The 112,146-nt window shown below is 62.1% G+C and carries 112 protein-coding genes and 1 riboswitch (2 of these 113 running past the window's edge); of the genes, 57 read left to right on the forward strand and 55 right to left on the reverse strand.

Annotated elements, in window-relative coordinates; translation table 11 throughout:
• From fadD5 to ACBG85_RS03620, 3 genes are all read right to left on the reverse strand, one after another.
• Nucleotides 1-463: the beginning of a fatty-acid--CoA ligase FadD5 gene (gene fadD5 / locus ACBG85_RS03610; protein ID WP_042451945.1), read on the reverse strand. The gene continues 1,127 nt to the left of window position 1, outside the view; 463 of the gene's 1,590 nt are visible here — the first part of the coding sequence; its start codon is at nucleotides 461-463; the stop codon falls past the left edge of the window.
• Between the two features lie 95 nt (nucleotides 464-558).
• Complete coding sequence (locus ACBG85_RS03615) at nucleotides 559-1,338, reverse strand: enoyl-CoA hydratase (RefSeq protein ID WP_042451942.1); 780 nt, start codon at nucleotides 1,336-1,338, stop codon at nucleotides 559-561.
• On the reverse strand, nucleotides 1,335-2,324 hold the full coding sequence (locus ACBG85_RS03620) for a nitronate monooxygenase family protein (RefSeq protein ID WP_019746804.1): 990 nt from the start codon (nucleotides 2,322-2,324) through the stop codon (nucleotides 1,335-1,337). The genes ACBG85_RS03615 and ACBG85_RS03620 overlap by 4 nt, the downstream gene beginning before the upstream one ends.
• Before the next feature lie 339 nt (nucleotides 2,325-2,663).
• Between ACBG85_RS03620 and ACBG85_RS03625 the strand changes: the two genes are divergently transcribed.
• Both ACBG85_RS03625 and ACBG85_RS03630 read left to right on the forward strand, forming a co-directional pair.
• Nucleotides 2,664-3,887, forward strand: coding sequence for a TetR/AcrR family transcriptional regulator (locus ACBG85_RS03625; protein WP_042923747.1), 1,224 nt, complete (start codon nucleotides 2,664-2,666; stop codon nucleotides 3,885-3,887).
• Nucleotides 3,888-3,985: 98 nt separating this feature from the next.
• Nucleotides 3,986-4,420, forward strand: coding sequence for an OsmC family protein (locus ACBG85_RS03630; RefSeq protein ID WP_007726950.1), 435 nt, complete (start codon nucleotides 3,986-3,988; stop codon nucleotides 4,418-4,420).
• Here ACBG85_RS03630 and ACBG85_RS03635 read toward each other — a convergent pair.
• The gene (locus ACBG85_RS03635) at nucleotides 4,395-4,877 is read right to left on the reverse strand and encodes a hypothetical protein (RefSeq protein ID WP_064111334.1); all 483 of its coding nucleotides are present in this window, start codon (nucleotides 4,875-4,877) and stop codon (nucleotides 4,395-4,397) included. The genes ACBG85_RS03630 and ACBG85_RS03635 overlap by 26 nt on opposite strands.
• Nucleotides 4,874-5,389, reverse strand: coding sequence for a DUF4352 domain-containing protein (locus tag ACBG85_RS03640; RefSeq protein ID WP_003945701.1), 516 nt, complete (start codon nucleotides 5,387-5,389; stop codon nucleotides 4,874-4,876). Before ACBG85_RS03640 ends, ACBG85_RS03635 begins: the two co-directional genes overlap by 4 nt.
• A 24-nt stretch (nucleotides 5,390-5,413) precedes the next feature.
• Here ACBG85_RS03640 and ACBG85_RS03645 point away from each other — a divergent pair, with 24 nt between their 5' ends.
• The 3 genes from ACBG85_RS03645 to ACBG85_RS03655 all read left to right on the forward strand — a co-directional run bounded on the left by ACBG85_RS03645 (nucleotide 5,414) and on the right by ACBG85_RS03655 (nucleotide 8,192).
• Nucleotides 5,414-6,769, forward strand: coding sequence for a sensor histidine kinase (locus tag ACBG85_RS03645; protein ID WP_372026245.1), 1,356 nt, complete (start codon nucleotides 5,414-5,416; stop codon nucleotides 6,767-6,769).
• A 48-nt stretch (nucleotides 6,770-6,817) separates the two neighbouring features.
• A complete protein-coding gene (locus ACBG85_RS03650) occupies nucleotides 6,818-7,471 on the forward strand; it encodes a response regulator transcription factor (protein ID WP_042451934.1) in 654 nt (217 codons plus the stop codon).
• Between the two features lie 76 nt (nucleotides 7,472-7,547).
• Nucleotides 7,548-8,192: a DsbA family protein gene (locus ACBG85_RS03655; protein ID WP_007726933.1), complete on the forward strand. Its 645-nt coding sequence runs from the start codon at nucleotides 7,548-7,550 to the stop codon at nucleotides 8,190-8,192.
• On the opposite strand, the gene ACBG85_RS03660 is transcribed toward ACBG85_RS03655, so the two are convergent.
• Nucleotides 8,171-9,439 carry a GAF domain-containing protein gene (locus ACBG85_RS03660; RefSeq protein WP_020968367.1) on the reverse strand — a complete coding sequence of 423 codons (1,269 nt, stop codon included), beginning with the start codon at nucleotides 9,437-9,439 and terminating at the stop codon, nucleotides 8,171-8,173. The genes ACBG85_RS03655 and ACBG85_RS03660 overlap by 22 nt on opposite strands.
• Before the next feature lie 77 nt (nucleotides 9,440-9,516).
• Nucleotides 9,517-10,296 (reverse strand): acetoin reductase, encoded by a 780-nt coding sequence (locus tag ACBG85_RS03665; protein ID WP_042451932.1) that lies wholly within the window; start codon nucleotides 10,294-10,296, stop codon nucleotides 9,517-9,519.
• A gap of 219 nt (nucleotides 10,297-10,515) precedes the next feature.
• Between ACBG85_RS03665 and ACBG85_RS03670 the strand changes: the two genes are divergently transcribed.
• Complete coding sequence (locus tag ACBG85_RS03670) at nucleotides 10,516-11,661, forward strand: hypothetical protein (protein ID WP_042451931.1); 1,146 nt, start codon at nucleotides 10,516-10,518, stop codon at nucleotides 11,659-11,661.
• 140 nt (nucleotides 11,662-11,801) lie between these two features.
• Nucleotides 11,802-13,637 (forward strand): NAD(P)/FAD-dependent oxidoreductase, encoded by a 1,836-nt coding sequence (locus ACBG85_RS03675; protein WP_020968370.1) that lies wholly within the window; start codon nucleotides 11,802-11,804, stop codon nucleotides 13,635-13,637.
• 59 nt (nucleotides 13,638-13,696) lie between these two features.
• Here ACBG85_RS03675 and ACBG85_RS03680 read toward each other — a convergent pair whose 3' ends face one another.
• From ACBG85_RS03680 to mhuD, 3 genes are all read right to left on the reverse strand, one after another.
• Nucleotides 13,697-14,473: a CbtA family protein gene (locus tag ACBG85_RS03680; RefSeq protein WP_218695559.1), complete on the reverse strand. Its 777-nt coding sequence runs from the start codon at nucleotides 14,471-14,473 to the stop codon at nucleotides 13,697-13,699.
• A complete protein-coding gene (locus ACBG85_RS03685) occupies nucleotides 14,464-14,658 on the reverse strand; it encodes a CbtB domain-containing protein (protein WP_003945915.1) in 195 nt (64 codons plus the stop codon). Before ACBG85_RS03685 ends, ACBG85_RS03680 begins: the two co-directional genes overlap by 10 nt.
• Nucleotides 14,659-14,682: 24 nt before the next feature.
• Nucleotides 14,683-14,822, reverse strand: a riboswitch (cobalamin riboswitch).
• 88 nt (nucleotides 14,823-14,910) lie between these two features.
• Entirely contained in the window at nucleotides 14,911-15,219 is a 309-nt protein-coding gene (mhuD, locus tag ACBG85_RS03690; protein WP_007726927.1) for a mycobilin-forming heme oxygenase MhuD, read from the reverse strand.
• Nucleotides 15,220-15,264: 45 nt separating this feature from the next.
• Here mhuD and ACBG85_RS03695 point away from each other — a divergent pair, with 45 nt between their 5' ends.
• On the forward strand, nucleotides 15,265-16,002 hold the full coding sequence (locus ACBG85_RS03695) for an alpha/beta fold hydrolase (protein WP_065352849.1): 738 nt from the start codon (nucleotides 15,265-15,267) through the stop codon (nucleotides 16,000-16,002).
• Here ACBG85_RS03695 and ACBG85_RS03700 read toward each other — a convergent pair.
• Together ACBG85_RS03700 and ACBG85_RS03705 are read right to left on the reverse strand one after the other, a co-directional pair.
• Entirely contained in the window at nucleotides 15,987-16,412 is a 426-nt protein-coding gene (locus ACBG85_RS03700; protein ID WP_003945905.1) for an HIT family protein, read from the reverse strand. The two genes, ACBG85_RS03695 and ACBG85_RS03700, sit on opposite strands and share 16 nt — an antisense overlap.
• Nucleotides 16,413-16,450: 38 nt before the next feature.
• Entirely contained in the window at nucleotides 16,451-19,138 is a 2,688-nt protein-coding gene (locus tag ACBG85_RS03705; protein WP_372026249.1) for a LuxR C-terminal-related transcriptional regulator, read from the reverse strand.
• Nucleotides 19,139-19,362: 224 nt separating this feature from the next.
• Between ACBG85_RS03705 and ACBG85_RS03710 the strand changes: the two genes are divergently transcribed.
• Together ACBG85_RS03710 and ACBG85_RS03715 are read left to right on the forward strand one after the other, a co-directional pair.
• Nucleotides 19,363-20,274, forward strand: a complete 912-nt coding sequence (locus ACBG85_RS03710) for a hypothetical protein (protein ID WP_054781752.1) — start codon at nucleotides 19,363-19,365, stop codon at nucleotides 20,272-20,274.
• Between the two features lie 59 nt (nucleotides 20,275-20,333).
• Nucleotides 20,334-21,359, forward strand: coding sequence for a hypothetical protein (locus tag ACBG85_RS03715; protein WP_372026251.1), 1,026 nt, complete (start codon nucleotides 20,334-20,336; stop codon nucleotides 21,357-21,359).
• Here ACBG85_RS03715 and ACBG85_RS03720 read toward each other — a convergent pair.
• From ACBG85_RS03720 to ACBG85_RS03765, 10 genes are all read right to left on the reverse strand, one after another.
• Complete coding sequence (locus tag ACBG85_RS03720) at nucleotides 21,356-22,237, reverse strand: A/G-specific adenine glycosylase (RefSeq protein ID WP_007726916.1); 882 nt, start codon at nucleotides 22,235-22,237, stop codon at nucleotides 21,356-21,358. The two genes, ACBG85_RS03715 and ACBG85_RS03720, sit on opposite strands and share 4 nt — an antisense overlap.
• Before the next feature lie 116 nt (nucleotides 22,238-22,353).
• Complete coding sequence (locus ACBG85_RS03725; RefSeq protein ID WP_042451875.1) at nucleotides 22,354-22,878, reverse strand: hypothetical protein; 525 nt, start codon at nucleotides 22,876-22,878, stop codon at nucleotides 22,354-22,356.
• On the reverse strand, nucleotides 22,875-24,113 hold the full coding sequence (locus tag ACBG85_RS03730; RefSeq protein WP_372026253.1) for an MlaD family protein: 1,239 nt from the start codon (nucleotides 24,111-24,113) through the stop codon (nucleotides 22,875-22,877). The genes ACBG85_RS03725 and ACBG85_RS03730 overlap by 4 nt, the downstream gene beginning before the upstream one ends.
• Nucleotides 24,110-25,183, reverse strand: coding sequence for an MCE family protein (locus tag ACBG85_RS03735; RefSeq protein ID WP_042451872.1), 1,074 nt, complete (start codon nucleotides 25,181-25,183; stop codon nucleotides 24,110-24,112). The genes ACBG85_RS03730 and ACBG85_RS03735 overlap by 4 nt, the downstream gene beginning before the upstream one ends.
• Nucleotides 25,183-26,262 (reverse strand): MCE family protein, encoded by a 1,080-nt coding sequence (locus ACBG85_RS03740; protein ID WP_037132219.1) that lies wholly within the window; start codon nucleotides 26,260-26,262, stop codon nucleotides 25,183-25,185. The genes ACBG85_RS03735 and ACBG85_RS03740 overlap by 1 nt, the downstream gene beginning before the upstream one ends.
• Entirely contained in the window at nucleotides 26,259-27,251 is a 993-nt protein-coding gene (locus ACBG85_RS03745) for an MCE family protein (RefSeq protein WP_042453390.1), read from the reverse strand. The genes ACBG85_RS03740 and ACBG85_RS03745 overlap by 4 nt, the downstream gene beginning before the upstream one ends.
• The gene (locus ACBG85_RS03750) at nucleotides 27,248-28,258 is read right to left on the reverse strand and encodes an MCE family protein (protein WP_054782178.1); all 1,011 of its coding nucleotides are present in this window, start codon (nucleotides 28,256-28,258) and stop codon (nucleotides 27,248-27,250) included. The genes ACBG85_RS03745 and ACBG85_RS03750 overlap by 4 nt, the downstream gene beginning before the upstream one ends.
• A complete protein-coding gene (locus ACBG85_RS03755; protein ID WP_372026255.1) occupies nucleotides 28,255-29,439 on the reverse strand; it encodes an MCE family protein in 1,185 nt (394 codons plus the stop codon). Before ACBG85_RS03755 ends, ACBG85_RS03750 begins: the two co-directional genes overlap by 4 nt.
• The gene (locus ACBG85_RS03760; protein WP_003945610.1) at nucleotides 29,436-30,281 is read right to left on the reverse strand and encodes an ABC transporter permease; all 846 of its coding nucleotides are present in this window, start codon (nucleotides 30,279-30,281) and stop codon (nucleotides 29,436-29,438) included. The genes ACBG85_RS03755 and ACBG85_RS03760 overlap by 4 nt, the downstream gene beginning before the upstream one ends.
• Nucleotides 30,281-31,135, reverse strand: a complete 855-nt coding sequence (locus ACBG85_RS03765; RefSeq protein ID WP_003945667.1) for an ABC transporter permease — start codon at nucleotides 31,133-31,135, stop codon at nucleotides 30,281-30,283. The genes ACBG85_RS03760 and ACBG85_RS03765 overlap by 1 nt, the downstream gene beginning before the upstream one ends.
• A gap of 228 nt (nucleotides 31,136-31,363) precedes the next feature.
• Here ACBG85_RS03765 and ACBG85_RS03770 point away from each other — a divergent pair, with 228 nt between their 5' ends.
• Nucleotides 31,364-32,002, forward strand: coding sequence for a carbonic anhydrase (locus ACBG85_RS03770; protein WP_007726896.1), 639 nt, complete (start codon nucleotides 31,364-31,366; stop codon nucleotides 32,000-32,002).
• 97 nt (nucleotides 32,003-32,099) lie between these two features.
• Nucleotides 32,100-32,843 (forward strand): DUF4232 domain-containing protein, encoded by a 744-nt coding sequence (locus ACBG85_RS03775; RefSeq protein ID WP_007726893.1) that lies wholly within the window; start codon nucleotides 32,100-32,102, stop codon nucleotides 32,841-32,843.
• A gap of 25 nt (nucleotides 32,844-32,868) precedes the next feature.
• Here the strand turns inward: ACBG85_RS03775 and disA are convergent, their stop codons facing one another.
• Complete coding sequence (gene disA / locus ACBG85_RS03780; protein WP_024487741.1) at nucleotides 32,869-33,954, reverse strand: DNA integrity scanning diadenylate cyclase DisA; 1,086 nt, start codon at nucleotides 33,952-33,954, stop codon at nucleotides 32,869-32,871.
• 96 nt (nucleotides 33,955-34,050) lie between these two features.
• Here disA and ACBG85_RS03785 point away from each other — a divergent pair, with 96 nt between their 5' ends.
• Nucleotides 34,051-34,611 (forward strand): PaaI family thioesterase, encoded by a 561-nt coding sequence (locus tag ACBG85_RS03785; RefSeq protein WP_007726891.1) that lies wholly within the window; start codon nucleotides 34,051-34,053, stop codon nucleotides 34,609-34,611.
• Nucleotides 34,612-34,634: 23 nt separating this feature from the next.
• On the opposite strand, the gene radA is transcribed toward ACBG85_RS03785, so the two are convergent.
• Both radA and ACBG85_RS03795 read right to left on the reverse strand, forming a co-directional pair.
• Nucleotides 34,635-36,068, reverse strand: coding sequence for a DNA repair protein RadA (gene radA, locus ACBG85_RS03790; protein ID WP_003945739.1), 1,434 nt, complete (start codon nucleotides 36,066-36,068; stop codon nucleotides 34,635-34,637).
• A gap of 98 nt (nucleotides 36,069-36,166) precedes the next feature.
• The gene (locus tag ACBG85_RS03795) at nucleotides 36,167-36,802 is read right to left on the reverse strand and encodes a lipoprotein (protein ID WP_007726888.1); all 636 of its coding nucleotides are present in this window, start codon (nucleotides 36,800-36,802) and stop codon (nucleotides 36,167-36,169) included.
• A gap of 265 nt (nucleotides 36,803-37,067) precedes the next feature.
• Between ACBG85_RS03795 and carD the strand changes: the two genes are divergently transcribed.
• From carD to rlmB, 5 genes are read left to right on the forward strand one after another with little or no spacing between them, the layout of a single operon-like run.
• Nucleotides 37,068-37,556, forward strand: coding sequence for an RNA polymerase-binding transcription factor CarD (carD, locus tag ACBG85_RS03800; protein ID WP_003945666.1), 489 nt, complete (start codon nucleotides 37,068-37,070; stop codon nucleotides 37,554-37,556).
• A 22-nt stretch (nucleotides 37,557-37,578) separates the two neighbouring features.
• Complete coding sequence (ispD, locus tag ACBG85_RS03805; RefSeq protein WP_039972758.1) at nucleotides 37,579-38,277, forward strand: 2-C-methyl-D-erythritol 4-phosphate cytidylyltransferase; 699 nt, start codon at nucleotides 37,579-37,581, stop codon at nucleotides 38,275-38,277.
• A complete protein-coding gene (ispF, locus tag ACBG85_RS03810; RefSeq protein WP_372026260.1) occupies nucleotides 38,278-38,754 on the forward strand; it encodes a 2-C-methyl-D-erythritol 2,4-cyclodiphosphate synthase in 477 nt (158 codons plus the stop codon).
• Nucleotides 38,755-38,765: 11 nt separating this feature from the next.
• Complete coding sequence (gene cysS / locus ACBG85_RS03815; protein WP_003945830.1) at nucleotides 38,766-40,160, forward strand: cysteine--tRNA ligase; 1,395 nt, start codon at nucleotides 38,766-38,768, stop codon at nucleotides 40,158-40,160.
• A gap of 2 nt (nucleotides 40,161-40,162) precedes the next feature.
• Nucleotides 40,163-41,134, forward strand: coding sequence for a 23S rRNA (guanosine(2251)-2'-O)-methyltransferase RlmB (rlmB, locus tag ACBG85_RS03820; protein WP_372026261.1), 972 nt, complete (start codon nucleotides 40,163-40,165; stop codon nucleotides 41,132-41,134).
• A gap of 34 nt (nucleotides 41,135-41,168) precedes the next feature.
• Here the strand turns inward: rlmB and ACBG85_RS03825 are convergent, their stop codons facing one another.
• Nucleotides 41,169-42,950, reverse strand: coding sequence for an ABC transporter ATP-binding protein (locus ACBG85_RS03825; RefSeq protein ID WP_372026263.1), 1,782 nt, complete (start codon nucleotides 42,948-42,950; stop codon nucleotides 41,169-41,171).
• Entirely contained in the window at nucleotides 42,947-44,575 is a 1,629-nt protein-coding gene (locus ACBG85_RS03830) for an ABC transporter ATP-binding protein (RefSeq protein WP_003945642.1), read from the reverse strand. The genes ACBG85_RS03825 and ACBG85_RS03830 overlap by 4 nt, the downstream gene beginning before the upstream one ends.
• Before the next feature lie 200 nt (nucleotides 44,576-44,775).
• Here ACBG85_RS03830 and ACBG85_RS03835 point away from each other — a divergent pair, with 200 nt between their 5' ends.
• The gene (locus ACBG85_RS03835) at nucleotides 44,776-45,765 is read left to right on the forward strand and encodes an iron-siderophore ABC transporter substrate-binding protein (RefSeq protein ID WP_003945426.1); all 990 of its coding nucleotides are present in this window, start codon (nucleotides 44,776-44,778) and stop codon (nucleotides 45,763-45,765) included.
• A 4-nt stretch (nucleotides 45,766-45,769) separates the two neighbouring features.
• On the opposite strand, the gene ACBG85_RS03840 is transcribed toward ACBG85_RS03835, so the two are convergent.
• Both ACBG85_RS03840 and ACBG85_RS03845 read right to left on the reverse strand, forming a co-directional pair.
• Nucleotides 45,770-46,567 (reverse strand): helix-turn-helix domain-containing protein, encoded by a 798-nt coding sequence (locus tag ACBG85_RS03840; RefSeq protein WP_372026264.1) that lies wholly within the window; start codon nucleotides 46,565-46,567, stop codon nucleotides 45,770-45,772.
• A 181-nt stretch (nucleotides 46,568-46,748) separates the two neighbouring features.
• Nucleotides 46,749-47,468: a hypothetical protein gene (locus ACBG85_RS03845; protein ID WP_003945935.1), complete on the reverse strand. Its 720-nt coding sequence runs from the start codon at nucleotides 47,466-47,468 to the stop codon at nucleotides 46,749-46,751.
• Nucleotides 47,469-47,833: 365 nt separating this feature from the next.
• Between ACBG85_RS03845 and ACBG85_RS03850 the strand changes: the two genes are divergently transcribed.
• Entirely contained in the window at nucleotides 47,834-48,475 is a 642-nt protein-coding gene (locus ACBG85_RS03850) for a hypothetical protein (protein ID WP_058227262.1), read from the forward strand.
• Between the two features lie 88 nt (nucleotides 48,476-48,563).
• Here the strand turns inward: ACBG85_RS03850 and ACBG85_RS03855 are convergent, their stop codons facing one another.
• The 7 genes from ACBG85_RS03855 to ACBG85_RS03885 all read right to left on the reverse strand — a co-directional run bounded on the left by ACBG85_RS03855 (nucleotide 48,564) and on the right by ACBG85_RS03885 (nucleotide 54,462).
• Nucleotides 48,564-49,256 (reverse strand): LpqN/LpqT family lipoprotein, encoded by a 693-nt coding sequence (locus tag ACBG85_RS03855; protein ID WP_372026265.1) that lies wholly within the window; start codon nucleotides 49,254-49,256, stop codon nucleotides 48,564-48,566.
• 77 nt (nucleotides 49,257-49,333) lie between these two features.
• Nucleotides 49,334-50,206, reverse strand: a complete 873-nt coding sequence (locus ACBG85_RS03860; RefSeq protein ID WP_047269641.1) for a biotin-dependent carboxyltransferase family protein — start codon at nucleotides 50,204-50,206, stop codon at nucleotides 49,334-49,336.
• Between the two features lie 57 nt (nucleotides 50,207-50,263).
• Complete coding sequence (gene pxpB / locus ACBG85_RS03865) at nucleotides 50,264-50,878, reverse strand: 5-oxoprolinase subunit PxpB (RefSeq protein ID WP_080961071.1); 615 nt, start codon at nucleotides 50,876-50,878, stop codon at nucleotides 50,264-50,266.
• Nucleotides 50,875-51,636 (reverse strand): LamB/YcsF family protein, encoded by a 762-nt coding sequence (locus ACBG85_RS03870; RefSeq protein WP_047269640.1) that lies wholly within the window; start codon nucleotides 51,634-51,636, stop codon nucleotides 50,875-50,877. Before ACBG85_RS03870 ends, pxpB begins: the two co-directional genes overlap by 4 nt.
• A gap of 34 nt (nucleotides 51,637-51,670) precedes the next feature.
• Entirely contained in the window at nucleotides 51,671-52,552 is an 882-nt protein-coding gene (locus ACBG85_RS03875; RefSeq protein WP_003945811.1) for a metal ABC transporter permease, read from the reverse strand.
• Nucleotides 52,549-53,427 (reverse strand): metal ABC transporter ATP-binding protein, encoded by an 879-nt coding sequence (locus ACBG85_RS03880; RefSeq protein WP_047269722.1) that lies wholly within the window; start codon nucleotides 53,425-53,427, stop codon nucleotides 52,549-52,551. Before ACBG85_RS03880 ends, ACBG85_RS03875 begins: the two co-directional genes overlap by 4 nt.
• Nucleotides 53,428-53,511: 84 nt before the next feature.
• Entirely contained in the window at nucleotides 53,512-54,462 is a 951-nt protein-coding gene (locus ACBG85_RS03885) for a metal ABC transporter solute-binding protein, Zn/Mn family (RefSeq protein ID WP_042920537.1), read from the reverse strand.
• A 139-nt stretch (nucleotides 54,463-54,601) separates the two neighbouring features.
• On the opposite strand from ACBG85_RS03885, the gene ACBG85_RS03890 reads away from it, so the two are divergent.
• Nucleotides 54,602-55,690 (forward strand): LacI family DNA-binding transcriptional regulator, encoded by a 1,089-nt coding sequence (locus ACBG85_RS03890; RefSeq protein ID WP_007733995.1) that lies wholly within the window; start codon nucleotides 54,602-54,604, stop codon nucleotides 55,688-55,690.
• 3 nt (nucleotides 55,691-55,693) lie between these two features.
• Here the strand turns inward: ACBG85_RS03890 and otsB are convergent, their stop codons facing one another.
• Both otsB and kstR read right to left on the reverse strand, forming a co-directional pair.
• Nucleotides 55,694-58,234 carry a trehalose-phosphatase gene (gene otsB / locus ACBG85_RS03895; RefSeq protein WP_064075132.1) on the reverse strand — a complete coding sequence of 847 codons (2,541 nt, stop codon included), beginning with the start codon at nucleotides 58,232-58,234 and terminating at the stop codon, nucleotides 55,694-55,696.
• A gap of 87 nt (nucleotides 58,235-58,321) precedes the next feature.
• Nucleotides 58,322-58,960, reverse strand: a complete 639-nt coding sequence (gene kstR, locus ACBG85_RS03900) for a cholesterol catabolism transcriptional regulator KstR (protein ID WP_003945752.1) — start codon at nucleotides 58,958-58,960, stop codon at nucleotides 58,322-58,324.
• Nucleotides 58,961-59,054: 94 nt separating this feature from the next.
• On the opposite strand from kstR, the gene ACBG85_RS03905 reads away from it, so the two are divergent.
• The 6 genes from ACBG85_RS03905 to ACBG85_RS03930 all read left to right on the forward strand — a co-directional run bounded on the left by ACBG85_RS03905 (nucleotide 59,055) and on the right by ACBG85_RS03930 (nucleotide 66,095).
• Nucleotides 59,055-61,217: an acyl-CoA dehydrogenase gene (locus ACBG85_RS03905; protein ID WP_042920534.1), complete on the forward strand. Its 2,163-nt coding sequence runs from the start codon at nucleotides 59,055-59,057 to the stop codon at nucleotides 61,215-61,217.
• An 83-nt stretch (nucleotides 61,218-61,300) separates the two neighbouring features.
• Nucleotides 61,301-62,341 (forward strand): acyl-CoA dehydrogenase family protein, encoded by a 1,041-nt coding sequence (locus tag ACBG85_RS03910; protein ID WP_042920532.1) that lies wholly within the window; start codon nucleotides 61,301-61,303, stop codon nucleotides 62,339-62,341.
• Entirely contained in the window at nucleotides 62,326-63,477 is a 1,152-nt protein-coding gene (locus tag ACBG85_RS03915) for an acyl-CoA dehydrogenase family protein (protein ID WP_007734012.1), read from the forward strand. Before ACBG85_RS03910 ends, ACBG85_RS03915 begins: the two co-directional genes overlap by 16 nt.
• A 7-nt stretch (nucleotides 63,478-63,484) precedes the next feature.
• Entirely contained in the window at nucleotides 63,485-64,486 is a 1,002-nt protein-coding gene (locus ACBG85_RS03920; RefSeq protein WP_234551072.1) for a bifunctional MaoC family dehydratase N-terminal/OB-fold nucleic acid binding domain-containing protein, read from the forward strand.
• Between the two features lie 2 nt (nucleotides 64,487-64,488).
• Nucleotides 64,489-64,929, forward strand: coding sequence for a MaoC family dehydratase (locus ACBG85_RS03925; protein ID WP_007734018.1), 441 nt, complete (start codon nucleotides 64,489-64,491; stop codon nucleotides 64,927-64,929).
• Nucleotides 64,926-66,095 carry a lipid-transfer protein gene (locus tag ACBG85_RS03930; protein WP_003945661.1) on the forward strand — a complete coding sequence of 390 codons (1,170 nt, stop codon included), beginning with the start codon at nucleotides 64,926-64,928 and terminating at the stop codon, nucleotides 66,093-66,095. Before ACBG85_RS03925 ends, ACBG85_RS03930 begins: the two co-directional genes overlap by 4 nt.
• Nucleotides 66,096-66,206: 111 nt before the next feature.
• Here the strand turns inward: ACBG85_RS03930 and ACBG85_RS03935 are convergent, their stop codons facing one another.
• Nucleotides 66,207-67,517, reverse strand: a complete 1,311-nt coding sequence (locus ACBG85_RS03935; protein WP_372026266.1) for a DUF222 domain-containing protein — start codon at nucleotides 67,515-67,517, stop codon at nucleotides 66,207-66,209.
• An 85-nt stretch (nucleotides 67,518-67,602) separates the two neighbouring features.
• Between ACBG85_RS03935 and ACBG85_RS03940 the strand changes: the two genes are divergently transcribed.
• From ACBG85_RS03940 to ACBG85_RS03965, 6 genes are all read left to right on the forward strand, one after another.
• A complete protein-coding gene (locus tag ACBG85_RS03940) occupies nucleotides 67,603-68,169 on the forward strand; it encodes a GNAT family N-acetyltransferase (RefSeq protein ID WP_372026267.1) in 567 nt (188 codons plus the stop codon).
• Nucleotides 68,170-68,200: 31 nt separating this feature from the next.
• On the forward strand, nucleotides 68,201-69,202 hold the full coding sequence (locus tag ACBG85_RS03945) for an AraC family transcriptional regulator (RefSeq protein WP_007734026.1): 1,002 nt from the start codon (nucleotides 68,201-68,203) through the stop codon (nucleotides 69,200-69,202).
• A 134-nt stretch (nucleotides 69,203-69,336) separates the two neighbouring features.
• Entirely contained in the window at nucleotides 69,337-69,747 is a 411-nt protein-coding gene (locus ACBG85_RS03950; protein ID WP_042920520.1) for a VOC family protein, read from the forward strand.
• 180 nt (nucleotides 69,748-69,927) lie between these two features.
• The gene (locus tag ACBG85_RS03955) at nucleotides 69,928-71,067 is read left to right on the forward strand and encodes a serine hydrolase domain-containing protein (RefSeq protein ID WP_372027825.1); all 1,140 of its coding nucleotides are present in this window, start codon (nucleotides 69,928-69,930) and stop codon (nucleotides 71,065-71,067) included.
• 103 nt (nucleotides 71,068-71,170) lie between these two features.
• Entirely contained in the window at nucleotides 71,171-72,019 is an 849-nt protein-coding gene (locus ACBG85_RS03960; protein WP_003945658.1) for a mycofactocin-coupled SDR family oxidoreductase, read from the forward strand.
• Entirely contained in the window at nucleotides 72,016-73,476 is a 1,461-nt protein-coding gene (locus tag ACBG85_RS03965) for an MFS transporter (protein ID WP_372026268.1), read from the forward strand. The genes ACBG85_RS03960 and ACBG85_RS03965 overlap by 4 nt, the downstream gene beginning before the upstream one ends.
• A gap of 33 nt (nucleotides 73,477-73,509) precedes the next feature.
• On the opposite strand, the gene ACBG85_RS03970 is transcribed toward ACBG85_RS03965, so the two are convergent.
• Nucleotides 73,510-75,459 carry a glycoside hydrolase family 71 protein gene (locus ACBG85_RS03970; protein WP_372026269.1) on the reverse strand — a complete coding sequence of 650 codons (1,950 nt, stop codon included), beginning with the start codon at nucleotides 75,457-75,459 and terminating at the stop codon, nucleotides 73,510-73,512.
• A gap of 53 nt (nucleotides 75,460-75,512) precedes the next feature.
• Here ACBG85_RS03970 and ACBG85_RS03975 point away from each other — a divergent pair, with 53 nt between their 5' ends.
• From ACBG85_RS03975 to ACBG85_RS03985, 3 genes are read left to right on the forward strand one after another with little or no spacing between them, the layout of a single operon-like run.
• Nucleotides 75,513-76,469: a daunorubicin resistance protein DrrA family ABC transporter ATP-binding protein gene (locus tag ACBG85_RS03975; protein ID WP_003945489.1), complete on the forward strand. Its 957-nt coding sequence runs from the start codon at nucleotides 75,513-75,515 to the stop codon at nucleotides 76,467-76,469.
• Nucleotides 76,466-77,266 carry an ABC transporter permease gene (locus ACBG85_RS03980; protein WP_003945537.1) on the forward strand — a complete coding sequence of 267 codons (801 nt, stop codon included), beginning with the start codon at nucleotides 76,466-76,468 and terminating at the stop codon, nucleotides 77,264-77,266. Before ACBG85_RS03975 ends, ACBG85_RS03980 begins: the two co-directional genes overlap by 4 nt.
• A 30-nt stretch (nucleotides 77,267-77,296) precedes the next feature.
• Complete coding sequence (locus ACBG85_RS03985; protein WP_064688618.1) at nucleotides 77,297-77,926, forward strand: TetR/AcrR family transcriptional regulator; 630 nt, start codon at nucleotides 77,297-77,299, stop codon at nucleotides 77,924-77,926.
• Here ACBG85_RS03985 and ACBG85_RS03990 read toward each other — a convergent pair.
• On the reverse strand, nucleotides 77,917-78,711 hold the full coding sequence (locus ACBG85_RS03990; protein WP_047269628.1) for a putative protein N(5)-glutamine methyltransferase: 795 nt from the start codon (nucleotides 78,709-78,711) through the stop codon (nucleotides 77,917-77,919). The genes ACBG85_RS03985 and ACBG85_RS03990 overlap by 10 nt on opposite strands.
• Before the next feature lie 209 nt (nucleotides 78,712-78,920).
• On the opposite strand from ACBG85_RS03990, the gene ACBG85_RS03995 reads away from it, so the two are divergent.
• Nucleotides 78,921-80,081 (forward strand): lipase family protein, encoded by a 1,161-nt coding sequence (locus ACBG85_RS03995; RefSeq protein ID WP_047269627.1) that lies wholly within the window; start codon nucleotides 78,921-78,923, stop codon nucleotides 80,079-80,081.
• Between the two features lie 10 nt (nucleotides 80,082-80,091).
• Here ACBG85_RS03995 and ACBG85_RS04000 read toward each other — a convergent pair whose 3' ends face one another.
• Nucleotides 80,092-80,658, reverse strand: a complete 567-nt coding sequence (locus tag ACBG85_RS04000) for a TetR/AcrR family transcriptional regulator (RefSeq protein WP_063315041.1) — start codon at nucleotides 80,656-80,658, stop codon at nucleotides 80,092-80,094.
• A 111-nt stretch (nucleotides 80,659-80,769) separates the two neighbouring features.
• Between ACBG85_RS04000 and zapE the strand changes: the two genes are divergently transcribed.
• On the forward strand, nucleotides 80,770-81,717 hold the full coding sequence (zapE, locus tag ACBG85_RS04005; RefSeq protein ID WP_372026270.1) for a cell division protein ZapE: 948 nt from the start codon (nucleotides 80,770-80,772) through the stop codon (nucleotides 81,715-81,717).
• A 9-nt stretch (nucleotides 81,718-81,726) separates the two neighbouring features.
• On the opposite strand, the gene ACBG85_RS04010 is transcribed toward zapE, so the two are convergent.
• Nucleotides 81,727-82,476, reverse strand: coding sequence for an AraC family transcriptional regulator (locus ACBG85_RS04010; protein ID WP_065456243.1), 750 nt, complete (start codon nucleotides 82,474-82,476; stop codon nucleotides 81,727-81,729).
• Here ACBG85_RS04010 and ACBG85_RS04015 point away from each other — a divergent pair.
• Together ACBG85_RS04015 and ACBG85_RS04020 are read left to right on the forward strand one after the other, a co-directional pair.
• A complete protein-coding gene (locus tag ACBG85_RS04015) occupies nucleotides 82,451-83,296 on the forward strand; it encodes an ABC transporter ATP-binding protein (RefSeq protein WP_054188043.1) in 846 nt (281 codons plus the stop codon). The genes ACBG85_RS04010 and ACBG85_RS04015 overlap by 26 nt on opposite strands.
• On the forward strand, nucleotides 83,293-84,600 hold the full coding sequence (locus ACBG85_RS04020; protein ID WP_064111313.1) for an FtsX-like permease family protein: 1,308 nt from the start codon (nucleotides 83,293-83,295) through the stop codon (nucleotides 84,598-84,600). Before ACBG85_RS04015 ends, ACBG85_RS04020 begins: the two co-directional genes overlap by 4 nt.
• An 18-nt stretch (nucleotides 84,601-84,618) precedes the next feature.
• On the opposite strand, the gene ACBG85_RS04025 is transcribed toward ACBG85_RS04020, so the two are convergent.
• The 4 genes from ACBG85_RS04025 to ACBG85_RS04040 all read right to left on the reverse strand — a co-directional run bounded on the left by ACBG85_RS04025 (nucleotide 84,619) and on the right by ACBG85_RS04040 (nucleotide 88,156).
• Nucleotides 84,619-85,467: a sterol desaturase family protein gene (locus ACBG85_RS04025; RefSeq protein ID WP_372026275.1), complete on the reverse strand. Its 849-nt coding sequence runs from the start codon at nucleotides 85,465-85,467 to the stop codon at nucleotides 84,619-84,621.
• Nucleotides 85,468-85,549: 82 nt separating this feature from the next.
• Nucleotides 85,550-86,359 (reverse strand): PE-PPE domain-containing protein, encoded by an 810-nt coding sequence (locus tag ACBG85_RS04030; RefSeq protein ID WP_003945630.1) that lies wholly within the window; start codon nucleotides 86,357-86,359, stop codon nucleotides 85,550-85,552.
• A gap of 188 nt (nucleotides 86,360-86,547) precedes the next feature.
• Complete coding sequence (locus ACBG85_RS04035) at nucleotides 86,548-87,735, reverse strand: serine hydrolase domain-containing protein (protein WP_372026277.1); 1,188 nt, start codon at nucleotides 87,733-87,735, stop codon at nucleotides 86,548-86,550.
• Between the two features lie 133 nt (nucleotides 87,736-87,868).
• Nucleotides 87,869-88,156: a MerR family transcriptional regulator gene (locus ACBG85_RS04040; protein ID WP_003945791.1), complete on the reverse strand. Its 288-nt coding sequence runs from the start codon at nucleotides 88,154-88,156 to the stop codon at nucleotides 87,869-87,871.
• A 484-nt stretch (nucleotides 88,157-88,640) separates the two neighbouring features.
• On the opposite strand from ACBG85_RS04040, the gene ACBG85_RS04045 reads away from it, so the two are divergent.
• Nucleotides 88,641-88,877: a hypothetical protein gene (locus ACBG85_RS04045; RefSeq protein ID WP_007734072.1), complete on the forward strand. Its 237-nt coding sequence runs from the start codon at nucleotides 88,641-88,643 to the stop codon at nucleotides 88,875-88,877.
• A gap of 136 nt (nucleotides 88,878-89,013) precedes the next feature.
• On the opposite strand, the gene ACBG85_RS04050 is transcribed toward ACBG85_RS04045, so the two are convergent.
• From ACBG85_RS04050 to kstD, 3 genes are all read right to left on the reverse strand, one after another.
• Nucleotides 89,014-90,777, reverse strand: a complete 1,764-nt coding sequence (locus ACBG85_RS04050; protein ID WP_372026279.1) for a cholesterol oxidase substrate-binding domain-containing protein — start codon at nucleotides 90,775-90,777, stop codon at nucleotides 89,014-89,016.
• A 69-nt stretch (nucleotides 90,778-90,846) separates the two neighbouring features.
• Nucleotides 90,847-91,704 (reverse strand): MaoC/PaaZ C-terminal domain-containing protein, encoded by an 858-nt coding sequence (locus tag ACBG85_RS04055; RefSeq protein WP_064075140.1) that lies wholly within the window; start codon nucleotides 91,702-91,704, stop codon nucleotides 90,847-90,849.
• On the reverse strand, nucleotides 91,694-93,418 hold the full coding sequence (gene kstD / locus ACBG85_RS04060) for a 3-oxosteroid 1-dehydrogenase (protein WP_007734077.1): 1,725 nt from the start codon (nucleotides 93,416-93,418) through the stop codon (nucleotides 91,694-91,696). The genes ACBG85_RS04055 and kstD overlap by 11 nt, the downstream gene beginning before the upstream one ends.
• A 115-nt stretch (nucleotides 93,419-93,533) precedes the next feature.
• Between kstD and ACBG85_RS04065 the strand changes: the two genes are divergently transcribed.
• The 6 genes from ACBG85_RS04065 to ACBG85_RS04090 are packed head-to-tail and all read left to right on the forward strand — an operon-like array spanning nucleotide 93,534 to nucleotide 99,113.
• Entirely contained in the window at nucleotides 93,534-95,132 is a 1,599-nt protein-coding gene (locus ACBG85_RS04065; RefSeq protein WP_064075141.1) for an FAD-binding protein, read from the forward strand.
• A gap of 3 nt (nucleotides 95,133-95,135) precedes the next feature.
• A complete protein-coding gene (locus tag ACBG85_RS04070; RefSeq protein ID WP_042449395.1) occupies nucleotides 95,136-95,921 on the forward strand; it encodes a 2-keto-4-pentenoate hydratase in 786 nt (261 codons plus the stop codon).
• Between the two features lie 8 nt (nucleotides 95,922-95,929).
• Nucleotides 95,930-96,832: an acetaldehyde dehydrogenase (acetylating) gene (locus ACBG85_RS04075; protein ID WP_054826815.1), complete on the forward strand. Its 903-nt coding sequence runs from the start codon at nucleotides 95,930-95,932 to the stop codon at nucleotides 96,830-96,832.
• Entirely contained in the window at nucleotides 96,829-97,872 is a 1,044-nt protein-coding gene (dmpG, locus tag ACBG85_RS04080; protein WP_007734084.1) for a 4-hydroxy-2-oxovalerate aldolase, read from the forward strand. Before ACBG85_RS04075 ends, dmpG begins: the two co-directional genes overlap by 4 nt.
• 3 nt (nucleotides 97,873-97,875) lie before the next feature.
• Nucleotides 97,876-98,628, forward strand: coding sequence for an SDR family NAD(P)-dependent oxidoreductase (locus ACBG85_RS04085; protein WP_064075142.1), 753 nt, complete (start codon nucleotides 97,876-97,878; stop codon nucleotides 98,626-98,628).
• A complete protein-coding gene (locus ACBG85_RS04090; protein WP_064075143.1) occupies nucleotides 98,625-99,113 on the forward strand; it encodes a VOC family protein in 489 nt (162 codons plus the stop codon). Before ACBG85_RS04085 ends, ACBG85_RS04090 begins: the two co-directional genes overlap by 4 nt.
• Here the strand turns inward: ACBG85_RS04090 and ACBG85_RS04095 are convergent.
• Nucleotides 99,100-100,707 (reverse strand): FAD-dependent monooxygenase, encoded by a 1,608-nt coding sequence (locus tag ACBG85_RS04095; RefSeq protein ID WP_372026284.1) that lies wholly within the window; start codon nucleotides 100,705-100,707, stop codon nucleotides 99,100-99,102. The genes ACBG85_RS04090 and ACBG85_RS04095 overlap by 14 nt on opposite strands.
• Before the next feature lie 139 nt (nucleotides 100,708-100,846).
• Nucleotides 100,847-101,161: an HIT family protein gene (locus ACBG85_RS04100; RefSeq protein ID WP_202975892.1), complete on the reverse strand. Its 315-nt coding sequence runs from the start codon at nucleotides 101,159-101,161 to the stop codon at nucleotides 100,847-100,849.
• 359 nt (nucleotides 101,162-101,520) lie between these two features.
• On the opposite strand from ACBG85_RS04100, the gene ACBG85_RS04105 reads away from it, so the two are divergent.
• From ACBG85_RS04105 to ACBG85_RS04130, 6 genes are all read left to right on the forward strand, one after another.
• Entirely contained in the window at nucleotides 101,521-102,696 is a 1,176-nt protein-coding gene (locus ACBG85_RS04105; RefSeq protein WP_042449407.1) for an alkane 1-monooxygenase, read from the forward strand.
• Nucleotides 102,693-102,863: a rubredoxin gene (locus tag ACBG85_RS04110; protein WP_073512034.1), complete on the forward strand. Its 171-nt coding sequence runs from the start codon at nucleotides 102,693-102,695 to the stop codon at nucleotides 102,861-102,863. The genes ACBG85_RS04105 and ACBG85_RS04110 overlap by 4 nt, the downstream gene beginning before the upstream one ends.
• Before the next feature lie 30 nt (nucleotides 102,864-102,893).
• Entirely contained in the window at nucleotides 102,894-103,085 is a 192-nt protein-coding gene (locus ACBG85_RS04115) for a rubredoxin (protein ID WP_007734094.1), read from the forward strand.
• Nucleotides 103,085-104,341: an NAD(P)/FAD-dependent oxidoreductase gene (locus ACBG85_RS04120; protein ID WP_073512033.1), complete on the forward strand. Its 1,257-nt coding sequence runs from the start codon at nucleotides 103,085-103,087 to the stop codon at nucleotides 104,339-104,341. Before ACBG85_RS04115 ends, ACBG85_RS04120 begins: the two co-directional genes overlap by 1 nt.
• Nucleotides 104,342-104,415: 74 nt before the next feature.
• Complete coding sequence (locus ACBG85_RS04125; RefSeq protein ID WP_007734097.1) at nucleotides 104,416-105,042, forward strand: TetR/AcrR family transcriptional regulator; 627 nt, start codon at nucleotides 104,416-104,418, stop codon at nucleotides 105,040-105,042.
• A gap of 197 nt (nucleotides 105,043-105,239) precedes the next feature.
• The gene (locus ACBG85_RS04130; RefSeq protein WP_003945441.1) at nucleotides 105,240-106,073 is read left to right on the forward strand and encodes a hypothetical protein; all 834 of its coding nucleotides are present in this window, start codon (nucleotides 105,240-105,242) and stop codon (nucleotides 106,071-106,073) included.
• Nucleotides 106,074-106,143: 70 nt separating this feature from the next.
• Here the strand turns inward: ACBG85_RS04130 and ACBG85_RS04135 are convergent, their stop codons facing one another.
• A complete protein-coding gene (locus tag ACBG85_RS04135; protein ID WP_003945499.1) occupies nucleotides 106,144-106,515 on the reverse strand; it encodes a hypothetical protein in 372 nt (123 codons plus the stop codon).
• 2 nt (nucleotides 106,516-106,517) lie between these two features.
• Nucleotides 106,518-107,678, reverse strand: coding sequence for a Rieske 2Fe-2S domain-containing protein (locus ACBG85_RS04140; RefSeq protein WP_003945847.1), 1,161 nt, complete (start codon nucleotides 107,676-107,678; stop codon nucleotides 106,518-106,520).
• Nucleotides 107,679-107,873: 195 nt separating this feature from the next.
• On the opposite strand from ACBG85_RS04140, the gene hsaA reads away from it, so the two are divergent.
• Genes hsaA through hsaB form a run of 4 tightly spaced genes read left to right on the forward strand, consistent with a single transcriptional unit; the run spans nucleotide 107,874 to nucleotide 111,421 of the window.
• Complete coding sequence (gene hsaA / locus ACBG85_RS04145) at nucleotides 107,874-109,049, forward strand: 3-hydroxy-9,10-secoandrosta-1,3,5(10)-triene-9,17-dione monooxygenase oxygenase subunit (RefSeq protein WP_039973406.1); 1,176 nt, start codon at nucleotides 107,874-107,876, stop codon at nucleotides 109,047-109,049.
• Between the two features lie 10 nt (nucleotides 109,050-109,059).
• Nucleotides 109,060-109,938 (forward strand): 4,5:9,10-diseco-3-hydroxy-5,9,17-trioxoandrosta-1(10),2-diene-4-oate hydrolase, encoded by an 879-nt coding sequence (gene hsaD, locus ACBG85_RS04150; protein ID WP_003945808.1) that lies wholly within the window; start codon nucleotides 109,060-109,062, stop codon nucleotides 109,936-109,938.
• On the forward strand, nucleotides 109,938-110,840 hold the full coding sequence (hsaC, locus tag ACBG85_RS04155) for an iron-dependent extradiol dioxygenase HsaC (protein ID WP_003945585.1): 903 nt from the start codon (nucleotides 109,938-109,940) through the stop codon (nucleotides 110,838-110,840). The genes hsaD and hsaC overlap by 1 nt, the downstream gene beginning before the upstream one ends.
• Nucleotides 110,837-111,421, forward strand: a complete 585-nt coding sequence (hsaB, locus tag ACBG85_RS04160; protein WP_003945677.1) for a 3-hydroxy-9,10-secoandrosta-1,3,5(10)-triene-9,17-dione monooxygenase reductase subunit — start codon at nucleotides 110,837-110,839, stop codon at nucleotides 111,419-111,421. The genes hsaC and hsaB overlap by 4 nt, the downstream gene beginning before the upstream one ends.
• Nucleotides 111,422-111,488: 67 nt before the next feature.
• On the opposite strand, the gene ACBG85_RS04165 is transcribed toward hsaB, so the two are convergent.
• A protein-coding gene (locus ACBG85_RS04165) for an Abi-alpha family protein (protein WP_372026290.1) crosses the window boundary here: on the reverse strand, nucleotides 111,489-112,146 show its 3' portion. Its footprint extends 167 nt past the window's final position; only the last 658 of its 825 coding nucleotides appear in the window; its start codon lies off the right edge, out of view; its stop codon occupies nucleotides 111,489-111,491.

Below are 112,146 nucleotides of genomic sequence, written 5' to 3' on the forward strand. Positions count from 1 at the left end.
CGTAATTCAGGCTGTCACCCTCGGCGGGGGCGCCTACGGTGATGGAGATGTCGATACCCTCGGACGCGGCTCGCGCAGCTCCGGCCAACGGAGCCAACGGTCCTTCGGCGACAATGACTTTGGAGCCGGAGTCGTTTACCAGATAAGCGACCTCGGGTGGTGTCAGACGGAAGTTCACCGGAACGGCGATGGCGCCCAGTGCGTTGGTCGCGAGCACGACCTCGAGGTATTCGGGGCGGTTGAGCATCAGGATGAGCACGCGGTCGCCGAAGCTGACGCCGCGTCGGGCAAGAGCGTCCGCCAGCTTCTCGACGCGTGCGTCGAGGGTGCTCCAGGTGATGGAATCGCCCAGGAATCGCAGTGCGGTGCGATCGGGAATCATCTGCGCATGCCTGGCGATCTGATTGTTCCAGTTGGTGCGGCGTGAACGCTGCGCCTCGGAGACTGCATCGGTGGAGGCCATCGATGGGTTCCTCTCATGCGTGGGTGATTGTGTGACTCAGGCTACAGTGAGCCGTCGATTCGTACAGTGGTTTTGTTAACGAAAATTCGCAGTGATTACTTGAAGTGGGGCGCGCGTTTCTGCAGCATCGCCATCGCGCCTTCTTTGAAGTCCTCGCCAGTGAGAAGTTCTGCCTGACCGGTATTTTCGAGCTCCAGCGCATCATCGAGGCGGTCCAGTGTCGCCGCATTGAGTGCGCGCTTGGTGAGTTCGAGGGCGCGTCGGGGAGCCTTCGACGTGCGATCGACCACGGAGTCGACGAGTGCGTCGAACGCGTCGTCGGCGACGGTGCGGGACACGAGCCCGAACCGCTCTGCGTCCTCGGCGGAAACTCGCTCGCCCAGCAATGCCATCTCGGCCGCTCGGGCGCGTCCGATCGCTGCCGGTACCAACGCACTGGCGCCGCCGTCGGGCATCAGACCGATGTTGACGAAGGAGAGGAGGAAATAGGCGCTCGATGCGGCGTACGTCAGGTCCGCGGCTAAAGCGATGGACACTCCGACGCCGGCGGCCGGACCGTTGACCGCGGCGATCACCGGGACCGGGGCGCTGGTGATGGCGCGAATCAGCGACGTCGCCGCATCCATGACGACTTTCGGGTCTGCGGGGTTGACGGCCGCTGCGGCGAGGTCGGCGCCGGTGCAGAACGCTCGACCGGATCCGGTGATGACGATGGTGCGAACGGCCGGGTCTGCGCCGCCGTCGTGGACGGCAGCTGCGAAAGCAGTCATCGTGGGCAGATCGATCGCGTTCATCCGCTTCGGGCGGTCGAAGGTCAATCGCAGTACGCCGTCGGTGATTTCGGAGCGAAAGCCCGTCTCGGCGGTGGCGGTCATGCCGCGCTCACAGCGGTGACGAATCCGGAAAGCCGTGAAGTGATGAGGTGTTCGGCCTCCGAGACCATGCGGTCGATCATGTCTGCGACGGTCGGGATGTCGTTGATCAATCCTTGGCTCTGTCCGGCGGACCAGATGCCTGCATCGAGGTCGCCGTCCTCGAAAACCTTGCGTCCGCGGGCTCCGGCTACCAGATGCTGAATGTCGCTGAACTGCGCGTCGCCACGTGCTTCGATGTCGACGACCTCGGCACTGATCGCATTCGCGGCTACGCGCGCGGTGTTGTGAAGGGTCCGGAAGATCAGCTTGGTGTCGCGTTCGGTGTTTGCGACAATCTGCTCTTTAACCGATTGTGCGACAGGGGATTCCACGGTACACATGAAGCGAGTTCCCATGTTGACGCCGTCTGCTCCGAGCGCAAGCGCCGCGACGAGTCCACGTGAATCTGCGATTCCGCCTGAAGCGATCACCGGAATCGTGAGTTGCTGCGTGGCCGCCGGAATCAGAATGAGCCCTGGTATGTCGTCCTCGCCTGGGTGCCCGGCGCATTCGAAGCCGTCGATGCTGACGGCGTCGACGCCCAGTCTCTCGGCTTTGACCGCATGTCGAACTGCAGTGCACTTGTGGATAACCTTCACGCCCGCGTCCTTGAAATGCGGAAGATGATCGATCGGATTGGAACCGGCGGTTTCGACGATCTTGATCCCGGATTCGATGATCGCCTGGCGGTATTCGGCGTACGGCGGCGGCGTGATCGACGGCAGAATAGTGAGATTGACGCCGAAAGGCTTGTCGGTGAGATCGCGGGTTCGAGCAATTTCCTTGACGAGGTCTTCCGGTGTGGGTTGAGTGAGGCCCGTCAAGAACCCGAGGGCGCCGGAATTTGCCGTGGCCGCAACAAGTTCTGCCCGTCCCACCCACATCATGCCCCCTTGCACGATGGGATGGTCAACGCCGAACATTTCGGTGAAGCGAGTGCGAATCATCTGCTCACAACTACTTTCTTACGGTCGGTCATTCGGCATCGAACCCTCTTGCGGGCGAGGAAAACTTCACGCCGCAGGGAACGAGCCCGCCAGCGGACTACGTGCGAGGTTGTGCGAATCGTCACTAACATAACACCGCTGAGAGAGCGGGTGTCAAGACTCTTTTTCCGGAATCCGTCCGCCGCTACAACTGCGTTGTAGGGTTTCGGGTGAAGCAGTACCGGGCGCGAATTGCGACCTTCGCGACGGTTAACATGATCCGTTCGGACTCGCGCCCGTGGAAGTGCGGTGCAGCGGACGAAGGCAGTGCAAGAGAAAGCAACGGAAGTGGAGGGTCAGGTGCCCGGACAGACACGCGTCTCCGTGCGTGGCGGCGACCCTGCACCACGGACGCGTCCGAAGAATCGGAAGGCGCAAATCGCGGCCGCTGCTGCGGAAGCATTCAGCGAACGTGGCTACCACGCGGTGGGCATCGACGAGATCGCCGCGAAGGTCGGAATTTCCGGTCCGGCCCTCTATCGTCATTTCCCCACGAAATACGCCCTGTTCGTCTACACCGTGAACAACCTGACGCAGGCGTTGTTGGATGCCAGCGATCCAGCTGTGCACGGAAACGAAAATCCACGCGAGCAGTTGAACTCCACGATGGTGGGTGTCATCCGCGCGACGATCGAGAATCGGCGCCGGGGAGGGCTCTACCGATGGGAGGGCAGGTACCTGGTCGACGAGGATCGTGAGCAATTGCGGGTGGGAATGCGCACGCTCAATCTTCGGATCGCCGAGCCGCTGGCAGCGGTTCGTCCGGAACTCGACCCGGCGGATGTAGAACTCATCGCGCCCGCCGTGCTCAGTGTGATCGCCAGTATCACCGGTCATCGATCCGCGTTGTCCGCCAAGCAGATCGAAGCGCTGATTCTTGCGGCATGCTGGTCCGTCATCGGCGTCGAATTGCCCGCTGCCGAGGAGGACGGCGCGAGGGCAGGGGCGTCCGAACGCAAAACAGGCCTCGTACGGACGTCGAAACGTGAAGTGCTGCTTCAGGAAGCAGTGTTGCTGTTCTATCAGCGCGGCTACCACGACGTGAGCATCGAGGAGATCGGTGCCGCGGCGGGTATCAACGCGTCGAGTGTGTATCGGCACTTCGCGAGCAAGGCCGACCTTCTTGCTGCGGCCTTCCACCGGGCGTCCGATCGTCTGACTATGACGTTGGGCTCGGCGTTGGCTGAGTCGGAGACTCCTCTCGCGGCCGTCGAGACGTTGGCGAAGATGTACGTCGAGGTTTCGTTCGGAACCAGCGAACTGTTGGCCGTGTACTTTGCCGAGATCGGCAGCTTGCCGGATCGATCACGGACCGAGTTGCGCAACATTCAGCGTTTGAACGTCGAGGAGTGGGCGCACTTGTGTGTCGAGGCGCGTCCGGAGTTGTCGATCGTCCAAGCGCGGTTTCTCGTCCACGCGGCGCTCGGACTGGTCTTCGACATCGGCCGAATCGTGCACTTTTCCTCGGAGAACTCCGCGCAGGCCCGCGTCGAGAAACTGCTGTCCGCGACGCTCCTCGGGTAGTCCCGTCCGAAACAGTAGGTGTGACTTCACGTATCGCGGGTAGGTTCGTGATCGCAAGGCGTTCACCGAATCATGTGAAGACGGAAGTAGGGACAGCAATGCCAACTCGTACCGCACGCACCGCCTGGAACGGCACCCTCGAGGCCGGATCGGGACAGGTGGAACTCACCAGCTCGGGCGTCGCCACCTTCGACGTGTCGTTCCCCAAGCGCGCAGCTGAGGAGGCCGGCGGAACCACCAGCCCCGAGGAACTCATCGCCGCGGCGCATTCGTCCTGCTATGCGATGCAATTGTCGGCCCTGATCGCCGAGGCCGGCGGGACCCCGCAGAGCCTCGACATCACCGCGGACGTGTCACTCGGCCCCGACACGGTCGGATTCAAGCTCACCGGAATCAAGCTCACCGTTCGCGCCGAGGTCGACGGCCTCGACGCCGACGGTTTTGCCAAGGTTGCCCAGGCGGCCAAGGAAACATGCCCGGTCAGCAAGGCACTGACCGGCGTCGACATCACGTTGGATGCGGCCCTGGACTGATCATCTCGCGCTCGGGCGCCCCCTCCGGCGCCCGAGTGCGGTTGTGTGTGACGACCAGGTAGCTCGCGAACAGGATCGGGAGCACCCACAGGTCCGAGGGATCGCGATAGACCAGGATCGGCAAGAGATCTCCGCGGAATCCTCCTGCGGTCAGGCGGAGAAACCCGATCACCCACTCGTATGCGTCGCCGATCGGCGGTATCACCTTCACGGCGGCGAAGCCGATCCCCGTGACCGCGATGGACCAGGCGATCGCTGCTCGCCCCACCAGACTTCGCCTGAGCACCTCGAGAACCGAGAGCAGAAGCAGGGGAAGCAGGAACACACCGGCGACGTCGGACAGCTTGCCCGTCATCGTGTTCCCGAATGCCCCTTTGAGTACGTGGTCGTTGATCAAGATGACGGCCACCGAGACCAGTGCCCACGGATTCAGCAGCAGATCGCCCGGACGATTCACGACAGGTTGATGGTTGCCGAGCCGGACGAGAACAGATCGCACTTGAACTGAAGGCGCAGACCGGTGGCGGCTTCGGGGACCTCGTACGCCAATTCGCCTCGCTTGGCAGCGCCCGGCGCAAGCTCTCCGTCGACACTCGACGTGCTGCTGTCGGTGAACGTGATGTTGTACGACTTGTTTGCCGAGTCCTGCAGTTCGAAGCACATCATCGACGAGACCGTCGACGGCTTGTCACTGTTGTTGGTGACCTCGGTGTCGACCACGACGTAGCGGTTTCCGGGATCAGCGGTGATGAACTGATTGGTCGAGACGTAGGGATCGACGACGCCGTGTACCTGGACGCGCCAGTCGCCCAGTTCGACGACGTCACCGATTCCGAAGGCGGCCGCAGGTGCGGCGGAAGAACCGTTGTCGTCGACCTTCTTCGCTTCGTCGGTCTCGCCCGAGGCGATGGTTGCGAACAGGGCTGCGCCGACGGCGAGGAGGGCGAGGGGAGTGCGGAGTGATCGCATGATGTGCGCCTTTCGAGAGTTGGTATGGCACAAGTCAACGATGTGAGGACTGCTCACCGCTTCGGTCGAAAGATCGGTCCGCCTCATCCTTTCGGTCGGAGCCTGGCGGTTCGTCCACCCGTTCGGCTGATTCGAGGCGTCGGTGGCGGTGGATACGCTTGCTCGGTGATCACCACCAAGGGAACCGTTGTGCGACGACGCGTATGGACTACCGCCGCTGTCGCGTTCAGCCTTTTCTGTTCCTTCATGACGGTGGGCATCGCAGGCGCGTCGGGAAATATGCCACCGGTATTGGTCGGTATCGGGTTCGTCCTGGGCGTGGCCGGTGGGATATCGCTTGTGTGGCGCCATCAGTATCCCTGGGTGGTTCTGGCGATCACGCTGGTCGGCCCGTTGTTCTTCCCCACCGATGCGACGGCGGCGCTCATCGCATTGTTCGCCGTTGCTCGGATCGCGCGTGGGCCTCGGCTTGCTGCCGCTGCGGCAGCTGTCTTCGTCGCGTGCGGAATTTCGTTGACCTACGACGCTTTTCGCCATCGTGAGTACTCCGTTCTCACGATGGGAACGATGAAACCCAAGGACGGTTCGGCGGTTGTTCAATACGACGTCGCCATCTGGATCCCGTGGCTCGTCGCAGCCGTCATGGCCGGCATCGTCGTGGCGCTCTCGCTCCTGATTCGGACCAGAACCGAACTCGTCGAGGCCGAACACGTACGGGATCTTGCCACCGAGAAAACAGACGTGATGCGCGACGAGATGATTCGCACCGAGGAACGAACGCGGATCGCGCGCGACATGCACGACACGATCGCGGCCAGTCTGAGCCGGATTTCGTTGTTCGCCGGTGGGTTACAGGTCAGCGCGGCAGACAATCCCGAGAAGGTCGTCAACACCGCTGCGATGATCAGAACCACCGCGCACGAGGCTTTGGACGAATTGAAGGGAATCGTCGGAGTGCTCAGGGGAAGCGGTGATCGCCGCGAACACGGCGGGCACCAGGGGATCGACGCGATCGGCGATCTGGTCAACGGTGCACGCGCCGCGGGCATTCACTGCCGTCTCGAATCGGAGCTGCTCCCGGGTGATGTCGGAATGTTGGCGGGGCACGTCTGTTATCGCGTCGTTCAGGAATCGTTGACCAACGTCCAGAAGTACGCGAGCGACCAGATGCTCGTCATTTCGGTGACCGGGTCGCCGCACGACGGAATTCGTATCCTCGCACGCAACAAGCTGAGCGAGCTTGCACCCATGACGTCGATCGGTTCACGGTCCGGCCTACGCGGGTTGGCCGAACAGGCAAGAGAAATCGGCGGCAAGGTGGAGGCAGGCGCGCTGGGGGACGATTTCCTCGTCAGTTGCTGGGTGCCCTGGTCGTCGTAACCCTCCCACCCTCTAACTGTCGGGGGCTCTGGGTAATCTGAGCGCACTATGGACGCTGACTCGCGCATCACAGTTTTGATCGTCGACAACGACGCGTGGGTTCGGCGCGGGATGAAGGACATCCTGGAAGCAGCGCCGGACATCGTGGTGGTTGCCGAGGCCGAGGACGGCGATCAGGTCGCAGCCAAAGTCACTCGTTTTCGTCCGCACGTGGTGCTGATGGATCTGAAGATGGCACGCGTCGGTGGCTTGGAGGCCACCCGAGAGTTGATGACCATGAGCAATCCGCCGAAGGTCATTGCGATGACCGCCTTCGACGTCGACGACATGGTCGTGCAGGCGGTCGAGGCGGGCGCGCACAGTTTCCTGAGCAAGGACGCGGCCCCACAGGCGTTCCAGCAGGCAGTACGGGTGGTGGCGTCGGACCACTCGTTGTTCAGCTCCGATTCTCTACGTGCCATCGTGGCCTCGGCGCCGCGTCGGCAAGCACCCGACCTGACTCCCCTCGCTTCGCTCACCGAGCGTGAGCGCGAAGTGCTGACAATCCTGGCGACAGGCGCGGCCAACAGCGTCATCGCGGAGCGGCTGTACCTCGGTGAGACCACCGTCAAGACGCATATCTCCTCGTTGTTCGCCAAGCTCGGTGTGCCCAACCGGGTGAGTGCGTCGTTGATCGCGTTCCGGTGTGGTCTGGTCACGTGATTCTGTAACCTCGTGACGTGAGCCGGGACTAATCCCGGCCCTGTTCGTTGTTGCACCTTCGGTGACTGATCAAATCGTGATTGACCAAGACGTGACCATCGAAGTGTGGTCTGACGTCGCTTGTCCGTGGTGCTACATCGGAAAGACCAGGTTCCTTTCGGCTCTGGATCGTTTCGAGAACAAGGACCGCGTCAACGTCATCTGGCGCTCGTACCAGCTCGCTCCGGAGACCCCGGTGGGAGAGGGACGAACCGAACTCGACGCCTTGGTCGAGATGAAGGGGATGGCGCCTGAACAGGTACGTCAGATGTTTGCCCACGTCAGCGCGACGGCAGCCGAGGTCGGCTTGACCTTGGACTTCGACACCGTGATCGCCGCCAACACCTTTGATGCGCACAGGTTGCTGCATCTCGCGGGTGAGCGGCAGAACGAACTCCTCGAAGCGCTGTTCAAAGCGCACTTCAGCGACGGCAAGGTGATCGACGACCGTGAGGTGCTGGTCGAGCTGGCCGTGAGCGTCGGCCTCGACGCCGACGTCGTGCGCGAGCAACTGGGCTCCGATGCCGCAGCGGAGGCTGTTCGCGAAGATCTGTCCATGGCCCGCCAACTGCAGGTCAGCGGCGTCCCGTTCTTTGTCGCCAACCGTGCGGTCGCAGTATCCGGCGCTCAACCCGAAGAGGTGTTTCTGCAGTTGCTTACTCAGGCCTCCGAACCGGCCTGAGTAAGGCGAGCGGCACGAACTGCCGGGGCGTTCGAGAACGGCAACAGATGTGCACCGTCGTCGGGGCAGGAAAGCGTGACGTGCGCTGCATCGACGAACCGGTACGGCTGCGCTGCAACAACTCCGGCAAGGTTCTTGCGCAGACGCGACATCTCGGCCCGCGCGGTCACCGTGCGGGCCGGGTCACCGAAAAGATCCTGCGCCAACCGCGATGCGGTCAGTCCACGCCTCTCGGATCCGAGGAGAAACAGAATCTCCGCATGCCGCTGGGTCGGGGAGTAGGCCCATTCGCCCAACCCCGACGTGACGGTCACCGACATGTTCTCGGAATCGCGCAGATCGATATGCACCGTGGGCGCACTGATTTTCTCGCCGGTGGCGATCGGCCGGACCACCCACCCGCCGGGAAGTGGATCCAGTTCGCACAGACCCAAAGCGGGGAACCACGTCCTGCCGGGAGCCAAAGCCGCGGGGAGCAGCACGCGCGAGCGATGAGGTAGCGCATCGACCGCCGCTACCCAGCCATGAGTATCGATCACCAATGCCGGTGATCCGCTACGTGCAAGCATCGGCCCTGCAACAGAACGCAATTGATCGAGATTGTCCCGATGCTTGTCGCGTAGGTGTGATTGCGCGAGGCGTGCGACGGCGTCGACCAGAGCGAGTGTGGTGGGGTGGACGGTCTTGGCGGGACCACTGATGTCGACGACGCCGATGACACGGTCGTCCCGCGGATCGCGGATGGGTGCCCCCGCGCAGGTCCACGGATGATGGCTGCGCGCATAGTGTTCCGCCGAGAAGATCTGAACCGCTTGTCGTGACACCAATGCCGTTCCGATGGCGTTGGTGCCGACGCTGTCCTCGGCCCAGTTCGCACCCTCGACAAATCCCAGACGCGCAGCTTGGTCCAGTACTCGATGGGACCCGCTGCGCCACAGTACAGTTCCGCGAAGATCTGCGACGACCATGATGTTCTCACCGCTCGCGGTAACCGATTCGAGTCCACGCGTCACGTCGTCGAGCACGTCGTACAGTCCGGACTCACGACGACGGAGGTCGAGTTCGGCGACGTCCATGGACGGTTCGACCCGGTTGTGTTCGGGGTCGATACCTAACTCGCGCAGGCGTTGCCACGATTGGCGGACCACGTCCCTTGGGCGGGCCGGTGCGCGGTCTCCGGCCATCGTCGCGTCGTACACCGCGGCGAGGGTCCTCGCGTAGTCGCGAGGATCCTCGCCGGGCGGCATCGCAGGCTCGGGCAACCGCTTTTTCAGCGAAGATACCGTTTTCAGCGAAGACACCGCTTTCAGTGAAGACACCGCGGTCAGCGGTAGACGAGGCCGCCGTCGATGAGACCGGCCTGACCGGTCATGTAGTCGGAATCGGGCCCGGCAAGGTACGAGACGAAACCGGCGACATCGTCGGGGGTTTCAGCTCGACCCAGCGCAATTCCGCCGACGAACTTCTCGTAGGTGGCGCCCTCTGGCGCACCGGTCAACTCGGCGAACCTCTTGTCGATCGTCACCCACATGTCGGTGCCCACGACGCCGGGGCAGTACGCGTTGACGGTGATTCCGTCGGACGCGTATTCCTTGGCCGCAGCCTGAGTGAGGGCCCTGACCGCGAATTTTGTTGCGCTGTAAACACCTAACATGGCGAACCCGTCGTGGCCGGCGATGGACGACGCGTTGATGATCTTTCCGCGCTGACCCAGAGCTTGGAACTTTGCTGCTGCAGCTTGAATTCCCCACAGGACGCCGTCGACGTTGACGCTCCAGATCTTGGAGACCTCTTCCGGCGTCGCGTCGGAGATCGGGCCGACGAGAGCGATTCCCGCGTTGTTGACGATGACGTCGAATCCGCTCAACTCACTGTGCGCGTGTTCGACTGCGGCGTGAACCTGCGCGCGATCGCTGACATCGGCGACAAACGTCGTTGCACGACGGCCGATCCGTCTGATCTCGTCGGCAACCGCATCCAGCTTGGTCTGGTCGAGGTCGACCAACGCGATGTCGGCGCCGTCGTGGGCGAGGCGGAGAGCGATTCCGCGTCCGATGCCTTGGCCGGCGCCGGTGACCAGTACTACCTTGCCCGTGATGCTCATGCAGATCTCCTCGTAAGCAGTGAACCAGTCGGTTGTGAACCGGTGAGTGATTTGTATGTGACGGCGACCACAATGCGGAAGGGTTGCACCGTGTTGCAATTCCGGAAAATCGGACAGCGGTTGCAACCCTCGGCAACCCTCCCGGTACCCCGCGCGACGGTTCCATAGTTGCGCCACCACTTCGCGAATCATCTTGCGAGACAATCTGGGAGAGGGCACATGACCGCTACAGTCGACACACCCACGGAACCGGCCACGCCGAGCCGACAACCGTCACGCCGCTGGATCGGGTTCGGGATTGCGAACCTCGTCATCGTTCTCGTGCTGGCCGTGGCGAGTTGGTACCTTCTGGCCGATCCGACCACCAGTCCCTGGAGTTTCTATCCTCTGCCGTTCAACGCGGCGCTTTTCTGGGCAATCCTTTTTGTGGTGTTCATCGGCTTCAATTGCGAGTTCGCCGGCTTCGACCGACTCCCGCAGCCGGCGAAAGGCCTGGCGATCATGGTCGCGACCGCGGTCTTCGCCGTCGTGGTGACGTGGCTCCTGGCAAACGGCTTGGGGAGTTTGTACCCGGATTTCGCGGCCGATCGTGAGGGCGGCCTCGGATATTTCGCGGGTGCGCTGTTCGTACTCTTCGGCTTCGGGACCTGGGTGATGGTGGTCCTGAACTGGCAGCATTGGCCGTGGACTTCCCTGGGGATGAAGCAGCCGTTGGTGGGTTTGTGTGAGATCGCGTTTGTCGCCGTCCCGACGCTGGCGCTGTACTTCGTGTTCGGTCTGCCGTCCGTGTCGCTGTCCGCCACGGATCCGTTGATGACCGTCGACACCGTGCTCGGGTGGTTCTACTGCGTCGTGGTGGTTGTGATCCTGACTGGCCAGACGCTCGACAACTGGCCGTGGCGACTGTTCGGCGGCGGGGGTAAGACGGCGCTCGCAGCCACGATCGGTAACTTCGCCGTCGGAACCGGCTTGTACTTCGTGGCGCTTCCAGTGGTGAAGGCACTTTTGGGAAGCGATGCCGTTGCCGAGTTGGGCGGTGTGGTCCATCAGTTCCCGGCGCAGCTCGGTGTGTGCTGGGCATTCTGGATGATCTTCTGGGCCAACGCCTTCGGTAACAAACCCACGGGCTTTGCGGACGGGGTCAACCTGGCGATCCGCGCGCTGCTCACGTTTGTGCTCGCGGTGGTCACATTCTTGTTCTATTACCGCTTTGCAGCAGAGCACATTCTTCACGAGCCGGCAGTTGTCGACGGATTGCACGGCAATGCACTGGGTTTCGTGGATTGGGCCGTGTTGTGGACGTTGTTCTACGTTGTGGGATTTCAGTCGCTGGGACTCGGCAGATTCAAGCCTGCTGAGGGGTGAGTCGGTTGCCCGCACATCGGTGCGGGTAACCGGTATCGGGCGGCGGCACCGCGCCCGCTGATTGCAACAGACTGCAACGCTTGTGACCGGGGCCACTTATGGGATGTGCTGTGTGTCACATTCACAAACAAGGAGAAGTGATGACGCAAACCATCGATTCCGCAGTCACCCCCGAGGTGAAGTTGACGGCGGTGACACCTCAGGAACGCGTCGACGCCTGGCTGGCGGATTTCGAGTCGGCCCTCGCGGCTCGTGACATCGAGCGTGTGGCAGGCAAATTTGCACTCGACAGCTTCTGGCGCGACTTGGTGTCGTTCACCTGGAACATCAAGACCGTCGAAGGTCGCGAGCAGATTGCCGACATGCTCTCCGAGCGTCTCGACGACACCGATCCTTCGGGATTCCGGACCACCGAGACACCCGACGAAGCCGACGGCGTCACGTCGGCCTGGATCGAATTCGAGACTGCAACCGGTCGCGCGCACGGGCACCTTCGTTTGAAAGGAGATGAAGGTTGGACCCTGCTGACGTCGTTGCAGGAATTGAAGGGACACGAAGAAGGTAAGGGCACTCGCCGGCCTCGTGGCGCCAAGCATGGGGCAGACCCGAACCGCATCACGTGGGCCGAGCAGAAGGAGATCGAAGACCGCGAACTCGGTTACACCACACAGCCTTACGTCGTGATCGTCGGCGGCGGCCAGGGCGGCATCGCGCTCGGCGCCCGGATGCGTCAGCTCGGAGTACCGGCCATCGTGATCGACAGCCACGAGCGACCCGGCGATCAGTGGCGCGGACGCTACAAGTCCCTGTGCCTGCACGATCCGGTTTGGTACGACCACCTGCCCTACATGCCGTTCCCCGACAACTGGCCGGTGTTCGCGCCCAAGGACAAGATCGGCGACTGGCTCGAGATGTACACCAAGGTCATGGAGGTTCCGTACTGGAGTTCCACGACCTGCACCTCGGCGTCGTTCGACGAGAAGACCCAGGAATGGACCGTCGAGGTCAACCGCAACGGCGAGAAGTTGACGTTGCGTCCCAAGCAGTTGGTGATGGCGACGGGTATGTCCGGCAAGGCCAACGTTCCGACGTTCCCCGGGCAGGACAAGTTCCTCGGCGATCAGCACCACTCGAGCAAGCACCCCGGCCCGGATCAGTACGTGGGCAAGAAGGTCGTCGTGATCGGGGCCAACAACTCCTCGCACGACATCTGCGGCGCACTGTGGGAGAACGGTATCGACGTCACGATGGTGCAGCGCAGCTCGACGCACATCGTGAAGTCGGATTCGCTGATGGATTTGGGCTTGGGCGATCTGTACTCGGAGCGAGCACTGGCCGCCGGCATGACGACACACAAGGCGGACCTCACGTTCGGTTCGCTGCCGTACCGGATCATGCACGAGTTCCAGATCCCGGTGTACGACGCAATACGTGAGCGCGACAAGGATTTCTACGATCGCCTCGAGAAGGCGGGCTTCGAGCACGACTGGGGCGACGACGGTTCGGGCCTGTTCATGAAGTACCTACGCCGTGGCTCGGGCTACTACATCGATGTCGGCGCTGCCGAACTGGTTGCCAATGGAGACATCAAGCTCGCGCACGGCAACATTCGTGAGCTGACCGAGAACAGCGTGATCCTCGAAGACGGTACGGAATTGCCTGCCGACGTGGTGGTCTACGCGACCGGCTACGGCTCGATGAATGGCTGGGTGGCGGATCTGATCGGTCAGGACACCGCCGACAAGGTCGGCAAGGTGTGGGGCCTGGGGTCGAACACCACCAAGGATCCGGGACCGTGGGAAGGCGAGCAGCGCAACATGTGGAAGCCGACGCAGCAGGAAGCGCTGTGGTTCCACGGAGGCAATCTGCACCAGTCGCGCCACTACTCGCTGTACTTGGCGTTGCAATTGAAGGCGCGTTACGAGGGCATCCCGACGCCGGTGTACGGACTGCAAGAAGTGCATCATCTGAGCTGAAAAAGAACTGCTGTGCGCCTTTATTAACCGCGGGAGGTTAATAAAGGCGCACAGCAGGTTCAGCGAAGGGCGTACTTCTTTGCTACTTCGGTGTTCTTGGTCGCGCGCTCGGTAACGAAGGCGAATGCCAACCCGAGTACGAGCCAGAGCGTCGCCTGCGTAGCGAGCGAGGAAAGTCGGAACTCCCACAGCAGAGTTGCCGGGAAGTCCTCGCCCACCTCGTTGATGCCGGGAAGCGAGACGTAACCGATCGCGACGATCACCAGGAACGCAGCCACCGGAGCAGCGATGCGCACACTGAGGAACTCGTGCCCGGAAACTGCCTTTGCAGCCGCTGCTGCCGCGGTGACGGACAGCAGCCCGAGAATCACGGCGGCCAGCCACAGCAGTGTGCGCTGGTTGATGGTGTCGGGATCTCCGACGGCCGGCGGATTGGCCGGGTACTTGAAAAAGGGGACAGCCTCGATAGCCAGCCAACCACCGACGGCGATGGTGATCGCCAACAACGGCCCGGACATTCCGGTGAGTCGTCGAGCGTAATTGGCAACGACCGAGAAGATCGCCCCGAGCGCCAGTCCGGCAAGCGCCGTGGCCAGGAACAGCCCGGCGCGCTGCCCGTCGCGGCTCACCAGTGGTTCTTCTTCGTCACCGTGCGAATGCCCAGCGGCTTCGCCGGAAACCTCACCGGTGGCGCTGTTGGCTTCTTCGATCGCAATGGCAGCGTTGACGTGCGGTTCACCCAGCACGAATGCAACTCCGCCGGCAAGGATGCCTGCGATCAGACCAGCCAACAAACCACGAATGAGAAGCTTCGTGAAATTGTCGACTAGTGGCACGGCAGGCCCATCAAGTGTCGACCGTCGTGCATCAATTCATGCATGTACATGCCGGTGCGAGAGATAGCGCCCTGGTCGAACCCGACCAGGTAGAGAGCCAGCATCGCGAACAGAACTACTGCAGCGGCGAGGAAAGCAAGACGAGTCGAATCGATCGACGTATCGGGAGAATAGGCGAGAGCCATCGAAGCCTCCTGGGATTTTCGCGTCCCCTAGGTCCATGCGATGGCCGAAGTGTCTGGCTGTCGAAATAGTCGTGCCGAAAAAGGCACTTCACCTCGAATTACAGTGGCGCGACCGCTCCGGGCTTTCACCGGATTCCTGTCGGACCATCGCGTTTACATGCGAACTTTTGCACTACAGCCCGCACCGTGTCAACGCGTGAAGCCGAGATGACCGTCGATTGTGCCCGCCAAGGCAGGCACAATCGCTCGAGATCAGCTCTTTGCGGCGACGTCCAGGACAACTTCGAATTCGAGCAACGACGCACCCGAAGCGACGGGCTTCGCGCGCTCGCCGGAATGGGCTTCACGGGCGGGGCCGTCACGCCAATCGGCGAACGCCTGCTCGGACTCCCACTGAGTCACCACGAAGTAGCGGCTCTCACCGGCGGTGGGGCGGAGGAGTTGGAATCCGAGAAAGCCCGGGGAGTTCTCGACTGCGTGAGCGCGTGCTGCGAAGCGCTTCTCCAGTTCGGGGCCGGCGCCCTCGGGGACCTCGATTGCATTGATCTTCACGACTGCCATGCAAGCGACATTACCCGCGCACCTTCACCGCGTACCGTGACACTCGTGTTGCATGACGAAGGTGGAACGGGACAACCGATTCTGTTGTTGCACGGCCTCATGGGCAGCTCCCGAACGTGGCGTCGCCATGTGCCGTGGATCCGCGAGTTCGGCCACGTCTACACCTTCGACGCTGCCGGTCACGGCAGGCCGGCGCCAGCGGCACTGACTACCGAGGCATTCGTCGAGGACCTGACATCGGCGGTTGCGTCCATCGAGGAGCCGATGATCGTGATCGGTCATTCGATGGGGGCTCTGCATGCGTGGTGCTTCGCCGCCGCGCATCCCGAAAAGGTTTGTGCGCTGGTCCTCGAAGACATGGCCCCGGACTTTCGTGGACGCACCGCTGCGGACTGGGCGCAGATGATCTCGGCGTGGCCGCAGCCGTTTGCTTCCGAGGAGGCGATGAAGGAATTCTTCGGCCCCGTCGCCGGCCAGTACTTTCTCGACTCTTTCGACCGCCGCGACGACGGGTGGTACCTGCACGGCGACGTGTCGACCTTCCGCGACATCTCGGAGGAGTGGGGCACGAGGCATTTCTGGGATCAGTGGAAGGCGATCGAGGTGCCGACCTTGCTGATCGAGGGAGAGTTCACCATCACCCCCGAGGGACAGATGCGAGAGATGGCCGAGAGGCCGGGAACTCGGTACGTACGTATTGCCGATGCAGGCCACCTGGTCCACGACGATCAACCGCAGCGCTATCGCGAAGTGGTGACGGAATTCCTTCAGACCGTGAGCTGACTTCGGATCGACGCGCCCACCTGCTCCAGCTCGACGGCTCGCCTGGCGAGGAGTCCAGCAGCGAACTTCGCCTTGTCGCCGCGATGGCGGGGGACGACGTGCAGGTGCGAGTGGAACACGGTTTGGCCCGCGGCACGCCCGTCGTTGACGAGAAAGTTGACTCCGTCAGCGGCGATGTCGCAGCGGCGTAGAGCTCCGGCGATGAGCGTGCCGACGCGGAACATCTCTGCGCCTTCGTGACTTTCGAGAGCATCGAGGTTCTCTGCATGACGCTTGGGGACCACCAGGGTGTGTCCGCGACTCACCGGCCGTGCATCGAGGAATGCGAGAGTTGTCTCGCTCTCGTGAACGAGAATCGCCGGCTCGGTCAGCGCGACGATCTTGCAGAAGACGCAGGAATCGGTGCTCATGCCTACAGAATGTAGTCCGAAATCAGATCCGACCCCGACTACAGCAAGCGCAGTTGGCGTGCCCTCGTGATCGCTTCGTTTCGATTGTGTACGTCGAGCTTCTTGTAGAGAGTGCGCAGTTGAGTCTTGACGGTGTTGACGGACACGTACAGTTTGTCGGCCATCGCAGCCGACCCCATGCCGAGCGCCAGGAGTGAGAGGACTTTCTGTTCGCGTTCGGTCAGCTCCACGATATGTACGAATTCCGGAAAAGATTCCGCAGGAGCCCTTTTCGAGAATTCGGCGAGTGCACGCGATTTCGTTTCGGCCATCGATTCGAGTTTCTCGACGTCCGACGATGCGATGGTCGCGAACGAACGTAGAAGTCCGGTCTGATCCGCGATGCTGCACGCTCTGGACCACTCCTGAGAGGCGAGGCGTGGCTCACCCAGCTCGGAGTGGGCAACCGCTTGCACCAGAAGCGATTCCATCTGTGCCCGCGGATAGGATACGCCAGACCAGTCGAACTGGTGACACAGCGCCACCGCGGCCTCGTTCTGGCCGATCCGCTGACGTAAACGCGCCACCGACGTGAGCGTCCACGGGTTGGCTGCAGGATCGATGATCTCCTTGGCCAGTGCTACGGCATTGTTCCCCTGTCCGAGAGCGAGCAAGAGATCGATCTCTGCGGATTGCAACAGAGGAAGCGCGAAAGATGTAGCCGTGTACTGCTTGGAATGTGCTTCGATCGCATTGTGGAGCAACAGTAGTGCCGCAGTGTGGTCGCCGGAGGTCAAGGCGAATTGGCAATGCGCATAGACGACGAATGCCCACAGTTCCTCGGTGTCGGACGGAAGACCGAGTTCGGTCAATGCGAGACGTGCGTCGTCGAAGTCGAGTGTGTCGAGAGCAGTGAGCGCCCGTGCTGTCAGGCCGGCGATCTTGACCACAGGTTCGAGCCAACCGCCGGGGTCCGGATGCTTCTGTTCGAGTTCGGACCAGTGTGTGGCCTGCCGCGGCTCACCAGCCAGCGCCCAATTCAGGGCGGCACTTCCCGCAGAGTTACGAGCGATGAAGTCGACTCCATGAGACAGGGCGCCGTGGTACGCCATTCGAGCCTTGATCGTGGATTCTGTGAACCTGCCGCTCAATTGAAAATTGATCGCCCATTGAAGTCGCATGAGAGGGAGCTGTGCGCTGACCGCTTCCGGGTTGTTCTCCAGCGCACTGCGACTGAGATGAGACAGGCGCCTGGTGGTTTCTGCTGCGAGCCCGTACTCGCCTGCCATCCTGAGCATGATCGATTGAACGCAGGCAATGCTCAAGGCGTCCTTCGCGCCGGCTTCAGCGCCGAGAGCCCACAGTTCTGCCGGCGATTCGGGTAGCAAGTCGACTACCGTCGAGCGCTCGCTCGGATGCATCGTGAACAGTGCGCGCCCTGCCTCCACGGCAGAGTGTTTGTCCGCTGCTTCCGCCGGAATCCGTTGGAGAGCAGAGCGAACCGAGTCCAGATTGTGGACGATCATCGTCACCCAGTGTTGCTCGACGATGTCTACTGCCAGGGTCCAGTTCTGTGCCTCGACCGCGTAGTCCAGCGCCGACGCGTGATGACCGTGGTCGAGTCGGTTGTGTGCGAGGAACGAAAGACGTTGCGCCGGATCGACTCCAGCGCGCTTTTGGTGCGCGAGTATCGATCGACGAATGGCGGGAGGCAGCTCCCAGGTTTCTTCGGCTTCGGTCTCGACCCGTGACAACAACCCGGCTGTCTCCAGTATCGCCAGGCGCACGCGAATCTGATGAACGGTCTCGCCATCCTCAGGGTGTTGGGACTCGAACAGCATGGCGGCGATGTCGACGGTGATCGATCGCGCAAAGGCCGTCGCGAGCAGGAACTCGAGTTGTTCCACATGATCAGCGGTCATGAGAACGGATTTGTTCACGTAGTCGTCGATCGCCTGCGCGATGTTCTTCCTGATCATCTGCTCGCGGTTGCGGCTACCCGATGTCTGGATGGCGGGAACGGCGACACGAACCAGCGCTGGCAGCCCACCTGTCAGGGATGTGATTTGTTCGGCATCACCGTCAGTCGTGTGTACGTCAGCTTGTGCGAGCAAATGGGCGGTATCGGCTCTCGTGAACAACAGCTCACTCGCGCTTATCACCTCGTGGTCGGTGTCGAGCAGGTACGGCTCGGAGAACATGCCGAAGCCCGAGAGCGTGACCACGAGGTCCAGGTTGTGACAGAGGGCGAGGAGTTCGATCAACTGATCGTCCAACTCTGGTTCCGATATCAGATCCGGCCTGATCAGCACGAGCAGCACGGGGCGGCTGAGGGCGTTCAGGGATTTGGCGACAGCGGTGAAAGGATCGGCGAGATCGTCGACGTCGGGCAGTGCGATTCCGGCAGCGTGGATTCGATCGAGGACAACGGCCCAGAAATCTTCGAGTGTCGACGAGGGCCGTGGGGCCGAGACCCAGACGAGTATTCGTTCGGATGCCAAATGGGCGCGCAGCCACGATGCGATCAACGACGATTTCCCGTGGCCGTTCGGTGCACGGACGATGGTCAGCGCGGCACGTCGGTCAAGTTTGTCGAAGAGCGCTTGCCGGGGAATCGACGTCGCGAGGGTGCGCCTTTCGGGAATAGCTGCCCAGTCGTGGCCGTCCATCCCGAACATCAACGCGGACCCTTTCTGCTTTCGCGCCCCGCAATGATTGAAGAGTTTGGGCGGATTGTCTCGATCCATCTATCTACAGGGAGGAGCGTAGCTGGTGCGAATCCAGAGCGTGCCATCCCGGGCAATTCACCCGGGAATTCACCCCGGCTGAGAGAAGTTCACCCACACAATCACGCCGTCACCATTGGCTTTCGAGTCCCTCGAGCGACTTCTATTGAACGTAGCTCGGGATTCGCCAAATGTGGCCGCGAGCGCCTGTCGGAGGCCCGAGAGTCAGACATCGAAGGAGCGTCGTGAGAACTCGTCTGTCAGAGGTGCGGTCGAAGGCCGTTGTCGTCGGACTCCGGCCGAGAGCGTGGCGCCGAGGAGTGCGAGGTATCGGCATAGTTGTCGTGACCGGAGCTCTGGTGGTCGGCGCTGCTGCGCTCGGCTTGCTGCCGATGCAGTCGGATGTTCGATTGGCGGCCGAGGGAGAGTTCGTGCCTCCCTTCACCGTCGAGCTGACGGCGATTGACGGTGCACCGCCCTTCGATCCCGCTGACGGTCCAGGGCTCGATTCGGGACCGTCCAACGGCATTGTCCGAGAGGGTGATCCGGTGACGTATGTCATCGACATCGGTGTCCGGGGCAACCCGCTCTCCGACGTGGTCGTGCAACTTCCGGTGCCTCGAGGTTTCGTTCTGCCGTCCGTGCCTGATTACTGCGGAGACGGCTCGGGTGTCGACGAGGTCGGATTACATTGCCTGATAGGCAATCTGGAAGCGGACCGGTACTTCACCCGAACGGCGACGATGACTGCGGGAAAGCGGGAAGACGCCGACGGTCTACCGATCGCTGCACTGGTCACCGCAGATCGGGGGGCGGTTCGCGTGCGGTCGGGCGATGTCACGGTGCGGGTGGCGACCACCCCGGGAGTGTGTGATCCGTACGGGATTTCTGTTGGTGGTCAGAGAAGCCAGTGGGCTGCTGTCTCGGCAGATGGACGAATCTCAGGTCTGGTGACATCGGGCATCTCGGAGGCGGTGGTGATCGACGGCGTCGATCAATGCGGGCACGCGACAGCGCGGACGGTGAAACCGTTCGAGGGTCACTTCTCGTTTGTCGGACTGTTACCGGGGACGTATCGCGTCACGGTCGACGGCCGAGCGCCGGTGGATGTGGTGCTGGAACCAGGTGCGATGGCGGTCGGTGGCCTGACGTTCTGATACAGCTTCGCAGGAATGGCAACACTCGTAACAGTCAGTAGCAGTCAATGGAGGATCCAGTGCGTGAAAGCCTGGGCGTTGTATTCGAAAATCAGTCAATTTCAACAGCTCTCGTAGATGCGGACACACCCCTTCTTGGCTCGATCGACGAGTTCCGTCACCCCTGGGGTGCAGACGGGACTGTTCCCTCTCCGCAAGCGTCGGCGCGCGCACTCGCCTCCGCGGCCGAAGTCGCCACCGGTCGAGCCCTGCGCTCGAATCTGTGCCCCACCGTCGTCGGAGTGATGTGCGAGCGTGCGGACGTGCGCGAACTTGTCTCGGATTCGTTGTCCTCCAGTCCTTTCGAGAACATCGAGTTGGTCAACGGTCTCGACGCACGGCTTGCCTACCTGCGGACGGTCGACGCTCTCATTGGTGTTTCGCCGATTCTCGCGTTCTGGCCGGACGGCAGTGAGACCGTGATCGCGGCCGTCGACCCGAGAGCAGGCGTCGTGGACTCGGCGCATCGTTACGACACGGCCGAGTTGCTTGCGGACAGCTCGACATTTGCTGCGACATTGGACCTCCTCGTCGCCGAACGAGACCCTGTGCCCAAGATGCTCGTCGCGATGCTCGTGAAGGAAGACTCTCGGCAGCCGTCCGCGGAAGCCGCTGAACTGGCAGGTCTCGGCTTCCTGTTTCTCGGCGAGCGGACCCAACTGGCGATAGGGGCTGCGCTGGTAGCGGCCGATCGCGGAAGCGAAGTTCGGTCCGGTGACGGCATGGCTGTCCGGCCCGTCAACAGGGTCCGGTGGGCGGCGGCAATAGTACTGCCGCTTCTACTCATGTTGACGGGGTTGCTGATCGCGCTGTCCCCAGACGGGTCGCGCGCGGTGTCCACGGATAGCCCGAACATCGGCGCCGAGTCGGCGACCTCCACCAGCGGGCCCCCGCCCGGCGCTGCCCTACAGATTCCGACACTTGCGCCTTGCGATCCAGTGGTGCCTGCCGTTCCTGCTGTACTTCGGCATTCTGATCCGGAAGTCGCACCGCTCCAGACCGACGAACCCACAGCCGAAGAATGCACCCCGCTGCGAGTCGGCTAAGCCGTACCCTCTCCGGCCAGCGCAAACAGGCCGTCGTCGGTCTGCTCGACCAGTCCGTCGACCAGCAGTGAATGCAACGCACGGTCACGCTGACCCGGATCGGCCGGCCAGACGATGTCGAGTTGCGCGCGCTCGACCGGACGGTGACTCTCGCGAAGAACGGCCATCAATTTTCCACGAACCTGGCGATCTGTGCCCGCGAACTTCTGCACCTTCTTGGGTGGTCCGGTGTGTGCCGGTTTGCCCGAAGCGACCCACGCGCAGTTCGGCAAAGGGCAGTTCTCGCAGTTCGGGTTCCGCGCCGTGCAGATCAGTGCACCGAGTTCCATGAGAGCTGCGCTGTAGGTGGCGGCGCGCGCACGCGTCCTCGGCAGCAGCGCCGCGACGTCGGCGAGGTCTCGCGTGTTGGACGGGTTCCCGGGTTCCGCATTGCCGTGGACGGCTCGCGCAACCACGCGTCGTACGTTGGTGTCCACCACAGGCACTCGCTGTCCGTAGGCGAAACACGCGACGGCGCGGGCGGTGTACGAACCGATTCCCGGTAGCGAGAGCAAAGTATCGACGTCTTCCGGGACCACGTCACCGTGCTCGGCAGCCAGGACGCCCGCGCATTCGTGTAAGCGCAGCGCGCGTCGTGGATAACCGAGTTTGCCCCACGCGCGAAGCACCTCTGCCTGGCTCGACGCTGCCATCGCCGACGGTACCGGCCAGCGCTCGACCCACTCTTCCCAGATTGGCGCAACGCGCACCACCGGCGTCTGCTGGAGCATGATCTCGCTCATCAGGATCTGCCAGGCACTGACGCCCTCGCGTCGCCACGGTAGGTCGCGAGCCGTCTCGGAGTACCACTTCAGCAGCACCGAAGATTCCACTGCCACTGCTACCGACACACTCCTCGAACCTGTGCTCCTGGTCGACGAAGGACACGTCGACTTGTGGACGCCACTTTATCGGCAGTCGCCGACACGGCTGTCTTTGACGCCCGACCGCCGGGTCACAACAACTGCACGTTACTCAGTTTCCACTCGCCGTCCTCGCGGACCAGCGAAAGTTGCATCCGGTTGCGGTCGATTCTCGGATCGGGGGAGTTGGTGTTCGTGATCGTCTGATCGAGGAACACGAGAACCTCGGCGTTGTCGCGATCACTGCTCGCCAGCCCGGCTGAAATGATCTGAGCGGACGAGGTCGCCTGATACTGCACGATCATATTCTGAAGGTTGGCTGCCACCTGGGCGTACTGACCGGCGAATTCGCCGACAGAATTGTCACGGACCACGGAAAGATTCTGATCGAGGTTCTGGAAGTTGTACGTCGCAAGATCAGTGGCGAATTGCCGTCCGCTGTCCAGGGCGCTGATACGCGCGTTTTCGTCGACCGATTTCTGCCAGGTCGCGAATGCGCCCCATCCGAGCGCCGCGACCACGACCAGGGCGCCGGCAACGATCGCTACGGTCTGCTTGCGAAGCCGCTTGGGCTTGTCGACGATTGTGGGCGTCTGGGGTTCGGTTGTCTCGGTCATTGCGTTCCTTGTACTAGTAGTGCGGCAAACGAGTTGTCACCGAGAACGGTGTTCTGACCACCGTTGAGGCCCAGACGAATCGACGTTCCGTCACCGGCTGCGACCGCCCCGAGGGCAGGATCGTATTCAGCAACCCCGTCGATCGTTCCAGTTCCGGTGGGGACGTTCTGCGATCCGCGATTCTGGATCCGGCCCGACTGGTCCGCGCAGTGTTGGTTCTTGTCGAGCGTGGTCGGTGAGGTGTCCTGTACCGATCGCCGGGGCGTGTCGTAGATACAGACCGGTCCGAGTGCTGTGATCAGATCAAGCTGTGCCCGTCCGTCTTTGACGATACTTCCGAACTTCTCGAATCCTTTGGGCACCACCACCAACAAGGCATCGACGGCGGGCATCCGTGCAGTGACGATCTGAGTGGAGACGAGAGAATTGGCCAACAGCAGACTGAACGGCTCACGACTCTGTTCGATGAGAGGCAGTATCTGATTGTCGAGAACACTCGGGCTTCGATCGAGGAGTGTGCGCAGTTGCGGATCGGAGTTTCGTACCTGATCTGTCAATTGGCGAAGTGTGAGTGCAACTTCGGGAAGAGCGTCAACATTTTCCTCGTTCGCAGTGAACAGTGAGCGCGAGTTCTCGACGAGTGTGTTGACACGCGGTTGATCGGATTGGACAGTGCGCGCGAGCACGTCGAAGTTGTCGACGAGCGCCTGCAGATCCGGACCCAATCCGTTCAATCCCTCGCCGAGTTCGTGCGAGAGGGTTCGCAGGTCTGCCGGATCGACGGTGTCGGCAGCAGCGTTGAAATTCGCAATCACGGTTCCCAACGCGACCGGGATCGAAGTGCGCTCAGTCGGAACAACGGAACCTTCAACCAGATACGGGCCGCCGTCGGTCTGCGAGGACAACTGAACTTTCAATACCGGAACGGCGGTGTCCTGGCTGATGGCCACATGCGAATCGTTGGGGATCTGTTTGTCGGCGGCGATGCTCAACGTCATCACGACGAGGTCCTGGGCAGAGTCCACCTCCACCGACTCGACGTCGCCGACGGTGACTCCGCGATAGGCCACTTCCGAACCGGGAGCGATTCCGGCCGCGTTCTCCAATTCGACGATGACCGAGAAGGTTCCGGTGAACGGATCTCCGGCACCGACTTGCCGGAGTACGTACGTCGTGCTGACCACCGCGATGAGGAGAAAGGCGGCGATCTCGAAATAGACGGTTCGGTTCTTCATCGCGTTCCTCCTTGCAGGGGTGTCGTGATCGGCAGTTCCCGATCGGAGGCGGGCAGAGGTGGCAGTGGCGGTGCGGCGCCCGGGATTATCTCGTTGAGCACTCCGGTCACGGTGCCCTCGACATCGACGTCGAGGTCGATGTTCACGTAATCGCCTGGGCTGGCACGCTCGAGGAGCACTCTTGCGTTGTCCAGGTTGGCCATCGTCTCACCCAGTGTCGGCCCCATTGCCGAGAACTGGTCGAGGATGGGTGACAGTCGTCCGGTGATCTCGGAAATCTGGTCGGCCGACTGGTCGAGTACGGAATTGGTTGCGGTACTGAGCCGATCGGTTTCGTCGAGTAGATCGAGGAGCGGTTGTCGTTGGTCGGCGATCACGCCCAATGCGGGTGTGAGTGTGCGCAAGCCTTCGTCGATGGTGGCGCTCTCGTCTCCGATCAGAGCGCTGAGCCGGTTCAGTGAATCCAGTGCCGAATTGATCGATTCCTTTCGGTCGTCAAGTGTTCCGAGAAAAGTGTCAAGGCGTGCAAGCAGATCGCGGATCGTCTCCTCCCTGCCGTCGAGAATCTGATCAGCCTCACTGACGATGTTCTTGACCTGCGCCAACCCACTGCCGTTCAACAGAGTTCCGACGGCGCCGAGCAGTTGTGCGACATCGGGTCCGCGCACGGTCTCCGATCGCTCGATGGTGGAACCTGGTTCGAGAATGGGGCCCGCTGGATCGACCGGAACTTCGAGGTTGACGAACGCATCGCCGATCGGGGTCGACAGTTCGATCCGAGCGCGGGTGCCGACAGGTAGTTCGATGTCCGACGCGATTTCGGTATGTACCACGGCTGCAAAGGTTTGCGCGCTCATCGACGTGACTCTGCCGACCACTGCCTGGCCGATCCGCACCTCGCCGCCGACGGGAAGTAACGACGCGTCGACGAATTCCATGTTCAGCGGGTACGACTCTCCTGGCAGACCGCGTCCGAGGGGGAGGTGCTGGAAGTTGAGACTGCAGCCGGTCAATGGCGCGGCGATGACAAGTGCCACGACAACGCTCACCACGGACTTGTTCGACGCCATCAGTTACCCCCACCGAGGATGCGTGCCAGGTCGGAGCTGCCTGCCGAAGGAAATTCGATGGGATTGACGATTCCCGGCCCTGTGCACAGCGGTATCGGCATCTTCTCGCACAGTTCTCTCGTCGTGTCGAACTGTGAGAGATCGGTGGCGACGTTCAATCGTGCTCTGGCTCGGCCTTCTTCGGTGACGAGGTTGGCGACGTTCTCGAATCCCGTTGGTGCCGTTTCGATGATCTCGCGCAGTTGATCCTGTTTGGTCGCGACTGCACCGGCCAACTGTGCGAGCGTACCCAGATCGGCGGTGACCGCCTCGCCGTGTTCGGCGAGTAGCGCTGAGACCTGTCCGAGCAACGTGGTCAGGGAATCGAGCGCCCCGCTGATGTCTTCTCGCTGGGCGCTGAACGTGCGGGCGGTGACTGTCACCGAGTTCGACAGGGAGTCGACCTTGGTCTGGTTGTCCGCGATCAACTGCACGAGGGTGTTCAGGTTCTTCACCAGTTCGGAGATGTCGGGACTTGCACCCGCCAGTACCGAACTGGCCTGTGAGATGGACCGAACGGCATCGTTGAATGCTTGCCCGTTGCCGTCCAACGCGTGGGCGCCTTCTCCGATGAGGTCACCGATCCCGCCACCGTCGGCGCCAGGGCCGAGCGCCACCGTCAATTCGTTCACCGATGCGGTGAGTTGGTCCCACGTCAGCGGGGAGTGAGTGCGTTCGAGAGGGATCACCGCGCCGTCGGTCAGGAACTCACCGTCCTCGTAGCCGGGGCCGAGTTCGATCGTGCGGTCACTGATGACCGAGGGAGACAGGACCCAGGCCTGCGCGTCGGCGGGTATACGTGTTCCGGATGGCAGGCTCAGCGCCACTCGTACCCGGGACCCTTCCGGCGTGACGCTCTCGACCCTCCCGCTGGGAACTCCCAGAATCGTCACTGTGTTCCCGGTGAAGATAGCGTCGGTCGAGGTGAATTCGGCGGTGAGAGTGAGTCTGTGTTCGTCACGCGTGACGAACAGGACGGCACCGATCGCGCAGATCACAATCGCTGCCAGCACGGCGAGTTTCTTGACGGTCGTGGTCATCGACACCCCTGAACGAGCCCGACGACGCACAACCAGTTGTCCGGGATGAGGGTGGAGGGCGAGTTGAGGTCGAGCCAGTTGCCGTTACCGGTCGCGTTGGTGACGTAGCGGACGCTGGGGGCGAAGTTGTCGAGCAGTGTGGTCAGTGATTGTTCGTTCTCGGACAGAACTCCCGTCACCACGTGGATGTCTCCCATGACCGAGTCGATCAAAGCCTGGTTGTCGCCCAGGAACTGGGCAAGTGTGGTGCTCAACTGATTCAGGTCTTGTACAAGCGCATTCAGCACATCTCGCCGGTCGGCGATCGTGGACATCACCAGATCCGCATTCCCCAGAAGGGTTTCCAGAGTGTCCTTCTGCTCGATCAGTGTTGCGGTCGTCTGCTGCGCTCCGGTGAGAAGGGAACGGAGCGCAACGTCGTTGTCGTTGACTACTCCGGAGAGTGCGTCGATTCCCTCGAGTGAGCGGCGAATGAGTTCGGGATCGTCCGGTGAATTGTCGGACACCGCGGTCAGCATGTTTCGCAGTTGTTGCAGATCAAGGTTTTCCGACGTGGATTGTGCTCCTCGACCGAGATCGTCGAGAGTGAAGGGAACGCTCGTGTTCTCGATGGGGATGGTCGAACCTGCGGGTAACGAGCGCGATCCGTTCGGAGTGACGTCGAGCGAGCGTCGGCCGAGCAGAGTCGAGATCTTGATGTCCGCACGGGAGTCTTCGCCGAGAGTGACGCCGTCGTCGAGTCGGAAGGTGACTTCAACCGAGTTGCCGCTGACCGCCAACGAGGTGACCACCCCGCTCGGGACTCCCGCGACGTTGACCGGATCGTCCTGCGTCAACCCGGTGGCGTTGGCAAAGACGGCGTGGTACTCGTTGGTCTTGACCTTCAAGATCAGTTGAGGGACAACGAGTGCGGCCAGAACCACACCGACTCCGACGAGGATGCAGATGATTCCGTTGCGGACCGGGTTCTTGACGGTGAGCCAGTTCATCGGCACACCGCCGAACGCTCGGGGCCGCCGAGGGTCACCGATTGGTCCAGCGCGCTGAGCCGGAAGTTGCAGATGTAGATGTTCGCCCAGCTTCCGTAGCTCATCGCGATCCCCAACTGGGTGAACAGTTGATCGAAAGCGGTGATACCGGTCGCCAGCGACTCACGATTGTCGACGACGACGCGAGCCGACTGATCGATCGAAGTCAGCGCGCCAGCCAAGTCCGGTTCCGCGCCCGTCACCAAGTCCTGAAGGGAAGAAGTCAGGGCGCCTGCGGAATCCACTGCGGCCGAGATCTGTTGGCGGTCCTGTGCCAAACCGCCGACCAGTGTGTCGAGCGTGTTGATCATCTCGACGAAGTTGGGTCGATTCGTCGTGGTCACGGTAAGGACCCGGTCGAGGTTGTTCAGTAGTTGGTCCAAGATCGCGTCCCGGGACGTCAAGTTCTCGGTGACGGCAACAGTGCGCTCCAGCAGGCTTTCGATGGTGGAACCTTGTCCTTGGAATACCTGGACGACCTGTGCGGCAAGCTCGTTGACTTCTGCGGGGTCAAGTGCGTCGAACAGGGGACGGAATCCGCCGAGGATGTCGGTGAGGTCGATCGCCGGCTGAGTCTGTTCCACGGGAATTGTGGCCCCGGGGGAGAGGTAGTTGCCTGTTGCGCGTTCGGCCTGTCCGGGTTCGATCGAAATTGTTCGCGCTCCCAACAGGTCTGCGTACCTCACCACAGCGCGACCGTCGGACGGAATACGTTGTGCAGATTCGAGTTCGAAGCCGACGACGGCTTGGTTGTTCACCAGCTCGACGCTGTCGACGCGCCCTACTCGCACCCCGGCGATCTGAACATCACTGCCGGTGACCAGGCCGGAGGCATTGACGAAGACGGCCCGGTACTGCGAACTCGACCCGGAGACTGGGTTGATCAGGGTGCTCACCACAACCACGGTGGCGAGAATCGACAGTGCAGCAAACAGTCCGAACCTGATCAGAGATTTCTTCACGCTCATCCGCCCACCACCGTCGTGCCGCGAAATACCGGCCCCGCCACGAGAGTGTCCAAAGCTGTACCGCCCTGGGTGAGAGCCGAGATCAGGGACTGTTCGGCAGGGCTGCCGACCGGGCCGACGGTTCCGCCGAACGCGGTCGCGGCGGCAGGACAGTTGGGTCCGCGGGTTCCGTCGTACTGTGGGCAGTCGGTCTTTCCGTACGGATACAGATCTGTGACGGACAGCCGTAGATCGGTGCTGAGCCACGGACCATGCGCCAACGCGGGCGGGAGCTTGATCGTGAGATTGCGCAGGCCGTTGTAGAAGGTGGTGATGTGGTCCGGCCGCGAAGTGATTGCGCCGGTCAGGGAATCGGCGTCGTCGACCAAGGTGATCATGCGGTCGCGATTGTCACCGATCAGACTCGTGGCAGCAGCTCCCGTGCTGGTGCCGGCACGCAGAAGCCCCGCCAACCCGTCGGATTTCTCGACGACGGTCTTGGATGTGGTGATGGAGTTCTCGAATGCGGCGAGCATGTCCGGCGCACTCGTCGAGAGACTGTCGGCGAGGGTGGCTATGTCGTCGAGGTCGTCACCGAGTCCGTTGATGACGGGCTGCGCACCGACCAACGCTTGGTGGACTGAATCGAGCGATTCGCCGATCTGGTTTCCCCTGCCGCTCAACGCGTCCGAGACTGCCGTGAGTGCGACGTTGATGTCGGCGGGGTCGAGGGAAGAAACGAGCGAGTAGATCCGTGAGATCGATTGGTAGAGCTGGACCGCGACTTCGGACTGATCGGATACCAACTCGGTACCCGGAACGAGAGCAGGACCACGCGAGAGTCCGTCAGGTTGAATCAGGTCTACGAAGAAGTCACCGAAGATGTTGCGGGGCATCAGTCGCACCTGACTTGTCGACGGTATGTCCTCGAACGCTCCCTCGTCGATCGCGAGTGAGACGGTCGAAGCGGTGGTGCCCGGCTCGATCTCGGCCACAGCGCCGACGACGACGCCGCGGTACTGTACCGAGGATCCGACTCGCAGCGCACCGGCACTGGCGGGGACGACAGCACTGACCTGCGGTGTGGAACCGGTGGAGTCCGTACCTCTGCTGAACAAGAAGACGTAGGCGAGGATCAGGATGACCACGGCGAGTAAACCCCGCAGTGCCAGGGTGATTCGGCTGGAATTCGTGACGATCATCCGGTCAGCCCGGGTACGTGAGGTTTGAGTCCCCACAGCGCAATGGTCATCGCGACGTCGGTGAATGCAAGGAAGACGATGCTGGTGCGCAACGCTCGTCCGGCGGCTCGTCCGACGCCTTCGGGTCCACCCGTCGCGGTGTAACCGTAGTAGCAGTGCACGAGGGTCACGACGACCGCGAACACCATGACTTTTATCAAGGACAACCAGATGTCGTTGGGAGAGAGGAAAAGACTGAAGTAGTAGCCGTACGTTCCCTCCGACTGGCCTTTGACCCGGATCACCGCAAGCGCCGTTGCCATGTACGAAGCAAACAGGCCGACCAGGTACAGCGGGACCACCGCGATGAGCGCCGCGATCATTCGGGTGGTGACCAGGTACCGCAGCGAGGGAATCGCCATGACTTCGAGCGCGTCGATTTCCTCGGAGATCCGCATCGCTCCGAGCTGCGCGGTGAATCCGGTTCCGACCTTGGCTGCCAGGGTGATTGCGGCAACGAGTGGTGCCACCTCGCGAGTATTCGCGATGGCGGACATCACGCCGGACAGCGGTGCGAGGCCGACGAGGTTGAGTCCGCGGTAGCCCTCGAGTCCGATCTGGGAACCGGCGAAGAACGAGATCGCGAAGATCACGACGACGCTGCCGCCTCCGGCGAGCAGGGTGCCCGAACCGAATGCCACCTGGGCGACGAGACGGGCGACTTCACGCCAATAGCGCTTGAGGGTTGCGGGAATCGAGGTGATGACACGCGCGTGGAACGTGAACTGATCGCCGAGTCGACTCAGGCCGTCGACGGTCCGCGAACTGACCCGCTTGGCACGAATTGCGATGGGCAGGTGCATCAGTAGGCACCTTTCACCGAGACGAACAGTGGGTAGAACTGAGTAATTGCGAGGTTGGCGACAAACACGAGGACAAACGAGAGCACGACGGTCTCGTTGACTGCGTCGCCGACGCCTTGAGCTCCGCGCTTGACGGTCAGGCCCTTGTAGCAGGCCACGATTCCCGAGATGAGAGCAAAGGCAACGGCTTTGATGCCGGAGACGACGAAGTCGCTGGGTTGACTGAATTGAACGAGATTGCGCAGGAAACTCTGTGCGTTGCCGTCGAGTATCAGGACGTGAACGAAGAGGCTTGCGCCCAAACCGATTACGAGAACTATCGAGTTCAGTAGGAGGCAGACGACGGCAATGGCGATCATCCGGGGTACGACCAGGCGTTCGAGCACGGGTAGACCGAGCACTTCGAGTGCATCGATTTCCTCGCGTATCGTTCGCGCTCCCAAATCTGCGCAGATTGCGGAACCGCCGACACCGGCGATGATCAGGGCGCACACCAGGGGGCCGGCCTGTCCGATGATGAGGAACGCGACGACGGCACCGCTGTACGCACCCGCGCCGATTTGATCTGCGAGCGCACCGATCTGCAGTGCTACCCCGACACCGAGGGGAATCATCACCAGAGCGGACGCGACCGAGGTGACGTGGGCGAGAAACCACATCTGGTCGAGCGCCTCACGCCAGGCGAGGCGCTTGTGTCGAAGAGATGTGAACGCCGCAACGCACACGCGAACGGTGAAGGTGAAGAGCAGTCCGATCTCGGAGAGCAGGTTCGAGAACATGTTCGTCTTGGCGGGGGAGACAGCAGTTGTTTCCCCGGTTGTTCCATTCCCGGTCGTCGTAGCTTCGGTGCTCACGCCATCCCCCTCTCCGGCCGAATCGTTCTGGTCGGGTTTCTTCGATCACACTCGGGAGCTCGAAGTGCTCCAGGTCACGTTCGGAGACGGTATCAGGAAACTGACTCTGAAGTAAGTTCCATTTCGGCCACTTCATCACCGGGCGCGAATGTCGACGCGGAACTTTCGTTTGCGTCCACGCAACCTTCCCGGCGAGAGCCCGAAATGCGGCGGGTGCACAATGAGTGAATGCCACGATCAAGCCCCATTTCCGCTTGGAAGTCCCTTCGCGAAGGCAACGAGCGATTTGTCAACGACGCGTCCATTCACCCCAGCCAGGGAATCGCGGACCGCGCGAAACTCGTCGATGGGCAGCACCCCACAGCGGTGCTGTTCGGTTGCGGTGATTCGCGCGTAGCCGCCGAGATCATCTTCGACCAGGGTCTCGGCGACATGTTCGTCGTGCGCACTGCAGGTCACGTGCTCGACGATTCGGTGCTCGGTTCCATCGAGTACGCGGTTCACGTGCTCAACGTGCCGCTCATCGTCGTCCTCGGGCACGACGGTTGCGGTGCCGTGAAGGCAACGCTCGACGCCCTGGACAAGGGCGCAGTTCCCGACGGATTCATCCGCAGTGTGGTCGAGCGTGTTGCTCCGTCCATCCTGATGGGCCGCAACGAGGGCTTGTCCACCGTGGACGAACTCGAAGGCCGTCACGTCGTGGAGACCGGCTCGCTGATCATGCAGAGGTCCCGGATCATCGCCGACAAGGTGGACAAGGGTGCGTGCGCGATCGTCGGCGTCACGTACACGTTGTCCGACGGTCACATGCGAGTTCAGGGCGCGGTCGGCGACATCGGCGAGAGCGTCGAGACCGTCGAGGGTTAGATCTTCCGGGGCAGTGGTACCTGGCAGCAGACAATGGGTACCGACACGCCGCCTCAGCTGACGGTTAGTGGACCCTGCGCCAACTACCGTTGAGTCCGTGTTGGAACCTAATGGACCACTGCCCCCCGAGATCTACTGGCGTCGCCGGGCGCTGGCCATTGGTGCCGCCGTCATTGCACTGGCGTTGATCATCTGGGCGGCGTCCGCCCTCTTCGGCGGTGGAAGTGATACCCCGGAGGCCGATTCGGCCGCTGCGAGTTCCTCGCTGACGACGGACGTCTCCTTCACCCCCAACCCTTCCGGCTCCAACGCGCCGGACGGTGGCGGTGGCTCGGGTGGCGGCGCTGCCGGTGGATCAGGTGGCTCGGGCACGCAGGCTTCGGGATCGTCTTCGTCTTCTTCCTCTTCGTCGACCACCGGGGCTCCGGTCCCGGCCGGTCAGTGCGCCGACTCGTCGCTGGCAGTCAAGGCCACCGCAGACAAGGCGACCTTCGCTCCCGGCGAAGAGCCGTCGTTCACGATCGTCATCACCAACATCGGTTCGGCACCCTGTGATCGAGATCTGGCCGGCGGCCTTCAGCAGGTGCTCGTCTACAGCATCGACGGCAAGACCCGGTTGTGGTCCAACGTCGACTGCTACCCGCAGCCCGCAGCCGACGTACGCAATCTCGCGCCCGGCGAGCAAGCTGCGTTCAAGGTCGCCTGGTCGGCCACGACGTCGACCCCCGAGTGCGCGACCGCGCAGAACCCCGAGCGCAATCCGGTGGGCGCAGGCGCTTACACGGTTGTCGGGCAGCTCGGTGCACTGCGAAGCTCCCCGGAGCCGTTCAATATCGCATGAGCGCGGGCAAGCCTGAACAGGCCCGCTAGTTGAAGGATCCGGTGATCGACGTTTCCGCGAGCCGGGAAAGTCCCTCACGGATGTGACGGGCCCACAGCCCGCCGATGCCCTCGACCGACTGCAGATCGGCAGCCGTAGCGGCCAGCAGCGACTGGAGAGTGCCGAAGGATCCGACCAACCGGTGGATCTGATGGAACTGCAATCGAGGTACACGCATCAGCACGCGATATCCGCGAGGAGTCATCGGAGTGTCGAGGGCTTCGATCGTGCCCGGATAACCGAGAACACGCGCAAGAGTCGTGAGATCGAGTAGATCGGCGTCGGTGACGCGATCGAGTGCGACGAGGACGTTGTCCATCGCCGCGGTGCCGATGGGTTCGGGACCGGCAAGATAGTCCCGAACGATGAGTTGACGTGCAATGTCGTTGTCGCCGACCAGTTCTTCGAGCTGCAGTGCCAACTGGCGACCGTCGGTGCCGAGCTCGAGGACATCCTGTTCGATTTCGATCGACACGCGGCGAACCATTTCGAGGCGCTGTACGACGGTCAACGCGTCGCGCAGAGTCACGAAATCCTCGATCTCGACGACCGACAGTTGCCGTGTCACTTCGTCGAGTCGCGCTTTGTATCGTTCGAGCGTCGCGACGGCCTGGTTGGCGCGCGAAAGTATGGTGGCCGAGCCGTCGATGACGTGCCGGATGCCGCCGACGTACACACTGACGATCGACATCGACTGACTGACCGAGACCACGGGATAGCCGGTCTGAATTGCCGTGCGCTCGGCAGCGCGGTGCCTCGTGCCGGATTCGACGGTGGGAATCTTGTGATCGGGAACCAGCTGGACGTTGGCACGCACGATGCGTGTGCCGTCCGTCGAGAGGACAACCGCGCCGTCCATCTTCGACAGCTCACGCAATCGGGTCGGTGCGAACTCCACGTCGAGGTTGAATCCGCCGTCACACAGCGCTTCCATTTCCTCGTCGTATCCGAGGACGATCAGCGCGCCGGTACGGCCGCGCAGAATTCGTTCGAGCCCGTCTCGCAAAGCGGTACCCGGCGCCAACCTGGCGATGGTCTCTCGCAATGCCGACGACGACTGTGTGTCCGCCATCGCACTGATCATTGAGAAACTCCCTGCTGAGGTCGATGTCACTTCGGTCGGGTCCGATGCCTGCGCCGGACGGATCCCCGTTTAGATTACCTATCCATGAGTAGTACCTGGACCCTGCCTGATGACCTGACTGTCCCGGAGCCGGTCGAATTCTTTCCGGCCGCCGGCGAGAAGCTGCCTCAGCACTGGTCGAAATGCTTCGGCTGCGGCGACGACCAGCCTGCGGGAATGGCGATGAGTTTCAGGGCTGGTAACGGACTGGAAGTGACCGGTCGTCTGGAGGTCGCCAAGAAGTATCAGGGCGGTCCAGGTGTCATTCACGGCGGCATTCTGTCGACGGCATTCGACGAGGCTCAAGGTATGGCATGTATGGCTCTCGGCTCGCCGGTGGTGACGGGGCACCTCGAGATCGACTTCGCCCGGCCGATCCCGTTGGGATCGGTGCTCGAATTCCGGGCTCGCATCGACGGCGTTGTACGCCGCAAGGTCTACACCAGTGCAGAAGCGGTGATCGTCGAAGGTCCGACAGCGGATCCGGACATGGTGGTGGGAACCTCCCGGGGACTGTTCCTGACCATCACCTCGGAACACTTCGCCAAGACCAAGGAGTTCGTGGACGGCGAACCGACGTCCCCGTTCGGTACCTCGTCGGTCTGACGAGGTAGTCGGCCGAACGACGATCACTTCACCGGCGTGAGCTTGGGGCGAGACGGGGCTTGTTTGCCGCCCATCAATCCGGCGTAGGCCAGTGCCTCGGCCAGATTCGCTACTTCGTTGACGCGCATGCCGGGAATGTTCGGGCCGGAATCGACCGGCACGATGGCGCTGGTGAATCCCAGTCGGGCAGCTTCGATCAGCCGTCGGTTCACCCCGGCAACCCGTCGAACCTCCCCGGCGAGTCCGACCTCGCCGAGGATGACGAGCCCCTTGGGGACGGGTTTGGCTTTCACGGCGGAAGCGACCGCAATGGCGAGAGCCAGATCGGCACCCGGCTCGGTCATCCGCATACCGCCGACGGTCGCGGCGTAGACGTCGGCCTTCGAGATCGACACTCCGACGCGGCGTTCCAACACGGCGAGAACCATGGCCACACGGGCGGTGTCGAGCCCGCTGACGGCTCGGCGAGGTGTCGGTAGCGGCGTGGCGGCGACGAGCGCCTGAACTTCACCGAGTAGAGGTCGCTTACCGTCCATCATCACGGTGACGGCAGTGCCTTCCACAGCTTCTTCACGGTGATGCAGGAACAGGCCGGACGGATCGCTGATCTCGTTGATGCCCTGCTCGCTCAGCTCGAAGCATCCGACCTCGTCGGCCGCACCGAATCTGTTCTTGACGCCGCGGACCATGCGCAGGGTGGAGTGCTTGTCACCTTCGAAGTGCAGAACCACGTCCACGAGATGCTCGAGCGAGCGCGGACCGGCGACGGCGCCGTCCTTGGTGACGTGGCCGATCAGAAGCACCGGGATTCCGCTGGCCTTTGCCAGGGAGGTCAGGGCGCTGGTGACGGCCTTGACCTGAGTCACGCCGCCGACGACTCCGTCGACGTCGGCAGCAAGCATCGTCTGTACCGAGTCGACGATGACCAGGGTCGGCTTGACCTGCTCGATGTGGCCGAGAATGGTCGCGAGATCGGATTCTGCCGCGAGATACATCCGTTCGTGGACAGAGTTGGTGCGATCTGCCCGAAGTCGAACCTGACCGGCGGACTCCTCGCCCGTGACGTACAAGGCTCGATCATCCGCGCTGCGCATCGCCCAGCGGTAGACGACCTCGAGAAGTAGCGTGGATTTTCCGACACCGGGTTCTCCGGCGAGCAGAACCACCGAACCAGGTACGACGCCACCGCCGAGTACACGGTCCAACTCACCGATCCCCGTGGGTTTGGCCTGCGTCGAGGTGCTGTCGATCTGTGTCAGCGGCGTGGCCGGCGTCGTAGGCAGCACGGCGCTTGATCCTGCTTTGGCGAGTGAGGCGCCGGCGCGACTGGCGACGGGTGCCACTACGGCGACCTCGGTCATCGAGCCCCACGAATCGCAGTCCGGACATCTACCGACCCACTTGGGCACTACCGACTGGCATTCGGAGCAGCGGTAGTTCGATTTCACTTTGGCCACCGGGACAGACTAGAGGCGGGGTCCGACATGGACCCCGCCTCTAGTGTGATTTTGAAGTTGTTCTGCGAGGCGCATTGTGCGCCTTGATAATTCGAGGCTCAGTGCCCAGCTTCTGCAACGTCGGGCGACTTGTCCGACTCGTTGCGCTCGAGCTGCGGGCCTGCGTCGACAGGTACGTCGACGGTGACCGATCCGGCCTTCTCGAACTTGAAGGTGATCGGGACGGTCAAGCCGGGGCGAACGCCTGCCTTGATGTCCTGCAGAACGACGAGAGAGAGCGCAGCGGGTGCGTCGTCGTTCTCTTCGTTGTTCTTGATCTGGGTCTCGGCCTCGGTCGCGGCGCCTTCGCCTGCGGGCAACTGACCGGCCTGCAGCGACGTCTGCGGCTTGATCGTCAAGCCACCTACCTCTTCACCTGCGATGACGCGTGCTGCGTAATCGGTGGTGATGCTGACGAGCTTGTCCGTGGTCTCGGCGCTGTCGTTCACGACGGTGAACGCGAGCACGGCGTTGCCGCCCGGCTCGATGCTGTACTCCTCGGACGAGGGGTAAGCGATGTGCACGTTGCGCAGTGCGATCTCACCGAGGTCGGCGCTGTTGCCGTTCACGGCGGCCTGCTGGACGGCGGTCTGGCTCACCTGTCCGGAACCGCAAGCGGACAGCGCGATGGCTGCGCCTGCAGCCAGTGCAATGGCGGTAGCGACTCGACGAGTCGGCTTACGGATAGCAGTCACGATTTGTCCTCCACGGCGTCAGGTTCGCACTCCACTAGGCAGAGTAGTAGATAAGGTCCCGCGGGCTGGCCGTCGGGTCGCCACAACGGTTGTCTGCGTGGGCTTTCAGTCCGTTACGCAGGGGTGCTCCAGACCAGTTGAATGCACGTACAACAAGCCCTGTCAACCCCTACGCTCGAGCAAGGATGCCCCTGACCTGCACAGTTGATGAGTGGTCGGTTCTTTCACGTGTTAAACTAGTGGAATCGAAAGGGGCACGGGACACATGATTTTCAAGGTCGGAGACACCGTCGTATACCCCCATCACGGTGCGGCGCTGATCGAAGCTATCGAAACCCGCACCATCAAGGGTGAGCAGAAGGAGTACCTGGTTCTGAAGGTCGCTCAAGGCGATCTCACAGTACGGGTTCCTGCAGACAACGCAGAGTACGTCGGAGTTCGTGACGTGGTCGGCCAAGAAGGCCTCGACAAGGTTTTCCAGGTTCTGCGAGCACCGCACACCGAAGAGCCCACCAACTGGTCTCGTCGATACAAGGCAAATCTCGAGAAGCTTGCCTCAGGTGACGTGAACAAGGTTGCAGAAGTTGTTCGTGACCTGTGGCGTCGTGAGCAGGACCGCGGACTTTCCGCTGGTGAGAAGCGCATGCTCGCCAAGGCTCGTCAGATTCTCGTCGGAGAGCTCGCGCTCGCCGAGGGCACTGACACCGAGAAGGCAGAGACCATTCTCGACGAGGTCCTCGCGGCCGCGTCCTGACTGCAACACAACAAAGCTGACAGTGGCAGTAGTAGCCCTGGTACCTGCCGCAGGTCGGGGAGTGCGATTGGGCGAGAAATTGCCCAAGGCATTTGTCGAACTCGGTGGGTGCACCATGCTTGCACGCGCGGTCGATGGACTCCGGAAATCCGGAGCGATCGACCGCGTTGTTGTCATTGTGCCGCCTGAACTGGTCGAATCCGTCGTAGCCGACCTCGGTCGTGCAGCGGACGTCGACGTCGTCGGCGGTGGTGCCGAAAGAACCGATTCGGTTCGAGCCGGCCTCAGCGCTGCCGGCGACGCAGATTTTGTACTCGTGCACGATGCCGCACGGGCATTGACACCGCCGGCGTTGATCGCGCGCGTCGTCGGAACTCTCCGAGCCGGCAGCTCCGCTGTCATCCCGGTACTTCCGGTTACCGACACGATCAAGTCGGTCGACGTACTCGGCGCAGTCACCGGTACGCCTCTGCGTTCGGAGTTGCGTGCGGTTCAAACTCCCCAAGGATTCTCCACCGACGTCCTGCGCAGTGCGTACGACGCCGGTGACGTCGCCGCGACCGACGACGCCGCTCTGGTCGAGCGTCTCGGTGTTTCGGTGCAGACGATTCCCGGCGACGCTCTCGCCTTCAAGATCACCACTCCGCTCGACCTGGTCCTTGCACGGGCGCTCCTGAGCTCGGAGACAGCGTTGAGTGCGGATTCACAGGACGGAAATTAGATGCGCGTCGGTCTCGGCACGGATGTTCATCCCATCGAGATCGGTCGTCCTTGCTGGATGGCCGGGTTGCTGTTCGAGGAAGCAGACGGGTGCTCGGGCCATTCGGACGGCGATGTCGCCGTCCACGCGCTGTGTGACGCTTTGCTCTCTGCGGCGGGCCTCGGTGACCTCGGTTCGGTTTTCGGCACCGGCAGGCCCGAATGGGACGGCGTGAGCGGCGCTCGAATGCTTGCCGAGGTTCGCCGACTGCTCGAAGAGAACCAGTTCGCCGTCGGCAACGCCGCGGTGCAGGTCATCGGCAACCGTCCGAAGATCGGGCCGCGTCGCGACGAGGCGCAGAAGGTGCTTTCCGAGATACTGGGCGCGCCTGTTTCGGTGTCCGCGACCACCACGGACGGCCTCGGCTTGACCGGTCGAGGCGAGGGGATCGCCGCCATGGCCACCGCGTTGGTCATGACAACCGAACACGACAGGTAAGATCGCTGGTCGTGACCCTGCGCCTATACGACACCGGTACGCGGGCCCTTCGGGATTTTGTTCCGTTGGCCCCCGGACATGCATCGGTGTACCTGTGTGGGGCGACAGTTCAGGGTGATCCTCACATCGGACACGTACGCAGCGGCGTCGCTTTCGACGTGCTGCGTCGCTGGCTGTTGGCGCACGGCAACGACGTTGCCTTCGTGCGCAACGTGACGGACATCGACGACAAGATTCTCAACAAGGCCGCCGGCGCCGGTCGACCTTGGTGGGAGTGGGCGGCGACGTTCGAGCGGTCGTTCACGTGGGCCTACGACCAACTGGGTGTGCTGCCACCGTCCATCGAGCCACGGGCCACCGGCCACGTGACGCAGATGGTCGAGATGATGGAACGTCTGATCGAGAACGGCCACGCGTACGCGGCGGGCGGTGACGTCTACTTCGACGTGCAGAGCTACCCCGAGTACGGCGCACTGTCCGGCCACAAACTCGACGACGTTCATCAGGGCGAGAGCGCTGCCGAGGGAAAGCGTGATCCTCGCGACTTCACCCTCTGGAAGGCCGTCAAGCCCGGTGAGCCCTCGTGGCCGACACCGTGGGGACCCGGCCGTCCGGGCTGGCACCTCGAGTGCTCGGCCATGGCGGAGTTCTATCTCGGGGCGGCATTCGACATCCATTGTGGTGGACGCGATCTCGTCTTTCCGCACCACGAGAACGAAATTGCGCAGGCCAAGTGCGCCGGTGACGATTTCGCTCAGTACTGGTTGCACAACGGCTGGGTCACGATGAGTGGCGAGAAGATGTCCAAGTCGTTGGGCAACGTTCTCTCGGTGCCGAACGTGCTCAAGAAGGTTCGTCCGCAAGAACTTCGGTACTACCTCGGTAGTGCGCACTACCGTTCCAATCTCGAGTACTCGGACGAGGCGTTGGACGAAAGTGCGAAGTCCTACCAGGGGCTCGAGTCGTTCGTCCTGCGCACACACAAGCGTGCGGGCGGCGTCGAACTCGGTACGTGGACCGAAGGTTTCGCGGCGGCTCTCGACAACGACTTGTCGGTGCCGATCGCGTTGGCCGAGATTCACGGCAAGGCGAGCGAGGGTAATTCCGCGCTCGCTGCCGGTGATCTCGACGCGGCTCGGGTGGCTGCCGGCCAGGTGCGGGCCATGCTCGCGATCCTGGGCGTCGACCCACTCGACGAGCATTGGACGCAGTCCGGTGGCGACACCGAGACGGCAATGGAAGCTTTGGACGTGTTGGTGCGGGCCGATCTCGATCGTCGGCAGCAGGCACGTACGGAAAAGAACTGGGCGGTGGCGGACGAGGTCCGCGATCGCCTCATCAAGGCGGGTATCGAAGTAACCGATACTCCCGACGGACCCGAATGGTCCCTTAAGGCAGGGCAGTAACAATGGCTGGAAACTCGAGCAGGCGCGGCGCAGTCCGTAAGGGCGGCACCAAGAAGGGCCAGGTTGCCGGTTCCGGCGGTAAGCACCGTCGCGGTCTCGAAGGGCGTGGCGCTACGCCGCCCGCCGAGGCACGCGCCAAGCATCCCGCGGCAAAGCGTGCAGCGCGCGCCGCACGTGCCGACGAGAAGCAGGGCCGCGGTGGCCGTCCGGGTCCGGGCCGCAAGGTTCTCGACGGTCCCGAGACAGTGCTCGGACGCAACCCGGTGGTCGAGTGCCTACGCGCCGGCGTTCCGGCGACTGCACTGTGGGTCGCCGTCGGCACCGAGAGCGACGATCGACTGAAGGAATCCGTTCAGCTCGCTGCGGATGCCGGCATCTCGATCCTCGAGGTCCCCCGCACCGATCTGGATCGCCTCAGCGCCAACGGTCTTCACCAGGGCATCGCCCTGCAGGTTCCGCCGTACCGCTACGCGCACCCGGACGATCTTCTCTCGGAGGCACGCAAGCATGCCGAGCCGCCGCTGCTCGTCGCGCTGGACAACATCACCGATCCCCGCAACCTGGGTGCCGTCGTGCGCTCGGTCGCAGCTTTCGGTGGACACGGCGTCGTGATTCCGGAGCGTCGTAGCGCGAGCGTGAGTGCTGTCGCTTGGCGTACCAGCGCCGGCGCTGCCGCTCGTTTGCCGATTGCTCGGGCAACCAACCTCACCCGCACGCTCAAGGACTGGGCATCGAAGGGTGTTCAGGTCGTCGGTCTCGACGCCGAGGGCGACACCACTCTCGACGATTTCGACGGCAGCGGTCCCGTTGTGATCGTGGTCGGTTCCGAGGGCAAGGGCCTTTCGCGCCTCGTCCGCGAGAACTGCGACGCGATCCTGTCGATTCCGATGGCCGGTCCGGTCGAGTCGCTCAACGCCTCGGTTGCCGCCGGAGTCGTCCTGGCGGACATCGCCCGCAGGCGTCGTAGCAGCTGAGTTGTAACGGCTTTCGGGTGAGTCTGGCGGGGTTCTAGCTCCGTACCGACCAGGCTTCCCACAGTGCAGCGTAGGAACCGTCCGCGCCGATCAGTTCGTCATGTGTCCCGCTCTCGACTACGCGGCCACCGCTCATGACGAGTATGCGATCGGCGCGGACTGCTTGGCTCAGCCGGTGTGCGATCACCACGGCGGTCCGGCCGGTGACTGCTAGCTCGGCTGCCTGATCGAGTAGACCGGCTGCGGTGGTTCCGGCTTCGGCAGTCGCCTCGTCGAGGATGACGACGGGAGGATCGAGCAGAGCCAGTCGGACGAGGGCTATGTGCTGTGCCTGCGCTGCCGTCAACTGGTACCCACCGGCCCCGACCCTGGTCTCGAGTCCGTCCGGAAGTTCATGAATCCATTGAGCTTTCATCGTGTCGACGGCTTCGGCGATCTTCGCATCGTCCGAATCCGGTGCACACAACCGGAGATCGTCGGCGATCGTCCCGACGAACACGTGAACTTCCTGGCTGACGAGGACGACTTCGTGCCGAAGTTCGGCATCACTCAGGTCGTCAATCAGTGTGCCGTCGACGGTGATTCGCCCGTCCCCGACGGGAATGATGCCGGCAATCAGTTTGGCGAGCGTGGTCTTTCCGGCGCCGCTGCTTCCGACGACGGCGATTCGTTCCCCCGGTGCGATCGAGATCGAGATCGAATCGATCACCGGGGTGGAGTTGTCGTACGAGTAGGAAACCCGGTCCACCTCGACGCCGATGGGTTCGGACCGAGCCGAGGCAGGAATGCTCGTGGGCCGCCCGGGCATCGCGGTGACTCCGATCAGGCGAGCCAGGCTGGCACCCGCATCCTGCAATTCGTCGATGTTCGAGAGAAATACCGCGATGGGGCTGAACAGACTGTGGAAGTAGAGGGCGGCGGCGGTAGCGGCCCCGATGGACACCGAGCCTGTGGTCACGAGCCAGTAGCCGACGCTCAGGACGGCGGCCAGTCCGAGCAGTTCGGCGCCGTTGAGTTGGGCGAAGAAGTTGGTGCGCAGGCGAACTGCCTGCATGTCGAAGCTGATGGCATGCTCGGAGGTCTCGGCGATTCGGCCGATATGCTCGTCTGTTCGCCGCAGGGCAGTGACAGTGCCTGCACCACCCAGAGTTTCGATGAGCTGTTGTCCCCGCCTGGCCTGCGCAGCGCGAGAGCGTCGGTAGACGGGTCCGGAGCGTCGGAGGAAATGATGAAGAGCGAAATAGTGAATCGGCGCAACGGCAACGATTGCCACGGTGAAGCGCCAATCGATCACTCCCACACCGACAAGCGTCAGTGAAATCATGAACAGGGCAGACACGGTGGCGGGTAGTACTCGCGCGATGACGGTGTTTACCGCTTCGACGTCGCCCGAGACCCGGGAAATCAGATCACCGGTTCCGGCATCCTCGACCAGTGACGACGGCTGCGCGAGGGTGGCGGCGAACACGTCCTCGCGAAGATCGGCCAGCACGTTCTGCGCGACGTTCGCCAGAAGCTGTGTGCTCCACCAGGTCAGCGCAACTCCTGCTGCCGCTGCGCCGAGCATGAACGCGGTGATACGCAGGAGTGAGGCAAACGGTTTGCCCTCCGTGACCGCATCGACCATGAGTCCGAGCAGTGCCGGGGTGGACAGGCCGCAGGCCGTAGCAGAGAGAAGCACGACGGTCGTGAGTGCGAGCGCTCGCTTGCGTGGCCGAAGCAGTGCGATCAATGCGCGGACGGTCTGCTTGGTCGACGCGATCGGCAGGGCGGATGCAACCGGAACAGCAGATGCATCCGGAAGGATATCGGTCACAGCGACTCTCCCTCCCGAACGCCGTGGTCGATCGTGACGACACGGTCACACGAATGGAGCAGGGTCGGGCTCGAGGTGATCACCAGAATGGCCTTGTCGGGGAAGTTTCTCAGGGAGTGTGCAATTCGATGCTCGGTGACAGAGTCCACGGAAGTGGTGGGTTCGTGGAGGACCAGGATCGGCTGGGGTTGATGGAGAGCGCGGGCGAGGAGAAGGCGTTGGCGTTGACCTCCGGAGAGTTTTTTTCCTTGCTCGCCTACCTCGGAGAGGTGGCCGTCGGGCAGATGCGTCAACACGTCGTCGAGCGCAGATGACGTCATTGCCGACGAGTCGACGTTCGGTGCAGCCAGATTGTCGAAGACGGTGCCGGTGAACACGGTTCCTTCATGGGCGGAGACGAACACCTGATCACGAACTCCGTCCGGGCCGAGGTCGGTTGCATCGGTGCCGAATACGAAGTAAGAGTCGGGGGCGAGCGGGGTCTGATAGGCGAGTTGTCGTGCCAGTCGGTCGGCGGAATCGTCAGCGCGCACACCCACCACTTCTCCGCGGCGAGCTGAGACGACGGTTCCGCTGTCCGCCGAAATCAATAGGGCGTCTTCAGTTCTGGCAGGTTCGGTCGCGGCCGTGGGGGCCAGCGATTCGATCAGGTGTGGCTCGGCCAACAGTTCGGACAGTCTGCGCGCGGAACCTCGCTTGGCAGCGAGTTCGGCACCGAAGAACCCCAGCGTTTCCATCGGACCGGCAATCACTCTGCTCAAGCCGACAACGGTGACGAAGTTGCCCACGGTGATCGTGCCTTGATGCGCCATCCACGCGGCTCCAAGCGCAACCGAAGCCAGCACCAACGCGGAGACCCCGGAATTGAGCGCGGTCAGGCTGGACATTGCTCTGACCGTCCGGATCGCTGCCTTCATCGACTCCCGGCTCGCGTTGACGTATCGCGACAGGGCGGTGGGTTCAGCCCCGAAACCCTTCAGTACCCGCAGTCCCAGCGTGAAATCCGTTGCAAGCATGCCTGCCTCGGCTGCCTTCTTCTGCTCTGCATACACGCGCTCGTCCAACGGACCGCTGATCTTGTGGATGAATATGAGCTGCGCAGCGGTGATGAGTACGACGATCAGTGCGAGCGGCCACGAAACGAAGGCAAGCGAAATCACTGCCGCGGCGAGCCCCGCAAATGCCGAGCCCTGTTCGGCGACAACCCAGGAGAAGCCCGAGACGTGTGAGGCATCCGAGGTAGAGATGGTGAGAACTTCACCGGTCGAACGCTGAGCTTTCATCCCTCTGGCATCGAGTATTCGTCTGGCAGCATTCAGTCGTAGGTCGTGTTCGCCGTAGACGAAGACCTGCGTGTTCAGGCGAACTGCGATGCGCCACGACAGAGCGAGTCCCACGAACAGAGCACACAGCACCGCAAGCCACACGAGAAGTGCTGTGCTGTCGGACTTTCCGATTGCCCGGTCGACGACGGTGCCGATCAGCACCGGGATGAGGGCTTGAGCTACCTGATACGACGCCTGCCCGGTGACGGCTGCAACCAGTCGCGGGCCGCGTCCGGAGGAGAATGATCCGACTCGGATCATCTCCATCGGACCGGAACGAGTTTCGGGCAGCGCTGACACTCGTGAAACTCCTCGCCCAGATCTGAACACTCGTTGTGCAGTTCTACGGTAGAGCCGGTGCGAGTGCGGAAAGTGCTCGCAGATGCCAAGGGCTACGCGGCAGCGGACAGATGGAGTATCGACACCCCATTACCGGGATCGGGTCTCGATATACCTGGCTGGTCGAAACAAAGTACGTTTGCGAAGAGAGCTGACAGAAGATGAAGAGCACTACCCGAATAGTGGCTGCGTTGGCCGCGATTGCCCTGCTCGCAGGCTGCCAGAGCAGCACCGAGTCAACAGCGTCGGAGGGCACGACGCAGTTGGCCGAGGCCGGCGCGCTGCCGGTCACCGTTGATCACGCGTACGGGTCGACCACCATCGAGACCGAACCTCAGCGGATCGTGACTATCGGCTGGAACAGCCAGGATTCGGTCCTCGCACTGGGCAAGACACCCGTCGCCATGGAGTCGTTCAGTGGGGCAGGCTTGGAGAACGGCATCCTGCCGTGGGACGAAGAATTGTTGGGCGATGTCGAACCCACGTTGCTCGACAGCACGTCCGGTGTGCCGTTCGAGCAGATCCTGGCGTTGGAGCCGGACGTGATCATCGCAGTGGTCTCGGGAATCACCGAAGACGACTATGCACGTCTTTCCCAGATCGCACCCACCATTCCGTTCAAGGAGACCGCATGGGCGACCACGTGGCAGGAACAGTTGTCGACCATCGGATCAGTACTCGGCCAACCGAAGCGGGCCGCCGAGCTGATCGAGGAAACTGACGATTCCATAGCCGACCTGGCTGCCGGATCCCCCAATCTGAACGGGAAAACCTTGACCTTCCTCTCGGGAAACATCGACGGCCTCACCAATTACTGCGCTGACGACGGCCGAGTCATCCTGATGTCCCAGCTCGGACTGAAGCAGTCGGCCGGAAGCGCAGAGCTGTGCGGCGACACCCAGGGGTCGGTGACTGCATCGCGCGAACAGTACAACGAACTGGACGCGGACGTCATCGTGCTCAACGACGCGAGTGGTCAGGGGCTCCCCGGATTGATGGGGGACAAGTTGTTTGCCGACCTGCCGGCAGTCAAGGACGGCAGGCTGATTCAGCAGCTCGGTCTGGCGCGAGTCATGGCCTTGGCGTCACCCACGTCGCTGAGCGTGAAATATGCTTTCGCGGAACTGGTCTCGAAGATGAACGGGTTCTGACCAGTTAGGCTGACAACTCGCACGCGTCCGAGTAGTAGTTCTTCGGTGTGCGTCCGGTGACCTTGCGGAACACGCTGGTGAAGGCGCTGGGGGTTTCGTATCCGACGCGACGGCTTACCGTCGAAACAGGAACGCCCGCAGCGAGATAGGACATCGCAGCGCGGACGCGAACTTGAATCCGCCACTCGGTGAAGGACATCCCCGTGCCTTGAGAGAACACGCGGCTCAGGGTGCGGGGGCTTCCGCCTACCACGTAGGCCCAATCGGCAAGCCCGCGTTGATCGGCGGGGTCGGCGATCAGGCGGCGTGCAACGGCGAGGGCCCGGGGATCGGCGGGCATCGGTACTGCGACATCAGCCGCCTCGATGGGCGCGAGCGTGTCGAAGACTACGGATTCGGCGCGCAAGCGAGCCTCGGTAGGCATATTTCGCTGGTGCAGATGGATGAGCATCGTCTTGACCACGTCGTCGATGCCGATGATCGCGGGCTTTGTCCACGGGTGGGGGAACGACTCGGGCCGGAAATAGGTGAAGCGAGCCTCGGTGGATGCGCCGAGCGTGATGCGCCGTGGAGTTCCAGCCGGAATCCACATGCCGACCGTCGGTGGTATCTGCCAACGAATGTCGTCGATGTACGCGCTCATCTCGCCGGAAGCGCCCCAGAGGAGTTCGTGTTCGGGATGGCGGATCTCACGCCACGCGCGCTTCTGATCACGCCCGATGGTGGACGTCGTCATCGAGAAGGGGAGCGGAACGTACCGGCCTGCCGGCACAGCCCAGTACGGAAATCCTGTGGAACTCATCGGTGGATCATACCGCGAATGACTTAGGTAATGCTTTCCTATTTGGTTCTTTGACGCAGGGCGCGAGGGAGTGCGGTCGCGACAAAAGACCGAGGGTGGCACCGAGTCCGAAGACTCGATGCCACCCTCGAACACATTCCCCGACGGAGTGTTTACAGGTGGAGCAGGCGGAGCGAGTGAATCAGCTGCCGTTGGCCAGGACACCGCTGATGATGTCGGAGATGAAGCCGGCCGGGTTGTCCAGGATGGAGGATCCGGCCGAACCGGTTCCGCCCTCGCCGTCCGAAGAGCCGAAGCCCAGATCTGCCGAGCCTGATGCGGCCGCCTCGCCGGGGTTCTTGGCGCGGATCTTGGCGTAGACGCCGCTGATGTTCTGCTCGGTATTGAACGTCGAGATACCGATCGAGCTCGACATTTCCTGGTACGAACCGATCGGTGCATCGTCGGCGACGAGGTACTGTGCCTCGATCGTCACGGTCTTGCTTCCGGTGGGTGAGATCAGCCAGCCGGTGCTGGGTACATTCACGGTTCGGGCGGCAGTGTCAACCGAAGGCGTGACGGATTCGGTCTTCTGACCGCCGATCAAGTGCCACGCGTTGACCGTCGCCGTGCCCTGGATGTACTTGAACGTGGCGGGGTAGCGGTCGACGAACTGGTCGACGTAACGCTCGGGGTGGCCTGTTGTGGAAATGACCGTGCGCACGGTGACTTTGCCGCCGGGTGCAACTTCGCCGTCGCCCACGATGCTCTTGGTGATCCGGACGTTGGAGGAGTTGACCGTTGCCGCGGACGGGTGGGTGGCATCGGCGCTCGCGGTGCCTGCGGTCATCACGAGTCCGCTGGTGGCAAGTGCAGCGATTGCGATTCCGGTGAGTGTTTTGCGCATTGAAAAACGTGACATGAAATTCTCCGTTCGAGGGGTTCACGCTGACGGCGATGGGATGACTCTTCAAAGGTTGCGCCGCGGTAACCATTGAAACCTATCGGACGCTTGCCTATGTATCAGTTCGGCAGAATTTACGGAAAAGTCCGAATTGAGAGGACTTTTTCGGTGTCGATTGCCTGCTGTTAACTGATTGTCGACTATTTCGACGAAAAGCTGGGCGAATGTCCAGGTCGACTGTATCGTACTTCGGGAGTCGGGTTGCAACAAGTTTCAGTAATCAACGAATTCAGTTGTCCTGGAACCACACAGAGTGGAGATTGTTCGTGGCAAAGTTTGGATCCAGGAATCGTAGTCTGTCCACCGTTGGAGCTGGTTTGGGGGTGATTGCTCTTGCTGTGGGTGCAAGCGCGCTGGGTGCGGGAGTCGCGACTGCCGAGACAGCAACTTCCGGTGCCTACACATTTACTCGGACCGTGGACAATGCGTCCCCGAAGGTCGGTGACACGATCACCTACACGACAGTGTCGAAGAAGAGCGGAATCGACGGATATATCAGCAGGTTCACCGAGACGCATGCCGCATGCTTGACCTTTGTCCCGGGCTCGGCGAAGGTTACGAAGTTTCACGTTGGCGGGACGATGACCGAAACCACTGAAACGCCGGAACTGACAGCCACGACGCTCGAGGTGACCAGTGCCGGCTGGATCAACAACGGCAGCAAACCGGTGACCATGAAGACCAGCTACACGGTTACTGCTTCGTGTGCGCCGGGAACCGTGTACGGAAGTGGATTGGCGGTAGGTGCCACGGTGATGGGCAACGGATTCCAGTCGAGTGCGAATTTCGCCAACTTGGGCCCGTCCATCACTGTCCGCGCCGCGGATGTGGTCGATCCGGTTGACCCGGTCGATCCCGTTGATCCGGTTGATCCCACTGGCCCCGGAACCGGTGGCGGAATCGGATCGCTCGGCTCGTTGAGTGGTGGCCTCGGTTCCCTCAGCGGCCTGTTCGGTTCGAGCTAGGCGAGAGTTGTGAAACGGCGGGCCGAGACTGTCGTAGTCTCGGCCCGCCGCGGTTGTTCGGAGATCGGGTATTCAAACCATCAGGTGCTCAGCCGAATTCGATCGAGGTGTTGATTTCTTCCACCTGGTTGGAGGTCTGCATGTTCGTCGTGTCGGTGAACTGGTTTGCAAAGCTGACCAGGTAGACCGGCGAGTTGTCGTCGGCTTGGTAAGCGACGACCGTCATGACGGCGTAGAGCGGAACGTCCAGGTTTGGGGCGGTCCAGGTTCCGGAGAGGCGGAAACCCTGCTGTCCGTCGACGTCGATCTCGGTGTACTTCACCTCGGTCCACCCGTCGAGAGTGGCGATCGTTTCACGCGCAGCGGCAAGAACCTCGTCTTTTGTTGCGGTGCCCTGGTTTTCGACCGTCACCGTGGTGTTCGGCATGAAACCGCTGGGTTCCTGGCTGTTGCTGGACAACGCGTCCGTAACGCCGGCAGGGATGTTCTCGCCGTGAGTCCAGCTCGGCGGGAGGCTGACGCTGATGCTCGGCGCTTCGGGGTCGTCGCCGGTTTCGATCGTCGTCCGCTCACCGATGAACGGTGTTCCGTCCCGCAAAGTCGGCGTCGTGGCAGCGGCAGACGGCGAGGATGCAGAACTTTCGGAAGCAGTGGTCTCACTGGTGTTGGTATCACTGGAGACGGCGTCGCCGCTTTCCGAACTGCTGCATCCGGACAAGACGAGTGCAGCAGTGATCAGTGACGCTATTCCGAGAGCAAGTGTGCTGCTCTTAGGGCTCATAGTGTGACAGTCCTTCAGGTTTTGGCGACGGCCGAGCGCCGCCGGCAGCATTGCTGGCGCGGCTGAGACTATCAGCGCTACGACGGCCGAGTAGTGGCCTTGAAGGTAATGGTGCTGCCGGGCCGCAGCTGTGCCAGCGACGCAATCCCGGCGTCGGAAACGACGGCGATGACCGGGTATCCGCCGGTCACGGGATGGTCGGCGAGGAACACGACGGGCTGGCCGCCTGGTGGCACCTGGATGGATCCCGTCACGACGCCTTCGCTCGGCAATTCCTCGGTGTGTGAGCGATGCAAAGGCCCTTGGCCCTGTAGCCGGACCCCGACTCGGTTGGTGTGTTCGGTGACTTTCCACGTGGTGTGAAGGAGCGCGTGAACGGATGCGGCGGTGAACCAGGAATTTCGGGGGCCGAGCGTGATCTCGATCGGAACTGCGCCGAGTGCAGGTGCCGGCGGTGGAATCAACTCTTCGGTGGGCCACGTCCCTTCCTCGGCCCCGAGGAGGAGCAGATCGCCGGCGGCGAGCGGCGGCGGCCCGATTCCGGAGAGCGTGTCGGTGGATCTGCTTCCGAGTACCTGCGGGACGTCGACGCCACCGCGTGCAGAGATGTACGTTCTCAACCCGGTTGTGCTGTAACCCAATTCGAGAATGCTGCCACTACCCAGATGGATGCTCGCGTAGTCAGGTGCCGGCCGTCCGTCGACGGCCAGCGGCACCCGCGCGCCTGTCGCTGCCACCGTCATCGAACCGACGGCCCGCATAGCGAAACCCCCAGCGGTGACTTCGATGGTTGCTGCTCGAAAAGTGTTGCCTACGAGTCTGTTGGCGCTGTCGTGCGAGATCATGTCGACGGCGCCGGATCTTCCGACCCCGAGGGCGCCGTAGCCTCTCCGCCCGCGGTCCTGAACTGTGGCGAGCGGGCCGGTACGCGCAACCTCGAGCCAGGCCATGAATCCATTGTCCCGCAACAGCGCGGTGAAGACACCAAAATCATGCTTGCACCAAAATCATGCACGGACAAATGTGACTGTGGTGCCGGGTAGAAGCAGCGCCGGCGGGCGGCGCTCGGCATCCCACACCGACAGTTCAGTCGTTCCGATCAACTGCCACCCGCCTGGGGAACTACGCGGGTAGACGCCCGAGAACGGTCCGGCCAACCCGACTGCACCGGCCGGGACCTGCCTGCGCGGGTCCGATCGACGTGGAACTTCGAGCTTTCTCTCGTTGCTGGTCAGATACGCGAAGCCGGGGGCGAAACCGATGAACGCGACGGTCCACGACGCAGCCGTGTGAGCGTCGATCACACCGTCGACCCCGAGGCCGGTCAGCTTGCCCACCTCTACGAGATCGGGGCCGTCGTAGCGGACCGGAATCTCGACAGCAGACCCGCTCTCGTCTGCTGTGAGTTCGATCGGTACGGCCCCACGTACCCATTTCTCCACCAGTTGGTGCGCGGTGATCGTGTTGTCGTACTCGATCAAGATGGTTCGCGCCGCGGGAATCAGGTCGATCACTCCGGGGATCCGACTGGCGTCGAGAGCCCTGAAGTTGCCCAGCACACTCGGCAGTTCGTCGTACTCGACGAGGACTGCGGATTCACCGGCGGGCAGGATCGCGATCATGTGAACGGCGTGATCTCGACGTCGGAAGATTCGAGGAGAGCGCGGATTGCCACGGCCATGTCGACGGCTGCCGGACTGTCACCGTGCACGCACACCGATGCGGCAGCGACTTTCAACGTGCTCCCGTCGACTGCGTCCAACTCGCCGTCGACGACCATTCGCCGAACCCGTTCTGCAACAAGCGTCGGGTCGTGCAGAACGGCGCCCGACTCGGTGCGGGGGACCAAGGTGCCTTCCGCCGTGTACGCACGATCGGCAAAAGCCTCGGCGACCACGTCGAGACCGGCTTCGCGCGCCTCTTCCAGGAACACCGAACCCGGTAGTCCGAGAACAGGTAGCGAACTGTCGTAGGCAACGACGGCGGCGACCACTGCCCGCGCCTGCCGTCGGTGATGGACTATTGCGTTGTAAAGCGCGCCGTGGGGTTTGACGTACGTGACCCGCGATCCGGCGACACGGGCCAAACCGTCGAGTGCCCCTATTTGATAAATGACGTCGGCGGTGAGGTCTTTCGGGGACATGTCGATGAAGCGTCTGCCGAAACCGGCGAGGTCTCGGTAACCCACCTGCGCGCCGATCCGCACGCCGCGGGTGGCTGCGGATTCGCAAGTCGCCAACAGCGTTGTCGGGTCGCCGGCATGGAATCCGCAGGCGATGTTCGCGCTGGTGACAAGTTCGAGCATGGCGTCGTCGTCGCCCAGGGTCCAGGCTCCGAAGCCCTCGCCGAGGTCGCTGTTCAGATCAACGCTGTAGCCCATACCTCGATTCTAGGTAGGTATGGGCTCTCGGTGTTCAGGCGTGCGCCGGAATCCGTCCGGCATTCTTGCGACGTGCGGATCCGAAGAGTCGGCATATCAGGTAGATCACGAACGAGACCGAGGTGACGAAACTCGAGACGGGAACGCCGGGGGCCAGCGAGAGAAGGATGCCGCCGACGGCTGCCAGTTCGGCGAACACGACGGAGAGGATCGTGGCCTTGAGTGGGCTTGCCGTGACGTACGCGGCGGCCGCTGCGGGGGTGATCAGCAGCGACATCACCAGCAGAGCACCGACGATCTGTACGCCGAGTGCTGCGGTGATGCCGACCAACACTGCGAACACGATCGACAGTGCCCGGACCGGAACACCGCGAGCTGCAGCAACTTCGGGGTCGGTGCTTGCGAACAGCAAAGGGCGGTAGATGAATCCGAGTGTGCCGATCACGATGACCGCGCACAGCAGCAGAAGTTCGAGACCGCTGTTTCCCGGCGCCACGATCTGTCCGACCAACAACGAGAAGCTGGTTCCCGTGCGACCGTCGTACGCCCAGAGGAACAACACCGACAGGCCGAGGCCGAAAGCCATGATCACGCCGATCACCGAATCTCGGTCGCGCGCTTTGGCTCCGAGCAGTCCGAACAGCACTGCCGCGACCACGGATCCGACGATGGCACCGAAGCCGACGCCCACACCGACGAGAAGTGCGGCGGATGCGCCCGTCAGTGACAGCTCACTCGTTCCGTGCACCGAGAACGACATCTGACGGCTCACGATCAGCGGCCCGATGATGCCTGCCAACAATCCGAGGATGGCACCGGCAATCAACGCCTGTTGGACGAAGTCGTACTGCAGTAGGTCGACGGTGGCGGACACGTCGAACATCCGCGACATCGCGTCGGTGAACTTGTTACTCACTGGTGGTGATCCTCATCAGAATGGTGAACGCCTTCTCCCGGGCGTAGTCCGCCTGCGCTGCCGAGCGCGTCGATGGCGTCTCCGGTGCCGATCACGACGAGGCGGCCACGAACCTGCAACACTTCGACGTCGGTGTTGTACAGATCCGAGAGAACCTCGGACGTCATCACTTCGGCCGGCGTCCCGATCCGGAATTTACCGTCCACCAGATAGAGCACTCGATCCACCAACGGCAGGATCGGATTGATCTCGTGCGTCACGAACAGCACCGCGGTGTCATGGCTGCGCCGACGCTTGTCGATCAGCGTCGAGACCAGGTGCTGGTTGGCGAGGTCGAGGCTGAGCAGCGGCTCGTCGCACAACAGGATCCGCGGGTCGCCGACCAAAGCCTGTGCGATCCGCAGTCGCTGCTGCTCACCGCCGGACATGGAACCGATGGGAGCGTCGGCGAACGACTGGGCGCTGACCTGTGCGATGGCGTCGTCGACGATCTTGCGGCGACGACCCCGACGCAGTAACCCCGTACCCCACTGGTGACCGTCGACGCCGAGGCCGACCAGGTCGCGGCCGCGGAGCGGGAGGCCGTCGTCGATGGATTTCTGCTGCGGGATGTACCCGACGTGTGAGTTCCCGGCCCGTGCCGGCGTGCCGACGATCTGTGCACTGCCGCCGCTGAGTTGTAGTTGGCCCAGCAGAATCTTCAGGAGCGAGGTCTTGCCCGACCCGTTCGGCCCGAGTACGGCGATGAACTCACCTGGCTGTACCTCGAGATCGAGCCCGTCCCACAATGTGCGGGCGCCGAAGGACAATCGAGCGTCCTTCAGCGTCACAGCGGGCACGGAGGCCGCTGAAGGCGCGGTGTTACCAGAAGGCACGGTGTTACCAGGGGGCACAGGAGTATTCGCGGAAGTTTCTGTCACAAGCCGATCGGTTCTTCTCGGAAATGGTGGGGCAAATAATTACTGGGCAGAGAGGGCGTTTGCGAGCGACTCCGCGGTCTGCGTCTGCCACTGAATGTAGTCCAGGCCCTCGGGGAGAGTCTCCGTAACCTCGACGACGGGCACTCCGGCGGTTTCGGCGGTGGTGCGCATATCCTGGGTCACTTTGTCCTGTGTCTGGATGTTGTAGACCAATGCGCGGGCCTGCTTCTCCGAGAGGAGTTGGCGGGTTGCGGCGATTGCGGCCGGTGACGGATCGTTGCCGTCTTCGATGGCGCTGGTGAACTCCTCGGGAGTTGCGTCCTTCAGTTCAGCTGCGACCAGGAGGTAGTGCGCGATCGGCTCGGTCTGAGCCACCGGTGCGCCCGCATGGGCAGCGGCGATGGAATCGGTGATCGCTGTGACGCCGGCGAGCTTCTGGCTGTATGCCTTCGCGTTGTCCTCGTAGGTCGCCGCGTTGTCCGGATCGAGAGCGCTCAGCTGATCGGCCACCGAATGTGCGACGGCGTCGACGGTCGGGATGTCGAACCAGACGTGTTCGTTGACTGCGCCGTGGGTGTGACCGTCATGCGATTCGCCCGCGGTTTCGCCGGCGTGGATGCCGCCGTCGAGCAGGTTGTAGGCGTTGACCGTCTTCTGCTCGCCCTTGCCTGCGTCGAGGACGTCGGTGATGAACTGGTCGTAGCCGCCGCCGTTGTAGACGACGAGCGATGCGTCGGTGATCTTGGCGGCATCGGCGGGAGTCGCTTCGAACGAGTGCGGGTCCGCGGACGGCTCGTTGATGATCGACGTCACGGTCAGCTTGTCGCCGGCGACGGCCTGCGCGACGTCGCCCCACACGTTCGTCGATGCGACGACGGTGATGCCGTCGTCCTTCGAGGAGGTTGAGCTGCACGCGGTGAGCGCGAATGCTGCGGCGACCGAGACGGCCGCGAGGGCGGTGGCGGTGCGGAATTTCGACGACGAACGCACGTGCTTTTCTCCTGAACAAAGGCTGGGCTAAATGCTATTGGAAACCGTTACCGTTACACATTAGCGCATAGTCGCTGGTAGTTCACCTTCGGTTCAGCCCCAACGCGCCGTCTGCGGGCACTACGGCTAACGTCCGTTTATGCCCCGGTCCCGTCAGCCACGCCGTCAAGCCACTTTGGCGTCGCTTGCCGCCGAGCTCAATGTGTCGAGAACTACAGTCTCGAACGCGTACAACCGACCCGATCAGCTCTCCGTCGAGCTGCGGGATCGAGTGCTCCAAGCGGCCAAGCGACGCGGATACCCCGGACCTGATCCGGTCGCCCGCTCCTTGCGAACTCGCAAAGCCGGTGCCGTCGGTCTTCTGCTCACCGAAGCACTCAGTTATTCGTTCCGTGACCCGGCCGCCATGAGCTTCCTTGCCGGTCTCTCGGAATCGTGTGAGGACGCCGGCCAGGGCTTGCTGCTCATCCCGGCCGGGCCCGGCCGCGACGAGGTGGATGCTGCAGCCGTGGTCCAGCAGGCGGGCGTCGACGGCTTTGTCGTCTACTCCGTGGCCGACGACGATCCGTATCTTGCTGCCGTGCTCGAGCGTCACATTCCGATCGTCGTCTGCGACCAGCCCCGCGAGATTCCCGGTGCATCCCTCGTGGGCATCGACGACCGCGCTGCCATGCGCAAGGTCGCCGACTACCTCATCGGTCTCGGACACCGCGACATCGGCGTGCTCTGCATGAGGCTGGGGCGCGACCGGATGGACGGCGTGGTCAGCCAGGAACGACTCAAGTCCCCGCACTTCCACGTCCAGCGCGAGCGGATCGAAGGAGTGCGCGACGCGATGGTGGCGTCCGACATGGACCCACTCTCACTCACCGTGATCGAGCGGTACGTCCACACATCGCAGTCCGGGCACTCGGCGGCGGCGGAAGCTCTCGCGACCAACCCCGAGATCACCGCACTGGTCTGCACCACCGACGTGCTGGCTCTCGGCGCCTTGGACTGGGCGCGCTGGCAGGGCATCGATGTACCTGGCCAACTGTCGATCACCGGGTTCGACGGCGTCGACGAGGCGCTGCGCGAATCACTGACAACGGTGCGCCAGCCCCAGGAAGAGAAGGGCCGGCGCGCCGGTGCGCTCCTGATGTCGCCGTCCGGATCCGGCGTTCCGATAGTCGAGATGCTCGACACCGAACTACTGGCCGGGCGAACATCAGGTCGGATCAAGGGGTAGCGCTCACGCCAGGAGTTGGGCGCAGCGCAACAAGCCCAGATGGCTGTACGCCTGGGGGTGGTTGCCCAGTGAGCGTTCCGCGATGGGGTCGTACTCCTCCGCGAGCAGTCCGGTGGGACCCGCTGCCGCGACCAACTGGTCGAACAGTGCCTCTGCTTGCAGGCGTTGCCCGATCAGTAGGTATGCCTCGACGAGCCAGGCGGCACAGAGATGAAATCCACCTTCGATGCCGGGCAGGCCGTCGTCGTGATGGTAGCGGTATACCGTTGAGCCGCTGCGTAGTTCGGCCTCGGTGGCTACGACGGTCGCTGCAAAGCGCGGATCCGTCGGATCGATCAGCCCCGACAGTCCGATGTGCAGAGTCGCCGCGTCGAGATCGGTGCCGTCGTAGGCCGCGGTGTACGACTGGACGTCGTCCTTCCAGCCTTTGTGTCGTACTTCGTCGGCGATCTGGTCACGCAGTTCCGCCCACTCGGGCAGGGCCTCGCGAGAAAAGCGGGTCGCAAGATCGACGGCGCGGTCGACGGTGACCCAGCCCATAACCTTGGAATAGACGTGGTGGCGCGGGTTGTCGCGAATTTCCCAGATGCCGTGATCGGGTTCGAACCAGCGCCGCTGCACTGCTTCGACCATGGCGCACACCAGTTCCCAGTCGCGGTCGCTCAAAGGATCGGGATCACCGGCCTTTTCGCGTGCATTCGCCAGTTCGACGATGAGCTCGACGATCGGGCCGAACACGTCCAGTTGAACCTGCTGATTCGCGGCGTTTCCGACGCGGACCGGCCGGGAGCCGGCGTATCCGGGGAGTGAATCGATGACGGCCTCTGGCGGTAGCGAAGTCCCGTGGAGCGTGTAGAGGGGGTGCAGGCGCTCGGGTCCCGGCAGTGTTTCGAGCACGCGGTGGACCCAGTCCAGGTAGTTCTCGGCCTCGTCGGTGGATCCGACGCTCACGAGAGCTGTTGCGGTGAGGGCGGCGTCGCGCAACCAGCAATAGCGGTAGTCCCAGTTGCGGACTCCGCCGATCTCTTCCGGCAGGGACGTCGTCGCGGCAGCCATGATGGAACCGGAATCGGCGTGGACCAGCCCGCGCAAGGTCAGTGCAGAGCGTTTCATCAAGTCCGGCTTCAGCTTCGGGAGTTCGAGCGTCTTGGCCCAATCGGACCAGTAGGCCTCCGAGGTCGCTCGACGCTCGAGCTCCGGAACGTCGGACGGGCCGATTTCTTCTGTCCCGCAGCGCAATTCGAGGACGACGTCACCCTTGGACGGCTCGACGATGGCGTGGGCGGTCTGCTGGTTTCCGTCGGTGGCGATGTTCCACAGCACACCGGGGGAGCGGAGCACGTACGGCTCGTTGGTGCCGAGGACCCGAATGCCCTCGTCGACGACCTCGAGCGTGACCTGACCCTGGCCGAACTCGGGACGGGGTGCAAACGAGACGATCGCGTCGGCCTGACCGGAAATGATGCGGGTCAGGTCGGTTCGTCCCTGTGGGACGTCGTGGGGGAGGTAGTCGGTGACGGACAGGCTCGCCCAGCGGGTCTGAACTGTCATCGTGCTGTCGATGTACTTCTGGCTCAGCGGCAAGGCTGTGCGTCGAGGCCCGACCGAGAAGTGGCCGGCCCCGGTTCCGCCGAGAAGGTGTGCGAAGACGGCCGCTGAATCCGGTTCCGGGTGACACAACCAGGTCAGCGTCGCATCCGGGGTCACCAAAGCGACGGTGCGCGGACTGGCGAGCATCGAGAGTCGCTCGATGGGCGGAGCGTCGGCGCCGGAAAGCCACGTACGACGCTCGTCGAGCAGGAACGCCAGAGCGGCAGCGACGTCCTCGGTGCTGTCGACGCGATAGTCGGCGACGGTGTCCCCGCTGCCGACCTTGATTCCGATGTCCGGCCCCTGAAGCCTGCTGAACGCCTTTTCGTCGGTCACGTCGTCGCCGATGAAGACGGCAGCGGTTGCGCCGTCCTGATGGCGAATCAAGTCGAGTGCGTGCCCCTTGTCGGTGGCGATGACAGCCAACTCGACCACCGATTTGCCCTCGGTGACCTGAACGCCTGGCCAGAGTGCCGATTCGGTGCGGACGGCGATGAGCGCCTTCTCGGCGTCGTCGGCACTGGTGTTGCGTACGTGCAGTGCAACGCTGGCGGGCTTCTTCTCCACCGTTGCCCCAGGGGTGTCGGCGGCGATTCGGCCCAACTCGGTGACGATCTCGTCGAGCAGTTTCCTGGCGTCGGCGTCGATCGCGTGGACGAATCCGATGTCGAACTCGGAGCCGTGGCTGCCGACCAATTGCACTTCGGCGGGAAGTCGGGACAGCGCAGCCAGATCCTTGAGGGCGCGGCCCGAGATCACGGCAGCCGTCGTCGACGCGAGGCTGGCGAGAGAGCGAAGCGCACGCACCGTTTCCGCCCGGGGATACGCCTTGTCCGGGTTGGCGACGATGGGTGCCATCGTCCCGTCGTAGTCGGAGGCTACGAGCAGACGCGGCGTGCGTGCCACGCCTGACAGCGCTCGGCGGAGTTCGATGGACAGATCTTGTGCGCTCACCTCTTCAAATCTAGGTGATGCAGCGACTCCTGGCTCGATACGTTTCCGGCCGATCAGTGCAAAAATGACAGATGCGACAAAGGATGTCTATTCGGGTTTCCGAGTTCCGTCACCGAGCAGCAGTTCAACCGTCAATTCCAGTCGATTGGCGACATCGGTAGCCGAAGAGCGTCGCGTGAGCCATGCCACCAAATTGGACAGCCACACATCGGAGATCACGCGCGCGATCGCCAACTGCTCTTCGGTTGGCTCCTCTTCGGTCATCGCTCGTGCGAAGAGGCGGTCCATCAACTGGCCCACCTGATCGACCTCGGCCGCTGCGGAGGCGTCGGCGAACATGAACGCGCGAGTCATCGCTTCGGTGAGGAGCGGATCGCGCTGCATCGCGCGGGTGATGAGGCTGAGGATCAGCTGCATCCGCTCGAGCGGACTGGTTCCAGGCGGGATCTTGCCCTTGGAATCGATCTTCTCGAATTCGCGTGCCAGGGCGGACACCAGTAGGTGAACCTTGGACGGGAAGTAGCGATAGAGCGTTCCGACTGCGACGTCGGCACGCTCGGCCACGGCGCGCATCTGAACAGCCTCGTAGCCCCCCTTGGACGCCAAGGCGAGTGTTGCGTCGAGAATCCGCTTGCGGCGTTCACGTTGCGCGTTGGAGCTGAGATCGTCGTCCCCGAGCGTTGCAGAAGCAACCGCGTTGGAGCGGGATCGGGATGTTGTGGTCATCGACAAATTCCTTCGCGCCTTGACTCTTGGCCAGGTGTCATATTAGAACACGTTCTAAACAATTGTGTCACTTATCGAGAGGCGGGAACCAGTTGTGACAATCGCCACGACCGATGAACAGCGGGCGGTCCAGGAATCGATAGAGGCCTGGGCTCGCTCGGCCACGCCGATGGACATGGTACGCCGTGGACCAGCAGTTTCGTGGCGGGAGAAATGGTCCGAGTTCGCGTCTCTCGGGATATTTTCGGTCGCCGTTCCCGAAGCGGTAGGCGGAGCCGGGGCCGAAATCGTCGATCTCGCAGCAATGCTCGAGCAGGCGGCAATCGAACTCGTGCCGGGTCCTGTTCTCACGACTGCACTCGCAGCTCTGGTGGTGGGGCGTAGTTCGTCGCCCGCTGCCAAGCGATGGTCCGAAACGCTCGCCGACGGTGCGCTGCCGTGTGCCGTCGTATTGGACGAAAGTCCAGTTGCGGCAACGGCGAATGCGTCCGGCGGCATCGAGCTTCATGGCGAAGGAGGTTACGCCTGGGGCGGCGATTCGGGCGTATCGGTACTCGTGTCGGCGGGCGTCGTGTCCGAAGACGAAGGCTCGCGTGTCGTCTGGGCCCTCGTCGACGGAGACAGCGAAGGCGTGACCTACGAAGCGGTCGACACGATCGACAAGTCGCGACCACTGGCGCGAGTCTCCTTCGATCGAGTGACGGTCGACGCCGACCGAATCCTCGATGACATTGCGCCAGGATCGGTTTCCGACCTAGCGGCGGTACTGGGGGCAGCCGAAGCTGCCGGAATCGCGGCGTGGAGCCTGCGTACTGCGGTGGAGTACGCGAAGATTCGCGAACAATTCGGAAAGCCCATCGGCTCGTTCCAGGCGATCAAACATATCTGCGCCGAAATGCTGTGTCGCGTAGAGAATGCCGGAGCCGTCGCCTGGGATGGTGCGGTCGCTGCCGAGTCGGGCGACGAACTTCCGATCGCCGCAGCAGTGGCCGCCGCGGTGTCGCTGGATGCCGCTGTCGACACGGCAAAGGACTGCATTCAAGTGCTCGGCGGCATCGGATTCACCTGGGAGCACGAGGCGCACTTCTACCTTCGTCGAGCACTGTCGCTCCGGCAGATTCTGGGCGGATCGTCTCATTGGCGCGCGCGCGTCGCGGAATTGACGATCGGCGGCGCACGGCGTCATCTTCAGATCGACTTGAGCGAGCTCGAATCCGACCGGTCCGAAATTCGCGAAGAGGTAGCGCAATTGGTGGCGCTGCCCGAATCCGAGCAGCGCAACGCGTTGGCCGAATCGGGCTACCTTGCACCGCACTGGCCCAAGCCGTACGGCCGGGGCGCCAAGGCCGCGCAACAGATTCTGATCGAAGAAGAGTTGGCGGCCGTCGGTATCGGCCGACCCGATCTGGTGATCGGCTGGTGGGCAGTGCCGACCATCCTCGAGCACGGCAGTGCGGAGCAGATCGAAAGATTTGCGACTCCGACGCTCAAGGGCGAGATCACCTGGTGCCAGCTCTTCAGTGAACCCGGCGCAGGTTCGGATCTTGCGGCACTGCGCACGACCGCGGAAAAGGTCGACGGCGGTTGGAAGCTGAACGGCCAGAAAGTCTGGACTTCGCTTGCGCGTGAAGCTGACTGGGCCATCTGCCTCGCCAGGACCGATCGCGAGGTTCCCAAACACAAGGGCATCACGTACTTCCTTCTCGACATGAAGACGGCTGGGATTCGAATCTCGCCGCTGCGCGAGATCACCGGAGATGCCCTGTTCAACGAAGTCTTCCTCGACGACGTCTTCGTCCCGGACGAGTGCGTCGTCGGCCAGCTCGGTGGAGGCTGGAAACTGGCCCGAACGACCCTCGCCAACGAGCGGGTCGCAATGAGCGGTGGCTCTTCGCTCGGCGGTGCGATGGAGGAATTGCTCGAGCTGGCCGGCGACCCCGATCCTGTGGTGGCAGACAAGCTCGGTGGGCTGATCGGAACCGCCATGGTGGGCTCACTGCTGGAATTGCGCACGACACTGCGGCAATTGGACGGTCAGGATCCGGGTCCGGCGTCGAGCGTCCGCAAGCTGGTAGGCGTGCGCCAGCGTCAGAATGTCGCAGAGTTCGCCATGGAATTGGGTGGCCCGGCCGGATGGGTGGAGGGTCCGCTCTCGCGTGAGTTCCTCAACACGCGATGCCTGTCGATTGCCGGCGGAACCACGCAGATTCTGTTGACCGTCGCCGCGGAGAGAATTCTGGGCCTGCCCCGTGATTAGACGGCGTGAGTAGAGGCCTTTAGAAATGTCCACGTTGGTGATACAACTAGAACACGTTCTACATCAGAGACAGGATTGCCAGCGTGGACTTCACTCCCGATGAAACCCAGGAAGCGGTAGCCGAGGTGGCTACCGCGCTCCTTGCCCGCGAACTGGAGCCGGACGCGCTCTGGGCGGCATTCGCCGATGCCGACCTGCTCACGTTGGCCCTGCCCGAGCGTCTGGGCGGCGAGGGACTCTCCGTCGCCGACGTCGGTTCCCTCCTCGTCGAGGTCGGCCGGGCCGCTGCTCCAATTCCGGCTCTCGCAACCCTCGGCTTCGGTGTACTCCCCATAGTCGCTCTGGGGACCGACGCTCAACAGGAAGAATTGCTCACCGGAGTCGGCGCCGGACGGGTGTTCACCGCGGCGCTCGGTGAGCCGGGTCAGCAGTTCCCGGCACAGCCGTCGACCACCGCGCAGCAGTCGGGCGACTGGTATCGCGTCAGCGGGACGGTGCTTGCCGTTCCCTTCGCGGCGAGCGCACACAGAATTCTTGTGCCCACCGACGCCGGAGTCGTTCTCGTCGATCCGACCGCCGCCGGCGTCGCATTGACGCCGACTCCCAGTGCGTCCGGCAGTCCGGAGTTCGCAGTCACCATGGACGAGGCAGTCGGTGAACTTCTCGGTGCCGGCGAGGAAGCCGTCCAGACGCTGTACCGGATCGCCACGGCAAGCATCGGAGCCGTTGCAGACGGTTTGGTGTCCGGCGCCGTCGATCTCACTGCGGCACATGTCGGCTCGCGTGAGCAATTCGGTAAGCCGCTCGCCACGTTCCAGGCAGTCTCACAACAGATAGCCGACGCGTACGTCACCTCCCGGACCCTTCATGTCGCGGCGTTGTCGGCGTCCTGGCGCGTGTCGGAGGGCCTGGACGCCCAGTCGGACCTCGACGTCATGGCGTACTGGATCGCCCAAGAAGTGCCTGCCACGATGCAGGTGCTTCACCACCTGCACGGCGGTCTGGGCGTCGACGTCACGTATCCACTTCATCGTTACTACTCGACTGCAAAAGACCTGGCACGCCTGCTCGGCGGTGCTTCGCAGCGACTCGACCTCGTGGGGGCCCGGTGTTCATCGATCTGACCGACAGTCAGCGCGCATTGCAAGCTGAACTTCGACGCTACTTCTCGACGCTGATCTCGCCCGAAGAGGCCAAGATCATGCGCGTGGAGCGGCATGGCCCTACCTATCGCGAGGTCATCCGTCGTATGGGCAAGGACGGCTGGCTCGGCGTCGGCTGGCCGGTGGAGTTCGGCGGACGTGGGTTCGGTGAAGTCGAGCAGCAGATTTTTGTCAACGAGGCTGTGCGGGCGGATGTCCCACTGCCTTCGGTGACGTTGCAGACCGTCGGCCCGACTCTGCAGAAGTACGGCAGCGAGGAGCAGAAGCAGAAATTCCTGCCCGCGATCCTCGCCGGTGAAGTGCACTTCGCGATCGGCTACACCGAACCGGAAGCCGGCACCGACCTTGCAGCACTGCGCACTTCGGCGGCACGAAATGGTGACGAGTACGTCGTCAACGGCCAGAAGATTTTCACCACCGGCGGGCATGACGCCGATTACGTGTGGCTCGCCGTGCGGACAGGGTCTGCCGATTCAAGGCACCGCGGCATCTCCATCCTGATCATGGACACCAAAGATCCCGGCTACACCTGGACCCCGATCATCACTTGCGACGGTGCACATCACGTCAACGCCACCTACTACGAGGACGTTCGCGTTCCGGCGAACATGCTTGTGGGTGAGGAGAATCAGGGCTGGCGCTTGATCACGACGCAGCTCAACCACGAGCGCGTCATGCTCGGTCCGGCAGGTCGTGTCGCAGGGATTTACGACCACGTCTTCGATTGGGCCAAGCGTGAAAACCTGCTTGATCACGTTGACGTACGGCGCGCGCTCGGCGAGATTCATGCGACGTACCGCCTCAACGAACTGCTCAACTGGCAAGTGGCGTCGAGTGATTCGGATTCGGTGGATATCGCCGACGCTTCGGCAACCAAAGTGTTTGCGACCGAGCGTATCCAGCGGGTCGGTCGACTCGCGGAAGAGATCGTCGGGCGGTACGGAAATCCGATCGATCCCGAAACTGCTGATCTCATGGAGTGGCTCGACATGCAGATCAAGCGCAACCTGGTGATCACCTTCGGCGGTGGAGTCAACGAGGTGATGCGCGAACTGATTGCGACCGCCGGCCTGAAGCTTCCTCGCGTTCCGAGATAGGAAACAAATCGTGTCAGATCCCATTCTCACTGCTGCCGAGCGGGTTCGAGAGGACGGGCCAAGCGCTCCTCGCGCCGGCCGGGACCCCGTGAACCTGCCGATGATCCGCAACTGGGTCGAGGCGATCGGTGACGAGAACCCGATCTATGTCGACGAATCGGCCGCCCGCGCCGCCGGACACGACGGAATAGTCGCACCGCCGGCGATGGCGCAGGTATGGACGATGCGCGGTCTGGGGGCAATTCGAGAAGCCGACGATCCGTTGGGCCGGATGACGGACATCCTCGACGAGGCCGGATTCACCTCCGTCGTCGCGACCAACTGCGATCAGATCTACCACCGCTACTTGAAGCCGGGTGAAGAAGTCACCATCTCCTCGGTGTTGGAAGACGTTGTGGGACCCAAGAAGACAGGTCTTGGTGAAGGATGGTTCTTCACTACTCGCAGCTTCTGGCGGGTCGGCGAAGAACTGGTCTCGGAGATGATGTTCCGGATCTTGAAGTTCGCGCCGCCAGTCAGCGAGAGTTCCTCCACTGACGTGCCTGCGGACCTGGACGCATCTCGAATGCTGCGTCCGACAGCATCCCTCGACACGCAGTTCTTCTGGGACGGTGTCGCCGCACACGAGTTGCGTATTCAACTGCGTGCGGACGGTTCGGTACAGCACCCGCCGGTGCCCGCGATCTGGAAACACAAGTCGGAGCAGACCGACTACGTGGTGGCGTCAGGTCGGGGAACGGTCTTCAGCTTTGTCGTTCACCACGCCCCCAAGGTTCCTGGTCGGTCGTTGCCGTTCGTCGTTGCCCTGGTCGAACTGCCTGAGGGTGTGCGGATGCTCGGCGAATTGCGCGGCGTCGATCCGTCGAGTGTGTCGATCGGAATGGAGGTGGAGGCGATCTACCTCGACTTCCCCGGAGACGACGAGACCGGGGGAACTCCCTGGACTCTGTACGCCTGGCAGCCGGTTTCTGTGTCTGCGGTGTCTGCGGTTTCTGCGGTGAAGGAGTGACGATGACTTCGACGACGGATATCACTGTGGGAGAGGTTCTTCCGCAGCTCTCGATTTACGGCGACCCGACGTTTGTGGTCTCGGCGGCGCTCGCTACCCGCGATTTTCAAGATGTTCACCACGACCGCGATCTCGCACAGAAACGCGGCTCGAAAGACATTTTCGTCAACATCCTCACCGACACCGGCTTGGTGCAGCGATTCGTGACCGATTGGGCCGGACCGCGGGCTGTACTCACGTCGATCAAACTCCGCCTCGGAGTCCCCTGGTACGCCTACGACACCTTGACGCTCTCCGGAACGGTGACCTCCTACGACGAGGATCTCGTGTCGCTCGCGGTGGTCGGCAAGAACAGCCTGGGAGATCACATCACCGCACAGGTCACACTGGCATTTCCGGCGTCGGGCTCGAATGGAGACATTGAAAACGGAGACATTGAATGAGCGCATTGTCCGGCAAGGCAGCGATCGTCGGAATCGGAGCCACGGATTTCTCGAAGGACTCCGGTCGCAGTGAACTGCGACTGGCCGCCGAGGCTGTTCAAGCCGCGTTGGACGACGCAGGTCTGACACCCGCCGACGTCGACGGTCTTACCTCGTTCACCATGGACACCAACACCGAAGTGGCAGTAGCTCGTTCGGTGGGGATTCCGAACCTCAAGTTCTTCAGTCGTATTCACTACGGAGGCGGTGCCGCTGCGGCGACGATTCAGCAGGCCGCCATGGCTGTTGCCACCGGCGTCGCAGACGTCGTCGTCGCTTACCGCGCGTTCAACGAGCGATCGGGTGCCCGTTTCGGGCAGGTGAACTCCGGCCTTGTGGCGCAGGTCAATTCGTCGGGCACGGATAACGCTTTTTCCTATCCTCACGGATTGGGTACTCCTGCATCGTTTGTCGCGATGGTCGCGCAGCGATACATGCACGTATACGGAGCGTCCAGCGAGGACTTCGGTCGAATCGCCGTCGCCGACCGTAAGCATGCAGCCACCAATCCGAAGGCGTTCTTCTACGGGAAACCGATTACCCTCGAGGACCATCAGAACTCGCGATTCATCGCTGAACCTTTGCATCTCCTCGATTGCTGCCAGGAATCCGACGGCGGCATCGCGATCGTCGTCACCTCGGCAGAACGAGCCAAAGATCTGAAGAACACCCCCGCCGTTATCGCTGCCGCCGCACAGGGCAGCGGGGCAGATCAATACATCATGACCAGCTATTACCGCGACGGTTTGACCGGCCTACCGGAGATGGGCCTTGTCGGCGATCAGCTCTGGTCACAAAGTGGGCTGCGCCCGTCGGACATGCAGACGGCGATCTTCTACGACCACTTCACGCCCTATGTTCTGATGCAGCTCGAGGAACTCGGTTTCTGTGGCAGGGGAGAGGCAAAGGACTTCATCGCCGGTGGCGCAATCGAACTCGGCGGCAAGCTTCCGATCAACACCCATGGTGGACAGCTCGGCGAGGCATACATTCACGGGATGAACGGTATCGCCGAGGGTGTTCGGCAGATCCGCGGTACTTCGGTCAACCAGGTCGACTCCGTCGAGAATGTACTGGTGACTGCGGGAACGGGCGTTCCGACATCGGGGCTTGTGCTGACTCGCTGATTATCGTGGGCACAGCTTCATCAAGCGTCACGGCCGGTTGGCACCGCATCGAGGTCTCCTTCGATGCGGTGCTCGGTCCGTGTTCTGTTGTCGCCAAAGAGGTTTGACCTCTCAGGTTTTGAAGGTGGTGTTCGCCGGCCTCGGGTGCTGCTGCGGGTCGATCGAGGGTGGCGGGATGAACCAGGGTTTGTTGTCGGCGCCTATTCGGATTTCCCATTTGCCGACGAACCCTGATTTCCGGTGCATCAGTCGGTGATGTGAACGGCACAGCAGGACCAGGTTGTTCATCACCGTCGGGCCGCCGTTCGCCCAGTGCCGGATATGGTGCGCATCCGTCCAGGCCGGTACACATGTGCAGCCGGGGAACGCGCAGCCTCTGTCTCGGGCGATCAACGCAGTCCGTTGTTCGGCGGTGACCAGCCTCTTTCCTGGTTGCGCATCCAAGGGCGCGCCGTGATCGTCGAGCAGAACAGTGGACAGGAAACAATCGCACCCGAGGAGTCGGGTCTGCGAGACCGAGAGTGGCCCGAGCCAGGGCATGTGCCCGACATCAAGATCGGACAGCTCCAGTGAGCCGTCATCACCCGAATCCGAAGACTGTGCGGCACAATCCCGATGCTCCGCCAAATCACGAGCATTGATGTGCACGTTCACATGCGGACGCTGACCACCATCGGTACCGGTCTTGGCGCAGTCCAGATAGCGGCGGATCAGTTCGGTGAACCCGTCAGCCGTGCGTTTCGCCGCCGACCGAGCATCCGGCGTCCCATCCGGTGCCGGGGTCGGCATCGTCAGATTCGACAACGCCGACAACAGCATTTCACCGGTCAGGGCATCGAAATCGCCGCGCACCACCACTCGACCGTTCAATGTCGAGGCGATCCGCAACTCGTTGAGATCGACATCCTCGGCGGGCGGGATCTCATCCGATTCGAACAACCGCTCCAAGGTCGCGATCACGTTCCGCACTTTCGTCGTCGTCGCTTCCACACCCGACGCAGCCGCCAACAACAAATCGATGCACTTCGGTAGCGCCTCCTCCGGCATCCCCTTCGGCGGTGACTCACAGAACGCCACGATCAACACGGCATGATCGAACGAGCAATCCCCGCCATCGAACCGAGCCGCCACCGCCGGAAACGGCCGCAAAGCTGCACCCAACGCGGCGATCTTTTTCCCGTCCCGAACCTGCAACATGGTGTTCGCCGCCAACCACGAACCGACCCCGCGGCTGGCGATCACCTGATCATCCGGGCGCATCGAGAGTTCGTCGACCACTGCCACCCGCACAGCCTCGAGACGAAGAATCTCCGCGCTCGCCGACACCGCAGCCGCACGTAACTCAGCAGCCGACAACTGCCACAGACGTCCGCGTAACCCCACCGCAGAACCCGAAACCACGTCCGACAACAAGACACTCATTGAATCCCCCGATCCCCTCCCCAAATCATACTCGAACATGCGTTCGAGTCAAGAGGTGCTTTTGGGCTCGCTCTAGGATCGCTGGATGTTCACGTTGACTACGGAACGCCTTGTTCTTCGAGATTTCACTGCCGCGGATGAAGGTGCCGTCCATCAGTACGCGTCCGACCCTGCCGTCTGTAGATATGTTGATTGGGGGCCGAACACCCCTGCGGTGACCAGGGCGTTCCTGGCTGACGCTGCACTAGAAGCTGCGCTCGTCGAACGTCGCACGTTCACCCTGGCCATCACGTCGAAGGCCGATGGAGCGGTCATCGGTTCGGTAGCTGTGTGGGAAGTATCCGCCGCGCACCGGCGGGCGGAACTCGGTTTTGTCGTGAACCCGAAGTTCCAAGGGCGAGGCTATGCGTCGGAGGCGGGGCGCGCGGTTCTGGAATTCGCCTTTGCTCGCTTCGGAGCGCAGCGAGTGCAAGCAACGTGTCGTCCCGAGAACTCGGCGTCGGCGTCGGTGCTCACCAAAATCGGAATGGAGGAGGAGGGGCGAATGAGGGCACTCATGGTGATCCGGGGGACCGCGGTGGATTCGCTGCTTTTTGCTGCAACACGACCCGCCGCCGTACAGCCAGAGATCACGTCATCTCACTTCGCGTGACCTTCCCGGGCCCTGGTGCGATACTCGAACCATGTTCGAGGATGCCTTGCTCATCGACGCGGCCGGCCGGCCCACTATGCAGCATCACCAGGCCTTTTCTCGGGACTGGGACCGCATCAAGGAGTGGTCCGACAACATCTACATGCCGTATACGGTCACGCCGATCGGAAGTCGGTTGAAGCCGGCTTCGGACATGTACTCCGCGGCAGTCGGCAAGATCGACGTCACCAGATTCTGTTACGGGATTCCGGTCTCCGTCGGTGAATGTTCGCCTGAGGCCGGAAACATTCTGGTTCTGACGACGATCAGAGGCAACGGTCGACATGCCCTCGGCGGAGGAACTGCGGTGAATACTGCCGTGGGGGAGACCTTTGTCGCCGACTGTAGCCGGACCGACTACTTCGTCGAATTCGACGAAGATCATCTGCAGCTGAATCTCACTGTGCCGCATCAGCTTGTCGCCGATCACGCCATGCAATGGTTCGGGTCGGTTCCCGACGACCGTCTGTGGCGGCACAAGTGCACCATTGGCGGGCGGGGCTCGAGTTGGCTGGCATTGATGGACTACGTCGTTCGCGCAATTGCAGAGTCGCCTGAGGCGATGTCGAGCGAAAGGCTGGGTGCCAGGGTTCAAGAACTCATCGCGGCTCAGCTTCTCGACGAGTGGGCGACGCAGGCCGGGCTGCAACTCGGCGTCGACGTCGCCTCCGCCGAACCTGCCTACGTGCGATCGGCAGAGGAGTACATCGATACGTTTGCTCGCTCGGTGCCGACGGCATCGGAGATCGCGGCTGCGGTGGGTGTCAGTGTCCGGGCGCTCACTGCGGGATTTCGACGGTACCGAGACACCACGCCGGGGCAACGATTGCGCGCGCGTCGGTTGGAGGGTGTACGCGGCGAACTGTTGCGTTCCGACGGGAGAACCGTCTCCGAAATCGCCAACGCTTGGGGCTACGTCAATCTGGGTATGTTTGCGGCCACATACCGGAAACGGTTCGGAGAGTTGCCTTCCGAGACCCGGAATCGACTCTGAGGACAGTTGTTTGAACGGTCATGACGATCGTTTTACGCACTCGATGAACTGCCGTGATCCGTTGTTTCGTGTCGGAGCGTTCTGCAAGGATTGAAATCGAACGTGACAGCAATCCCACGAGCTAGGAGTACGTCATGGCAACTCGACTCAATCCGTACATCAGCTTCAACGGCAATGCCCGTGAGGCGTTGGAGTTCTACAAAGAAATCTTTGGTGGCACGCTGGCGCTGAGCACGTTCGGTGAGTTCGGCAATCCCGATGAAGGCGGCGACAAGATCATGCACGGAATGCTCGAAACCGATCAGGGATACACCCTGATGGGTGCCGACACTCCGCCCGGCATGCCGTACAACCCCGGCGACAACATCACGGTCAGCCTCAGCGGCGACGACGGCGATGTGCTGCGCGGGTACTGGGAGCAGTTGTCGGGAACGGGAACGGTGAGCGTTCCACTCGAGAAGCAGATGTGGGGCGACGAATTCGGCGCCTGTACAGACAAATTCGGCATTTCCTGGCTGGTGAATATCGGAGCGCCCCAGAGCTGACTCCAAGCTCTGCCCGGTTCTGCCGAAACGAGACAGTTTTACTGCCGTTTCGAGGCAGAACCGGGTATGTGATCGCCGTTACATTCTGTTCGACAAGACAAGTTGCAAGTCGGATGGAGAAATGCAGTGACGATCGAAGATATTGCGCGGAAGCCCCTTTCGAAGCAGCACCTCGACGACGTGCTGGCGCGAGCAACTCAGCGGGCTGACCGAGTCCCGGGTGTCGTCGCGATGATCACGGATCGAGAAGGCAACATCTACGAGGGTGCAGCCGGTGAGCGGGCTCTCGGTCACGGCGAACCGATGACCCTCGATACAACCTTTGCGCTCTTCTCCACCACCAAGGCGATTACCGGTACCGCTGTCCTGCAATGTGTGGAGGAGGGGTTGCTCGATCTCGATGCACCTGCAGCGACCTATGTTCCCGACATCGGTGAGCTGAAGGTCCTGGACGGTTTCGACGCCGGCGGAAACCCCGTTCTTCGGGAACCCAAGCGTGACATCACCACTCGCATGCTGCTCCTTCACACTGCAGGGTTCGGCTACGACTTCTTCAACGAGTCGTACAACCGGCTCTCGCAGGAACATGGGCAGCCCAGCGTGATCACGTGTAGCAAAGCGGCGCTCACGACACCGCTGCTCTTCGACCCGGGTGAGAAGTGGGAGTACGGCACCAACATCGACTGGGCCGGACAGGTCGTCGAGTCGATTCGAGGTCATCGACTCGGCGATGTCATGCGTGAGCGCATCTTCGAACCTCTCGAGATGGCCGATACGGCATTCACGATGAGCCCGTCGATGATGGATCGACTTGCGCCGATCCATCAGCGTGAGAGCGACGGAAGCCTCACTCCGCTCATCGGATTCGAGCTTCCGGCCGAACCCGAGGTGCACATGGGTGGTCACGGTTTGCACGGCACTGTCGGCGACTACATGAAGTTCATTCGTATGTGGCTCAACGACGGCGCGGGCACATCCGGTCGCGTGTTGTCGCCGGAGACGGTAGCTGCAGCCGTTCAGAACGGGCTCGAAGGCCAGCACGTGGGGTTGTTGCCCGGAGTTCTCCCGACGCTGTCCAACGATGCGGAATTCTTCCCCGGTGTACCCAAGGGATGGGCATACTCCTTCATGACAAATGAAGAGGTGGCACCCACCGGTAGGCCGGCCGGATCGCTGGCTTGGGCGGGTCTTGCCAACCTCTATTACTGGATCGACCGGCAGACCGGCGTCGGCGGGTTCTGGGCAACGCAGATTCTGCCGTTCGTGGACCCTGGATCCATCAACGGATACCTGGAATTCGAGACCGCCGTTTACCAGTAACCGGCTGGATTCCCGCTGTCCGGGATCGACTGTTTCTTTCGGGCGGGTTCGGAGTACGCATGCAGTACAGCGCACGCTTGCATACGACGAACTAGGAGACGGCATGAACAGCCTCGAAGGCAGCTTCGAAGGAAAAGTTGCACTGATCACCGGCGCCGCACGCGGTCAGGGGCGCGCCCACGCTGTCGCATTCGCGGAGCGTGGCGCGGACATCGTGATCTGCGACCGGTGCGAGAACAGTGATGTCGTCGCCTACCCCCTCGCAAACGAGGAGGATCTGAAGGAAACCGTTCGTTTGGTGGAAGCCACCGGTCGTCGGTGCATTGCCGTCAAGGCAGACACTGCTGATCGCGACGCAATGGACGCGCTCGTTGCCCGCGCTGAAGCCGAGTTCGGCCGTGTCGACATCGCCGTCGCGAATGCCGGTGTGTCCGTGCCCGCTCCGATCACGTCGATGACGTCGGCGCAGTGGAACGAAGTCATCTCGTCGAACCTGACCGGTGTGTTCAACACCGTTGCGGCCGTGTCAGGTGGAATGGCGGAACGTGGTTACGGTCGCATCATCACGATTTCCTCGATGATGGGTCGCTCCGGTGGCACCCAGATGGCTGCGTACGGCGCCTCCAAGTGGGGCGTCATCGGTTTGACGAAGAGTGTGTCGCTCGAACTGGCAAACTCGGGTGTGACCGTGAATGCTATTGCACCGGGGAACATCTCGACGCCGATGATTCACAACGACATGATGTACGCGATGATGCGGCCTGACCTCGAATCGCCGACGGCAGACGACGTCGAACCCGTGTACGCGACTCTGCATGCGCAGCCGGTCGGTTGGCTGGATCCCTTCGAGATCACGCGAGTAGTCCTGTTCCTCGCCGCCGACGCGAGTGCCCACATGAGTGGCATCGTGGTTCCTGTCGACGCCGGAGTAGCCGCTCGCTCGAACGCTTGACGGACAAGACTGTTCGCGCGAAAGCGCGGACCGGGTGGGTCGTCGGCGTCCTGAGTCTGAGCGGTGTGGTGGTCGCGCTGCAACAGACCTTGGTGGTGCCGGTCCTGCCTGCGTTCGCGACGGCATCGGGAGTATCGTCGTCCACCGCTTCCTGGCTGGTGACCTCGACGTTGCTGACCGGTGCCGTCGCGACCCCTCTCATCGGCAGACTCGCCGACATGTTCGGCAAGCGCGCGATGATGCTCGTCTGTCTTGCCGTGATGATCGTCGGCTGCATGGTTGCTGCGCTCAGCCAGAGTTTCTGGTTACTGATCCTCGGGCGCTCGTTGCAGGGGTTCGCTACGGCACTTCTGCCCGTCGGAATCAGCATCATGCGAGATGTCCTTCCTCCGGAAAAGCTCAGTGGTGCAGTAGCTCTCATGAGTGCGACGTTGGGGATCGGCGGCATGTTCGGAATGCCGATGGCTGGGGTGATCTCGGCGCACTGGGGACTACCCGCGCTTTTCTGGGTCACTGGTGGATTCGGGGTCGTACTGATAGTCGTCTTGCCTCTGGTGGTGCCGGAATCGGATGTGAAGAGTCGCGGACGCTTCGACTTTCTGGGGGCCACGGTCCTCACACTCGCTATGACTGCACTGCTGCTGGCCGTTTCGAAAGGAACCGAATGGGGCTGGGCAAGCCCCGAGGTTCTGGTTCTGATCGCGTCCGGCGTGGTCTTGCTCTGTGGATGGATTCCGTGGGAACTGCACACGCCGGCACCGCTGGTCGACCTGCGGACTTCCCTTCGTGCTCCGATTTTGGTCTCGAACGTCTGCGCAGTCTTGCTCGGGTTTGCCATGTTCATCAGCGCGTTGGCGGCAACTCAGGAACTTCAGTTGCCCGTCGCGTCGGCGGACGGTCTCGGACTCTCAGCCGCCGAAGCCGGATTGGCGATGATGCCGGGCGGAGTTCTGATGATCGGATTGGCGCCGGTGTCGTCGAAGGTGACGAGGCGATGGGGAGCGAAGGCCACGTTGGCCTCAGGAGCGATCGTCATCGCAATCGGATACGTCTTGCGTGTGCTGTTGACGCCGACGCTGGTCAATATCGTGATCGGCGCTGCCGTGGTGTCCGCCGGTGTTGCATTTTCCCTGGCAGCCATGCCGACGCTGATCACCGAATCGGCACCGATCCGTCAGACTGCGTCGGCCAACGGATTCAACAGCTTGCTCCGCTCGGTCGGTACCTCCACCGGAAGCGCTGTTGCGGCTGCGGTATTGGCCGGTTCGACGGTGGTGATCGGTGCGAGCACTGTGCCGACACTGCATTCGTTCGCGGTTTTGTACTGGATCGGAGCGGGCGTATCAGCACTGGCCGCCGCGGTGACGTTGGCAGTGAAGGTGGAGCGGACGGGGGCGGTCTCGCGGCCCGAGCTACCAATTGCAGCCGAAACCGATGGCGCAACGAAGATCGGGTGAGTCGACGGACTCACCCGATCTTCGTCGTCACCGTTATCTCCGACTGGAATCGACCAGGTACTCGAGATTCTGGTTGTACGGTGTGGCCGTTACCGCCGCGTGCGAACTCACCCGAGACACCTCGGTAGTGCCGCGAACGACAGAGGCCTTGATGGAACCTACTTTCAACGGGGCGATGCAGCTGCTCATCCCGGCCGGGGCATTGCAGGTGGTGATCGTGGTTCCAACAGTCACTTTGACGACTGCGGGAGCGGTCAGGAAGGTGAGAACCTCGACGGTATCGCGAGCGGGGGATGACCATTGGCGCAGTGTCATAGGGGCAGCAGAGCGATTGACGGGGACCGCGGAGACCGACTGATTGCGGTAGATGAGATACGCGGTGTCGCGAACAATCGCGGGTGAGGCGCCGGTGCGGAAGCTGTACAACCCGTAGGAACTCATGTCGAGTAACGCGCGCCCATGGCCGGCGCTGGGTGCGAACGACGTTCCCTCGCTGTAGTCGTTCCAGGTGGCGAGCTGTACCCATTCGCTGTTGGACGCAATCGCAATCTGCCACATGTTCTGCAGATTTTGTGAATTCTGTGCCTCGTCGTAGATCGACTGACTCGGACGAACATCTTGGAAGGCGACTGGTTGCATCCATATCTTTCCCAAGGAGTGAGCGGCAGCGGCAAGTCCCATCGGAGAGTTCGGGTTCGATCCCGAGAGCGGATTTCCTGCCGGATTGCGGTTACCCCAATTCGACATCCCGTAGCTGATCGATGCAAAAGAATTCCGGTTGGCTGCTGCGTCGAGGAAAACCGGAACAAATGCCACATTTATTCCGTAAGAATTTTTCATAATAGTGATGAACTCCGACCACCAGCCCGCAGTCTTGTTTTCGGCAAGAAATGGCGAGATCACTAGTCGTCCGTCGTTCAATTTGAACGATGATGCCATGGTCGAATACGGTTTCATCTCTGCTGCCATTTGAGCTGCGGTCATGTTTTTGAACGCGCCGTTCATATCAGGCATGAGCATGATCTTGAAATTCGGATCGACTGCTGCGGCCGCTTTGATCAGGGCGGTGGGCACGGTGGAACCCCACCAACTGGTGTCGGTTGCCTTGGCGATGATGTCGACGGAGAATCCGTCGATGCCCGCGGCGATTGCCGAACGAACTTCGTTTTCGAGGTCGCGTTGGCGCCACTGCGTATCGGCGATGGGTTGCCGCGGTGTCGGCCGATCGCGGAGGAATCCTCCGTAGCGAACGTGTTTGTTGTTCTCGCCGTTGACCGTAAGATATTGTGTCGCATAGTAATCGCCAGACGGATTCGCATTGTCGATCGAAACCGGATAGGGCGGGAAGTAGTGAGCGAAAACCAACTTTCCGTTCAGTGCCGACTTGGGTGGAATGTCGAAGGGCAGCGCTGCAGATTCAGGATTCGCCGAGAACGAGGCCGGCGTGTACGTCGACGCGGAGCGTGGTTGTGTGTTGTACGCGGCGATCAGTGCGGCCGCGACAATCACGGCCAGGGTGAAGCAGATGGTCTCGAAGGAATATTTCGCCGTTTTTCGGATCCACGGAGTTCGGATGTATCGAGTTCTGATACTCATGGCACAGTCAGCCTTTCTCGATCCCCCGAAGTGTGAGTCTTCCCCGCGTGCACTGAATCGGTGATTCAATTCTTTTCGGCCTCTGTCTGATTTGTAATTCGAGATTCGACACCATAAGTCAACTGTCACCGGCCCGAGTGTCACTTGCTGTACGAGTGTAACGCTGCCGCGTTCATCATGAATACCTGAAAGCGGTCTTTGTTCAAGAATTTCGGGTTTTTCTTTCCGGTATATATCCGTCGAAAGGTCGGTGAAATTTATCGGCTGTATTGGACAGGACTGGGACGTGTGGTCTGTTCCGTACCTCGTGGCCGAAAGGCACCGGCGAAACCAGGGAGGTGATTGCAGCCGGGCAACTGACGAAATTTCCTGGAATGTGTCGGCCACCTGGGTCACACTGGGGAACGGACTACCGACGGATTACCGATGCGGGAGGGCTCATGACCGAAGCGATTGTGGCCGAGGGGCTGGTCAAGAAGTACGGCGACGTCACGGCATTGGACGGCATCGACCTGGAAGTGCGCGAGGGTTCGGTGATGGCTCTGTTGGGCCCCAACGGCGCCGGAAAAACCACTGCGGTAAGGATATTCACGACGCTGCTCATTCCCGACGGTGGACGCGCCAAGGTTGCCGGGCTGGACGTGGTCGAGGATGCGCGGGCGTTGCGATCCAAGATCGGTGCTTCGGGTCAGTACGCCGCGGTCGACGAGTACCTGACGGGCTACGAGAATCTGGACATGGTCGGGCGGCTGTATCACCTCGGCGCCCGAAGCAGTAAGGCCCGAGCGCGTGAATTGCTCGAGCAGTTCGATCTCGTCGAGGCTGGAGATCGGCCGGTCAAGGGCTATTCCGGCGGAATGCGGCGACGTCTCGATCTCGCCGGCGCATTGGTTGCTCGGCCGCAGGTGTTGTTTCTCGACGAGCCGACCACGGGCCTCGATCCTCGGGCGCGACTCGGTCTCTGGGACGTCATCGAAGGGTTGGTGGCTCAGGGGACCACGCTGTTGCTCACGACGCAATACATGGAGGAAGCCGAGAGGTTGGCCGACCAGATCGCCGTCATCGACCGCGGCTCGGTCATCGCGCGCGGTACTGCAGACCAGTTGAAGGCGCGGGTCGGGGGTGAGCGCATCGAATTGAGCGTGCACGAGGTCGAACATCTCGACATCGTCCGCGAGGAATTGCGCTCGCTTGCCGTGGGGGACATTCAGGTTCAAGAGAATGTCCGTCGCGTCACTGTTCCTGTCGACGACGGCACCGACGCGTTGGTCGCGGCGCTGAATCTTCTGTCGGCACGAGGTATCCGCGTATTCGACGTCGGCCTGCGCAGACCCACTCTCGACGATGTCTTCCTCACACTGACCGGGCACCAGGCTGAACTGGAGGATCAGAAATGACCGTGCAGATGGCGCTCGAAGACGGTTTGACCATCGCCAGGCGAAACTTGATCAAGATCAAGCGCGTTCCGGATCTGCTGGTGTTCACCACTTTGTCGCCGATCATGTTCGTGCTCTTGTTCGCGTATGTGTTCGGCAGTGCGATCTCCGTCCCGGGCACGTCGTATCGAGAATTCCTGATCGCCGGAATCTTCACGCAGACGGTCATATTCGGTGCTACCTGGACTGGTTTGGGGATGGTCGAAGACATTCAGAAAGGAATCATCGACAGATTTCGATCGCTGCCCATGGCTCCGTCTGCCGTGCTGACAGGCCGAACATCGAGTGACGTGTTGATCAACGTCATCAGTTTGGTGGTCATGTCGTTGACCGGTCTTCTGGTCGGGTGGCGGATTCACTCCAGTTTCCTCGAAGCGGTGGCGGGTTATGCGCTGCTTCTGTTCTTCGCGTACGCGTTGTCGTGGGTCATGGCTGTTGTCGGGCTTTGGATCCGGACACCGGAGGTATTCAACAACGCGAGCTTCATCGTCATCTTTCCGCTGTCGTTCATCGCGAACACTTTTGTCGAGACCACCAATCTTCCCGGCCCGCTCAAAGTGATCGCCGAATGGAATCCGGTGTCGGCGGTTACTCAGGCGGTGCGTGAATTGTTCGGCAATACCAATCCTGCGATGACGGTTCCGGATGCGTGGCCGCTGCAGAATCCGGTCATCGCGTCGTTGTTGTGGACTTTCGGTTTGCTGATCGTCTTCGTGCCGTTCGCTATTCGTCGGTATCAGAAGGCAGTCAGCCGCTGACCTGGTGATTCCGGCCGGTAGGGTGGATGTGTGCCGGAGCCCGAACGCATCGATAAACGCAGCCTGAGATACGCCGGGCGACGTGAGGAGTTGCTCGACGCGCTGACCCGCTACGTCATCGACAACGGTGTCGGGGAGTTGACGGTGAGGCAGCTCGCCAAGGCCGTGGGTGTGTCGCATGCGTCGTTGCTCAACCATTTCGAGAGCAAGGAGAATCTGCTCTCCGAGGTCATCGAGAACATGCGTGGTGAGTCCATTCCGATTGCGGTGCCGATGAAACCGGGGGTCGATCCGGCGACAGTGCTGACTGCGTGGTGGACCGAACGTACGACGCCGGAGGTCCTGCCGCGGTTCCGGGTGATGGTCGAGATCTACGCCCTCGCGCTCGGCGACCGCGACCGCTACGGACGGTTCCTGGACCGTTTTGTGGGCGATTGGATCGAGGCACTGGAAGCCGGTCTACGACAAGCGGGTTGCCCCGAGGACGATGTTGCCTCTGTCGCTACTCTGTTGCTCTCGCAAATGCGGGGTCTGTCGATGGATCTTCTGGCCACCGGGGACCGGGCCCGCGTCGATCGCGCGTTCGGGCTTTTTGTCGACGGCTTTGCCGCCCGCGCTCGGGAGTGGTCCACGCCAAGATCCGATCGCCTTCAACGCTGACCGATCACCACGGTCGACGCGGTCTCGCTGTAGGTTGCCACCCGAGTGAGAAACCCTCCCCGAGTGAATGTTTCAACAGTCATTTCGACCTGCTCCGTACTCGTCTCGACGAGAAGGCAGCCACCCGGTCGTAGCCACGGCGCGGCGTCCGCGATGATGCGACGCTGCAGGTCCAGTCCGTCGGTACCGCCGTCCAACGAGACCAGCGGTTCGTGAAGACGGGCTTCGGGCGGCATCAGCCTGATCGATTCGGTGGGGACGTAAGGTGCATTGGCGACGACGACATCCACGCGACCGAGTAATTTCGTCGGCAGTGGTTCGAATAAATCGCCTTCGAGTACACGCTCGGGCGGTGTGATGTTTCGGCGAGCGCACCGCACTGCGGCCGGTTCCACGTCTACCGCGTACAAATCGACGGCGTCGAGCGTCGACTGCAGGACAACACCGACAGCTCCTGAGCCGCAACACATGTCGACGACGACGCTTCCTGGGGTGACAAGTGAGCAGGCCTGCCGGGCGAGGAACTCGGTGCGCCGGCGTGGGACGAAGACTCCGGAGTCGATGTGAATGCGCAAGCCGCAGAACTCGGCCCATCCGAGGACGGGCTCGAGTGGTTCGCCGGCAACTCGTCGGTCGACCATCGCGTCGAGTTCATCGCGAGAGCGTGCGGTGTGAAGAAGTAGGCGAGCCTCGTCTTCGGCGAAGACGCAACCTGCTGCTCGGAGGATCGCGGCCACCGACTTCTGCTGCGAAGCAGGGAAGGTCGGGAGATCAGGTGCTGACATGAGAGAGCCTTTCGGCCTCCTGATCTCGCGGGGGACCTGCACGTATCGAACACCGCCACCCTACCCGAGCAGGCGTGTCACGACGGTCGATGCGGAGCGGAAATTTAGGTTGACCAAATGGTAAGGCTGTTCTATGGTCTGAACTCGATCAGCTGATGTGGGGCCGATCACCACATATGCACCGTCACCGCAATCGGTAGGAGAAGTACGTGAGTAAGCGACTGTGTAGGACGCTCGTCGGACTGAGTGCGAGTGCGTTGGTGGCGTTGACAGTTGCGGCGCCGGCCGGAGCGGAACCGAACGATGCTCCGGGTGCTGTCGTGAGTCAGGAGTTGCTCGGTCCCGACCGGGTGATCCCGGGTGCCGTGAGCGCAACGAAGGTGACGTACTGGTCGACGGGCCCGAAGGATGCGCCGATGACGAGTACCGGTGTGGTGTATCGCCCAGAGGGAGCTCCGCCCGAGGGTGGTTGGCCGGTCATCTCCTACGCGCACGGGACGGTGGGTGTCGCGGATCAGTGTGCGCCGAGCAGCAGTGTTCCACTCGAACGGACCGCGACGCATCTGGGTCACTGGCTGGAGCAGGGATACGCGGTCGTGACCACCGACTACGTGGGGCTCGGAACACCCGGTGTTCACCCGTATCTCGACGGTCGTTCCGCTGCACACAGCGTTGTGGACATGGTGCGTGCCGCTCGTGCGGTCGACGACGACCTGTCGAGCGCATGGGTTGCGATGGGGCAGTCGCAGGGCGGGCAGGCGACTATGTTCACCGCTTCGCTTGCCACTGCTTACGCGCCGGAGTTGGACTACCGCGGCGCTGTCGCCACTGGTGTCCCCTCGAACATCGAGAATCTTCTACCGCTCGGTGGTCCGGCTTTCCCGGCGCTTCCGCTCAAGGGTACGACGGTCTACATCGCGAACGTTCTTGACGGACTGCGTGCTTCGCGGCCGGATATCGACATCGACTCGTATCTGACCCCGCTCGGCAAGACCATCCTCGACGACGTCGAGAACAACATGTGCTACACCGAGGCGCGCACGAAGTACGGAACCGTCACACTCGGGCAGGTGCTGACGAAGTCGCTGGACAATCCAGTATTCATGGAGGCTGCGCGTGACCTGCTCACTGTGCCGACCGCAGGATACGACCGCCCGTTCTTCATCGGTCAGGGGTTGTCGGACATCGATGTTCCGGCACCGCTGACACTGAAGTTCGCGGCCGACCTTACTGCCAACGGTGTCGACTTTGCATTCCATACCTATCCCACTGATCATCTGGGAACCGTTCCGGCTTCGGTTCCAGACAGTACCCCGTTTGTCGCGGCACTGTTCTCTGGTCAACGGCCATGCACCGGAAGCCTCTGCTGACCAACATCTTTCAGGCGGAACCAACTCCGCGCAGATAGATGTCGATCGGGATCCGAAGTTGCCGAACGGTTTCGGAGGAGCGGGGATCTCGGCTACGCGCTCCGAGGCAGTAGTCGAAGATCAAGCCCTCCAGAAGGCTCAGAAAATTTGCGGCGGCGACGTCAGGATCGTCAACGCCAACGATGTCGAAGACAGGCCTTGCCTTCTCCCGTGAAAACAGGCTGTCTTCGAGGAGTTGGTGCAATGCCGAATCTCGGGGAGTTTCCAAGAGCAGTGCATATCTCGCGATCAATTCGTGTCTGCGGTGCGAGAGAAGATCATCGAGATACTCGGCCGTCAGGGCAGCAGGATCGCTGGGCCTCTCGCGGAGTTCGTCGAATATCGAACGTGACCGGTGCACGATGTGCAATGCGGTTGCTTCGAGTAGTGCCTCGCGAGTGCGGAAATAGTACGACGTCGAACCGGCAGGAAGTTCCAGGGACTGATCAACCGCCCGATGGGTGAGTGCACGCGGGCCCTGCTCGGCGATGATCGTGACGGCGGATGCCGCGATGAGGGCTCTGCGATCAGGCTTCATATCGTTCCTTGTTGTCGATGTTGCATGCTGCAGATGGTGCGTCGTGAGGGTCACATTGACTCGATTTGCCTTCGATCACTAGCCTCGACTCTACAGACGTAGAGGAGTCTTATGCTACTGGACAAAGAGCAGTTGGCGGCACGCGAAGCCCTCGACGCACTGCAGGCCCGGATCTCGGGCGGTGAGGTCGGGGGTGGGATCTATCTCTGGGGTAGCGTCGGCCGCGGGAAGACGATGCTCATGGACGAGTTCTACGACAGGCTCCCGGTCAGCAAGCGGCGCATTCACTTTCATCGGTTCTTTGCAGATCTGCACTCTCGGGCGCATGAACTCGGCTCGATGGGCGTGGCACTGGATCACGTCGTCGATGGAATCCGTGTGCTCTGTTTCGACGAGTTCCACATCGACGACGTCGCCGACGCCATGTTCATGGCAAGGGTTCTCGACACAATCGTCGCGAAAGGCGTGACTGTTGTCGTCACGTCCAATGTTCCGCCGACCGATCTTCTTCCCAATCCGCTTTTTCACGAGCAGTTCGTTCCGTCGATCGAGTTGATCGAACGGACTCTCGAGGTGATCGAGTTGGGTGGCTCCGTCGACTATCGGACGGCGGGACAGCCAGGTGCCGGGGACTACCGATTTGCGACAGGGGAATTCCTCGTCGGCTCGGGAATTACGCGGCCTTCGGGCGAAAGTGTCGAATTGACGATAGGCACACGCACATTGGAGTGCTCGGCGATTCGAGACGGTGTCGTCTGGTTCGACTTCGAGGTGCTGTGCACTGGTTCGACCTCGGCTGCCGATTACCTCGCGCTCGCCGCCCGCTTCGACGACTGGGTGATCTTCGGAGTGCCGGTGCTCGCCGAGGCGTCGGAATTTGCCCTTCGCCGTTTCGCGAATGTCGTCGATGTTCTCTATGACGTCGATGCGCGGCTGACGATCTACGCCGACGCTTACGTCGAAGAAGTGGCAGGCAGCCTCCGGGACGTGCCGGGGTTGGCGCGCCTCTACAGTCGTCTGTCGCTACTGGCGAGGTCGGCGGTGGGCAGCATCAGTTGAGGAGCAGCGTCAATTCCAGGTGAGATCGCCGGTCGCGGCGCTGGGCGTGAGTCCGAACATGCTGTGGCAGATCCGGTTGAGATGGGCGCTGTCGGTGAAGCCGGCCTCGTGTGCACTGGTTGTCAGGCTTGCGCCACCGCTCATCACTTCCATGGCGCGTCGTAGCCGCAACCAACGAATGTAGGTCGAAAAACTCATCTGCAGTTGATCGTTGAAGATTCTTCCCAATCGGCCGGGCGAGATGGAGACCAGCGCGGCGGTGTCCGTCACCGTTATCGGCCCCGAAAGTCGCTCGGGCAGTATCGTCAGAGCATGCTCGAGTGCAGGGTGAAGAGCGCGTACGTTCGACGGCTGCTTGCTTTCGGACAGTGAATCGATCAGCCTCGCTGCGTATTCCAGATCCGAATCAGCGCCACGGTCCGTCATCGCTACTGCGGTCCGCCCACGGTCCGACCAGTCGGCCACACCACCGTGCTCGGATACAGGCGGCCTGATGCGCCGGCCCATTCCCGTGGTGGAGTCCACGTAAATCGCTCGTCCCCGCGCGCCCTCGGAGGCGGACAACGCGTGGACCGCCCCGGATGGAATGACCACGGACCGCACGACTTCACTGTGGCCGTCCCCGTCCGTGACCGTGACGTCCCCGTCGTCGATGATCATGATCTGAACAGCGGCGTGCGAATGCATGTGCGCGGATCCCACTGCGCCGGTGAACATGAGAATTCCGGGCTGCATGTGGACGGCGCCGGACCAGGTCATGTCGGAAATCATAGTGACGACCCTGACAGAGCTCGGGGTCCGGTCATCCTCCGGTAGGACCGAGCTCAGTCCGAAGATCGTGCGCTGGGCCGATGTGCTGGCGAGGGGTTCACGAGAAGGTGGAATCATGAACAACGCACAAGCACCCGCAGTCCTGTCGGTCCACGCGCTGGGCAAGTCGTACGGCGACGTTCCAGTGCTCCGAGGTGTATCGCTGGAAGTGCGCGCCGGTACTGCTACGGCCATCATGGGTCCTTCAGGGTCGGGCAAGTCGACTCTGCTGCATTGCATGTCAGGAATCGTCAAGCCCGACTCGGGAGCAATCCTGCTGAGCGGCAGGCATATCGAGAACCTCGGTGAGAACGACCGCAGCCGCCTCCGACGCGAGTCGTACGGATTCGTTTTTCAATCGGGCCAACTGTTGCCGGAGCTTCCGGCGATCGAGAACGTCGCTTTGCCCTTGGTGCTCAACGGGTTGTCCATCGCCGAAGCCAAGCGGACGGCGCACGGCTTCTTCGCGCCATTGGGACTGGACGGTCTGCAGGACCGTCGCCCGGGTCAGATGTCGGGTGGTCAGTCGCAACGTGTGGCGATTGCGCGAGCGTTGGTGACCAAACCCGCCGTTCTCTTCGCGGACGAGCCGACCGGTGCCCTCGACGCGCAGACGAGTTGGGAAGTGATGAGGGTGTTGCGTGATTCGGCTCAACAGATCGGTTCTGCGTTGGTCGTCGTCACCCACGATGCCGAAGTCGCCCGGTGGTGTGATCGCACGATGATGATGCAGGCCGGTTCGCTCGTCGGGACACAGGTGGCGGCATGAAGGCCACAGCGCGCGTTGCATTGATGACGGTGCGAGGTGAAGGCCGAAAGGCGTTGAGTACCTTTGCGCTTCCCGTAACGGCCTTCGCCGCGTCAACGACCTTGCTACTCACCGTTCTCGGCGGCTACGGTGCATTCGCGGGCAGATCGAGCGAACCCGAAGCCGAGGCGTACCTAGCACTCGCAGGGGTTGCTTCGGTGTTGATGATCGTTCCAGCCGTCACTCTCGGCCTGGCGGCGGCCCGCTTGGGCGCGCGCCGTCGCGACGAACGACTTGCCTCGCTGCGACTCATCGGATCCACCCCTCGCCAGATCGTTGCGCTGTGCGCTGCGGAATCGGGTATCCAGGGCTTGGCCGGTGCGTTGATCGGTGTGGTGGGATACCTCCTCGCGTTGCCGCTCGTAGCTCTCTTGAGATTTCAAGGTCGGACATTCGAGTGGAGTGAGCTTTGGGTAGGCGCACTTCCGCTGGTGGGCATCGTATTCGGAATGACCATCCTGGCTGCTTTGACGTCGATGCTCGGGATGCGCCAGGTGTTCGTGAGCCCGTTGGGCGTCACGGCGGGCAATCCCAGCGCCGCACCGAAGATGATCTTCGCGGTGGCTGGGGTGGGGGTTCTTGTGGGATGGAGTGCATTCGGGGGCTCCGCGGCAAGCATCGCGGCAATCCTGGTGGGCCTTGGTCTCTGCTTCGGCGTTGTTGCGTTGGTCGGTCCGTTCGTCATTTCGCTGCTTGGACGGATCATGCTCAAATGCGCCAAAGACGGTGCTTCGCTGATTGCGGCGCGTCGGGTCTTGGACAATCCGAAGGCTGTGTGGCGCACGGTCAGCGGTGTGACGATGGCCAGCTTTGTTGCCGCAGGCACATCTCTCCTCGCCGCGATCGGCAACGGGGAAGGGCAGGATGTGCAGCCAGGGCAGGAGTTCCTGTTCGCGGACATGAGAACCGGGGTGTTGTTCACTCTCGGAGCAACATTCACGTTGGCGGCAATCTCGTCTGCGCTCACCCAGGTATCCGGGATCCTCGACAACCGTGAGCTGTATCGGAGTCTGACTCTGGCCGGTACACCTGTCGAGGTGATGGACAGCGCCCGCATGCGGCACGTTCGCACTCCCGTGGTGGTGATGGCACTGGCCGGTGCCGGCGCTGCACTGCTGTTCCTCTTCCCACTGGCAGGGGCAGCCGTATTGACCACTCCGATGGCGCTGGTTCAGTTGGGCGTCACCCTGGCTGTGGGGATCGCGTTGGTGTTGGCCAGTGCGTTTGCAGCCAAGCCCGTCATGCGACGGGTACTCGCGGGCTGAATCTCCGCCCCTCGTCCGTCAGTTCTGTCTCCGGAACGGCTCGGCCAACTGGCCGAGGTAGTCGTCCGGGTAGTCGGGCTTGGCCGCCATTCCGAGATCGTCACTGCTGAAGCGCTTTTCCGGATCGAAAGAATAAGTGCGGAGCAGGTGATCCCAGATCAGAGTGAACAAACCGAAATTGACGTCACCGATTCCCGCCCACTTCAGGTGATGGAATCGGTGGCCGGCGTTGAGGGCGAGTATCGGACGCAGGGGGCCGATGCGGTAGTCGGCATTCGAATGCTGAAGCAGGAGTTGGACAGCGACACAAACCGCGAGCGCCGAGGCAACTGGAACGGGCATCCCGAGGAGGATTAGTGGCAGGACGCCACCGGCGGTTTCGAAAGTCTGATGCACGGGGTGCTTCATCAGTCCGTTCATACCGTAGAACCGTTCGAGGCTGTGATGAACCGCGTGGAAACGCCACAACCATCCAACCTTGTGGCTGATCAAATGCACCACGGTGATGCCGAAATCGGCAACCAACACTGCGAAGACGACCTGAAGGACAAACGGAAGACCGCTCGGCCACAGCCCGTCGAACGGAATCACCGCGGCCATCAACGGGATTACCGCGACGCTGACCAAGATGAGGGATTCGTTGACAAACGCATGGACAGCGTCGCGAAACCTGTCCGGTCCCGGGGCATTCCACGAAGATTCGTAGGGAAGCGCCCGTTCGGCCGCGAAAGAGCAGACCACTGCGAAGAGAATCAATGCCACCAGTGACCATTTCGGCGCACCGGATGCCGCCAGCGCGATTGCGGCTCCGTTGATTCCCAAGAGCATGAACGGGACGTACCCGTATCTGACGATGAGGGTGAGCATGTATTCGATGGTGCACGGCGCGGGTGGTCCTCGACTTGTACGAATCGGTCGACTTTCAGTCAGCCGAACAAGCGGTGTCGCGTTACTTCGTCAGCACGGTGGCGAGTGCAGCGCTCAGATACGGAGTGATGTTCTCGACGACCCGTGTCACGATCGCAGTGGCGACGTCAGCCGGTTGCAGTGGCACCGACGGTGTCTGCGGCAGCGCCGGGGGAGCAGGCGGAGCGGGCTCGGACATCATCGGCGTGTAGGTGTTGTGCTTCGTGAAGTAGCCGAAGACCGAATCCACGAACACCTCGGGCGCATCACGCGGCTTGGGCATGTTGCAGATGCCGTCACCCTCGATGCAGACTTCCTGCACTGCGATGTCTCCGAATCCGCCGCGTGCTCCGGACATCGTCGCTCCCGGAACGACATTGGGCACTACGGTTTCGATGCCCCCGGCCGAGTTGCGAGGGTCGGCGTAGAGGACGCCTTCGACTTGCGATTGGGGAATGGATCCGTCACGTGCGATGTCACCGAGAACGTCGCCGGCAATCCGTGCTCCCTGTGAGTATCCGGTGACGACGATCTCGCTGCCCGGGCACTGAGCGTGGAAAGCGTTGACTTCGGTGCGAAGCGTCTGGGCGCCGGCGGCAACGCTCTGGTCGTACGTCTGTTCGCCGAGCGGCCAGAAGCTGGCGGGGTAGGTCACCGGCTTGGAGGCGTAACCCTGGGCGACGTAGCGGTCGGTGACGGGTTGCGTCGTTTGTCCCGTCGGATCCCACGTTCCGCCGACCGCGAATACCGCACCGGCCGGGCACGACCCACCGTCATTCGGGTCCGCTCCGGCAGGTACCGACATCACAAGAGTCACCCCCGCTGTGACTGCAACCGTGCATGCCACTGACATCGCGTATTTCCTCATCGGGCCTGTCCCCATCTATCTACGTTCTCGTTCACTGGCGAGACAACCCGCGGTCCGACGCGTTTCGTTCGGTACTGAAGAGAATGGTGATGGGGCGATAAGTCCTGGAGGTAATCCGTGCGTAAACAGGAAGTTGCCGACCGGCGCTGTTTACTACCAGCGTGTGTGGGGCGTCACGGCGTCGGTACCTGCGGCGGGTGATCCGGCTCGAGGAGGGTTCCGATCTCCTTCCCCATCGACACGGCGTTGTTGAGGTCCGCGTTGGTTGTCGGCCCGAGTGTGGCGTAGACGACGATCGTCGTCTTCGAATCGGGGTAGTAGAGCGCGAGACCGTTGTAACCGCCGTACGACGGGTTCATCACCAGCCAGCCGTCGAGGTGCCCGGTCCCGAAGGAAAAGAACTTGTCCGCCGTCATACTTCCCAAGCCCGCAGTCGTCGGCGCCATCTGCTGCTCGAAAGCCTTGTCGGAGAGTAACTCTCCCGTTCCCAGCGCGCGCACCCACTTTCCGACGTCGGCGACAGGCGCGTTCATGTTTCCGCTGTGCAGGAACGCCGTCGGATTCCAGAAAGTGGAGTCTTCGAATACTCCACGTTCATTGGTGTAACCGTGCAGGATCGGTTCGTCCATCTGCGACGTGAGTACAACGCTGCTGTGATCCATCCCGAGTGGATCGAAGACGCGCTGCTGAAGTAGTTCGCCCAGCGGTTTTCCAGTCGCTTTCTCCATGACGTCGCCGAGCAGCGTCAGGTCGCTGTGCGCGTACGCCCAACTGGTGCCGGGTTCGAACAACGGCGGGCGGGAGTTGGCAAGATCCAGGATCTCTCGAGAAGTCCAGCCCTTCATCGGGTTGTCCGTGAAGAGTTTGAGGAACTGTGGATCGGTCACGTAGTCGGAGATGCCCGACGTGCTGTTGGCCAGCATTCGCGGAGTGATGGTGTCTGCGCGTGGAAAGTTCGGTTCCCACTTCGCGATCGGATTATCGAGGGGAAGCGTTCCCTCTTCGTCGAGTTGCAGCAGGACTGTCGAGAGCATCGGTTCCATCGGTTGGCCGACGCGCAACTGCATGTCGGTTGTCGCCGGAACTCCGACAGGGGACTCTCCGACGGCGCCGAGAGCAACTTCGTCGTCGCCTCGCCACACCCCGAACACAGCGGCACTGAGGCCCAAGTCGGCCACTTGGCGGCGGACGATGTCCGTGATCTCGGTGGATTCTCGACTGCTCGAGGTGCTGGGAGAGGCGCTGCCCGTGTTTGTTGCGGAGTCATCGTCGGAACTGCACGCAGCGGTTGCAATGGCAACGGTCAAGGCGATCGACAGAGCAGACAGCCGCACCCGAGCGCGGTGGTGGGAGGAAGTCATGCCTGCGATCCCTTCGATGTGGAAATCGAGCAACCGACGCCGAGCAATGTCCCAATTGGCCGAATTTACCGCAGTTGGAAGGAGGAGGGGTCAGATCGACCGTATAGGCGCAACTGCTGTTCCAGTGCAGTCCTCATTCGGGTGCCGCGTCCGGTTCCTCTCGCAGGTCCTGCGCTTGCTGAAGCTCGGCGTTGATGCGACGGGCTTCGGTGAGTTGGTCTTCGAGGATGATGATGCGGCAAGCCGCGTCGAGCGCCGTGCCGTTGGCTACGAGTTCATGCGCGCGGGCTGCGATGCGCAGCTGGTAGCGGGAGTAGCGGCGATGTCCGCCCTCAGAGCGTTGTGGGGTAAGCAGTTTCGCGGCATCGAGGCTACGAAGGAAAGCTTGCCTGACACCGAGGATCTCGGCCGCATGTCCCATGCTGTACGCAGGATAGTTCTCGTCGTCGAATCTGCCGGAGGGGTCCCCCGGTGGTGTATCTGCCGGAATGGCTCGCTTCTTTCGCTGAACGGACGGGGCCCCCGGCGCGAGGAGCGCCGGGGGCCGGATGGGGTTGAACTTACTTACATAACTGCATTCTTTCGAACTTCCGGACTCGCACAAGACATCCGGTAGCCGCTTTGAAGGGGGGTGCCGGGTCCGACTACACACTCACACACGAATTCGGCCCCGGCACGTCCCTGCCCTGCGGTACTGCTTGCGGGTAGTTCATCTCTCCCGCATCTCTTGACTCGTTCCTTGCTACGAGAAAAAAGATACAACAGCCTCGCGAGAATGTCTACCCTGACCGCTGTAGATATTTTGTTGCGAACATTCTAGGTGTCGATATTCAGGAACAGCCTGGTCGCCGGGGGTGAGAGCGCTCAATGTGAGTCATAGGAGATGGATCTGGGACAATGCTCCGATGCGAAATACCCCGAAGTCCGAGTCGTTGTTGCGCGCCCGCGCGGAGAGGGAAGAGCGCACCGGCTCCTCCGAGCATCCAGCTGGTGGCGCGCCGAACCCCGGAGAGGACTCGTCGTCGTCCGAGCCGGGGGCACGCAGCGACAGCGCCACGATTCGGTCGGCTCGGTCCGAGCTCTCAACTCACGCCAGGGCAGTGGAAAGTATGCACGAGGCGATCCATCCTGATCGCGATTGAGGCAGCTGCCTCGTCGGGATGCGGGGGGACTCCTTCATCCCGCTCACTGCAACGCGCGACGGCCGCCGCACTCCCGAAAGTAAGGGGAGTGGCGACGACCGTCGAGTTGTCAGAGTGTGCGCTCAGTACTTGAACCTCAAGGCAGCAACTGGTCCAGGAAGGTGTTGCTGAAGACCTTGTGCGGATCCAACGCGTTGAATGCGGCGTTGGCGGTGTCCCAGTTGTCGCTCGATGGGACGCCGTCGCGGTAGGTCTGGGGGAGGCCCTGGGTGATGATCGGGGTGTCGGTGTACGGCTTGTCGGGGCCGAACGCCCAGCCCTTGGACCACTCGGGGCGGAAGGTGGCGTCGTTGTTGTTGTAGTGATTACGCATCCACTGTTCCATTTCGCGGTAGAACGCGAACATGCCGGGGGTTCCGGGGACGCCGAGGACGTTGAGCCAGATGGCGGTGTCCCATTCCGGATGGTCGGGGCGCGGGCGCATGGCCGAGATGGTGGGGGCGCCTGCCGAGTCGACCTCGACATCCGACGGTTGATCGAGGCCGCAGCAACGGATTTCGACGGGGCCGTTGAGGGGGAACTGTCCGATAGAGCGGTAGTACTCCATGCGGCCGTTGAACCACTGGGTGAAGTCGTGGATGACCTGGCCGATGTTGGCGCGCGAGGTGATGACGGCTCCGCCGCCCTCGGTCAGGCGCAGGGTGGTGGCCCGGATGTAGAACTGGACGTCCTTGGACCATCCCCACAGGTCGTTGGAGAACGTCGCGGCGAGTCCGGCAACGGTGGTGGCGTACATGATCTGCCCGAATGCCGGTGCGATGCCCGGGTTTCCGGAGTTGATCTGGCCGATCATGTCGGTGACCGGCTCCGGGAGGTTGTCGGAGAAGATGTAGTTGTACGGTCCGGTCACCTCACGCGAGAACGGCGGCTTGGTGGGTGCAAGTGACCACACCTTCATCCACGGGCGTTCGGTGAAGGGGTACCAGATTGCTTCTGCGCGACCGTTTTCGCGGACGAACTTCTCGAAGGTGCGTCCGGGCGCTCCGCGGGCGCCGAAGAGTTCCTGCCAACCGATGTCGGTGTGGCTGACGCAGCGCATGCGGTAGTTGGGGGCGGCCTGCAAGGTGACGGAGGTGAGGAAGGTGCGTCCGAGGTGAGTCAGCAGCGGCTTGATCGCCGCGTCGCTACGTGCATACGTCTTCAGTGCGTACTCGCTGCCGTTCCAGACCACTGCGGTCAGGGACGTGACGAGGTTGGAGAGTGAGCCGAAAGTCTGTCCGGGAACGTGTGCTTCGCCTTCGGCGGGAAGAGCTGCGCCGTGAGCGTCGACGGCGAGGCAGCCGGCAATGGTCAACACACCCGGCGCCGGCAGGTTCGCGAACCCGAGGCCCTGTGCCTGCAGTGCGGTGGTGATGGCGTCGAGGGTCGCGCCGGGTCCTGCGGTGACGGTGGCTGGGCTGCCACCGGCGTTGACGGAGACGCCGGTGAGGTGGACCGTGGTGTCGGCGAGGATGACCTTGTCGACCGGCGCACCGTTGACGATGGTCAGCGGCGTCCAGCCGTGCATGGCACCGCGGGGACGAATGGTGTAGCCGTTGGCATGGCCCCAGTTCGCGAGGCGGACTACGTCTTCGGGCGTCTTGGGCGAACAGGTCCAGATCGCGTCGAGCATGATCTCTTTGGACCAGTTCTGATATGCCTGCTGGTACAGCGCGATGCCTTCGGGGAAGGCAGGCGGCGGCGTGAGGGTGGAGACAGGACCACCCGCGGAGCCGGAGGAGCCGGCGGGGACGGCATAGGCCGGCGTCCAGCCGGCGAATGCGGTCGCTGCCACGGCGCCGGCTCCAGCGGCCATGAAACCTCGTCGGGACAGTCGGAACTTTTCGTCTTGTGCCGTCATCTTCGGGCTACTCCATCGGGTTCGAGAACTACGGTGAGTTCTAACAGGTGGGTATCAGACAGGTTGGTATCAGACAAGAGTGAGAACTACGTCAGCCAGGGCAGGAGCTTCGCGCTCCAGTACGGAAGCTGAGATCAGGAGTCGCCCATTGTCTTTCCAGATCTGGATACTCAAGTTCTCGCCGGGAAATACGACCCCGGCAAAGCGGGCCCGAAATCCGGCTACCCGACTGCTGTCGCCGTCGAGCATGGTATCCACTGCGGTCTTGCAGACCATTCCGTAAGTACACAGTCCATGCAGGATAGGCGCTGGAAAGCCTGCCGCGGAGGCGAATTGCGGATCCGAGTGCAACGGATTCCGATCACCACACATCCGGTACAGCAAAGCCTGCTGTGGAAGCACAGGCGTCACCACTGTCTCATCTGCTTCGCGATCCGGAAGCGTAATCGACTCCGACGGACCACGTTCACCCTCGAAACCACCCTCGCCGCGGGCGAAAATGGACGAGCGAGCTGTCCACAGCGGGTTGCCCTCGGCGTCAACCGTGACGGATTCCTGCACGATCACCGCGGCCTTGCCCTTGTCCCAGATCTCGGCGATTCGAGTTGTGGTGCGGCCACTTCCACTTGCCGGGATCGGCTGATGGACAGTCACTTCCTGGCTTCCGTGCACCACCTTCGCCAGATCGATTTCGACGCCGGGGAACGACACCTTCGGCGCTTCGGTGGCGTGGAAGTTGGCGGCGACGGTGGCAAAGGTGGGTAGTACCTGAGGCTTTTCGTCGTCGAGGTACCGAAGCTCGTTCGGATCAAGCGGACGAGCGCCTGCCCCCAGTGCCAAGTGGTAGTGCTGCACGTCCGACGGGGTCCACGAGAACTCTTGTGGCGCAAGCTCGGCGCCGAGTGCGATCTTCGGATCAATTGGCATGGTCGACCGCCGTCTTTTCAGCTGCAGGTGCTTCGGTTGTCTCGGCCTTCTTCGCACGCTCGACGATGTCGAGTACGGCCAGGTAGCCGAAAGTCATTGCGGGACCGATGGTCGCGCCTGGTCCGGCGTAGGTGTGGCCCATGACCGGAGCGCTCGCGTTGCCAGCCGCGTAGAGGCCGTCGATGACGCTTCCGTCTTCGCGTAATGCTCGGCCGTTGACGTCGGTGCAGATTCCGCCCTTGGTGCCGAGGTCACCCGGAACCATCTTGATGGCGTAGAACGGAGCCTTGCTGATTTCGGCGAGGCTGGGGTTCTTCAGTCGGGGATCGCCGTAGTACGCGTCGTAACCACTGTCACCGCGTCCGAAGTCCTCGTCCTTGCCGTTGCGTGCGAAGCCGTTGAACCGGTCGACGGTTTCGGTCAGCGATGCGACGGGAAGCCCTGTCTTCTCGGCCAATTCGGCGATGGTTCCCGCCTTGACCACGATGCCGGCCTTGAGCCAGCGGCCGGGGAAGGGGGAGCGGGGAGTGATACCGGCAAACGTGTAACGGTTGCGGTAGCGCTGATCGAGAATCATCCACGTCGGGATGTTCTCGCCGGGGCCCTCGCCCTGACCGTACTCACCGCCGTACATCGCATGGGTCGCCTCGACGTACGGAGCCGCCTCGTTGCCGAAGCGCTTGCCCGACATGTTGACCATCATGCAGCCCGGGAGGGTGCGCTCGGAGAGAGCGAACCACGGTCCGCCGGTCAGCGGAATGGACGGGCCCCACCAGGCGTCGTCCATGAAATCGACTGCAGCGCCCACTTCTTGGCCTGCGCGGATACCGTCGCCGGTGTTTGCCTTCGCGCCGACGGTCCATTCGGTGCCGATCGGTGCGCGCTGGTACTTCTCACGCATTTCCTTGTTGTGCTCGAATCCGCCGGATCCCAACACGACTCCGTGGCGAGCGCGGATGACCTGCTCCTCGCCGTCGACGATGACGTTGACGCCGCGAACTGCGCCGTCTTCGGTGTACAGGGAGGTCAGCGGGGTGTTCAGCAGGATGGGTACTCCGGCGGACTGAAGTCCGAGTCGAATACCGGCGACCAGTGCCTGGCCGCGAACCAGCAGATCCTTCTTGGTGGCCTTCGCTGCGAGGAATCGCATGCCGACCTTCATGGCGCGCAGGGGTCCGCGAGGATTGCGCATCAGCAGGTTGAGCCACTTGTAGTCGGCCTGGGTGATGACGAAGTTCTTGGGGGCCTTGACGTAGTCGGGCTCGAGGTTCTTGCGGTCGGCGCCCAACTTGTTGCCGTCGAACGGGGTGGGCTCGACACTGCGGCCACCGAGGCGTCCGCCGGGTGCTTCCGGGTAGTAGTCGGAGTAGCCGGGAACCCACTGCAGCTCGAGCGGGCTGTTCTTCAACACGAACGAGAGCATCTCGGGACCGCGCTCGAGATAGGTGTCGATGCGTTCGGGAGCGACAACGTCGCCGATGATGCTGTGCAGGTAGGAACGTGCGGCCTCCGGTGTATCGGTGACACCGTCCGCTTGAAGTGCCTCGTTGTTGGGGATCCAGACCCCACCACCGGAACGGGCGGTCGATCCGCCGTAGTGGGCGGCTTTCTCCACGATGACCACACTCAAGCCCTGGTGGGCTGCGGTCAAGGCCGCTGTCATACCTGCGGCACCACTGCCGACGACGACGATGTCGTATTCCTGCTTGCTCATGTAGAACACGTTATAGAATGATGGGGGTGTCAGTCCATGCTTTCTGCCAGGAAGTATTTCCGGACGTTGTCATTGATAACGAAACACGTTGCAGTGAGATTGAGGATGGTGCGGTGTGACCTGGGATACTTCGGTTGACGTCCTTGTGGTCGGGTTCGGTGTGGCGGGCGCCAGTGCGGCGCTCGAAGCTGTAGCGGCCGGTTCGTCGGTTTTGGCAATCGACCGAGCACTCGGTGGTGGTGCCAGCACGATTTCCGGAGGAATCTACTACGCCGGCGGCGGCACCGTGATTCAAAAGGAAGCCGGTGTCGAGGACAGTCCCGAAGCCATGCTCGCCTACCTGAACCGCGAGGTCGGTGACGCGGTGACGCCGCAGACTCTGCGCCGGTTCGTCGACGAGAGCCCGGCGTCGATCGACTGGCTGCGCAGTCACGGCGTGCCGTTCGAGGCCTCACTCTGTCCGTACAAGACGTCGTACCCGAGCAACAAGCACTACCTCTACTTCTCGGGTAGCGAATCGGCCGGCGGGTTCCGTGACATCGCAAAACCTGCTCCGCGTGGTCATCGCGCCAAGGGGCGTGGCACGTCGGGAAAGATGCTGTACGGCCCGCTCGCGAAGTCCGCGGAGGCGAAGGGCGTCCAGTTGCTCGGCCAGACGCGAGCGGACCGGCTGATCATCGAGGACGGCCGGGTGATCGGCGTCGAAGCACTGACGCTGCGTGACGCACCCGCCGGAGTTCGTCGCCGTCACGCGACGCTCGGGTCCTTGTCCTCCAAGCCCGGCGTCTACGCACCGCAGTTGCGCACGATTCTCGACGCACTGATCGCGAAGATCGAGAAGAAGCACGCCAAGCGGATTCGTATCCAGGCACGCGGCGGCGTGATCCTCAGCGCCGGCGGCTTCGTGTCCAATCGCGAGATGATGCGTACCCATGCTCCCGCCTACAAGGGCGGTATCCCGCTCGGCACCTCCGGGGACGATGGCAAAGGCATCAACCTCGGTGTCGAAGCCGGGGGAGCCACCGACAAGCTCGGCAATGTGTCCGCCTGGCGATTCATCGTCCCGCCGAGTGCTTTTCTCGGTTCCATTTTGGTGGGTGAATCCGGTGCGCGAATCGTCGACGAGTCCCGTTACGGTGCCGCTCTCGGTCAGGCGATGGCGGAGAAGAGCAGCGGAATCGGTTGGCTGCTGGCAGATTCCGAACTCGTTCGCGAAGCGAAATCGCAGATAGGTGACCAGTCGATGTGGTTCCAGCGGGTGCAGACCACCGGAATGATGCGTACTGCAGTGCGTGGCAACACCATTGCCGAGGTCGCCCGCAAAGCGGGGATAGACGTCGCCGGCCTTCAAGCCACCGTCGACGCGCACAACTCCGCTGCCGCTGCCGGACAACCTGATCCGATGGGTAAACCGTCGGACTTCGTCAGGCCGATACTGTCTGCGCCGTTCACGATGTACGACGTCTCGATCAAGCCCAACATGATGAATCCGTGCCCGATGCTCACGCTCGGTGGATTGGTGGTCGACGAATCGTCCGGCATGGTGAAAAACGAGGCCGGGGAGGGTATCCCTGGTCTGTACGCCGCCGGCCGTACCGCGGTCGGTATCTGTTCCAACTCGTATGTGAGCGGCTTGTCGCTCGCCGACTGCGTATTCTCCGGACGACGAGCCGGTCAGCACGCAGCCGCATTCTCCACAGTCGGAAAGGCCTGAACGATGCTCTCGACGCAGATCCGCGGCGAACTTGCCGACCATCTTGATTCGGCGGAACGGGATCGCGCTCCGATCAGCCCGCTGATCGCCACGTATCCGGACATCGACGTCGTCGACGCCTACGAGATCCAGCTCATCAACATCCGGCGTCGTGTTGCCGGTGGCGCAAAGGTGGTCGGACACAAGGTCGGACTCTCGTCACTGGCGATGCAGCAGATGATGGGCGTAGACGAGCCAGATTACGGTCACCTGCTCGCCGAGATGGAAGAGTTCGAGAACCGTCCGGTCGACACGTCGCGCTTCTGCTTCCCGCGCGTCGAGGTGGAGGTCGCCTTCATTCTGGGAGCAGATCTGCCGGGCGCCGGGTGCACCGAACAAGACGTCATCGACGCTACTGTCGCCTATGCGCCGTCCATCGAGTTGATCGACAGCCGGATCAAGGACTGGAAGATCGGCCTCTCGGACACCATCGCGGACAACGCGTCCTCCGCCGGGTTCATCCTCGGCAAGGAACGAGTTCGCCCGTCGGACATCGACATCAAGGCCATCGACGCGGTGCTGACCTGCAACGGGGAGCGGATTGCGGAGGGGCGCAGCGATGCGGTTCTCGGTAACCCGGTCACCGCTGTCGCGTGGTTGGCGCAGAAGGTCGACACGTTCGGAGTTCGGCTCAAGGCCGGCGACATCGTTCTGCCGGGTTCGTGCACGCGAGCGATCGACGCTCATCCAGGCGACAACTTCCGAGCCGAGTTCAGCGGCCTCGGTTCCGTCTCTCTTCAGTTCACGTAGGAGTAGTCATGACCAAGGCAAGTGTGGCGATCGTCGGATCGGGAAACATCAGTACCGATCTGTTGTACAAACTGCAGCGTTCCGAGTGGCTCGAACCGCGATGGATGATCGGAATCGATCCCGAGAGTGAAGGATTGGCGCGCGCCCGCAAGATGGGACTCGAGACCTCCGCCGAGGGCGTCGACTGGTTGCTCAGCCAGGCGGAGAAACCGGACCTGGTCTTCGAGGCGACGTCGGCATACGTGCACCGCGAGGCAGCACCACGCTACGAGGCCGCCGGTATCCGTGCCGTCGACCTGACTCCGGCCGCGGTCGGCCCGGCTGTGGTTCCGCCCGCGAACCTGCGTGAGCACCTGGACGCGCCCAACGTCAACATGATCACTTGCGGTGGGCAGGCAACCATTCCGATCGTCTACGCGGTGTCGCGTGTCGTCGACGTGGCGTACGCCGAGATCGTCGCCTCCGTTGCATCATTGTCCGCCGGCCCGGGAACTCGCGCGAACATCGATGAGTTCACCAAGACCACCAGCCGCGGTATCGAGACCATCGGCGGCGCACAGCGCGGCAAGGCGATCATCATCCTCAACCCCGCGGACCCCCCGATGATCATGCGCGACACAATCTTCTGCGCTATCCCCGAAGACGCCGATCAGGCCGCGATCACCGACTCCATTCACCGCGTCGTCAAGGACATCCAGCAGTACGTGCCCGGCTACCGGTTGCTCAACGAACCGCAGTTCGACGAACCGAGCGTCGTTTCCGGTGGCTATGCAACGGTCACCACGTTCGTCGAGGTCGAAGGCGCAGGCGATTTCCTGCCGCCGTACGCGGGCAACCTCGACATCATGACGGCAGCAGCCACCAAGGTGGGCGAGGAAATCGCCCAGAAGCTTCTGAGTGTGAAGGCATGAGCGACATGATTCATTTCGATTCGAGCTGGGACATCCGCGTCACCGACACGTCGCTGCGCGACGGCTCCCACCACAAGCGTCATCAGTTCACCGTCGACGAAGTACGAGCCATCGTCGGTGCCCTCGACGGAGCCGGAGTGCCGGTCATCGAGGTCACTCACGGCGACGGCCTCGGCGGGTCCTCCTTCAATTACGGCTTCTCGAAGACTCCCGAGCAGGAACTGATCAAAGCTGCAGTCGAGACGGCGACCAACGCGAAGATCGCCTTCCTGATGCTGCCCGGACTGGGCATCAAGGACGACATCGTCATCGCACAGGACAACGGTGCGTCCATCTGCCGCATCGCAACTCACTGCACCGAGGCAGACGTATCCATCCAGCACTTCGGCCTCGCGCGTGAGCGTGGACTCGAAACAGTCGGATTCCTCATGATGGCTCACTCGATTCCGCCGGAGAAGCTGGCCAAGCAGGCTCGCATCATGGCCGACGCGGGTTGCCAGTGTGTGTACGTGGTCGACTCCGCCGGCGCACTTGTGCTCGAGCAGGTATCCGATCGCGTCGAGGCGCTGGTTCAGGAACTCGGCAACGACGCTCAGGTCGGCTTCCACGGACATGAGAACCTGGGCCTGGGCGTCGCCAATTCCATTGCGGCAGTTCGTGCGGGAGCCAAGCAGATCGACGGTAGTACCCGTCGGTTCGGTGCCGGCGCCGGCAACGCCCCGGTCGAGGCGTTTGTCGGTGTCTGCGACAAGATCGGAGTCAAGACCGGTATCGACTTCTTCGCGATCGCCGATGCAGCCGAAGACGTTGTGCGCCCGGCAATGCCGCAGGAGTGCCTGCTCGATCGTCAGGCACTGATGATGGGCTACGCCGGCGTGTACTCGAGCTTCCTCAAGCATGCCGAGCGTCAGGCCGAGCGGTACGGAGTGTCGTCCGCGGAACTGTTGGTGCGCGCAGGTAAGCGCAAGTTGGTCGGCGGACAGGAAGATCAGTTGATCGACATTGCGCTGGAACTCCAGCGCGAAGCAGCGGCTTCCTAGCCCATGGCAGACGTGCTGGCCGGAAAAGTGGCCTTGGTGACCGGCGCGTCCTCAGGGTTGGGGCGCGCCGTCACCGAGATTCTCCACCGCAGGGGCGCGGAGGTTTTCGGTATCGCCCGCGAAAAGGAAAAGCTGCGACAGTCGATGGTCGAGGTGGTCGGCGCGGATGGAGAGCGTCGTTTCGCGGCGACGGACGTCTCGGATTCCGCTCAGTGTGATGCGGCCGTGCAAGCGTGTGTCGACGAACTCGGTGGTATCGACATCCTCGTCAACGTGGCGGGATCGCACTCGCTTCGTCATACGGCGGATATTGCGGATTCCGAATGGGCACATGACCTTGCGGTCAATCTGAACGGACCGTTCTTCCTTTCCCGAGCAGCACTGCCGCACTTGCTGGAACGGGGCGGCAACATCGTCAACGTCTCCTCGATCGCGGGGCTGGAAGGGCAGGCGTACTCGGCTGGATACTGTGCTGCCAAGCACGGACTCATCGGACTGACCCGAGCGATGGCGATGGAGTTCACCGGAAAGTCTCTGCGTGTCAACGCAATCTGCCCCGGCGGCATGATGACTCCTCAAGTTACCGGATTCACCTTCCCCGACGGAGTCGACTTCGACCTCGTCATGAAGGTTGCCTCGCCACGTGGCTTGATGGAAGCCGAGGACGTTGCGAAGATGGTGGCTTTCGTTGCCTCCGACGACGCCGCGGCGATACACGGGGCCGTCTACTCGGTGGACAACGGAAAAATGGCATGACCCCGTTGGTCTCGGGACCGATCTTCCAGATCTGCTGGGTGGTCGAGGAGATCGAGGCCGCCGAACAGGAGTTCACTCGGCAGTGGGGAGTGGAGCGATGGCTACGTATGCCAGACATCGCCTTTGGTCCCGAGAGCACAACGTATCGAGGTGAGCCCGCGGACTATGTCGTTCACGTGTCGATCGGATATGCGGGCAGCCAACAGCTCGAGTTGATCCAACCAGTGTCCGGACGCAACCTGTACACGGAGTTCCTGGAGACTCACGGCGTCGGAGTTCATCACATGGCTTGGGTTCCAGGCGATTACGAGGCGACGTTGCTCGAGGCCGAACGTCGCGGAATGTCGGTGGTGCAACAAGGTCGGGTAGAGGGCGCCGGCATGGACTTCTCCTACCTCGATGCCGGGCCGTTGGGTGGATACGTCGAGTTGATGAAGCTCTCGCCCGAGATTCGGTTGATGTTCGCTTCGCTCATTCCTGATTGACGGCAAACACTTTCGTGAAGTAATCGGAAACGTTCTCCGGGTGACCACGGAATCCGAGGTAGCCGTCGGGGCGAATGACCAGCGCCGCCGTACCTTCGACCCCATACGCGGCGCACAGTTGCGAGGCGTTGTCCTCGATGATCGGCACCAGCGAGTCGACGGTCACGGTTCCCGGTGGCACTATCGCGTAGACGTCCAGCAAGCCGTGCGCTGATCGAATTGCGGCGTCGGCGACCTTCTCCAAGCTGTTGATGCTCTCCGCGGATCCGTCCGAAGTCAGCAGTAACGTGTGGTCGACTCCTGACAGCAAGTCGAACAACCGAATTGGATACTGCACACCGTCTCGGCGCATTCCGCGTGCATCGGGTGCACGCTCGCCCGGTTGAACGTGTGGACTCGAAGAATTACGCCCGGTGTTCAGCGGACTCTCCGAGTAGTCGATCAACAATTGAGCCTGGCGCCGCATTGCCGTGTCGATGGAAGACTCTCCCGAACCGATTCCTTCTCGAGCATTTCGGACGGTCATCCCGACGACTTCTTCACCGACCGGCCGTCTTTCGGCATCGTAGGTCTCGAGAAGATCTGCTGTTGCAACGCCTTTGACGGCGAGCGCTATCTTCCACGCAAGATTGTGGGCGTCCTGGATCCCGGTGTTCATGCCCTGCGCGCCAGTCGGGGGATGGATGTGCGCGGCGTCGCCGGCGACAAAAACCCGTCCGCGACCGTAAGCGTCGACGATGCGGTGGCTGATGCGGAAGACCGAGGACCATCGCAGCATCGAGGCGGTTGTCGGTTCTGGGGACAGTCTGTCGAGCACGGCCTGGATGTGATGGAGTTCCGGTTTCTTGCCGGTTGAAAAACCGTGTTGTACAGCGGCTTTGTTCGACGATTCGCCCGGCATCAACTCGTCCGGAACGAGCATCGACATGCGGTACCGCTTGTGTCCGGGAAGTGGGATGCAGACGAGTAGGTCGTCGGTGGTTCCGTCGTCGGTGGTGTGGTTGGCGCGGACGGAGTAGCCGCTGGGGATCGACCAGTCGACTTCGACGTCACCGAGCATGTAGCTTTCCGCAAACGCGCCGCCCTCGAAGCTCAGGCCAAGCCCTTTGCGGACCACGCTGTGAGCGCCGTCGGAACCCACCAGATACTGGACGTTCACGGTGCTGCCGTCGCTGAGGGTGCAGGTGACGGCGTCGTCGGATTGTTCGAATGCAGTGAGGCCGACTCCGCGTTCGACGGTTGTTCCCAACTCGGTGAGGCGCTCGGTGAGGATGCGCTCCGTCGAGTACTGAGGCAGGCAGAGAAACCAGTAAGGAACGTCCTCGGGGAGGGTGAGGTCGACGCGGCCGACCTCGACGCCGTTCGTGTACATGATCTGACCGCGCATCAATGTCGAGGCGTCGAGTGCCTGGCGGAGCACCCCCATGTTCTCGAAGAGTTCGAGAGTGCGTGGCTGAATCCCGACGGCTTTCGCGTATTGCCGCGGTTCGTCGAGGGGGTCGACTATTCGACAGGAGATACCGCGTCTGCGCAGCTCGATCGCGGTGGTCAAGCCGATCGGGCCGGCGCCCGCTACCAATACGTCGGTATCCATGAGGACCCACTCACGTCGGGGACAGTCGGTCATTTCAGTATGGGTAAGCGAACTTTCGTTTTGGGGAAATTCGCGCAAATCGGACATCGAGAGGTTGTGTCTCGCGCCGACTGTCCGTCCGCGCACCGACTGTTTTGCGCTATTGCTCGTCTTCGAAGCCGAGCGCGATTCTCCTGCACAGAAGCGTGAGCTCGACCTCGTCGACGCGTGGCGCGTCGTCCCATGAATCGACGTCGTTCCAACTCACTGAACTCGGAGCGCCGAAAGGCCTGACGAAAACGTGCTGATGAAAGTGGGGGACGCTTAGCCCAGCGATCGCGGAGAACACGAATTCCGGAGTCAATTCCGAGTCGAGGGCACGTGAGACGCACCAGACCGCGTGTGCGATGGCGAGTGCTTCAGGTTCGGATAGTGAAGGCAACCCGGACACGTGTCGACGGGTCTCGACGAACACATATCCAGGAACCGAACGTCCGTGTGGTGGAGGGGGCCGATGGGAGACAACGACGAAGTCGTCCTCGAATATTCGAGGGCTGACGAGCGGGCCTGTTCCTCGGTGTTTGGCGCATATTGCGCACGTTGACGTCCCCATTCCACTTTTGTAGCGAGGGTGGCGCGGTGGCGGAAGATTTGCGATCAGCCCGAACGGAGGGTTCATCTAGATGTACAAATTGACATGTTTGTAAAAGTTTTACCTTGAAAATCGTTGACAAAACGCCATCATTTGTCCACTCTCTATACATAGATGTTGTTCGTGTCGCGGATTACCGCGCAGGACGCACTCACTGATCCGAACGAGAACTGGAGAATTCGATGGCGGCGTTGGTGTACACCGAGCCAGATGGTCGGCTCGCAACTTGGAGAGACCGGAAACGCTACTTGTGGCTGTTGGCGCTGATTCCGTCATCGGCAACTTTCATCGCCGTGGGGCTTGTTACCGCCACCGGATGGAATGTCTTCTGGTGGACCGGCCCACTGATCGCGTTTGCTCTCATTCCCGTCATCGACATCCTGGCGGGTGAGGACGGGAAGAATCCGCCCGACGAGGTGATCGACGAACTCGAGAACGACCGCTTCTACCGGTGGTGCACCTACGCCTATCTGCCGCTGCAGTACACGGCCTTCTTCCTGTCCTGCTACATCTGGGCGCGTTGGGATTTGAGCGTTCTCTCCAATATCGGACTCGCAGTGACGATCGGTGTGACGGCCGGAATCGGCATCAACACAGCCCATGAACTCGGGCACAAGAAGGAGAGCGTCGAGCGCTGGTTGTCCAAAATCGTTCTCGCACAGAGTGCTTACGGTCACTTCTACCTCGAGCACAACCGTGGCCACCATGTGCGAGTGTCGACTCCGGAAGATCCGGCGACCTCGCGCTTCGGTGAGACCCTCTACGGTTTCTGGCCGCGCAGCGTCGGCGGGGGATTGAAGTCGGCGTGGCATCTCGAGAAGACCCGCTTCGAGCGTTTGGGCACCACGCACTGGAGCATCAAGAACGACGTGCTCAACGCCTGGCTCATGTCGGTTGTTCTGTTCGGTGTCGCGCTTGCAGTGTTCGGGATCGGCATCGCGCCGTACCTCGTGATCCAGGCGTTCATCGGGTTTTCGCTGCTCGAAGCGATCAACTACCTCGAGCACTACGGACTCCTACGTCAGAAAACCGCAAGCGGACGGTACGAGCGATGCACGCCGGCACACAGCTGGAACAGTGATCGCATCTGCACCAACGTCTTTCTCTATCACCTGCAGCGGCACAGCGATCACCATGCGAATCCGACACGTCGTTACCAGGCGCTTCGCAGTATGGAAGAGGCCCCTCAGCTCCCGAGCGGCTACGCCAGCATGATCATGCTCGCCACCGTTCCACCCCTGTGGCGCAAGGTGATGGACCACCGCGTCCTCGAGCACTACCGAGGTGACATCACCCAGGTCAACATCGCGCCGAAGAAGCGCGCCAAGATCCTCGCGTCCTACGGGGTGAATGCATGAACTCCTACATCTGCCCGATCTGCGACTACACGTACACCGAATCGACAGGCGCTGCGCGAGAGGGCTTTCCGCCAGGTACGCCGTGGTCGAGTATCCCGGACGACTGGTGCTGCCCCGACTGCGGCGTCCGCGAGAAGGTCGACTTCACGCTCGTCGCGCAATCCTGATCGAACTATTCACAGGCGAAAGGAAAACCGATGTCCGAGACTGCCACTGCTTACAAATTGTTCCGCTGCCTCCAGTGCGGGTTCGAGTACGACGAAGCGATCGGCTGGCCCGACGACGGTATCGAGCCGGGTACTCGCTGGGACGAGATTCCCGAAGACTGGTCTTGCCCTGATTGTGGTGCTGCCAAAGTCGATTTCGAAATGGTGGAGGTGGACCGCTGATGACAGCGGTCCGCGAGTCCGACACACGCACCGTGGTGATCGTGGGCACGGGCATCGCCGGTGCCGGTGCGGCGCAGGCCCTGCGCAAGGAAGGGTTCGGCGGCAGCATCATCCTGATCGGCAGCGAACCTGAGGAGCCGTACCGCCGCCCAGCGCTGTCGAAGGAGCTACTGTCCGGGAAAGCGTCGATCGATCGGGCTCGGTTGCGGCCGTCGACTTTCTGGACCGAGCAGAGTATCGATCTTCGGATCGGCGCAACTGTCACGAGTATCGACACAGATTCCCGCACAGTACTTTTAGCCGACGGTGACAGCATCGACTACGACGTTCTGATTCTTGCCACGGGTGGACGGTCCCGACGGTTGGAGAACGAAGATTCCGAGCGCGTTCACTATCTTCGGGATATCGCAGACATGCGACGCTTGCAATCCCAGCTGATCGAAGGATCCTCGCTACTGGTGGTCGGCGGTGGCTTGATCGGATCGGAGGTGGCGTCAACGGCACGCGACTTGGGTTGCAGTGTGCAGGTTCTCGAAGCGCAACCGGTGCCCCTGTCCAGGCTGCTTCCACCGTCGATAGCGGAGAAGATCGCCGCGCTGCACGCCTCGGCGGACGTCGCCTTGCAGACGGGAGTCGACCTCGAGACGCTCACGACGGGTGCCGACGGCGTCACCGCACGTGCGCGTGACGGACGCGAGTGGACAGCGGAGTTGGCCGTCGTCGCAATCGGATCCTTGCCCGATACCGATGTGGCTGCTGCTGCGGGTATTGCGGTGGACAACGGGATTTCGGTAGACGGATACCTCAGGACGTCTGTCGATAATGTGTACGCGATCGGCGATGTGGCCAACGTGCCCAACGGTTTTCTCGGCGGCATGCACCGTGGTGAGCACTGGAACACTGCGCAGGACCACGCAGTTGCAGTTGCCAAGACCATCGTCGGGAAGGAAGAACCCTTCGAATCCGTCCCTTGGAGTTGGTCGAACCAATTCGGCCGCAACATTCAAGTAGCTGGTTGGCCAGGCGCGGACGACACCGTAATAGTTCGAGGAGACTTGGACTCCTATGACTTCACTGCGATCTGCATGCGCGACGGAAATATCGTCGGTGCTGTGAGCGTGGGCCGGCCGAAGGACATTCGTGCCGTGCGAACCCTTATCGAACGCTCCCCGGACATCAGCGCCGACGTACTCGCCGATACAAACAGGGATCTGACCGAACTTGCGGCGGGTCTTGTCGCCTCACCGGTGCTCTGAGTGCACTCGTGACTTCTGTGGCTTGCGTGTCCACCGTTTTGACACCGAGCACGGGCGATGGAAATCTTCCCGATATGTCCACCGCTCGTGCCCGTGTCCCGTACCACGAGGCAGCTCGTCAACTCCTCCGTGCGTCAGCGCTCGACGCCACACGCGAACTCTTGACCGAGAAATCGTGGAACGACATCACGATGGCGCATATCGCGGAAGCTGCGGGCATGAGCCGGCAGACGTTGTACAAGGAGTTCACGTCCCGCCAGGGATTGGCGTCCGGATACCTCATCCGTTTCGTTGACGAGTTCCTCGAAGAGGTGGAACGCGAAGTAACGCTCCATCATTCGGATCCGCGGGGCGCGGTCTCGGCAGCCTTCCGTGCCTTCTTCGACGCCGGTGCCCGGGATCCGATGGTGGTCAGCATTGTCGGTCCCCGGCCGCAGCACGACCTGCTGAGCTTGGTCACCACTGACGGGACTCCGCTGCTCGAACATGCGAGCGCGAGGTTGGCCGAGATCTTCATGACCAGTTGGGCGAACGTCGACCGCATCCATGCCGAGATGTTCGGCAGCACGATAGTGCGTCTGGCGATCAGTCACGTGACGTTGTCTTTCGGTACCCCCGATCAGATCGCCGAGAACCTGGGGGAGATGTTCGGGCCGTTCCTCGATCAGGTCATCGGTTCGGGCACAGTCGAACCGAACTGAGCCGACAGGATCGATACGGTTTCCGGGCTAGGACGGAAGTTCGATCGAGCGTGATCGCCGTAGTTCTTTGGTGGGAAATATCGTCGTTATGTGTGAATCCGCGTCTCACTTCTCGGTAGCGTGCCGGGCGTAGATCGAGGTGCGATCCGCAGGGGGTGGCTCTCGTGAATTTCCGTCAACGGTGGAGGAATTCGAAGATGAAGAGCCGCAACAAATCTCGAGTGATGTCGACAGTCGCGCTAGTTGCAACATTTGTCATGGCCGGTGCAGGTGTGGCAATTGCCGACGAATCATCGTCAGGGTCTTCCGGCAGCGGATCGCTCGGTTCCTCCGGTGCGGCAGCGGTTGATCCGTTGACCTTCGACGGTTGGGGCACGTGCCCGATCGAGGATCTCGAGGTGACGACGTGCGCCAGCGTCGTAGTTCGCGGAGGGACCATGAAATTGGGCGCACTTTCGGTGCCGATCCCGGACGGAAGCCTCAAGGTTGCGGGCGGAGTGAAATACGCGACCCAGCCGGACAACAGTTTCATCGAGACGTTCGTCGCCAAGCAGGACGGGTCCAACGGGGTCTATTCCAATCCGATTTCGGTACCCGGAGGTGCTCTCGGGATCGATACTCCGCTGGGACTGACTCAGATCAGCGCGACGGTGGAATCGGTGGGAGTCCCGGATCTGAAGGTTCTCGAGCAGGAACTCACCATGCCTGTTCGATTGAAGCTGTCTAATCCCTTGCTCGGTGACGATTGCTACATCGGTTCGGTTTCGAATCCGATCAACCTTCACCTGACCACAACCGGAAACCCTCCGTCGGAACCTATCGGTGAGTTCCCCGGTGCAGTGTTCCCGGCAGTCCCACATTCGGATGCGGTGTTTGCGGCGCCGGGAGCCAGCGGGTGTGGACCGCTGGGTGCGCTCAACTGGGCCGTGAATCTACGCGGGGGAGTGCCGGCGGCCAGCGGAAAGAACTCTCTCACCACGTCGAGCGACGTCTACGCGGTGGCTGCACGAAAGGTACGACCGCCTGCCTGACGGACACGCGGGCGCTGGAACGTAAAACGAGGGCCGACCCGTGGGTCGGCCCTCGTTCTACACAATCAGGTCAGCTGACCTCGGGATCACGCACCGTGATGGTGCCGTCCCTAACCGCGTCGGCGATGCTGTCGTGCAGTTTCGGGCATCCGTCTTTCAATGCCGACGACTGCCCGGAAGCAATTGCCTCTTTGAAGGTGTGGCAACGCAGCGCCGGGTCGGAAGTCCACTGAACGCTGGTGTGTTTGTACGTGTTCTTGCGAACCAGTACGCACGCGCCGCATGCCTTGCAGTCGACTTCCTGCAGACCCGAGTCGAGGTATTCGTGCTTGTCCTCGATCGTCTGGGCCGCGATCGCCTCGAGCCGTTCCGTTTGCCCGGCAAAGTCCGGTGCCTTGGCCCAACGAGCCCACCGTGCGTCGGTTCCGATCGAGGCGCTCACGACTAGACCTCTGCTTCCTTCTTTGCCGCTTCTGCTGCAGCTTCCTTCTCGGCCTTCTGGCGTGCGAGGTTTTCCTCGACCTCGGCGTGCCAGGCTTCGTTTGCCTTGGTGGTGTCCACCTCGAACTCGAAGCGCTGCGTCATCTTCTCGGTGACGTCGGCCTTGTCCACGTAGAACTGCTCGTACCAGCGTCGTAGCTGGTAGACGGGGCCGTCTTCTTCGCAGAGAAGGGGATTCTCGATCTTGGTCTTGTTCTTCCAGATCGCGACGTCCTGCAGGAATCCCTCGCTGATGCCCTCGGTGAACTTGCCGGCCAACTTGTCGGCCATCTCGTCGGAGACACCCGTCGGCTTCTTCACCGTCACGCCCCACTGCAGCACGAACGAGTCCGGGCTGATCGGGTAGTGGCAGTTGATCAGAACACTCTCGACCTCGTATCCGCTGTAGCTGTTCCACAGGGGATTGACCATGTACGACGGTCCGTAATACGCAGCTTCGGAGCGAAGCAGCGTGTCGCCGCCGTACTGGGAGGCCATTCCGATGTCGGGACGGCCCGTGGTGTTGAGGTACTGAGTGGCGATCTCACCTTCGAAGACGTTCTTGAAGTACGTCGGGAAGGCGTAGTGGATGTAGTAGAAGTGCGCCATGTCGACCACGTTGTCGATGATCTCGCGGCAGTTGGACCCCTCGATGACCATGGAGTTCCAGGTCCAGTCGGTCCATTCGTCGCTGTACGCGCCCTCGATACGAGGAATCACGATCTCTTCGGGCGGCGGATTGCCCTCGGGGTCGTTCCAGACGAAGAGCTGACCGTTCTGCTCGAGGGTCGTCCACGCGCGGGTGCGTGCGAGCGGAGGCACGCGGCGGGCATAAGGAATGCCGGTGCACTTGCCGTTGCCGCCCCAGCGCCAGTCGTGGAAGGGGCAGGCGATGGAATCGCCCTTGACCTCGCCTTGTGTGAGGTCACCACCCATATGACGGCAGTATCCGTCGAGAACTTTGATGTCGCCCTTGCTGTCGGCGAACACCACGAGCTTCGTACCGAAAGCCTCGATCGCGTGCGGTTTGCCGTCCTTGAAGGTCTTCAGTAGACCCAGGCAGTGCCAACCGCGGGCGAAACGAGTTTGCACCGTTCCGACGTCGATCTCGCGAATCTGCGCCATTGTGACCTCACATCCCTTCTAGCTGTTAGTAGAACACGTTATAGAACTCGATCCGGTTCCGCCAGATTTTGGGGGCACTTGTTACAGCATTGCGGCCACAAACGGGACCTTTGTCAGCGTCTCGACAGAAAAGAGAACGTGTTCTAGTCTCAAGTGTAAGTGAACCAACCGATCGAGGAAGACGGGAGCGTCGAAGTGGGTAACCATGACAGCCACGAGGTGATGCAGAGGCTCGACGCACTACTGCCGGCACTGCGCGAGCGCGCACAGGAGACCGAGGATCTGCGTCGTATCCCCGACGAGTCCATCAAGGCTCTTCAGGAAACAGGCTTCTTCCGCTTGCTGCAGCCAAAGCAGTGGGGCGGATACGAAGCCGATCCGGTGCTGTTCTACTCCGCGGTCAAGAAGATCGCCAGCGCGTGTGGTTCCACAGGGTGGGTCTCCTCGATCATCGGGGTACACAACTGGCACCTCGCCCTCTTCTCTCAGCAGGCGCAGGAAGACGTGTGGGGCAACGACACTGACGTTCGCATCTCGTCCTCTTACGCCCCGATGGGTATGGGTGAAGTAGTCGAGGGCGGATACAAGGTCAACGGTGCGTGGGCGTGGTCTTCGGGTTGTGACCACGCCAGCTGGGCCGTTCTCGGTGGTCCGGTGTTCAAGGACGGCCGCGCAGTCGATTTCGTGAGCTACCTGATTCCTCGCGAGGACTACCAGATCGACGACGTGTGGAATGTGGTCGGTCTGCGTGGAACCGGCTCCAATACCGTTGTGGTCAAGGATGTTTTTGTTCCCAAGCATCGCGTTCTGAGCTTCCGGGCGATGAGCGAACTGACCGCCCCGGGCCTCGAGAACAACACCGCGCCGGTCTACAAGATGCCGTGGGGAACCATTCACCCCACGACGATCTCGGCACCGATCGTCGGAATGGCTTACGGAGCTTACGAAGCGCACGTCGAGCACCAGGGCAAGCGTGTGCGCGCTGCGTTCGCCGGCGAGAAGTCGAAGGACGATCCGTTTGCCAAGGTGCGCATCGCCGAGGCGTCCAGCGACATCGACGCCGCGTGGCGTCAGCTCTCCGGCAACGTCGCCGACGAGTACGCGTTGATCCTTGCGGGCGAAGAGGTTCCGATGGAACTGCGGCTGCGCGCTCGACGTGACCAGGTGCGCGCCACGGGCCGCGCGATCGCCTCGATCGACAAGCTCTTCGAGAACTCCGGCGCCACGGCGCTGCAGAACGGCACTCCTATTCAGCGTTTCTGGCGCGATGCTCACGCTGGTCGCGTCCACGCCGCCAACGATCCCGAACGCGCCTACGTCATGTTCGGAACCGGCGAATTCGGTCTGCCGATCACCGACACGATGGTCTAGAGGAGGCTCAGTGACAACCACCGAAGAAGCCCTCACCTACGAGTCCACTTCACGGTTCGCGCAAGTGCGCCCCGATCTGAAACTGCACTTCCACGAGGCGGGCGTCGGAAACGACAAGACCATCGTGCTGCTGCACGGCGGTGGCCCAGGCGCGTCGTCGTGGTCTAACTTCGCCCGCAACATTCCGGTGTTGGCGAAGAGCTTTCACGTCATCGCGGTCGATCAGCCCGGTTACGGGCAGTCCGACAAGCCGACGGAGCATCCGCAGTACTTCGTGCACAGTGCGTCGGCGCTCAATGATCTCCTGGACACGCTCGAGATCACCGGTCGCGTTGATCTGCTGGGCAATTCGCTCGGTGGTGGCGCTGCTGTTCGCTTTGCGCTCGACTACCCGGACCGTGCGGGTCGCCTCGTTCTGATGGGCCCCGGCGGTCTGAGTGTCAACCTGTTTGCGCCGGACCCCACCGAGGGCGTCAAGAACCTCGGAAAGTTCAGCTACCAGCCCACCCGAGAAAACCTCGAAGCATTCCTGCGGATCATGGTCTTCGATCAGAAGCTGATCACGCCGGAACTCGTCGACGAACGTTTTGCTGCCGCCAGCACTCCCGAGTCGCTGGCTGCGGCCAAGGCGATGGGTAAGTCCTTCTCCAGCGGTGACTTCGAGCTCGGCATGCTCTGGCGCGAGGCGTACAAGCTTCGTCAGCGTGTGTTGCTGATCTGGGGCCGTGAGGATCGGGTCAACCCTCTCGACGGCGCACTGGTCGCGCTCAAGATGATCCCGCGCGCGCAGCTCCACGTCTTCGGCGGTTGCGGTCACTGGGCGCAGCTCGAGAAGTTCGACGAATTCAACCGGCTCGCAACCGACTTCCTGCTCGACGGAGGTAAATGATGGGTATTCGATCTCTGGCGTACATGCGCATCGGGGCCACCGACATGGCTGCGTGGCGCGAATACGGACTCAAGATCCTCGGAATGATCGAGGGCAAGGGCGTCGACGCGGAATCGCTGTATCTGCGTATGGACGACTTCCCGGCGCGTCTTGTCATCGTTCCGAACGACACGGACCGTCTGCTCGTCTCGGGTTGGGAAACCGCGAATGCCGCTGAGCTGCAGGATATCCGTGACAGGTTGTCGGCAGCCGGTGTTCCGTTCAAGGAAGGCACGGCGGAGCAGCTCAAGGACCGTCGCGTCGTCGAGATGATCGCGTTCGAGGACACCTCGGGCAACTCCCTCGAGGTGTTCCACGGAGCTGCTCTCGAACACCGCCGGATCGTGAGCCCGTACGGGCACAGGTTCGTGACGGGTGAGCAGGGCCTCGGCCACGTCGTGCTCACCACCGATGACGACGATGCTTCGCTGCGGTTCTACCGCGACGTACTCGGATTCAAGCTTCGCGACTCGATGCGTCTGCCTCCGCAAATGGTCGGCCGGCCCGCGGACGGCGACCCGGCGTGGCTGAGGTTCCTCGGCTGCAACCCGCGTCACCACAGCTTGGCGTTCCTGCCGTTGCCCAACCCGACGGGCATCGTGCACCTGATGCTCGAAGTGGAGAACTCCGACGACGTCGGACTGTGCCTCGACCGGGCACTGCGCAAGAAGGTCAAGATGTCGGCGACTCTCGGTCGCCACGTCAACGACGAGATGCTCTCGTTCTACATGAAGACTCCAGGCGGGTTCGACATCGAATTCGGTTGTGAGGGGCTAGAGGTCGAGGACGAAAACTGGATCGCGAGGGAAAGCACGGCCGTGAGCCTGTGGGGTCACGACTTCACGGTGGGAATGAAGCCGTGAGTTCGCCCGACGCGTCGGTGAGTGCGGAGCAGGCGATCGATCCACGCCAGTTCCGCACGGTTCTCGGGCAATTCTGCACGGGTATCACCATCATCACGACAGTCGACGACGGTGAGCCTGTCGGGTTCGCATGTCAGTCTTTCGCGGCCCTGTCACTCGACCCGCCTTTGGTGTTGTTCTGCCCCACCAAGGGTTCTCGGTCGTGGGCGGCAATCGAGCGGACCGGGAAGTTCGCCGTCAACGTGTTGGCGGAGGAACAGCAGGCGGTGTGTGCTCGTTTCGGGTCACGTGAGCCGGACAAGTTCGCGGGCATCGATTGGACGCCATCGCCTCTGGGCTCGCCGATCATCGACAAGTCCCTTGCACACATCGACTGCACGGTGGAAACCGTCCACGACGGCGGCGATCACTACGTCGTCTTCGGTCGGGTGTCGTCGATGAGTGAGATCAAGACCGAACGCCCGCTGCTCTTCTATCGCGGGCAGTACACGGGCATCGAGCCGGACAAGACTGTTCCGGCCACCTGGCGTGACGATCTGGAAGCGTTCCTGACGACCACGACAGAAGATACCTGGCTGTAGGGGGCAAGCCCCCTGTGCGCCTTTTTGGTAGTGGTAACTACCAAAAAGGCGCACAGGGCCGGAGGCCCTACAGAGAAAAACAGGTATGACAGAAGTCGTCACCGAACGGCGTCAACAGGATGGTACGACGCACTATCTTGTTCGATCGGCCGGCGCGCTTGACCGCCTCGATCACCGATGGCTGCACCTCGACCACCTGGTACCGGTCGGCCTCGACGGGCTCGCGTGAGAACGCCACCAAACCGAGCCGATGCAGGTTGTTCAGGTACGCGCTGATGCGGTCCAGATGTCGACAGCCCGCCAGTTCTCCGATCATCGACAGACCCTCGTCGATCATCTCCGAGCCGACACCGAACGGCCGCGCCGTGCGTACGTCCACGCTCGGTTGCGCACCGGAGGTGGCCAACAACCGAAGAATTCGAGCTTCGTCGGGTGCGATCTCGTCGAGGATCCGGTCGTAGGCCGGGTGCAGATCGTCACGATCGGTCACGTCCGCGGAACGGTCCAGCAACCTGTCGCCACGTGCCCGCAGCGCCGCGAGAGTGGCCTCCACGCTCTGCTTGCGATTGGTACGAGTTGCCATTGCTGCCCGCAGGTTCTCCGTCCGCGAGCCGTCTCCGTTGGTGTTCTCGGCCCGACGTTCGGATTGCACGTTGGCGGATTCTGCAGCCTCTGCCGCGGCTTCGGCGGCGGCCTGAACGATCTGCCGCGTCGCCTCCTTCGCC

This window comes from Rhodococcus sp. NyZ502 (assembly GCF_041464245.1).
GTDB lineage: Bacteria > Actinomycetota > Actinomycetes > Mycobacteriales > Mycobacteriaceae > Rhodococcus_F > Rhodococcus_F qingshengii.

Excerpts from the sequence above, each read along its gene's own strand:
- ACBG85_RS03675 (WP_020968370.1), top strand. The coding sequence starts at position 11,802 with ATGACGCAAACCATCGATTCCGCAGTCACCCCCGAGGTGAAGTTGACG.
- ACBG85_RS03940 (WP_372026267.1), top strand. The coding sequence starts at position 67,603 with ATGTTCACGTTGACTACGGAACGCCTTGTTCTTCGAGATTTCACTGCC.
- ACBG85_RS03740 (WP_037132219.1), bottom strand. The coding sequence starts at position 26,262 with ATGACCACGACCGTCAAGAAACTCGCCGTGCTGGCAGCGATTGTGATC.
- ACBG85_RS03990 (WP_047269628.1), bottom strand. The coding sequence starts at position 78,711 with ATGTCAGCACCTGATCTCCCGACCTTCCCTGCTTCGCAGCAGAAGTCG.
- kstD (WP_007734077.1), bottom strand. The coding sequence starts at position 93,418 with ATGAGCAAGCAGGAATACGACATCGTCGTCGTCGGCAGTGGTGCCGCA.
- ACBG85_RS03835 (WP_003945426.1), top strand. The coding sequence starts at position 44,776 with ATGAAGAGCACTACCCGAATAGTGGCTGCGTTGGCCGCGATTGCCCTG.
- ACBG85_RS03770 (WP_007726896.1), top strand. The coding sequence starts at position 31,364 with ATGCCACGATCAAGCCCCATTTCCGCTTGGAAGTCCCTTCGCGAAGGC.
- ACBG85_RS04140 (WP_003945847.1), bottom strand. The coding sequence starts at position 107,678 with ATGGCGCAGATTCGCGAGATCGACGTCGGAACGGTGCAAACTCGTTTC.
- ACBG85_RS04085 (WP_064075142.1), top strand. The coding sequence starts at position 97,876 with ATGGCAGACGTGCTGGCCGGAAAAGTGGCCTTGGTGACCGGCGCGTCC.
- ACBG85_RS04010 (WP_065456243.1), bottom strand. The coding sequence starts at position 82,476 with ATGACCTGGTCCGGCGCCGTCCACATGCAGCCCGGAATTCTCATGTTC.
- ACBG85_RS03975 (WP_003945489.1), top strand. The coding sequence starts at position 75,513 with ATGACCGAAGCGATTGTGGCCGAGGGGCTGGTCAAGAAGTACGGCGAC.
- ACBG85_RS04000 (WP_063315041.1), bottom strand. The coding sequence starts at position 80,658 with ATGAAGCCTGATCGCAGAGCCCTCATCGCGGCATCCGCCGTCACGATC.
- ACBG85_RS03755 (WP_372026255.1), bottom strand. The coding sequence starts at position 29,439 with ATGATCGTCACGAATTCCAGCCGAATCACCCTGGCACTGCGGGGTTTA.
- carD (WP_003945666.1), top strand. The coding sequence starts at position 37,068 with ATGATTTTCAAGGTCGGAGACACCGTCGTATACCCCCATCACGGTGCG.
- ACBG85_RS04090 (WP_064075143.1), top strand. The coding sequence starts at position 98,625 with ATGACCCCGTTGGTCTCGGGACCGATCTTCCAGATCTGCTGGGTGGTC.
- ACBG85_RS04110 (WP_073512034.1), top strand. The coding sequence starts at position 102,693 with ATGAACTCCTACATCTGCCCGATCTGCGACTACACGTACACCGAATCG.
- ACBG85_RS03980 (WP_003945537.1), top strand. The coding sequence starts at position 76,466 with ATGACCGTGCAGATGGCGCTCGAAGACGGTTTGACCATCGCCAGGCGA.
- zapE (WP_372026270.1), top strand. The coding sequence starts at position 80,770 with ATGCTACTGGACAAAGAGCAGTTGGCGGCACGCGAAGCCCTCGACGCA.
- ACBG85_RS04040 (WP_003945791.1), bottom strand. The coding sequence starts at position 88,156 with ATGGGACATGCGGCCGAGATCCTCGGTGTCAGGCAAGCTTTCCTTCGT.
- ACBG85_RS03870 (WP_047269640.1), bottom strand. The coding sequence starts at position 51,636 with ATGGGCTACAGCGTTGATCTGAACAGCGACCTCGGCGAGGGCTTCGGA.
- ACBG85_RS03725 (WP_042451875.1), bottom strand. The coding sequence starts at position 22,878 with ATGACCGAGACAACCGAACCCCAGACGCCCACAATCGTCGACAAGCCC.
- dmpG (WP_007734084.1), top strand. The coding sequence starts at position 96,829 with ATGAGCGACATGATTCATTTCGATTCGAGCTGGGACATCCGCGTCACC.
- ACBG85_RS03615 (WP_042451942.1), bottom strand. The coding sequence starts at position 1,338 with ATGACCGCCACCGCCGAGACGGGCTTTCGCTCCGAAATCACCGACGGC.
- ACBG85_RS04070 (WP_042449395.1), top strand. The coding sequence starts at position 95,136 with ATGCTCTCGACGCAGATCCGCGGCGAACTTGCCGACCATCTTGATTCG.
- ACBG85_RS03760 (WP_003945610.1), bottom strand. The coding sequence starts at position 30,281 with ATGCACCTGCCCATCGCAATTCGTGCCAAGCGGGTCAGTTCGCGGACC.
- ACBG85_RS03960 (WP_003945658.1), top strand. The coding sequence starts at position 71,171 with ATGAACAGCCTCGAAGGCAGCTTCGAAGGAAAAGTTGCACTGATCACC.
- ACBG85_RS03925 (WP_007734018.1), top strand. The coding sequence starts at position 64,489 with ATGACTTCGACGACGGATATCACTGTGGGAGAGGTTCTTCCGCAGCTC.
- ACBG85_RS03685 (WP_003945915.1), bottom strand. The coding sequence starts at position 14,658 with ATGGCTCTCGCCTATTCTCCCGATACGTCGATCGATTCGACTCGTCTT.
- ACBG85_RS04130 (WP_003945441.1), top strand. The coding sequence starts at position 105,240 with ATGAAGAGCCGCAACAAATCTCGAGTGATGTCGACAGTCGCGCTAGTT.
- ACBG85_RS04035 (WP_372026277.1), bottom strand. The coding sequence starts at position 87,735 with ATGACTTCCTCCCACCACCGCGCTCGGGTGCGGCTGTCTGCTCTGTCG.
- ACBG85_RS03700 (WP_003945905.1), bottom strand. The coding sequence starts at position 16,412 with ATGAGCACCGATTCCTGCGTCTTCTGCAAGATCGTCGCGCTGACCGAG.
- ACBG85_RS04120 (WP_073512033.1), top strand. The coding sequence starts at position 103,085 with ATGACAGCGGTCCGCGAGTCCGACACACGCACCGTGGTGATCGTGGGC.
- ACBG85_RS04055 (WP_064075140.1), bottom strand. The coding sequence starts at position 91,704 with ATGCCAATTGATCCGAAGATCGCACTCGGCGCCGAGCTTGCGCCACAA.
- ACBG85_RS04075 (WP_054826815.1), top strand. The coding sequence starts at position 95,930 with ATGACCAAGGCAAGTGTGGCGATCGTCGGATCGGGAAACATCAGTACC.
- ACBG85_RS04045 (WP_007734072.1), top strand. The coding sequence starts at position 88,641 with ATGCGAAATACCCCGAAGTCCGAGTCGTTGTTGCGCGCCCGCGCGGAG.
- ACBG85_RS03705 (WP_372026249.1), bottom strand. The coding sequence starts at position 19,138 with ATGGATCGAGACAATCCGCCCAAACTCTTCAATCATTGCGGGGCGCGA.
- kstR (WP_003945752.1), bottom strand. The coding sequence starts at position 58,960 with ATGACCACAACATCCCGATCCCGCTCCAACGCGGTTGCTTCTGCAACG.
- ACBG85_RS03945 (WP_007734026.1), top strand. The coding sequence starts at position 68,201 with ATGTTCGAGGATGCCTTGCTCATCGACGCGGCCGGCCGGCCCACTATG.
- ACBG85_RS03860 (WP_047269641.1), bottom strand. The coding sequence starts at position 50,206 with ATGGCCTGGCTCGAGGTTGCGCGTACCGGCCCGCTCGCCACAGTTCAG.
- ACBG85_RS04020 (WP_064111313.1), top strand. The coding sequence starts at position 83,293 with ATGAAGGCCACAGCGCGCGTTGCATTGATGACGGTGCGAGGTGAAGGC.
- rlmB (WP_372026261.1), top strand. The coding sequence starts at position 40,163 with ATGGCTGGAAACTCGAGCAGGCGCGGCGCAGTCCGTAAGGGCGGCACC.
- ACBG85_RS03660 (WP_020968367.1), bottom strand. The coding sequence starts at position 9,439 with ATGCCGCCCGGCGAGGATCCTCGCGACTACGCGAGGACCCTCGCCGCG.
- ACBG85_RS03730 (WP_372026253.1), bottom strand. The coding sequence starts at position 24,113 with ATGAAGAACCGAACCGTCTATTTCGAGATCGCCGCCTTTCTCCTCATC.
- pxpB (WP_080961071.1), bottom strand. The coding sequence starts at position 50,878 with ATGATCGCGATCCTGCCCGCCGGTGAATCCGCAGTCCTCGTCGAGTAC.
- ACBG85_RS04095 (WP_372026284.1), bottom strand. The coding sequence starts at position 100,707 with ATGGATACCGACGTATTGGTAGCGGGCGCCGGCCCGATCGGCTTGACC.
- ACBG85_RS04125 (WP_007734097.1), top strand. The coding sequence starts at position 104,416 with ATGTCCACCGCTCGTGCCCGTGTCCCGTACCACGAGGCAGCTCGTCAA.
- ACBG85_RS04105 (WP_042449407.1), top strand. The coding sequence starts at position 101,521 with ATGGCGGCGTTGGTGTACACCGAGCCAGATGGTCGGCTCGCAACTTGG.
- ACBG85_RS03840 (WP_372026264.1), bottom strand. The coding sequence starts at position 46,567 with ATGAGTTCCACAGGATTTCCGTACTGGGCTGTGCCGGCAGGCCGGTAC.
- ACBG85_RS04025 (WP_372026275.1), bottom strand. The coding sequence starts at position 85,467 with ATGCTCACCCTCATCGTCAGATACGGGTACGTCCCGTTCATGCTCTTG.
- hsaC (WP_003945585.1), top strand. The coding sequence starts at position 109,938 with ATGGGTATTCGATCTCTGGCGTACATGCGCATCGGGGCCACCGACATG.
- ACBG85_RS03845 (WP_003945935.1), bottom strand. The coding sequence starts at position 47,468 with ATGTCACGTTTTTCAATGCGCAAAACACTCACCGGAATCGCAATCGCT.
- ispF (WP_372026260.1), top strand. The coding sequence starts at position 38,278 with ATGCGCGTCGGTCTCGGCACGGATGTTCATCCCATCGAGATCGGTCGT.
- ACBG85_RS03670 (WP_042451931.1), top strand. The coding sequence starts at position 10,516 with ATGACCGCTACAGTCGACACACCCACGGAACCGGCCACGCCGAGCCGA.
- ACBG85_RS03665 (WP_042451932.1), bottom strand. The coding sequence starts at position 10,296 with ATGAGCATCACGGGCAAGGTAGTACTGGTCACCGGCGCCGGCCAAGGC.
- ACBG85_RS04030 (WP_003945630.1), bottom strand. The coding sequence starts at position 86,359 with ATGTCAGTGGCATGCACGGTTGCAGTCACAGCGGGGGTGACTCTTGTG.
- ACBG85_RS03890 (WP_007733995.1), top strand. The coding sequence starts at position 54,602 with ATGCCCCGGTCCCGTCAGCCACGCCGTCAAGCCACTTTGGCGTCGCTT.
- ACBG85_RS04015 (WP_054188043.1), top strand. The coding sequence starts at position 82,451 with ATGTGGACGGCGCCGGACCAGGTCATGTCGGAAATCATAGTGACGACC.
- ACBG85_RS03935 (WP_372026266.1), bottom strand. The coding sequence starts at position 67,517 with ATGAGTGTCTTGTTGTCGGACGTGGTTTCGGGTTCTGCGGTGGGGTTA.
- ACBG85_RS03855 (WP_372026265.1), bottom strand. The coding sequence starts at position 49,256 with ATGAGCCCTAAGAGCAGCACACTTGCTCTCGGAATAGCGTCACTGATC.
- ACBG85_RS03950 (WP_042920520.1), top strand. The coding sequence starts at position 69,337 with ATGGCAACTCGACTCAATCCGTACATCAGCTTCAACGGCAATGCCCGT.
- ACBG85_RS03630 (WP_007726950.1), top strand. The coding sequence starts at position 3,986 with ATGCCAACTCGTACCGCACGCACCGCCTGGAACGGCACCCTCGAGGCC.
- ACBG85_RS03645 (WP_372026245.1), top strand. The coding sequence starts at position 5,414 with ATGGCACAAGTCAACGATGTGAGGACTGCTCACCGCTTCGGTCGAAAG.
- ACBG85_RS03640 (WP_003945701.1), bottom strand. The coding sequence starts at position 5,389 with ATGCGATCACTCCGCACTCCCCTCGCCCTCCTCGCCGTCGGCGCAGCC.
- disA (WP_024487741.1), bottom strand. The coding sequence starts at position 33,954 with ATGGCGGACACACAGTCGTCGTCGGCATTGCGAGAGACCATCGCCAGG.
- mhuD (WP_007726927.1), bottom strand. The coding sequence starts at position 15,219 with ATGGCAGTCGTGAAGATCAATGCAATCGAGGTCCCCGAGGGCGCCGGC.
- ACBG85_RS03620 (WP_019746804.1), bottom strand. The coding sequence starts at position 2,324 with ATGATTCGCACTCGCTTCACCGAAATGTTCGGCGTTGACCATCCCATC.
- ACBG85_RS03735 (WP_042451872.1), bottom strand. The coding sequence starts at position 25,183 with ATGGCGTCGAACAAGTCCGTGGTGAGCGTTGTCGTGGCACTTGTCATC.
- ACBG85_RS03785 (WP_007726891.1), top strand. The coding sequence starts at position 34,051 with ATGAGTAGTACCTGGACCCTGCCTGATGACCTGACTGTCCCGGAGCCG.
- ACBG85_RS04050 (WP_372026279.1), bottom strand. The coding sequence starts at position 90,777 with ATGACGGCACAAGACGAAAAGTTCCGACTGTCCCGACGAGGTTTCATG.
- ACBG85_RS03650 (WP_042451934.1), top strand. The coding sequence starts at position 6,818 with ATGGACGCTGACTCGCGCATCACAGTTTTGATCGTCGACAACGACGCG.
- ACBG85_RS03750 (WP_054782178.1), bottom strand. The coding sequence starts at position 28,258 with ATGAGCGTGAAGAAATCTCTGATCAGGTTCGGACTGTTTGCTGCACTG.
- ACBG85_RS03930 (WP_003945661.1), top strand. The coding sequence starts at position 64,926 with ATGAGCGCATTGTCCGGCAAGGCAGCGATCGTCGGAATCGGAGCCACG.
- ACBG85_RS03745 (WP_042453390.1), bottom strand. The coding sequence starts at position 27,251 with ATGAACTGGCTCACCGTCAAGAACCCGGTCCGCAACGGAATCATCTGC.
- ACBG85_RS04115 (WP_007734094.1), top strand. The coding sequence starts at position 102,894 with ATGTCCGAGACTGCCACTGCTTACAAATTGTTCCGCTGCCTCCAGTGC.